The sequence below is a fragment of the Stutzerimonas stutzeri genome (genome assembly GCF_024448895.1).
GTDB classification, from domain to species: Bacteria; Pseudomonadota; Gammaproteobacteria; order Pseudomonadales; family Pseudomonadaceae; genus Stutzerimonas; species Stutzerimonas stutzeri_Q.
The window spans coordinates 1-115,343 of sequence record NZ_JAMOIC010000008.1 but is presented as its reverse complement, the minus strand read 5'-3'; the positions used below and the strand labels follow the sequence as shown (position 1 = coordinate 115,343).

The following is a 115,343-nucleotide window of genomic DNA, read 5'->3' as shown; positions in this document are numbered from 1 at the left end:
CCACAGCGAAGTTGCCGCCAGGTCCTCATTGACGCCTGGCTGGAAGTGCACGTGGTGTTCCTTCAGATGGTCGCGAGCCTTCCATAGCGCCTGATCGAACCCGCCAAGGGGCGAGCCGCGATAGCCAGAGACGAAGCCTGCTGTATTAAGCCCATTCTCTAGGTCGCGCTGGCGCTGCATCAACGGCAGACGCACCAGCGCCTGGATACCCGTCATCAGGACTTTGCCGGTCTGCTGGACGTACTTGTCGTCCAGCGATGGGGTTTTGCTCATGGCCAACCTCCGATTGTTCTTGTCTGCGCGGCACATGGCGGCGAAGTGTATTTGAACAAATTATCGGTTTACGTGTAAATATCGTAAAACGATAAAATCGGCTACCAGATATCAGATAAACAGATATCTGGTGGGTGGAGAATGAAGAAATCACCGGGATGCAGCGTTTTTCTCGGCGGAGCCGCTTGGATAAAGAATGACCGCCATTGAGCGATCACTCGGTTCGCTATTACTTCGCCAGTTCGGCTTCTATCGTCTGTTGCAGGCGCGGGTCGTCCGGACTGACATCCGGCGCGAAACGCGCCACCACTTGGCCGTTGCGGCCGACGACGAACTTTTCAAAGTTCCAGAGTACCTCCGGGGCTGCGTTGGTCTCGATGCCATAACCGGCGAGGCGCTCACGCATGGGGCCTTCACCCGTAGCGCTTGGCTGGGCGCCGGTCAGTTCCGCATAAAGCGGATGACGATCCTCACCAGCAACGGAAATCTTGGCGAAAAGCGGGAACTGCACGTTATAGGTCAAGGCGCAGAATTCCTTGATGTCCTGATCGGTGCCCGGCTCCTGTTCCTTGAAGTTGTTGGCGGGGAATGCCAGCACCTCCAAGCCTTGTTCGCGCTTGTCTTCGTAGAGCTTTTCCAGTCCTTCGTACTGCGGCGTCAGCCCGCATTTGGACGCCACATTGACGACCAGCAATACCTTGCCTTTATAGCGCTCCAGCGTAAGCGATTGCCCATCATTGGACTGCACCGGGATAGCGAAGATTGAAGCCATGGATGTCTTCCTTCTGTTATGAAATGTCCAGCCTAGACGAAATTTACCGAAGTGAAGCAGTCAAACGATACAAATATGTGAAAAGTGATCATTTTATACGGCTGGCACCGTTTTATCCTCTGTTTGCCGGTTAGCCATCGAGTTGCGCGCAGCACAGACAGAGGGTTTCGCTAGAGAGTTATCGCTGGACAAAATACGTTAAAATGTTCAACTAATGGACGGTTTCACCCCGACAACAAGACAGACAAGAAGGAGATTCGCATGCGTGCAGCCATCATTTCCGAGCGTAATGCCCTACCGATAGTCGGTGAGTTTCGCGAGCCCGAGCCGCAGCAGGGCGCCGTCATGATCGACGTCGACACCGCCGGCCTGGGCGGCTGGGACGTGCTCGGCGCTTATCGGCTCGGTGTCGAGTACCCCTGTGTGATTCGTGGCGAAGGTGTCGGCCGTGCCGAAGATGGCCGTCGAGTGTATTTCGGTGAGCGTTCGGTTCTGCCGTTCGGTGCCTGGGCCGAGCGCACACTGGTACCTGCCGCGGAAGTCTGGAACGTTCCTGACGATGTCGATGACAAGACCGCGATCAGCATGGGTATCGCTGGCACTGGCGCCCTCGTGCCGCTGGAAACGGCGCACATCCAGAAAGGCGAAAAAGTGCTCGTGCTCGGCGCTACCGGAACGCTTGGCCAAATCGCGCTGCAATTGGCCCGTGGAATGGGTGCCGGAAAGGTGGTGGGCGCGGCGCGTTCTGCCGAAGCACTGACGCGCTTGAAGTCGCGCGGCATCGCCGATGACGTGGTCACGCTGGGCAGTGCCGATGATGTAGCCGCGCTGAAGGAAGCAGCCGATGGCGGTTTCGACGTGGTGCTGGATCTGGTGTGCGGTCAACCCATGCTGAACGCCTTGAAGGCGACCAACTGGGGTGCACGGATCGTGACGGTCGGAACCGGGGCGGGACGCAAGCTTGATCTGGATATCGCCGATCTACTGTTCCGCTCGCTGTCGTGCATCGGCACGGGCCAGCGTCCACCTGCCGATCGTGAGCAAATCTGGCTGCGTCTGCTGAAAATCGCGAAAGAGCAGCAGCTTCAGATCGACTACGTGGACTACACACTTGATCAGGCTGCCGAGGCCTGGGCTGCGCAGGTGTCTGGCCCGCACGCGAAAATCACGGCGAGCGTTCGCCGCTGAGCCAATGTACAGGCCGGCCGCCTCGCGCTAGCCGGCCGAGCGTCGTGGTTTCTGGATCGGCTTGATGGGACGGCTATGACGGGGCGCCCTGCTAAACGGACTATGGTGGCGGCACTGGTTGTACCCTTTCGGCCCAATCCTGACCAGGCGGGCGCTGCCTGGCGGTCAGCTCGAAGTAGTGGAAAACTTAGGGAGCGACAATGGATATCCGCAGGATGAATAGAGCGTCAATACTCATGCTGTTCTTGATTATTGCCGTGCCGGCTCAAGCCGGGCGCATACAAGAAGAGCTGCAGACGACCCAGGAACTACGATCCCTAGCCTTTCTGACTTGTGCAAATGCGTTGGTATATTTCAATCAGAACGGAAGCCCCTACGAGTTGCGTAACAAGCAGGGCTATGAGCAACGGATGCTCCGCTTGCGAAGCCTGACCAAAAGTCTGGGCGTTGCGGACGTTATAGATGAAGTGCAGCGCCTGCAAACACGCCTCGATGATACTGACAAGTTACCCCAAACCAGCGCGGCGCTACGCTCTACCGAACCCTCTTATTCACGTAGGTTGTTGCCGGTAATCGAGTCGCACGCACATCTACAAGCCTTACTGGATGCCCATTACGCCGAGCTGCAGGGTGATGAGCCTCTGGGTGAGCTTGGAAAACTACACGCCATCAGCCGCGCTATGGGCGAATTGCTGGTGAACTATCAGATGGCGTCGTTCAATCGTCATGGCGCCGAAACATGGATACTGAGAGACGAGAGAACCCATCCAACTCGATCACGAAGTGGTCGGTGCGTTCGAGCGTTTGTCGGCCGACCATCCGGCACTTGCCGAGGCGCTTGAGCATGCGGCACGCGAGTACTCGTTCATCCGCGGCGTGATCCTCAAACAGGACGGCAATTGGGCGCCCAACGGGGCTGAACGCTATATGCGGTCGACAATTACCGACATCGACCAAATCGCCAAAGGATCGCTCCAGTAACATTGCCTGCCGCTTCTGGTGTGTGATGCCCGGCGGCAAGCGGTTTCGCGTATTTGTGCTTTTTGTCCGGCGTGGCGATCATCACTACGGGGCATCGCGTGATTGCGAGCTGCGATGCCTTGGCCCGGCAGGTCAGTCGGCGGCAGGCCAGGTGCCGTTGTTCATCAGGCTATCGAATGCTTTTGTCATTTCGTTGGCCGAACTAGGGTAGTCATGACGCACCCACCACAGCCATGTGCCGATCAGTGCGCCCACGAAGCTGCGCACCGCCACCTCTCCGCGCAATCCGCTGCACTCGTAGATGCCATGTTTGCGGTAGTGCTCGCGCACCAGAATCAGTAGCAAATTTTCGAGGTGAGCAAGAACGATCGCTTGTGAAGGACTGTTGAAGAATGAGGTGGTCAGGGCTGCATGCCGCACGGTGGCGTTGAACAGCCATGCTGAAACATCGAGCACGATACGTTTTTCCCCGGCGACATCGCAAACGCGGGTTTGCGGCAGGCCGATGGACTCATAACCGGCCACCAGCAAGTCTTCCTTGTCACGAAAGTGTGCATAGAACGTCGAGCGTGCTACCCCGGTATGGCTGAGCAGTTCCTGCACTGAGATGTCCCGAAAATCCTTTTCCAACGCCAATCGATACATCCCGTCCAGAAGCAGCTCTCGGGTTCGCTGTGTGCGTAACGCGTGGCGCTTGCTGGCCATGTCGGGCTTGGTCGGTCGTTCCGGCGCGGCAGAGATGTGCTGCTTCATCCTTTACCTCTGCGGAGTGTGTTTGTCGGTCGTGGCGCCAGTACCTGTAAGCGTAGCTGGCATGAGCATGGAGACTGGCACGCGCGCTTCACGGCGGACAAGACTTGTTCGATTGAGCGAGCGCAACAGTCGTCTCTGTGCGGCGAAATCGAACAGATCGGGAATTCTGTCCGTTGTGGATTCTTCAGTCGAAACCTACCTTTCTTTCACCCCCAAGCACCGGGAGCTCGCAGATGGGCGTCGATCAAGCCGCTCCGGTTAGTTGTTGAACGTTAGTTGTTGAGCGGCTGAGGGCAGAGGTGCGGTCGGTTAATCAACCAGCGAAGTGCTTGCATCGGCAACGCCCACAACCCGTGAAATAGAACGCATCAAGCAGATCGCGACATGCAATCCATTCAAACGACAGAAGAATAACAATGAGCCAATCCTACGATTACATCATTGTCGGCGCCGGTTCTGCCGGCTGCGTGATGGCCAACCGGCTATCCGCCGACCCGAGCGTTTCGGTACTGCTCATCGAAAGCGGCCCCGACCATACCAGTCCCTTAATCGCCATGCCGCGCGGGATCGGCAAATTGCTGATGGCCGGCAACCCGCATGTATGGGATTACCAGGCCTCGCGCGGTGAAGGCATGGCCACTGAATTGTGGCTCAAGGGTAAAGCCATCGGCGGCTCCAGTTCGGTCAACGGCATGGTCTACGTGCGCGGCGCGCCGGCAGATTACGATGGCTGGGAAGCGCAAGGTTGCTACGGCTGGGGTTGGGCGGACATTGGCCGACAGTTCGTCGCGCTGGAGGACCATCACCTTGGCGCATCCCAGTGGCGTGGCGCTGGCGGCCCGCTCAAGGTCACCGTACATCCATCGGGCGATCCGCTATGCGAAGCCATCATCAACGCCGCCGGCTCGATAGGCACTGCGCGGGTTGCCGACACCAATCATGTGGATTCAGTCAGCAACGGTGGCTTCGGTTACCAGCCGCAGACCACCTGGAACGGGCAACGCTTCAGCGCGGCCAAGGCATTTCTCGATTCGGTGCGGGATCGTCCGAACCTGACCGTGATGACTGGCACGCACGTCCAGCGCATCGAGTTCAGCCAGCGCCGCGCGGTTGCCGTGCATATAGCAGGCAAGGGCGGCGAACAGTCGTTTGGCGTGCGCCGGGAAGTGGTGTTGTGCGCGGGCGCCATCGAGTCGCCAAAGCTGTTGCAGTTGTCCGGCATCGGGCCGGCAGAATTGTTGAAGCAGCATGGCATTGCGCTCGTGCAGGACTCACCGGACGTAGGTCGCAACCTGCGTGAGCACGTCTATATGGCGGTACAGTATCGGGTTACCAGCGGCAGCCTGAATCATTGTTTTGCAGGCTTCGGCCTGCTGCGTTCGGTGGCGCAATATTTCTTCAGCAAGAAAGGCCCAATGACCCACGCCGCGCACGAAGCGGGCGGTTTCGTGAAGACCCGGCCGGGCCTGGATCGCCCGGATGCGCAGATCGGCGTCAGCCTGTATTCCATGGATGGCGACGGCAAGACGGTGATGATCGACAAGCATCCCGGCCTGACCATTGGCGGTTATTTCATGCATCCCCAGAGCCAGGGCGAAATCACCATCCAGTCGGCCGATCCAGCCGTGCCGCCGAAGATCGTAGCCAACTACCTAACCGCCGAGGCCGATCGGGTCGCCGCCATCTCGCTGCTGCGCTGGATCCGCCGTCTGGCGGCCGAACCGGCGCTCAAGCCGTTCATCGTTCAGGAGCTGACGCCGGGATCGCAGGTGCAAAGCGATGAGGAAATCCTCGCCGCGTTCCGCCGGTTCGGACAGACCGCTTTTCATGTTTCCGGCACCTGTCGGATGGGCGCGGACAGCGATTCGGTGCTCGATCCCGAGCTGAGGGTGCGCGGGGTCGAGGGCGTCCGTGTCGTCGATACCTCGATCATGCCGAGCCTTGTCTCGGGCAACACCAATGCGCCGGCGATGGTCATTGCCATGCGCGCCGCCGAAATCATCACTGGCACCGCTGTCACTGGCATAACCAAAGGAGCTGTAGCGGCATGAGCATTCCATTTACGCAGCTGAACAAACTCTATATCGATGGCGCCTGGGTTTCGGCAAACGGTCCGACCGAAGCCGTGCTCAACCCCGCCACCGAGGAAGTGATCGGCCAAGCGCCGGTGGGCGATACCGCCAGTGTCGACGCCGCTATTGACGCCGCACGTCGTGCGTTCGATAGCGGCCCCTGGCCGTGGCTGAGCATGGCCGAGCGTGCCGGTTATATGCGCCGTATGCACAGTGCACTGGTGGCGCGCCGGGAGGAAATCGCCGCGCTGATCATCGCCGAGGTCGGCTGCGCGCAAGGTGTTACCTATGCGATGCAGGTCGATATGCCGCTGGCTCATGTGCTCAAAGCCATCGACCAGTCGCTGCACGACGCGACACAGCAGATTCCTGTGGAAGCAACGCCCAATCCGTTCAACCCGGGCGGGCCGATGATCCTCGGCAGCGGCAGCATCGAGCGCGAACCGATCGGCGTGGTTTCAGGCATCACCGGCTATAACTTCCCGTTTTTGCTCAATCTGGCGAAGATCTTCCCGGCGCTGCTGGCGGGCAACACGCTGGTGCTCAAGCCGTCACCGTTCACGCCTTACTCGGCACTGCAGTTCGGTGAAATCGCCGAGCAAATCGGTTTGCCCAAGGGCGTGCTCAATATTGTCACCGGCGGAGTCGAGGTTGGCAGCCTGCTAAGCAGCGATCCGCGGGTGGATATGGTGTCGTTCACCGGCTCCGAAGCGGTGGGTGTGAGCATCATGTCCCAGGCTGCGCCGACGCTGAAGCGTCTGCACCTTGAACTGGGCGGTAAATCTGCTTTGATCGTGCGGCCCGACGCCGACATCCAGGGCACGGCCCTGGGCGCCATTGCCGGTCTGACGGTAAACGCCGGCCAGGGCTGCGCCTTGCTTACGCGCTTCCTGGTGCACAACTCGATCCGAGAGCAGTTCGTACAAATGGCCAAGGCGGTGGCCAGCCAGATGAAGATTGGCAACCCGGCCGACCCGAGCGTGGTGATGGGTCCACTGATTCGTGAATCGCAGCGGGCCAAGGTCGAGCATTTCGTTGCCAGTGGCCGCGATTCGGGCGCCACGCTGGTATGCGGAGGCGGTCGCCCGCAGGGCTTGGACAAAGGCTTCTTCAGCGATATCACCCTGTTCGATGACGTGCGCAACGACATGACCATCGCCCAGGAGGAAATCTTCGGGCCAGTGGGCGTGGTCATCGGTTTCGATACCGATGAAGAGGCCATCGCCATCGCCAACGATTCGCGCTATGGCCTCAATGGCGCGGTCGCCACGGCCGACGCCGCGGTTGCCTACCAAATGGCCCGACGCATCCGCGCGGGCAGCGTTTATATCAACGGTGGCGGCGGCAAGATGCCCTATGCGCCAATCGGCGGCTTCAAGCGCTCGGGCATCGGTCGCGAGTTCGGTCCGGACTGGCTGAAAGAGTTCACTCAGGAAAAATCCATCATTTATCCCATCGGGCGCTAAGCCGTTCGGCAACACACGGCGCCGTTCATGGCGCCATCCCGATCGGTTTTCGAAAGCTCATTAACGGCCCCTTGTGGGCCGTTTTTTTTGCCCAGCAAACGGCTGCGCCCTCGCTGATCTTCCGTGGCGCTTGCAGGCAGGCGTGATGCATTTCAGCGATATCGCTTTGCATTTGAGCGATAGCCGGTTTCGTTGTGTCGCCGTGAGTCGTCCCGTCTACTGAAGCAGCTGCCCCTGGCTAGAGGGGCGCGCAGGTCAGCTGACAATAAAAACAATGGGCGCGACGGAGAATGTGATGTTCAAGACCACGTTAATTGCCAATTCGGCGCTGATCCTGGCGGCGGTTCTCGTCTGGGGCAGTCAGGCGCAGGCGGCTCAATACGATCTCGGCAACCCCGACCTCTCGATGCGTTGGGACAACACCTTGCGCTACAACCTGGGTATTCGTGCCGAGAGTCGTGATGACGCATTGGCCAACAACGCCACTTATGACGAATCCGACTCCAAGTTCGACCGCGGCGATGTGGTGACCAATCGCGTCGACCTGATGAGCGAATTCGAGTTGGCCTACAAGCGCTACCACGGTTTTCGCATCAGCGGCGCAGCCTGGTATGACCAGGCGTATTCCGATACCGATGTCGAAACCGGTTCGGGCGCGGTGTACTACCCAGGCGCGTTTCCCGGTGCGAGTGTTCCGAGCTATCGCGGTGGGGAATATTCGAGCCATACCAAGCGTTATCACCATGGCCCCAGCGGCGAACTGCTGGATGCCTTCGCGTTTACCCGCTTCTATGTAGGTGACGCCCCCGTCAGCGTGCGGGCCGGTCGGCATACGGTGTACTGGGGCAACGGACTCCTGATCGCGGGACATGCGTTGTCGTATTCCCAGGCACCGCTGGATGGCCGCAAGGCGCTCGCCAATCCGGGCACCGAAACACGGGAAATCTTCCTGCCGCTGGCTCAGGTTTCGGCCCAGGCACAGGTCACCGACCGACTATCCGTCGCCGGCCAATATTTCTTCGAGTGGGACAGCACCCGGGCGCCGGAAGGCGGGACCTATCTGGCCTCGGCCGATGTCGCCCTAGAAGGTCCCAACCAGTTGCCGGTTGCGCCGGGTTTCGCGCGTCCCATCGTCGATGCGCTGGAACCCGGCGACAACGGCAATTGGGGCGTAATGGCCAGTTACGGGCTGGACTTCATGCATTCCGAGGTCAGCGCCTATTACCGTGAATTCGATGACTACGCGCCGTGGGGCCTGCAGGTCGGGCCGGATTTTGCCCGCTACGTGTACGCCGAAAACACCAAGCTCTACGGTCTGGGCTGGTCGATGGGGCCGGTGCTGGGTGGCGCTTCAGTAGGTATCGATCTTTCCTACCGCAAGGATGCGCCCTTGATATCCAGTGGCATCAGCCTGGCGGACAACCAGGGCGCGCGTGGCGACACCCTGCATATGGTGGTCAACGGGTTGTGGCTGTTGCCGCGCACGGACTATTTCGACACCGGGACCCTGATCGCCGAGATGGCTTACAGCCATCTGGACAAGGTCACCCATAACGAGAGCCTGTTCCGCGGCGAAGGCTACGGCGGCTGCGCAGCGGGGCAGGACAAGGAGTGGGGTTGCGCCACGCGCAACTATGTCGGCGCGGCGCTCAGCTTCACGCCGCAGTGGCTGGGTGTGTTCCCCGGCTGGAACCTGTCCATGCCCATGAGCGTGGATTACGGCATCTCCGGCAACGCTGCGACAGGTGGCGGCAACGAAGGCCGCTACACCTACAAGGTCGGCGTGAAGGCGCTGTTCGACGAGCGCTACGACTTCACCCTGGCTTACATCGGCTATGGCAGCCAGCGCAACTACGACGATATCGCCGGCGTCGGCAAGACCGTCGTCGGCGGCAGCGGCGACATCGGCCTGTCCGACCGTAACTGGCTATCGCTCACATTCAGCACGGCATTCTGAATAGATCACCACGCGTCGGCCTGCATGCAGGCCCGCCGCGAATCTGCGCGCTTTTCCGGCATTGCCGAGACTTTGCTCGACGAGCAAGCGCGCTTTCCAGGCAATGACAAAAACAACGATGACTGGAGGTATACATGTTCTTCAACCGATCTGTGACCGGGTTGCTGGCCGCCATGAGCGCAGCGTCAGCATTCGCAGCGCCTTATACGCCCGCTGACCTTGGCAATGAGCTGACCCGATTCGGTGCGATAGCCGCAGGCAACGAAGCGGGCACCATCCCGCCCTATGACGGTGGTCTAAAAGTACCGGCGGGCCTGAAGCCCGGCGACGGTCAATGGCCGAATCCGTTCGAAGGAGAGACGCCTCGGGTGCGGGTAACGGCGGCCAACGCTAATGAATACGCCGAGCAGCTCTCATCGGGGCAGATGAAATTGCTCAAGCAGTACCCCAACACCTATTACATGGACATCTACCCGACCCACCGAACCGCGGCATTCCCAGATGCATTTCTAGCGGCCACCGAGCGCAATGCGAAGAGTTCGGAGTGCAAGACCATTAACGAAGGCCTTTCGATCACCGAAGCCTGCCGGGGTGGTTTGCCTTTTCCGCTGCCCGAAAGCGGTGAGCAGGTGATGTGGAACTACATCCTCAACTATCAGGGGGTAAACGGTTGGGATTGGAACCACAGCGCCTATGTCGTCAACCAGGGCCACTCCACGCTGACTAACACCAATCAATCCACAGGCGAAAAACCGTATTACCAGATCGGCGTAGACGGTCGTGACCCGGCGATAGCCCAGCGCATATGGTCGCGGGTCGTTGCGCCAGCACGCACCGCAGGGCAGGCATCCGGTTACTGGGATTACCTCGACCCCGTGGAGAACTCGCGCTACGCCTGGAGCTACACCACCGGCCAGCGCCGAGTCCGTCAAGCGCCCGAATTCAATTACGACACGCCCAACTCGGCCTTTGGCGGCGTGGCGTTCTATGACGAGATCTTCCTTTTCTCGGGAAAGATGGATCGCTTCGACTGGAAGCTGGTCGGCAAGAAGGAAATGTTCATTCCCTACAGCAATTACAAGTTGAAGTGGGGCTGCGACATGGATACCAAACTAATGCCCAACCACATCAATCCTGACTGCGAGCGCTGGGAGCTGCACCGCGTCTGGGTGGTCGAGGCAACCCGCAAGGAGGGCGTTCGCCACGCGCAGAGCAAACGCCGCTACTACATCGACGAGGACACCTTTGGCGCAGCGGTTTACGACGCCTGGGACGACAGCGGCGAAATGTTCCGGGCCGGCTCCCAATACAACATCCAGGCCTACGGCATTCCCAACAATCCTCAGCAGGACGCCTACTCGCTGTACGACTTCACCCGCAGCCAGTACGGCATGTTCGGCAACGGCCCGACGCGCTATCGCGACAAACCGATCGCCGAGCGCGAAGCCAATCCACAAACCATAGCCGGCGGCCAGACGCGCTGAGCACCGCGCGGGGCGATCGCCGTGGCCGTCGCTGAAAGCGGGGCAGGCGATCGCTGCCGCCGCTGGAGTTACGGGTGGCCTAGATGAATAAAGAAGAGGGGCGTTGTTGATGAGCAATCGACTGGAAAACAAAGTGGCGCTGATCACCGGCGCGGGCAGCGGCATCGGCCGCGCATGCGCTCAGATGTTTGCGAAGCAGGGCGCTCAGGTCGTGGTGACCGACCTCTACGCCGACGCGGCCGAGCGCGTCGCCGAAGACATCTCCCAGGCGGGGGGCAAGGCGATAGGGATGAAGGCCGATGTGGGCCGCGAGGAGGATCTGGCCCAGATGGTCGAGGCGGCGATGACAACCTTTGGCCGTCTCGACGTGCTGTTCAACAACGCCGTGAACAAGAACCCCGACACCGCAAGAGACGTGGACTTCCTCAATTTCAACGAGGATCTGTTCCACGACAACATGCGCGTCAACGTCTTGGGCGGCGTGCTCGCCTGCAAACACGCGCTGCCGCACATGCTCGAGCAGGGGCAGGGCTCGATCATCTTCACCTCGTCCACCAGCTCGATTGCCGGTGAAGTTGCCCAGTTCAGCTATGGCGCTTCGAAGGCCGCAGTGAACTGGTACGTGCAAACGCTGGCGGCAACCTTCGGTAAGCGCGGCGTGCGCTGCAACGCAATCCTGCCGGGCGTGATTCGCACCGCCGCCCTCGATGGCTGGGCCAACGACAAGATGGTGCAGGGCTTTGTGGATATCCAGAACGTGCCGCGCCTCGGCCTGCCCGAAGACATCGGCGCGATGGCCGTTTACCTCGCCTCGGACGAATCGAGCTACGTCAACGGCGCGCTCATGCGAGTCGACGGCGGCATGAGCTGTACCACGCCGATGGTGCCGGTGGTACGCGCCTATCTCTGAACATTACCCGTCCTCCGGCGGGAGACGTCATCACCTTTCCTGGGAAGCAAACATGGGCATACGACAAGAAACGTTTATCCGCGAATTCCTCGACGCCTGGGGCGACGGCACGGCCGAATCGCGCCCGCAGCTCGACAGGATCATTTCGATGATGGCCGAGGACGCCGTCTGGCAACTGTGGGTGCCGGGCGGGCCCGTCATTCGGGGGCGCGAGGCGCTCAGGCGCGAGATTGAGCGGCAGATGAGCTACGTCACCCACAACAAATGCACGATCCGCCAGATCGTGTCTTCGGATGACGTGGTCATGACCGAGCGCGACGACTATGCCGTGTCCAGCGGCAAACCGATGCCGCATTCGATGGTGGCCGTCTATGAACTCGACGAGCAGGGCCTGATCAAGGCCTGGCGCGAATATCTCGATACTGCGGATCTGGCCAAGAAGCTCGGTGTATCGGTCGCCGACGTCGGCGGGCCGAGCCTTCAAGCGGCTGAGCGCTGAGCCCCATTGTTTAGGAGTTTGGAATGGATACGGCAGTAAAAGAACAACAAAGCGCCACTGCAACCGACGAAGGCAAATTGACGGCATTCGTCGAGCAGCTCACGGGTGGGCGGGTCACGAACATGCAGCGGCTGGTTCGCTGGCGTCCGGCGTGGAATCTCGAAGTCGATATCAATGGCCAGACGCAGCGCCTGCACCTGCGAGGCGAACGCGGCGGCGACGTCAGCCCCTTTCCCGACCTGCGCCGCGAAGCCGAGATACTCATGTTGCTTGGCCAGCAGGGCATTCCCGTGCCACGGATTCACGGGTTCTGCGAAGACCCTCCGGCCATCGTCATGGAGCTGGTGCGCGGGACGCGCGATCTTTCCGCTGCTCGCAGCGACGAAGAACGGCGCGATCTGGCTCGCCAGTACGTGCGGGTCATGGCCGCCATGCATCAGTTGCCTGTCGAGCCCTTCGTGGCGCAGGGCATCGACCGGCCCGAGGGCGCCGAGGCGATCTCGCTGGCGGGGTTGGAGGCGTACTACCCGCTCTACGAACGCAACAAGACCCGACCGCAACCCTTGGTTGAATTCGCTCTCCGCTGGCTGCGCCGCAACGTACCCATGCACCGCACCGAGGCGCGGTTCGTGCAATACGACTCGGGCCAGTACCTGTTCGAGAACGGACAGTTGAACGCGCTCTATGACTTCGAGTTCGCGATGATCGGTGACCCGTTGGCCGACCTCGCCTCGGCGCGTATGCGCGACAACTATGAACCGCTGGGCGACACCTTCAGTGATCTTTATCGCTACTACCAGGACGTCACGGGCGAGCGGCCGGAGCCGGACGTGGTGCGCTTCCACACCGCCCTGTTTTCCACCGTGAGTGCCATGCAGTTTTCCTGCACGGTGGCGACGCCGCAACCGGGGGACCCGCACGATACCTACACCGAATTCGACATCGCCTTGCGTCGTGTAGTGGTGCATGCGCTGGCCGAGGCGATGGGTGTTCCCCTGGAAACCCCGGCACTGGACATCGCCACGCAAGGGCCGAACACGGCATTGCTGATGATGCTCGAGGATGCCGTCGCGCAGGTGAAGGTGGGTGATGAGTTTCAGCAATCCAAGCTCAAGTCGGTGAGCAAGCTGGTCGAGTATCTCGTCAAGGGAGACGCCATGACGTTGCGATTACAGGCATTGGAACAGGCGGACGCCGAAGCGCTGCTGGGCCGCACATTCGACCATTACAGCGAGATCGACGCGGCATTGGAGGACTTCGTGCGCAGCGCCGGCCCGGAATATGACGAGCCCTTGTTGAAACTGTTCATGAAACACATCGAGCGGCGCGTGCTGGTGTTCGGCGGCACCGCGATTGGTGGCTCGGCGAGCCATATCGATCTGCCGCCGATCGAGCCCCGCTGAAACCGGCCAATCATTGCCGTAGCCAAGCCACCCGTTCAGTTAGAAAGGAAGTTGTTCCATGTCCGAGCAAGACACTCTCGCCTTCACGAAAAAATATGGCCCTTGGGCCGTCATCGCAGGTGCTTCCCACGGTGTTGGTGCCGCGCTTGCCGACCAGGTAGCTGCAAAGGGCCTGCACTGCGTGCTGGTTGCCCGGCGCGAAGATGCCCTGACCGACCTGAAGAACCAGCTTGTCGACCGTTATGGCGTCGAGGTGCTGGTCGTCACACTTGACCTGACGCTGGACGATGCCGCCGACCGGCTGGTGGCAGCGGTGGCGGACCGGGAAGTAGGGCTGCTGATCTATAACGCCGGCGGCGATCCATACATCACCCGCTTCCTCGACACGCCGGTTGAAGACTGGTGCAAATTGCTGCACCTCAATACCCGGACGATCATGCAGTGCTGTCACGCGTTTGGCGGCCGAATGGTTGCGCGTGGCGCCGGTGGGGTCTTGCTGGTCGGTTCCCAGGCCGCGCTGGGCGGCGTTCGTAAGCTGGCCATGTATTCCGCCACCAAGTCTTTCGCCATGACGCTCGGTGAAAGCCTCTGGGCCGAATGGAAGGGTCAGGGTATCGACGTGTTGAATCTGCTGATCGGCACTGTCGATACGCCAACCATGCGCGACGCGATGGTCAGGCAAGGGATTGCGGATGCGCTGACCATGCAGCTGGCCAAAGCCGAGGATATAGCCGCGATCGCGCTGCGCGAGTTGCCCAACGGGCCGACGCTGATCCATCCCGATGACCTGTCTGAGTCCGCCGCCGGGCCGCATTCGGGGAAGGCGCGGCGGGATCACGTACAGCGGATAAGCGCCGAATCCGCGCTTTTCATCGGTGATTGAAACTATGGGGGGAGTGCAGCCCGTCAAGTGTGCAGCGATGGGTTAGCACGCCTCTTGCGGTTCGCTGAGACCTCAGCCGTAGGATGGGTGCAACCCATCAGATACGGGGCGGCGCAACGACGAGTCGCACCTGGGCGGCCCGCTCCGTCTTCCATTTCGACAGGTCGGGTCGTGGGCGCAGCGCCGAGCGCGGCAGGTAAATGCAATGTGGTTTTCATACACCAAGCAGAGTTCCGACAATGAAAAATTTCAACAATACGGAGTTCAAACGAGGCTGGCGCATCCTCATCCTCGCAATCGTCGGGGTAGCCACCAGCTCGAGTTCCTTGCTGCTGTATAGCTTCAGCTCGATGGTGATTCCTCTCGAAGAGGCGGTGGGCTGGTCGCGTGCCGACTTGCAGGCTTCGATCACCGCGCTTTCGCTGGGCACTATCATCGCTGCGCAACTCGCCGGCTGGCTGAACCTGCGTTACGGTTTGCGGTTGGTCACCTTGATTTCTCTGGTCACGCTGACGCTCAGCATGTTCGCGTTGTCCCGTGCTTCGGGGTCCATCTGGATGCTTTATCTGGGATTCTTCCTGGTTCCGCTAGCCGGTCTCGGAACGCTGCAGGTGACGTGGTCGCACCTGGTCAATCTATGGTTCGAGGAGAACCGCGGCTTTGCCCTGGCGATCATCCTGAGCGGTTCCGGGCTGGCCGCAGTCATGCTGCCACTCACCACCACCTGGGCCATTTCCCGCTGGGACTGGCGGGCGGGTTTCATTGCGCTGGGCGTGCTGCCGGTGCTGCTGGCTTTGCCGCTGGCGCTGCGCTGGTTGATGCCGGTTGCCAAGGGGCACGCTGCAAGCGCCATGCAAAGCGACGCCGAACGCCGCCATCCGGGAATGCTGCTGCGTGATGCGCTTCGCTCGTGGCGCTTCTGGGTGTGCAACCTTTCGATGACGCTGGTGGTGTCCTGCGTGGTTGGCATGGTGACCAACATTATCCCGCTGCTACGGGACAAGGGGATCGCGGCGGAGCAGGCAAGCCAGATCTTCAGCACCTTCGGGATATCGCTGATCCTCGGTCGCCTGGTGGTGGGTTACCTGATCGATCGATTGTGGGCACCGGGCGTCGCGGCTGTGGCCTTGCTGATGCCCGCCTTGGCCTGCCTGGTGTTTCTCTATGCCGATGCCAGCATCTGGATGTTCGTTCTAGCCACCCTGCTGGTCGGCCTTGGCGCGGGTGCGGAATTCGACATCGCCGCCTTCCTGATCGCCCGCTATTTCGGTATGCGCGACTACGGACGCCTGTTCGGCGTGCATCTGGGCCTGATCACTGCCGGGGCCGCTGCCGCGCCTTTGCTGTTCGGCGCCCTGTATGGCGCGAGCGGCAGCTATACCGGCCTGCTGGCCTTCTGCTGCATCTGCTTTACCGTGGGGCCATTGTTGCTGCTTGGATTAGGCGGCTACCCGGTGTTCGAGCGCGAGGCGGAGGCCGCACCGGTCTAGCTGACGTTCTGCTCACCAGGCCAGGCCTCGCGTTGGCCTGGTGAGCGCTGTCGACGGAACTCCTCGGGCGTCCAGCCGACCGCTTTTCGAAATGCTGCGGAAAAGGCGGCGGCGCTCTGGAACCCGGTCATGTAGGCGATCTGCTTGATCAGCAGGGAAGGGTCGCCGAGCAGCCTCATCGCCCGGTTGACCCGTGCTTCGGCCGAGTACTGGCGCAGGGTCTTGCCCGTGGTGTTCTTGAAATAAACCGACAGCTTCCTTTCCGGTAAGGCACACAGATCGGCCAGCTTGCGCAGCGAAATATCGTTTGCATCGGCTTCCAGGGCTTCCCTCAAGTGCTGCAGCTGCCGGCGACTCAGCTTGCCGGGTTCGTCGTCATGGCGCTGTTTGCCAAGAAATTCCTTGCGCAGTTCCAGCGCGATTCCGGTCATCAGGCATTCGATATGAAGTTCGCTGGCAAACCCTGGCGCTGCGACCTCTTCGCCAAGCCTGCGCAGCGAGGCCTGCAGATAGCTGCTTTGGAGGTTCAACATGGCGTCCGTGATGCAGTGTTCCCAGTCCCAGCGGTAAGCCGCGAGCGGCGCGATGGCAGCGGGGTCGAACAGGCAGATCACCGCTTTTTGCTGACAAGCCCTATGCTTGAAATGAAAGTCGCTTCCCGGCGGGATGAAGATGGCCTGGCCAAGCGGCCGGCAGCTTCCCTGCATGCCCGAGAGGGTGCCACGATTTGACAGCGGCGCATGTTCGGGGGATTCGGCCAGCAGTAGCCTGATCAGACAGTGATCACTCAAGTGTATCAGTGCGGCTCCCGAGCTGGACCAATGTGCGTGCTCGACGCGGACTTCGAAACCTGTGTTGGACAGGCCGGCTTCGGTTGAAAAATTGCCTGCATGGGGGGACTCGTATTCGCGATATTCGATGACATTCATGTGGCTTCCTTCAGCCGTTCTTATTGTTGGTGCTGAGCTTTCCTGCCGCTGACTGGCACGTCGTGCAGGTTTACGAAATGAGGACCGTTTCCGAGTGTAATTTTCAGGTCAAGCTTGGTGATTCATATCGTTCAGATCCGGATTTGGATTTCCAATGACCAAGGCGCGAGCAAATTGCTGCGCCAGCTGCGCTGGCGGCAACTGCTGGCCAGCTTCTCAGACGGCGGGGCTTTTACACAGATCAATATCGAGTTCTCGTTTGTCCCGCAGTCAAAGCTGACCGATGGACAAGGGTGCAGGCTCGGCCTACTTTTCCATACCGCAATGGCTGAAGCCTGCCCCGACCCGATTTTTAGCTGGTAACAGACAACGGAGAGAACCGTGCCCAACACGATTGAGAACAACAAGGCGCTGGTGCGTCGATATGTACAGGCAGTTATCGACGGCGACATGGATACCTTCGAGGCTTTGCAGCATCCAGACGTCAAATGGTGGACGTTGACCCGAGGGGACATGAGCCGCGAAGCGTTCAATACCGCGGTACGCAGCGGCCTGCTAAGTGCCGATAAGCGCTCGGTGGTAATCACCGGATTGACCGCTGAAGGCGATCGCGTCGCCTATGAAGCGCAGGGCGAGATGGTGTTTGCCGACCGCGTCTATCGCAACAGTTACCACAACCTGCTGGTGATCCGCGACGGCCTGATCGTCGAAGGCCGCGAATACATGGATACCAAGGCCTCCACCGAGGCGCGCCTTGCATAGCCGGCCATTCTCAAAACTGTAAATCGAACGAAGGCGGTCTGCCTGGCCAGGCGCCGCCCCGTCTGGCGGCGTTTGGTGCGTCATGCGGTGTTACGGCGAATAGGCCACAGCTCTTTGGCCACTGCGCGAACGCCAGTACCGATTGCGTGCCCGTCCCCAGTCATCGCTTCAGGTTGCCGGCTCGGTTATCGCCCCATCCGTAACGGTGGCTGTCGCCACTTCCCCAGGAGCCGTGGGAAGTATGGGGTAACGCCCCAACGTCAAGAGCAGCAGCGCACCGATGCCAAAACTGACCATGCAGAACATCAGCATCGCGTGGTAGGAGCCGGTTGCCTCGAACAGCGCGCCGAAGAACGCCGGAGCCATGGTGCTGCCGATCGCACCAAAGCTCATCTGAAAGGCGAAAACCCGGCTGTAGTCGCGCAGCCCGAAATAGCGCGCGATCAGATACGACGCAATATCCATCTCGGCGCCGGCGCCCAGCCCGGCGAAGACACAGGCGAGCACCAACAGGGGAACATGCGCGCCAACCATGCTGAACAACAGGCAGCCGACGCCGGGAAGCAGCAAGACGAAAAAGGCCACCCCAGGCGCCCACACCCGGTCGATCAGATAGCCGATGAACAGCCGTCCGAAAATCAGCGATACGCCGAACGCACCGAACACCTTGGCCGCCTCGGTTGCTGAAAGGCCGCTGTCCTGCATCATCGGCACAGCGTTGATGATCATGCCCATCATGCCCATGATCGCGAGGAACAACGCGCAGTTGATGACCCAGAAGCGCCGCGAGTGCAACGCCTGGCGAAGCGAGAAGCCCGTCAGTCCGACGTCCGGCTGCGCAGGGAGAGATGATCGTTGTGTCGCCTGTTCCACGGCCCCTCGGGTGCTCAACCAGCGCAACGAAAGCGGCAAGGTCACCAGCAATGGCAACAGCGCCAAGCCCCAGAACCAGGCGCGCCAATCCCAGCGGATGATTGCCCAGCTCAGCAACGAGGGCAGCACCAGGGCGGCCAGGCCCGTGCCACACAGGATGATCGCCAGCGCCAGGCCGCGGTTCTTGTCGAACCAGAGGCAGGTCAGCTGCGTCCAGGTCACGTGTAGCGTGCCCACCCCGGCAAACGCCAGCAGACCAAAGCCCAGATTCAATTGCCACAAGTGGCCGGTGTTGAGGGCCATGGCGAAGTAGGCGAGCGGCAGCGCGATCAGCGAGCAAAGGGTCACGCGACGCGGCCCGTAGCGTTTGTTCAGCCAGCCGGCAACCTGAAAGGCGATGATGGAACTGCCGTACTGAAAGGCCGCCGCCGTCTGGATTTCGCCTCGCGACCAACCAAAGGCCTCCTGTAACGGCAGCACCAGCGTGCCGAACGCATAGATGGGCGCGACGGCGACCGAAGTGGCGATACCCAGCAGCGCCAGAAGCAGCACCCGCCATCCCTGGCGGAACTCTGTCCAGTCGATAGCCAGAGAGGTGTGGGGCTTAGCGGCGGAAACGGCCATGTGGCTTCCTCTTGTTGTTGTTATGGCGATACCCCCAGCCGGGCTTTCAAGCGCCCGGCGGGTCATGTCACAGCGTCAATTCAGCTGCTCAGCGCCTATCTGCGCGGCAGGCTCGATAGCCGGTTGCGGGACATCGTCCTGAGCCAGGGCCAGCCCGGCGAGATAGCCAAAGGTCAGGCTGAGCGTATTGTTCGCGCCGTTGCCCGGCGCGCGGCCCCGCCATAGCGAGTTCATGTCCAGACCCACCGCGTGCAGACCGGGAATCGGCTGGTCGCTCCCGCCTAGCACGCGCGCCTTGCCATCTATGCGCAGGCCGACCGTGGTGGTGGAGTCGCCGGGAAATATCTGCACGGCATAAAACGGCCCTTGCTGAATCGGCCCGAGGCAGGGATTGGGTGTGTGGTTGGGATCGCCCAGAGGCATATCGGCCTTGTCCCGTCCACGCCCGAAGTCATCATCCACACCCCGGGCGGCTTGCTGGTTGAAGCGCGCGACAGTGTCGGCGAGGTTGCCGGGATTGACGCCGATACGCGCGGCAAGCGCATCGAGGGTCGGCTCGGTGAGGATATAGCCGGCGGCGATCAGCCCTTTCAGCCCAAAGCCGCCCGGGCGCACCAGGCCCAGGCCGTATTTCTTGATGAACGGGTGGTCGCATACAAGGTGCGCCGGCACAGAGCCGGTGCGGTGCATGGGCTCCACCAGGTTGGTCGCCGCCTCGTTACCGAAACGCCTACCGTCCCGGTTGACCGCAATGCAGCCTGGCTTGCCGCGATCCATATAAAGGTGCGGAAATTTGCGTATTCCGCCGTCGGGCTTCCTCAGCAGCGAGACCACCACCCAGCCGGCATTGCTCAGGTTTTCGCCATCGAAGCGGCCACCAGCGTCGCGGGCTTGCTGCAAACCGTCGCCGGTATTGCCCTCCGGCACCAGCGACACATGGTGTTCGGCAAACGGAATGTACTGTTTGCGCATGTCCGGATTGGCGGAAAAACCGCCGGTGGCCAGCACGACGCCACGGCGTGTGCGAATTTCCACCGGTTTGCCGTCGCGCTCGACAACCACGCCTTTGATCGCGCCATGCTCGTGGATCAGGCTGCGCATGGGCGTGTCTTTCCACAGCTCCACCCCGGCATCGATCGCCGAGCGCAGCAGCCGGGCAGCCATGGCATTGCCCATGGTCAGCCGCGTACCGCGCGAATAGCTCAGCCGATCCACGCCAAAGCGCACCGCCAACTTGGCGATGTGTTTGAACGAGGTGAACGACTTGGTGGCCTTGGCGATGTGCGGCATGTCGCCAATGCCGAACATCATGCCGCCCGGCGCGTTGAACTCAGTCAGCGGGGGCCGTAATTGGTCGAAGTATTCGCCCAGCTCACGACCGTCATATTCCACCGGGCAAAGCAAACGGCCATCGGCGGAAAAGCCCTTGGCCTGCGGATGCCAGTCGGCAAAACCGCGCTGCACGGCGAAACGTACCGAGGTACGCGCGTGCAGGTAATCGACCATGCGCGGCGCGGCATCAAGAAAAGCCCGCAGCAGATCGGTACGCAGTGTCGGCCCCACCACTTCCTGAACGTAAGCGAAGGCTTGCTCTGGATCATCTTTCAAACCGGCCTCGGCCGCCTGGGTATTGCACGGCACCCAGATGCCGCCACCGGAAAGCGCGGTGGTGCCGCCGAACAGCCCGGTCTTTTCTACCAGCAGAACGTCGAGGCCCTGGGTTGCGGCGACAATCGCTGCGGTCATGCCGCTGCCGCCAGAGCCGACGACGACTACGTCTTTTTCAATCACCGGATTGGCATTCATTCTGTAGGTTCCGTTGTTTCTGAAACTGATCGAGATGAGGGTGCTGCCCCGTACGCTGGTCAGTCCGACGTCTGCCGGGTCTGTTGATACAGCTCGGCAAAATGCGGCTGACAGCTGTTCTTGCCGCCATTGATCTCGATGCATTCGCCTGTGATGTAGCCGGACTCGTCGGACGCGAGAAAAGCGGTCAGCGCCGCTATGTCCTCAGGCGTGCCGAGGCGTTTGGTCAGGACGTACTTGCTCGCAAAGGCAAGGATCTGCGGAGCCGTCGCCTCCATCGCAGGCGTCACGATGACCCCCGGTGCGATGGCGTTGCAGCGCACGCCTTGGCGACCGTATTGCGTCGCGATGTGGCGCGTCATATTGATGATCGCGGCCTTGCTGGTGCCGTAAGCGATTCGCACCAGATCGCCCTTGGTGCCGGAGCCGGAGGCGGTGTTGATGATCGACCCGCCGCCCGCTTCGATCATGTGGGGAATGGCGAACCTGCAGGTCAGCATGTAGCCGGTCAGGTTCACGTCCAGGGTTTTGCGCCATACCTCCATGGGTATTTCCAGCAGACTGAGGTCCTGGCCGTGAGTCTGCGGGTCGGTGATCGCGGTGTTGTTGTGCAGAATGTCCAGCCGACCGAAGTGCTCGACCGTCTGGGTCACCATCGCCTCGATGCTGTCGGCATCGGCGGCATCGAACCGCAGCGCCAAGCCGTTGCCCTCCAGCGCATCGGCGGCGCGTTGCGCCGTTTCCAGATTGATATCGGCGCACACGACTTTCGCGCCTTCACGCGCCAGGCGCAACGCGGTCGCCGAGCCGATACCACCGCCGCCGCCGGTTACGATTGCCACTTTGCCTGCCAGACGTTGCATCCGTTTATCTCCTGTCATTGTTGTTTTCGGGTGTGGCATGAAGCGCCTCGCGGATCGCAATAGCCGCGCCACGTATCGGCGAGGCCATGGCTACGCGCCAGACAAGCCCGGCGATACCAACGCGATCAGCGCTGCGTGTACTTGGACACGATGGCTTCCGGGTTCTGCGTGCTGTTGGACGGTGCCTCCTCCGCAAACTCCAGGCGTCCGGTCAGGAAGTCGTTGAGCACGCCATACATGTTTTTGTTGAAATCGAAGATCGCCAGCTTGGTCGCGTAGGGAATGTTCTTGTCATAGATCTGCACCCCGGCCATGTACACGGTCCGGTACAGATTGCCTTCCTGGTCCCAGGCGTCGTACAGGCCCGCGCCGAAGGTGTCCTCGTCCATGTAATAGCGCCGCTTGCTGTACACATGGCGTTGGCCAGGCTTGAGCGTCGCCTCCACCACATAGACGCGGTGCAATTCCCAGCGCTCCACCGCCGGGTTAACGTGATTCTTCATGAACTGCTCGGGCGCTTCGATTCCGAAGTACCACTTGTAGGCGTTGTAGGGGATGTACATCTCCTGGCGTCCTATCAGCTTGAAATCGAAGCGATCCTGCTTGCCGGCAAACATTTGCAGCTCGTCGAACAGGGAAATGCCGCCCTGGCTCGCTACCGGCGTGTCATAGGCGAACTCCGGCGCCAACTTGACGCGGCGCTGACCTGGCGAATAGCTCCAGGCGCGACGCGGTTTCTCGGTCGGGTCCAGAAAATCGGAAATACCGGTCATCTCGCCCGCCCGGCGAGCCGGCTCGGTGTTGATCGACCAGGCACGGCCGTATACCTCCGGATCACGGTCCTCCAGATGCGTCTGATAGAACGGAAATTCCTCATAAGCGCGCTGTTGCGCCGTCTTGGTGATGTTGCCATTGGAGTCGACCACCCAGCTGGTGTGCTCGTCCAGGACGCCAGTCGGTCCGTTTTTGTAGCGCAACAACTGGTTCCACATCATCTCGTGGCCAGTCTTGGCGATGGGAAACGGCAGGCCGCCCCGGCATTCGGTTTCAAGCGATAAACCGTCGTTGAAGGTTGCACATTCGGTGGCGTTGCGAACCGTTGCCTTCAGCACGTTATCCGGATAGGCAGCGGTGCGATGGCTCGGGTACACATCCATGTACCAGGTGTCCGGATATTTTTTTAGCAGGGCTTGCTGCCCCGCGCTCAATTTGTCGGCGTACTGATCTACGTTTTGTGCGGTGATCCGGTACAGCGGTTTTTCATCCCGGAAAGGATCGGTCCAGGCTTTGCCGGGTTCGAAGTCCGCTGGAGCGGTCCGCAAACCGCCTTGGTAGGGCGGAATAGTGCCTTCGGCGTTTCCGGCTTTTATTGCCCCGAACAGGGTGAGCGTATTACCCAGTTTCTGCGCCTCTTCTGGCGAAACCGCAGCGCAGGCAAATGTGGAAATGCCGGTCAAGACAATGCTTAACGCGAATCGGGAAATCATGAGCAGTCTCCGCTTATTGGATTTATATGGAGCCGTAAGACGACGTGATGCATCGCCCCTCTAACTTAGCCAATACGCGTTTACATGCCGTTCATACCGTTTCACCCACGGTAAAACGAAAGCGGATATTTAGTGATGTTAAAAACGGCAGTTGGTCCTAACCTGAACCCCGTCAGCCGAAACCACGAAGCGCCTGATGATTTGAAACCGGCGTTACGTTGAATTTAATAAGAACAAACGTTAAAGCCATGCCCATGTTTCCATTTTTCCCTTATTGCAAGCTGGTTCTTCAGGCGTCTGTATCTAAATTCGAACGGGTCCAGGCCTCTGCGTAACCCTCCGTTCAACGACTCAATAACAAGAGATAAAAGATGAAGACTTTTTCCAAGATCCCCGAGCGAGGCGATTTCGCCTATCAAACCCTGGTCGCGCCCTACAAGGTGACCGGCGAGTCGATGCATGGTGGCCGTGGCTTTTTCGGCTTGCAGTTGAGCAAGAGCATGCCGTTCGGCTCGGTTCGTGACGAAGAAGGACATATCTATTCGTTCACCCGTTCGGTCATGGCGCCAACCGGCACGCCGAACCCGACCAAATTCTTCTATCTGTCCACCCGCATCGACGGCAAGAACATCCGCATGGACCAGGCACGCATGGCGGAACGCGGCGTGACGCCGGCTCCGGCGTTGTCGCTGCAAGGCGATACCGTCCGCTGGACCAACCAGCCGGATGACGTCGGCCATCCATGGGAATTGACCGCCAACAGCGAAACCTTCACCTGGAAAGAGAACAACCTGTTCCAGCTCGAAGGCCGCCTGCTCGGCAACGGTATGCAGTGGTACTTGCCGGGCGTCGAGTGGGGCACCTTTTACGTTTCCCAGATCTGGGATGTCAGCGGCGTCTGCGAAGGGCGTCCGGTCAAGGGCGCCATCCTGCTCGACCAGGTGTACATGGCCGAGGGCGGCGCGATTCACTTCAAGAAAGACCTGGTGGTGAACAACAAGATGCACGTGCTGTGGTGGTCCTTTGCCACGGTCTACAAGGACGGCACCTACGATGTCGGCTCGTTCATGGTTGGCCATGACCACCTCGGCTACGCGATTTTCCAGAATGAAAAGGGCGAAGTGCGTACCACCACCGACATCGAATGCGTAACCAAGCACAAGGACGGGAGCTACTTTCTGGAGGCTGCCAAAATCACGCTGGACGGCCGTGAAGAATGGGAATTCCTGCCCGATCCGCGCGGCGAAATGATCGACTTCGTTGGCGGCTTTCCCGTCACAGCACAGCAGGAAGGCCGCTGGCGGCGAGTGGGTGATACTCGCGAGCCGGATCACTGGGTGGCCTGGGGTGAATCGGACCGGCGCAATGGCGCGGCACGCAACGTCCCCGGCAGCGATATCAACTAATCGCGCAGCGGGCGAAGCGGCCTGCTGCGATGGCTGATTAAGCGGTACGAGTCAGCGGCTCGATTTGCCCGAAGTGGTGAGCGAGCCCAATGAACCAGGAGCGACTGGTGTTTCGCTGCTCAACCCCTCGGGGGGAGCAGCTTTTTTTTGCAGCAGTGCCCTGCTTACACACCACACCGACGCCATGTGGCGAAACGCTCCAGGGGCGAATTCGCAAGCAATCGCCCGAACGCCATCGGGGGGAATGTGCTTAAGAGGGAAGGATCGGCTACGAACGGTCAGTCGGGCATCAGTCAGCGGTGAGATAACGGTCCCTGAGACTATTCAGGCCCGACGCATCCAGGCCGACACACGTCTCGATATAGGCGTCCATCGATCCATAGTGCTTGTCCACGCAGTCGTAGGCCGTTTGCAGGTACTCGGGGCGGGCATCCATGATCGCGTCGACCGCTTCGTCAGGACAGGGCTTGCCGATCATGTTGCTGACCAGCGTACTCATCAGCTCTCGCCGGACGTCGCTGGCGTCGACCATTCGGCGGGCCGACAGCTGATAGTCAGCGACAATGACTTCCCGCGCTACGCCGAGCGCGTGAAGAATAACCGCGACGGCAAAACCGGTGCGGTCCTTGCCCGCTGCGCAATGAACCAGCACGGGCACCTTACCCGTCTCGAACAACCCGAACAGTTTCGGCAGATGCGGCGCCAGCATGCCCGGCAGACGCCGGTATACCTCGAACATCATGGCCTCGGCGCCGGCAAGATCCGGGCTTTCAATCAACAAACTCGACACGCTTTTGTCGGCGCGCATGTCGCCGGTGACCTCAAGTGCCAGCTGCTCAAGTTCTGCAGGCAGATTGTTCGGCGTCCGCTGGCGCTCACCCTCGCTACGCAGGTCACATACGGTCTTTACGCCAAGGGTCTTGAGGATTCCCCAGCCCTCGGTGCCAAGCATGTGCAGCTGGTCGGACCGTAGCAACGTATGCCCGGCGATGCGCCGGCCGTCATGGGCCGGCAAGCCTTTGAGACTACGAAAATTATCGGTGCCTGCTAACTGCAGATTCATCGGGGCTCTCATATCTGAATGCTCGAACGTTCGCCTAATGTGATCAAGCGGAGGCGAATCCCCGAAATTGCGTGAGATCCAGGTTGTCGGTCACCGGCGGTTTAAGGAAATAGCACACCTGTAGTTTGCCTGGTGAGAAACGGTAGGTTTCGATGCTTTCAATGGCCAGCCCGGTACCATTCAGGCAATTGCGATGATGAGCCGCAACGTCGTTGCCGTTGTAGATGGTCTCCACCACTTCCAGAGAAATATCCGCATTGTGCTTGTCGAACATCTCTTCGAGGATAAACCAGCCATCACGCGTGTCAGTGCGACCAGCATATTCGATGACCAGCGACTCAGGCGCTATTTGGCGATAGCAGTCAAGAAAGGCCTCGCGATCGTGGGCGTTCCATGCCGAGACCTGGCCCTTCATAAAACGTTGGATACTTTCAGCATTCAGTTGCGTCGTCATTTCGATTGCACTCCGTTTATTGTTTTTGTTCGTTACACGATGATCCAAGCCATCAATCGTCCAGCAAATGCCGGAACTGCGGGAGAACCTGGCGCGCGCCCTCGCCCAGCTTCACGTGGCGGCGTGGCGCTTTGCCGGCGGTCAGCGTTTTTACGGTTTCGAAATCCTCCGCCGCGGCGAAGAATCGCTCCACCATGATGCGCCCGTCCTGGCCCCACTCATCGACATTGGCCAGCCATGCCTGCATGCCATACATGGGCCAGCGGCGAAATTGTTCCCAGGCGGCGTCCTGTCCAAGTACGCCTTCGGCGCCCAGGCTGATCAGCTTCTCGCGGTAGACCTTGACCAGATCCCAGGCCGAAGCCCGCCGCTCCTCGATTGTCAGCGCCCCGAGCATGAAATAGGCAATATCGCGCCATGGCCGCCCCTTGCGCACAAGCTGCCAATCAAGCCAGACCCGCTCGCCGCTGTCGCGCAGAAAGCTGTTGCCCTGGTGAGAATCGCCATGAACCAGGCAGATGGGGGTCTCCTGCGCAAGTTCATAAGCGCGCAACTCGTCAAAGGCATGCCCAAACAGCTCCGGTGTTTCATACATCCATTTCGGCAGGATGGCCTGGTACTCAGGCTTGCGCAGGTTCAGCCGAATGTAGTCGTACATGCGTAAAAACTGATCGTAGTCGACCGGGTGATCCATGGACGTGGGCAGCCAGCTCTGTGCCTTGAGCTCAGAACTTCCCCACAGTGCGGCATGCAACATCGCCAGTGACTCCAGCCCCTGGGCCACGCCATCGACGCCGAGGTGATGGGTACTGTGACCGAACTGGCCTGGCGCCATTCCGAGGTCTTCCATCACGACGACGCCCCGACCCCCACCATCGCCATCCCAGTCGGAAAAATAGCTGTCCGGCACCGGCGTGTGCAGACGCTCGCGCATGAAGTGGTAGAAGCGTGCCTCCAACTCGCAGATCTCGCCGCTCTCGAACCCTTCCGACCAGTTGGACTTGAGGCAAACGTTGCGCGGAATGCCAGCGGCCAGGCCAATCTCGTTGAGGTCTAGCGCGAGCCGTAGCTTGGTGGTATGGCCGTTTCGAATCTGAATTTCTTCAAAGTCATTTACCACGATGCCGGGATAGCGGTTCTGAAGCAGGCTCGTCAACCAATGGGGCGTAACGTCTTGCAGGTGACGCGGGAGCCTGCCCTGACGTGCAGGATAAGGGCGCGCCGTGCGCAACTCTTCGATACTGGTCATTTTTGTTTTTATCTCTGAAGGCGAAATATAAGCGGCTTCCTGTAGAAACCGTACGACAGCGGAAACGCACTTACTCACGTATTCGGCGTAAACCCGAGTGTTGATCAGGCGCGCTGCGTCAACAAGGCAAACACGCTCTCGATACGCTTGAGTTGTTTGACCGGCGGTCAAATGCGTGTTTGTTTTGGAGTCTCGAAATGCTCATCGGAAAATAGCTGTGGTGGATACTTGAGGGCGTTGGTCAATCGGACCTGCTCGAAGGCGCCGGGGCTATATCAAGTTTTACCAAACCGGAAACACTGGCGGTTGACTATTGGTAAAACAAAAAGACGGCTCGCGCGTAGCCAACATGGCAACGTGTTGCATATATATAAAACCGCCTGATGTCGTGGCAAAGGAGCGTTGCAGATGCAAACACAGACCCGCTCGAAGTCCGATAAACGTCAGACAATGAGCCGAATGCTTGCCGCCGCGCATCAGGAGTTTTGCAACAAGGGACTGGCCGGCGGGCGTATTGACGAAATAGCCCGCAATGCTGGCGTTACCAAACAGCTGATCTTCCACTATTACGGATCGAAGGAAGGCCTGTTTGTCGCGGTGCTTGACGAAACCTCTGACAGACTCATGACCGGGTGGGTCGATTTCGATGTCGAGCAGCTGACCCCGACGCAAGCGCTTCGAGCCTTGCTCAACCACATCTTCGATCAATATCGCAACGATCCCTTGCTCGCCAGGTTGGCGCAGGAGGGCGTTCGCTATCACGATTACAATCAAACGCCGCGCAACCGCTTCCTGGAACTGGCACCGGCCCTGGTCGATAAGGTTGGCAGGATCGTCCAGCGAGGCATTGAATGCCGTAGTTTCAAGCCGGACACCCAGCCTCGGCTGCTGCTTGCCACCGCGGCTCTCATCGCTACCGGCTGGTTTACCAACGCTTACTCCACCTCAGCGCTGGTCGGCCTCGATACTGCTTCCGAGGAAGGTATGGAAACCTGGCGCAAACACTGTGCCGATTTCATTCTGGCCAGCATCGTCGCGACGCAAGGAGAAGAACCGCGCAGCCCTCGCGCCGATTGATCATCGCGTTCTGCCGGGTTTCGCGCAGGTCTCGTTAGGGGCGCTCGATTCATTGGAGCGCTCATGGTCATCTCACCGTTACGTCATAGAGCGTAACGTGGGCTGCGCTTATAACGCCTGCTCGACACCGTGACCGAATCTTGCGTTCGCTGTATGGTGCGCGACTAGCCTGAGTGGTCGCACTGAGTTGGTGAAGGGTAACGGGATGGCGAAGGGCAAAGACATATCGATGCGCCAGCTGCGCTACTTCATGGCCGCGGCTGAGGCAGGGCAGCTTTCCCAGGCAGCGGTGAAGGTGCATGTATCGCAATCGGCCATTACCGCCGCCGTTCTGCAACTTGAACAGACATTGGGCGTTCGGTTGTTCGACCGGCTGCCTTACGGCGTCACCCTGACCGCAGAGGGGCATAAGTTCGCCCAGCATGCGGGCCATATTCTCGACACGCTGCAGGACGCGCTCAGCGAGCCGCTTTTTCTGAGCCATTCGATCCAAGGGGTGATTCGCGTCGGGGCTTCTTACACGGTGCTCGGCTATTTTCTGCCGTCGCTGCTGGCGCGGTTCAAGCGGAGCTATCCGCAGGTGGAAATCGATCTGGTCGATATGGATCGGCCTGTCATCGAAGACGCCATTGCTGCGGGACGGTTGGATATGGGGCTTTCCATCGTCTCCAATACCGAGAACCTGCAGCGTTTCGAGCATCAGGTGCTGATTCGCTCGCGACGCCAATTGTGGCTCGCCAGCGAACACCCGCTGATGCAAGCCTCGGTTATTACACTCGAAGACGTGGCGCGTCATCCTTACATTCTGCCCACCGTGGATGAAGGGGAGAGCTCCACGTATCGCTACTGGAGTTCTCGTAGTCTGGAGCCGAATGTGGCGTTCCGGACGTCTTCGATGGAAGGATTGCGAGGGCTGGTCGCCCATGGCTTCGGCGTTACGATTCTCTCCGACATGCTCTATCGGGCCTGGTCGCTGGAAGGCAAGAAGATTGAGGCGCGGCCCCTGGTTGACGCCATCCCACCCATGGAACTGGGCTTGATCTGGCGCCGCGAGACGGAGTTGCCGCAACCGGCTGAAGCGTTTCGCCAGTTCCTCATCATGGCGTGCGCATCCTGAGTGATCCGCATGTCGGCTCAACGCCAATATTGCTCGATGCGGTCGCGATCAGATGGCCTTGCGCTCTGCCGGCCTGCGCAGCGATGGCGCGCCGTGCCGGATTCAGCGGGTTTCTGCCCATCGCCGCTGCCGCTGCCCTGTCAGGGCCGATAACCTGAACGCGCGTCCCGGACTGCTCGAGCTTCGCTATTTGCTTGGCCAGCGTGCGGCCAGGAATTCCTTGGCGCACACCAAGGGGCGACAAGATGATCACTCCTGATGAACGCTCGGCCAGATCGGCATTGCTCGAGCTTCGGATCCCACCGTCCATGTAATTCTGTCCGCCAATATTCACGGGCGGCCAGATACCGGGCACGGCGCAGCTTGCAGCAACCGCATCGGCCAGTGCCACGCCGGAGTGCCGGTCGAAAATTCTGGTTTCGCCAGTCAGCACATCGACAGTGACAACGGCCATAGGCTTGGCTGGCCAGTCCTGTCGAGGATGCAGCCGGGCCGCAATGACTGACTGCCTGGCTTGTGCATTCCCGGCCCCGGCTCGTAGCGCCAGCTGACCAATTCGCTTGGTGCGCTCGATGGGAGCATTCAGCTTTGGCAATACGGCAATTGCCAAAGGCAGTAATCGCAGCAGTCGTATTTGAGGCGCGAGTTCCTGAACCTGTTTCGATGCGTTGACCTGACGCTCGTACAGTTCCCAGAGATCGCTATCTTCGCGGATCTGCGCCGCGACCGTGGCGCCGGCTGATGTCCCAAGCATCTTGCCGCACTCACGCAGGTCAACGCCCATTTCGTCCAAGCCCAGCAGCAGGCCGGTCATCCAGGCGATACCGGTGATTCCGCCGCCGCCTAAAACCAGGGAATGGTCGGTAAACATGGCTGTTTGTCCTTGGCATACAGAGGTAGGTGGGCATTACCAGAGCGTCATCAGAGCATGCCATCACGCGGGTGATGTTCGGGTGACAGTGCGGATGTTCTGCCTCTGGTATCTATTCTTGTGAACATATATTGAGTATATGTCTATATTCTGCTGGTGCGCATGTTCTAGTGCAGGCGTAATCAGAACCGAGAAATCCCTAAGGGGACCCTCAAACAAGAAAAGGATTGGAATGCCATGCTGATCGATGTCCACGCTCATTTGTTGACCGAAGGAATGTTCAACCGCCACGAATTCTGGGGACCTTTCATGAAGGTCCAGGGGCTTACGGTGGGGCACTTTGCGCTCGGTACCAAGCAGCCCGCCAAAGCGTCTTCGGATGAGGAAGCTCAGGCCAACCTCCTTGCCCGAATGACCCACGAAAGCCGACGCAAGCTGATGGCTGAGCGGGGCGTCGACAAACTTGTCATGTCCACCCCGTCCCATTGCTTCATGTACTGGGCGGGCGACTTCGCAAACGAATATGCGCGTGTTTGTAATGACGAATTGTCTGCGTTCTGTCGCAAGGACCCGGAGCATTTCGATTTCTGGTGCCACGCCAACCTGGCGGACCCGGAGGCGGCAGCGAAGGAAATCGATCGCGCCGTGCGTCAGCTGGGCGCACGCGGCGTCTGCGTAGGTGGGGCCAATTTCAATGGACTGCAAGCGTATGACGAGCAGCTATTCTCGGTTTGGGAGAAGCTTTCTCAGCTCGACGTGCCGATCATGGTGCATGGCTTCAACCAGTCAATTTACTGGGGCGAAAAGCATACCGATGACAAATTCGAAACCACCTCGATCATTGGCGATTGCGTCGATGAGACATTGTTCTTCTGGTATCTGATATGCGGCGGCGCGCTGGACGTATTCCCCAACCTGAAAACCTACATAACCCATGCCGGCGGCATGGCTGTGTTTCAGCTCGGGCGGCTAAGCGAGCTCAACCGCGCGATGGCGCCGGACAGCCGCAACAAGCGACCCTTGATGGAATACATGCCCAATTTTTATTTCGATCTGGACGTGCATGCGCCGGGCTTGCGGCGTGGGGTAGCGGAAGTAGTCGGCGCGGATCGCCTGCTATACGGCACCAATTTCGGCGGCGCCTACGATCATGGCGACCTGACTCATGGCCTGGGTTTGTCCGAGGCTGAACGGGAGCGCATCCGCAGCGGCAATGCCATTGAGCTGCTCAAGCTGGATGTGTCCGTGCCGGTCGTTTGAGGCAGCGGTGAGTCAGCTACGCGTCGCTGGCTCATCTGCCCCAGGGCTATGCCGAACAGGATCAGGCCGCCGCCTACTGCGTGGTAGAGATGCAGAGTCTCGCCGAGCAGCATGATTGCCAGCATGGCCGTGAACAGCGGCACCAGATTCATCAGCGCGGCGGTTTTTTCCGCACCCAGCGAGACGAGTCCGCGCATCCATAGCCCTGGCGCCATGGCCGACGCAAACAGCCCGGCGAAAAGAACCAATGGCAAATTATCGCGGGTCAACGCAGCCGAAGGCGCCAGTACGAAAGGCGGCAGCAGTACCAACGTACCGCAAAGTATTTGCACGTACAGCGACACCCAGGTGGGCAATGGAATTTGCCATCGCTTGACCAGCACGCAATAGAGCGCATAGGACAAGGACGCCATCAGCATCATGAACTCGCCTTTGCCCATGCCTTGGCGAAAGAGCGCAGCCAGGTCGCCGGTGCTGATCAACCAGGCCAGCCCGAGAAAGGATATGAGCGCGCCTGCAAGCGTCCCCACCGTAGGCCTGGCGCGTAACAGCGCAATGGCCAGCAGGACCGTCAGCATGGGCATGGTTGCCAGAATCAGACCCATAGACGTAGCGGTGACGCTGTAAGCGGCGAAATAGGCCAGCGACTGGTACAGCGACATGCCAAGGCAACCTAGAGCGAACAATTTTGCAAGATGTGTCCGAATAGTTCGCCGAACGCTCCAGGCCGTCGTCAACACGAAGGGTGTTATCACAACGGCTGCAACGAGCCAGCGGTAGAACGAAATGGCTGCAGGGTCTATCAGACCTACGGCAATTCGATTCACTACGGTGCTGGCAGCCCATATCAGCGTGGCAAGAACCGGCAACAACAGGTTCAACAAACCTGGCATGGAGCGTCCTGAGTATGTCAGCGCCAGCGATGCCAGCGAGTGCTCGTGATACCTCGCCAGATAACGAAACATTGACCGTCATGAGATCAGCGAGGGGCGGTGGGCCGCTCTATCACTTGGCGGCGTTTCGTTCCTTAATGGCGGCGGCGAAGTCGCGCTTGAGCGTAGGGAAGTATGCAATCTGCCCGCCCATGCCGCCGGCGATGTCGATAGATGCGGCGCTGATGAAACTCGCATACTCGCTGGACAGGAACAGCACCATACCGGAGACGTCCTCGGGTTTACCGTAACGGCCAACCGGCACTACTTTCATGACCATTTCGTCGAATTCCTCGCGGCTCACGCCGGGGCCCATTTCTTTGTAGTGGCGGTCCCACTGGCCGGTATCGATCCAGCCCATGTTCAGGCTGTTCACCAGGATGTTTTCCTTCGCCAACGACATGCCTAGCGACTTGGACAGGGCAACGCAGGACGCACGGTTGATCACCGATGGAATGCCGTCGGGTGTCGGAATGGTCCCCGCCAGCGCATTGATTTCGACGATGCGCCCCCAGTTCTGCTTGCGCATATGAGGCACCACAGCCTGAACGAAACGGAAATGCCCCATCTGTAGGATATTGGCGTGTTCCAGAATCGTTTCAGGGGTCAGGGTATCGATATTTCCGCTACGGCCCTGCCCAGCATTGTTCACCAGTACATCCACGCCGCCCCAGGTCTCGGCCACCTCATCGACGAAGCGGCGCACGCCGTCCGTGTCGGCTACGTCGACCGCGCGTGCGATCACGCTAGCGGCTTTTTCGGCAAGCTCCTGGCCGGCTGCTTCTACTGCTTCCAGGGATCTCGCGCAGATCGCGACGCGCGCACCTTCAGCGGCAAATGCGCGCGCGATAGCCAAGCCGATACCTCGAGAGGCGCCAGTGACAATGACGCGTTTGTTACTCAGATCAATGTTCATTTAAATACCTGTCTGTGTATGTCCGCCTGATAGGCCGGCCGAAGCCGCACTGGATTCGCCGTTCTGGTTCGTGAAAAAAAACCTCTCTCAGGAAGAAAAATGAACGAATTTATGATAAATGTCCATATTCATGGTCGTAAGCCTCGCTGCTGATTGTGGATTTGGTAGTAAGGCTGACAATAAATTCTAGATAAAGAATCTAAATCTCTATGTGGAATTATAGAGAGATATCCGCTAGGGTTGCCCATGAGCATCGGGATTTAGTTACCCATGCGGTTTATACGCACAGCGATCGCAACGGTTTCGCCAGGCGTAGGAAGGCTTCTCAGGTTGAACACGTTTCGGTGTAAGCCACTGAAAAATAAAAATAAAAGGATGACAACGATGAAAGAATCCCGCCGCTTTAGAACTCAGCCCTCGCAGCTAACCCGCATCGCCCTGGCGGTTGCTGTGCTCGGTGGCGCAGGAAGCGTTTGCGCAATGGAAATTGATCTGGGTAACCCTGATTACCGTCTGCGCTTCGATAACACCATCCGCTACAACCTTGGCGTTCGGATGGAGGATCAGGACAATCGCATCATGAACACGCCGACGACGGACGAGTCGGATGGCAAGTTCGATAAAGGCGATATCGTGACAAATCGCGTCGATCTGCTGACTGAAGTCGATTTTGCTTATAAGTATCTGTGGGGCGCTCGCGTAAGCGCGGCAGCCTGGTACGACGACGCTTACAAAGACGGCACTGTCGAAAGCAACGTTCCTGGCTACTCGACAAGTTATAACGGCAACAAATACAGCTCGGAAGTCGATCGCTATGTTCATGGTCCTTCCGGCGAGATCCTTGACGCATTTATCTGGACCAATTTCAACGTTGGGCCGGTGCCGGTTAACCTCAAAGTGGGTCGGCATACCAACTATTGGGGCGAGGGCCTGCTGTTCGGGGCACATGCCGTATCTTATTCGCAGGCACCTAGCGACGGTGTGAAGGCCGTCACCAGCCCTGGCATCGAGACGAAAGAAGTATTTCTGCCGGTGGGACAGATTTCGGTCAAGGCCCAGCTGACCGATACCCTTTCGGTGGCGGTGCAGCAATTCTTCGAGTGGGAGAACTCTCGCCTACCCTACGGCGGTACATATTTTGGTCCAGCAGATCCCTTCTTTGAGGGTCCGGATCGCTTCCCGCTCCAGCCGGGCTTCAATCTGGAACGGCGAAGCACCAAGCGCGGGCGCGATACAGCGAACTGGGGGATCATGGGTAAGCTCAACCTCGAGCAGATCGAGTCCACGGTCGGCGCCTATTATCGCGAGTTCGATGACTATCAGCCTTGGCTCGCTCCCGAGCTGGTCGCCGCTGCCGATGGCTATTACCGACTCGTCCATCCTCGTGACGTGAAGTTGGCGGGTCTCAGCTTTTCTCGCGTATTCAACTCCGTTGCGGTGGGTATGGATCTTTCCTACCGTAAGAACGGCGCCCTCAACGCCACAGGCGTAAGCCCTGTTGACGAAGAAGGCCCTCGCGGCAACACCATCCACTTCGTAGCCAACGCAGTATACGGCGTACCCCGTAATTTCATTGCCAACAACGCGACCCTGGTTGGCGAATTTGCCTACAGCCATCTGGACAAGGTGACCAAGCACGAAGAGCTCTACAAGGGCGATGGTTATGCGGCGTGTCGTGATGCGCGCAGTTCGGCCCTCCCGGGAGGCAAGGAAGACGGTTGCTCGACCGATGACTACTACGCTGTAGCTGTGAACTATACCCCTCAATACCTTTCGATCTTCCCGTCCTGGGACCTGGAGGTTCCGTTTACCGTCAACTACGGGATTAGCGGAAACGCGGCAAGCGCGGGCGGCGGTAGCGAAGGAGCCCTAGCTTGGTCCGTAGGTGCAAAAATGACTTACATCCAGCGCCACGAATTTAGCCTGCGTTACGCAGACACTTCTGCCCAGGAAAAGAGTCTGCTCAACGGCGGGGTTGGTGGTAACGGTGCGGTGGGTACCACCGACCGCGGTTGGCTTGCATTCACCTACAAAACTTCCTTCTAAAACATATAAATAAAGGGGAACTCAATGAAACTCCAAGTCGCTCTTGGTCTGATGCTCAGCGGTATTTCCTCCCTATCGATGGCTGCGGTCTCTACCGAGGAAGCTGCAAAGCTGGGTGATTCGCTCACTCGCATTGGCGCAATCGCCGCAGGTAACGAAGCCGGTACCATCCCTGCCTATGACGGCGGTCTGCGCACCGCACCGCCGGGTTTCAAGCCCGACAGCGGTGTGTGGGCCGATCCGTTTGCCGACGAAAAGCCGCTGTTTCGTATTACTGCCGCAAACATGGCTGAACACGCCGACAAGCTAAGTGATGGTCAGAAAGAAGTATTGAAACGCAACCCTGACTATTACATGGACATCTATCCAACCCATCGCACAGCGGCCTACCCGGAAGAGGTGCTGCAAGCCACGGTACGTAACGCTACCGAATGCGAAACCAAGAAAGATGGCCTGGCTGTCGAGTCGGACTGCCGGGGCGGTATTCCATTTCCGATTCCACAGACCGGCAACGAGGTGATGTGGAACCAATTGCTTCGTTATAACGATGGCAAGTTCGGCACCACGACGGCTTCCTCCAATACCTGGGTTGTGGACAGCAACGGCGGCGTAACCAAAACCGCAACGCAATCGACTTTTGTCGAGCGTCCTTTTTACCAGACCGACGTAGAGGGTCGCGATCCGGAGATGGCGTATAGGGTTTACTCGCTGACCAAGGCTCCTGCCCGAAAGGCCGGTGAGCTGACCGGCCTCAACGACTACCTCGACCCAACCGTCAAACCCCGTCGGGCATGGAGCTATACCCCAGGGCAGCGCCGCGTGAAGCTGGCTCCCGAGTTTGCTTATGACACCCCGGTCGCGAGCATGGGTGGACTTGAATTGTTCGATGAGCTGTTCATGTTCTCAGGTGTTCAGGATCGCTTCGATTTCAAGCTTGTGGGCAAAAAGGAGATGTATATCCCTTACAACACCTACAAGTTTTACTTCAACTGCGAAGATCAACTTCAAGACTCGCATCCGAACCCTGCGTGTGAGCGTTGGGAATTGCACCGGGTATGGGAAGTTGAGGCTACTTTGAAGCCCGGCATGCGCCACGTTTACAGCAAGCGCACCTACTATCTTGACGAAGATACTTACGGCGCGGGTCTGTACGACGCATGGGACCAAAGCGGTCAGCTCTATCGCGCAATGATGCTTGGTGGTGTTCAGTTCTACGATCACGACATTCCTTATGTCGTTAAACATTCCATCTATGACTTCAACAAAGGCATGTATGGCGTAATCAACGATGGCCTGGATGGTGGTTATCGCGTCTTGACCGAACCGCGTTCCGAGCGTGCGTTGAATCCGGAAGCTATTGTAACGAGGGAAACCCAGCGCTGATCAGCTAACGCGACCTGCATGCTTGTTTTGTGTGCAGGCTCGCCGATCAGGTTTTCACCCTTGGTTTGCAGGTGATGTTTGCTCTGTTTTGACAGGCATCGCGCGCATGCTGATTACGCTGGTTGAGGATAAAAACAATGATATTCCCAGTCCCGCTTACTTTACGAAACACGCCTCCGGCGCCCATGACTCGCTACGTCGGGAAATGGCTGAGTGTGATGCTGCTGGTTCTGCTGATGCCATTGGGCGTTGCAGCGTCCATTGCAGCCGAGGGTGCCGATCCCTTGCGCGAGCCATCGAAGCCGATCGAAGCGCCGGCGCCTCTTCTCGGTATGGACCGCGCGGGTGATGTGCTTGTTGGCGTCGGGCCGCATGGCATGATCAAGCGATCCACCGATGGCGGGACGACTTGGCAGCAAGTGCAGAGTCCCGTGTCCACTGATCTGGTTCAGGTGCGCTTTCGCGACCCCATGAACGGGTGGATCGTAGGGCATGACTCGGTACTGCTGCACACAGCCGATGGTGGCTTGACCTGGTCGGTACAGCTCGATGGCCGTACGGTGCTCGCGCGTCTCAAGGGCTTCTACGGCGAGCGCGCAGAGCGTGGCGACGAGGGTGCAGCCGACATGCTTCAGGAAGTTGAGTTCGCCATGAACACGTCGGCTACGCCCGACGTGCTGGCTGCACCCTTTCTCGACGTCATGTTCAACGACGACAAGGTCGGCTACGTCATTGGCGCGTTCGGGATGATCCTGAGAAGCACAGATGACGGGGCGACCTGGGATCCTTGGATCGAGCAAACCGACAATACCCGCCGTATGCACCTGTATGGCCTGGACGAACGCGACGGCGTTTTCTACATCGCTGGAGAGCAGGGCTTGCTCATGCGCCTGAATCTCCAGACTCAACAGTTCACAACGATCGAAACGCCCTATAACGGTACTTACTTCGGTGTGCGCGCGCTTCCCGACCTGCTTCTGGCCTACGGCCTGCGTGGCAACCTATATGCGAGCAGGGACGATGGGGGGCAATGGCAGCAGATAGACACCGGCATTAACGCAAGTCTGATCAGCGCGGTGGATTCAGGGCAGCAACTGATCATGGTTAGCCAGAGCGGCGCGATGATCGCGCTCGACAAAGAAAGTTTGAGCGTCACACCCCTGCAGGCCTCACGCGTGGGCGAAGTGTTCGCGGCCAGTGGTACCGGACGAGATGGCGAAATGGTCGTGACTTTTTTCTCGGGTGCAAAACTCGTCGAGATAGCCAAGGCGAACTAATAACGCGGCATGCTTAGTGAGAACAAGAAAATGGTAGATCAAAAGTACAATAGTGGAATGCCCGTAGTTCCGGATGTTCGCGATTTCGACAAGTCGTCCGGCGGGTTTTTCGAGCGTGTTATTTTCAATAACCGCGTACTTGTGCTCGTGGTCTGCCTGCTGGCCACCGTTGTACTTGGTTACTTCGCTGCTCGCATAGACGTAAATGCCAGCTTCGAAAGAATGATTCCGAGCAGCAGTCCCTATATCAAGAACTACTTCGCATATAAGGATCAGCTCCCTGGTTTGGGCAACAGCATTCGTATCGTTGTGGAAAACAAGCAGGGCGATATCTATGATCCGGAATACCTGAAGGTTCTGCAGGAAGTAAACGATACGCTGTATCTCATCCCTGGAGTCGACCGCTCCTGGATGAAATCGCTGTGGATGCCGATTGTCCGTTGGAAGGAAGTCACCGAGGATGGAATCAGTGGCGGTGCGGTAATGCCTTCCGACTATGACGGCAGCGAGACGTCGATAACGAAACTACGGCGCAACATTTCTCGTGCCGGAATCATCGGTAATCTGGTCGCCAATGATGGACAGTCGAGCATGATTGTCGCCCCGTTGCTCGACTCGCATCCTCAGACCGGAGAGCCGCTCAATTACGGTGAATTCTCCGACCAGTTGGAAGAGAAGATCCGCTCCTTCGAAAGCGACAAGATCAGCATTCATATCGTCGGTTTCAGTAAGTTGGTCGGCGATTTGATCGACGGGCTGTACAGCGTGATGGTTTTCTTTGCCATCTCCGTCCTGATCGCCGGGATCTTCGTCTACTTTTACATGCGTTGTCTGCGCAGCACGATTTTGTTGATCGGCGTAGCGGTGGCCGGGGTCGTATGGCTTCTCGGTCTAATGCAGCTGCTTGGATATGATCTCGATCCGTATTCGATCCTGGTACCGTTTCTGATCTTCGCCATTGGTGTCTCCCATGGCACGCAGAAGATGAACGGTATTCTTCAAGACATTGGCCGCGGTACGCATAAGTATGTGGCGGCGCGCTATACCTTCCGCCGTCTCTTTCTCACCGGACTTACCGCACTACTGTGCAACATTGTCGGTTTCGCGGTACTGGTGATCATCGACATTCCGGTAATCCGCGATCTGGCGATAACCACCAGCATCGGTGTTGCGGTACTGATATTTACCAAACTACTGCTGATACCCGTCGCGCTGTCCTATATCGGCGTGAGCAAAAAAGCGGCGTTGATCGCTCTCGAGAAAGAGCGTGCCGGAGCCGAAAACCGCAACTGGCTTGGTCATATCTGGCACGGCCTGGACCGTTTCACCGAGCGGCGCTGGGCGATTGCGGTGATTTCGCTATCGGTTGTCGTCACTGTCATCTGCAGCATCGTCATGCTCGACCTCAAGATCGGTGATCTGGATCCAGGTGCGCCAGAGCTACGCGCCGACTCGCGCTACAACCAGGACAACGCTTACATCACCAGCCACTATGGCCTGTCCAGCGACCAGTTCGTCGTGATCATGAAAACCGATCCGGACAGCTGCCGGTTGTACCAGACGCTGCAGACCATGGACCGGCTTGCATGGCAACTGCGTCAGACACCTGGCGTGCAGACCACCAGTTCGCTTGCTGAATCGACCCGTTTCGTGACATCAGGCATGGCTGAAGGCAGCGGCAAGTGGCTGACCATCAGCCGCGACCAGGCCATCACCAACGCGTCGGTCGATGCCGCGATGATTTCTTCGCCCGGCATCACCAACCAGCAGTGCTCGGTTACACCGCTGATCGCCTATCTCACTGATCACAAGGCGGACACGCTGCGTCGCGTGATGGGGGTGGTCGAGGCCTTTGCCGCCGAAAACAACACCGCAGCTGACTCAGAACGCCCGGTCGAGTTTCTCCTGGCCGCAGGCAACGCGGGTATCGAAGCGGCGACAAACATCGAGGTGGAGAAAGGCATCATCACCATGTACCTGGCGGTATATGGCGCTACTGCTTTGCTCTGCCTGCTGACGTTCCGCAGCATTCGCGCCACCATCGTCGCGCTCATTCCTTTGATCATGACGACCATTATCTGCAAGGCGTTGATGGTCTGGCTCGGTATTGGCCTGAAAGTCGCGACCCTGCCGGTCATCGCGGTTGGCGTGGGGGTAGGCGTGGATTACGCGCTGTATTTGCTCAGTGTGCAGATTGCCGTGCAGGAACGGGGCGGCTCGCTTGCAGTTGCATATCGCCGGTCGCTGGACTTCACCGGCAGAGTAGTCGCTCTGATCGGCTTGACTATGGCGGCTGGCGTGATCACCTGGGCTTGGTCGCCAATCAAATTCCAGGCCGACATGGGCATCCTTCTGACGTTCATGTTCCTGTGGAACATGCTTGGCGCTTTGGTGCTGATCCCGGCTCTGTCGCATTTCCTGCTGAATCCAAAGACTACTTCGGCCTCACCGGAGTCGCCGGCCATGCTTGATACGCCGGTCGAAAAGGCTGCCCGGAAAAAAAAATTAGCTGACGCGGCTTCCGCTCATTGATCGGAGGCGCCCGGTTGGCGCTTCCACCGACTGTAAAGCCAGGCCCAGAGCCATGGCGCGATATTGAAGGGAGAGGGATATGTTCGAGTTATTGATGAGTGCCGACATGATGGTTCCGGATCCGGACGGGATGACGGAAAAGCTGGTGGATAAACTCGGCATCTTCAAGCATGAGCGCTGGCGCCAGGCGTTCGATAACCATCCGTACATTGCGCATTTTCTGCGCGTGCACAAGTCGCTGGCGGTTTCACCTACCCGTATCGAGCCGCAGTGGCATCTGGATCGTCCGAATCCGGGCGATCCGCTGTTTCATGATTTCTTGGAAAGCCTGAAGGATTATCAGGGGCACCATCGGCCCATGATTACCCATTCGATCGTGCTCGCGCTGCATGGCGACAAGTTCGATGCCTTGGTCAGCAAATTGATGCGTCGTCGCCTGCCGTTCCGTATGGCCCAGCGCACTCCGGAGATGCCGTTCGACCGCCTGTGGTTGGGCGCGACACCGGAAAAGCCGTACTACGAGCCATCCGTGGACGGCGGCCTGTGCATCGAAATCATGCCTACCGAGCCGTTGCAAATGCCGCCGGAAACCTACGCAACGCCACCTGCGCAGCCACGTGAACAAAAGCCGGGCGACATGGTGCGTGTCACTGCGCGTGGCTTCCTGGTGCGCGATCTCGATGAAACGCTGCGCAAGCTTTCCACCAATCTTGATTGGGAGCCGTCGTGCCCGGTGGAGAATATCGCCAGTGAAGGTTATCGCCGCGCGCGCATGGGCTTCACTGTCGCCAATAGCGCCACGCTCGACGTGCTCGAGGCGACTTACTGGAATACCGACGCCGGCCATTATGTGAATAACTGGGGGCCTGGTCCGTACTACATCCGTATTGGCGTTAATGATCTGGCCGCCAAGGCTGAAGATTTGCGCGCTCGCGGTACAGCCTTTGAATGGATCGAATCGTCCGCAGCGGTAGGCGGCAAATCGCTTATCAAAATCGATCCGAACGAGTTGGATGGTCAGGTGTTCGAGTTCGAGGAGTGTTCGGTATGAGCGCCGAAGAAAATCAGCAGGCACCGCTGGTTATCAACGAGTCGGTAAGGGTAGAGCGCGGCGCCTCGGTTGGCTGGGTTGTGTTGACTCGACCAGACCAGATCAATGCGATCAACGACAGCATCCGTCAGGGTGTACCTCAAGCGCTTCAGTTGCTCGACAACGATTCACAGGTGAGGGTCATCGTCATCCGTGGTGAAGGCGAGCGTGGGTTTTGCGCCGGCGCCGATATCAAGGAACGTCGTGGTGAAGAAACCTCCCTGCAGGTGCGCCAGCGGATGGAGCGTTCGCGCTGGATCGAATCGCTCGATGGGATCGCCAAGCCGGTCATCGCTGCTATCCAGGGTTACTGCATGGGCGGCGGGCTGGAGTTTGCTTTGGCTTGCGATATTCGCTTCGCCGCTCCCAATGCAATTTTCGCGTTGCCGGAAACCGGCCTTGGGCTGATTCCCGGCGGTGGGGGTACTCAGCGCCTTTCGCGGGTCGTGGCGCCGGGGCGCGCCCTCGATATGTTGCTGACGGGCGACCGCATGAATGCGGAGCAGGCATTGCAGATCGGCCTGGTCAGTCGCCTGGCCGCCGACAACGCGACTCTGGTCGAGGAGGTCAGGGTTTTTGCCGAGCGCATCGCCAGCAAGCCGCCCGCTGCTTCGGCGTTCGTAAAGCAGGCGGCCCGGGCTGCGCTGGAGCTGGATCTCAAGAGCGGGCTCAATCTCGAACTCGACCTGTTTGCCCTTCTAGCGCCGACAAAGGATGTGCGCGAAGCAGCGCAAGCCTTTAGTGAACGGCGCGAGCCGCGCTTCACGGGCGAGTAGGATTGGCATTGCTAACAACAGAATAAGGAATACCAGATGAGCATGGGCAAGCTGGCAGGGCGGGTTGCGATCGTCACCGGTGGTGGCAACGGGCTGGGCGCTGAATGTGCTCGGGTGCTGGCGGAGCATGGAGCGTCTGTCGCGGTAGTCGATGTCGACGGCGACGCCGCCAACCGAGTGGCAGAGTCAATATCGGCGCAAGGCAGGTCTGCTTTTGGCTATCGTACCGATGTGTCTTCCGAGGAAGACGTCAAGGCGATGATCGCCCAGGTAAGGGAGAAATTCGGTCGGATCGACGTGTTGCACAACAATGCGGCCGTGCTGAACGCCGATCAACGCCAGCGGGACCGAGATCTGGTCAACCTGGATATGGAAGCCTTCGACCGTGCCATGGCGGTGAATCTGCGTGGCGCCGTGCTCTGCACCAAATACGCCATTCCGGTAATGCTGGAGCAGGGCAAAGGCTCGGTCATCTTCGCCACGTCCGGTTTGGGGATGCAGGGCGACATGTCGCTGACAGGCTACGCAACCTCCAAAGCGGCGCTGATGATGCTTCCGCGCCTGGTCGCGTCCCAGTACGGCAAGAAAGGAATTCGTGGCAATGCGGTGCAAATCGGCCTCGCACCGCAGCATGAAATGCCGGCGCCATTATTGGAAATCATGCGCGACAACCATTGCACAGCCGAACTGGGTACGCCTAGACAGATTGCCGATGTGGTCGCGTTCCTGGCGTCGGATGAGTCCTCGTTCGTGACCGGTACTACTCTCGTCGCGGATGGTGGGTTCAGTAGCCACACCCCGTCTCTGGTGGCGATGCGTGCACTGTTTGAAAAGATGGGTCGTACAGGCATGTAAGTAATGTCTGGCCGGCGCGGCCCGGCTCGCAAAAGCGGAGCCGGACGCCCCGTTAGTTGCCAACCTCACACTTGGTTCGCAAGCCTCGCTCCACAGGAATGCGCTACATGTTGGCGCGGGTTAAGTGCTGCTGCTTTGGTAGGAGTGAGCTTGCTCGCGAAAACGGGGTTAGGAGCGCTTTCGGCTTTCTTGGCACGCTCGGTTATAAAACTACCTGTGTTGGCAATACTGCGTTAAAAACGGCCTCAGCAAGCCGCTTGTGGCTAACGCGATTTATCGCGGCCCGAAGAACGAACGAAGTGAGTCATGCTCATTTACAGCTGTAGGCTCGTACGCGGGCCTCGGCCGTTTTGACTCGCCACCCTAGCCCTTCGGCTGTTACTCCCCATGGTTGTTGCGCTTTGTCTTGCCTGCCTCGCCTACATTCTTTAACGGCGCTGGTAGCGCTGCTGAAAACGCGTCGCAGCATTACTGCTCCGCCGGACCACGCAAGTCTTTTACCATTAGTAAAACGGATGCCGGGTTGCCTGGTGGCGTTTATTGCTAGGGTGCTGCTCAGCGCCAACACGCGGGCAACGGACAAAACCTTTAACCGTCTCCTCCATAGCGATTTCTTCTGCTCTGCCGGAGCGGTAATCAAGCTCGCGTTGCTTGGTGTTGCGGCTCTGAACCGAACTCTTGCAGCGGATTGCAGCGGCTTTTGCGTAGGGCAAATGTCGTTGAAGTCCGATAGGAACAACAAAGAATGAATAATAAAAATACAGATTTCGATGTGATCATCGTTGGCGGCGGCACTAACGGCCTGTCAGCCGGCTGCTATCTGGGGCTGGAAGGCAAGAAGGTACTGGTGCTTGAAGCCCTGGACAAAGTCGGCGGCATGGCTTCCTCGGGTTACCTGATTCCCGAAGCGCCCGAGCATCTCGTTCATCCCTGTGCGTTGGACATGATGTCGATGCGGGTTCACGCTCATGTTCCGAAGGAACTTGATCTCGAGCGGCACGGTTTCAGGTCAATAGAGCTGGCGCCGGGTTATGTCTACCTGCATCCGGATGGCACATCGCTTATTTTCTGGCGAGACCGTAACAAGACCGCTGCGGAAATCAGACGTTACAGCGAGGCTGACGCAGCGGCTTTTCTCAAGTTTATGGACGTCATCGACATGTTCCTGGACATCGCGCTCCCGATGATGCGCGCCGACCCAGCCGAACTGAATCTGGGTGCCAAATTTCAGGTGATTGGCTCAGCGCTGAAGAACCGTAAACTCAAGCCCGAGTTGATGGCGCTGATGACCGGCTCGGCCCATCAGGCTGCCCGCGAACGCTTCGAGCATCCCGTGACCATATCCGCGATGTGTGCGCTGACCGGCCTCGCTGGTGACATTAGCGCCGACGGCGGCGGTATCTATTACGCGTTGCTCGGCTTCCTCCATCGCTTCGGCGTCGGTCGCGTGCTAGGTGGGATGCAACAGCTGAGCAATGCCATGCAGGCCCGGCTTGAAGAGCTTGGTGGTCAGGTATTGGTCAGCGCATCGGTCGCCGAGATCGTCTCTGTTGATGGGCAGGTCAAGGGCGTGCGATTGGCCGACGGTCGCGAATTTACCGGGAGAGCGGTAATTGCCGGCTGTCATCCCAAAGTAGCGTTGGAGATGGTCAGCGCGGGTGAGATTCCGTCCTACCTGTTGACACGTATCGCAATGGCCCCGGCCAACGCCAAAGGCTCCGGTCCGTTGAAAGTGGACGTCGCCTTGAGCGGGCAAATATCGGTGCCTCGGTTTGAAGCTGTTAGGGGTGACGGTGTCGACCTGCGCAACACCTGCCTACTGATTGGCACCGAGGAGGCTGTACTGGAGAACTTCGCGGCGTGCATGCGGGGTGAAGTACCGACACTTCCCTACATCACCATGGCAGCTCCCAGCGCGGCGGACCCGTCTCAGGCACCCTCTGGCCAGGACGTTTTATACATTTATCCGCCAGTGATGCCGGTCAATCCCGTGGAAGGATGGGACGCGATCAGAGAGCGTGTGGCCGACCAGGTCATCGATCAGGTTTCGGAATATGTCGAGGGGCTCAAGGGCCACATCATCGGCCGGCGAGTCGAGGCTGCACCTGACTTCACCGCGCGCTTGAATACGGTGAATGGCTGCGTCGTGCATATCGATACCACCACCATGCGCTCCAGCACCATGCGCCCAGCCCATGGACTGGGCGGTAATACCTTGCCGGTGGCAGGACTTTACCTTGGCAGTGCCGGCATCCACCCGGGCGGAGGTGTAAACGGAATGGCCGGGCGCCTGGCTGCCAAACGAGTCGCCAAATACCTGGCCAAGGCAAGCAAATAGCGGAAGCTATCGAACAAGCAGCGCGTCTTACAGTGCAGGCCGATTTCGCTGGATTCCTATCGGGACGCCTGGTCTTCACAGCCAGGCGCTACCGAGATGCCCGCCAGGATGAAATCCGCCGAATGTTGCCGCCAGATCGCCATGCCCTCGGGGGAGGCGGTATCCAGCCCAGTCAGGGTCGACATCGAATAACGATTGGTGAACCAGCCGGTAGTCACCAACGCCGCTGAGGCCAGCAGCAATCTGGGATTGATTCCCTGCTTGAAATCTCCGGTAGCGGCGCCGCGTTGGAGGATGGCATCAAGTTTGGCAATCAGCCCCGGCGCCATTTCAAGGAATCGATTGCGCGGTGTTTCGTGGGCATCATGGTAACGGATACCCTCCAGTGCCAGCGCGCCGAGCAGCGGGTCGTGGCAGTACTGGTCGAAGAACCGGTTAAGCATCGCTCGCAACGCAGCGGGTGGCGTCAGCTGCTCGATTTCCAGCGCTACCAGCTCGGACATGATGCTTTCAGACGATTCATCGAGCACCGCGACGAACAGGTTCTCCTTAGAGCCGTAGTAGTGATAGACCAGCTGCTTGGTGACCCCCGCTTCCTGCGCGATGGTTTCCACCCTCGCACCGCCAAGCCCTTTGCTGCCGAACTCGTTGCGCGCGGCAGCCAACAGTTTGTTCATCGTGTTGCGCTTGCCTGACTCGGCCGGCTCCGAACTCTTCACGTTCTTATTCTCCTTATAGTGACTGCCAGAGGCTGGGCGTTCGTTTGACCATGGGTCAAACGAATCGAAGGACGTATCGCGGCGAAGGCGCCTACCATCGATTGCAGTGCTCGTCCCGTGGTTCGGCTTGAAGCTGACCTGGGTGAGCAACTAGCCGCCTGGCTTCCGAATCGGACAGTTTTGGTGCGGTGAACAATAAAAACAAGAGACGCGTCATGCCATTCGAACCCCATCCGCCCAGTGATGACCGGAGCCTTCGCAATTCCAGGCGCATTGGGGACAGCAAAACCAGCTCAATATGGTTTGCATTGCTCGCGATCAGCTTGGCGATGTGCGCTGAACTCGTGCATCGCGGGCAGGAATGCCGGTGGATTGGAACGCATCGCGGCGACTCGCTTCCCTACTGATTCGATGACAGGAGAGTTTTGATGAGCACCGAAAATACCGCGATGGATCTGGAAACTGCCTACTCGGCGGTATCCGAAATGTACCGCGGCGCGGATCTGGACATCCACGCGCTCAGTCGGGAGATGCGCCATAGCGCTCCCGTATACGCGGGTGATTTCGTGGCTCAGTTTGGCGTGCCGACCAACGCTGGGATGCAGCAGGGCACACGCCCTACTTTCGCCCTGTTCAAGTACAACGATGTGATGGCTGTACTGCGGGACGGGACCAGTTTCACCAGTGGATTCATCGCTGAAGGATTGGGCGCGTTCTTCGATGGCCTGATCATTCTCGCAATGGACGGTGAGCAGCATCGTCGGGTCCGCGCGTTGTTGCAGCCGGCCTTCATGCCGCAAACAGTGAACAAATGGCGCGACAAGATCGACTATGTGATCCGCCACCATTTTCTTGAGCCCATGGTCGAACACAAGCGCGCCGATTTGATGGACTTTGGTCTCAACTTTCCGATCCGCGAAATGTATGCGTTGATGGGCTTCCCTGATGGCGATCCGGAGAAGTATCGGCAGTACGCGGCTTGGGCATTGGCCATGGTCGGTGGCAACCAGATCGATCCGGCAAAGGCGCCTGAGGCTCGTCGTCAGGCGGGCATTGCCGTAAAGGCCCTTTATGACGCAATCATGGAAGTGGTTGTCCAGCGCCGTGCCGCCGGTAGCGAAGGCGATGACCTGATCGGTCAGTTGCTGCGCGCCGAGCACGAGGGCCGGATGCTGGACGACCATGAGGTCACCACCTTTGTCCGCTCGTTGTTGCCGGCCGCGGGGGAGACCACGACGCGCACGTTCAGCTCGGTGATCACGCTCATGATGACCACTCCGGGGCTGATCGACCGCATTCGTGCGGACCGCAACCTGATCCCCAAGCTGATCGACGAAACCGTGCGCTATGAACCGGTGTCCACCTTCAAGGTTCGCGAGACGTCCAAGGACGTCGAAATCGGTGGCGTGCAAATCCCCAAGGGCTCGTTCGTTCAGTGCATGGTCGTGTCGGCCAACCGTGACGAAGATGCTTTCGAAAACCCTGATGTCTTCGATATCGATCGCAAAACCAAGCCGTCATTTGGCTTCGGGTTCGGCCCGCACATGTGCATCGGGCAGTTCGTGGCCAAGCTCGAGCTGACTTGCGCGATCAATGCGATTCTCGATCTTTTCCCCAATATTCGCCTCGACCCAAGCAAGCCTGTGCCTGTGATTAGCGGTGCGCAGCTGCGTGGCGTCTCTTCGATCCCGGTGATCTGGGACTGACCATCTCGGCTATGCGTATTTCAGCCACAACAATAAAAAGAGGAACTCATGAGAACATTCAAGACCATTCCAGAACGCGGCGACTTTGGCTTTCAGCAGTTTGTCGGTCCGCACAAGGTCACGGGTGCGGCGATGGCCGGTACTCGCGGTTTCTTTGGATTGCATCTGAGCAAGAGTTCGCCGTTTGGCTCGGTCCGTGACGAGGAGGGCAATATTTATTCGTTTGTCCGCTCGCTGATGGCGCCAAACGGTACACCGAATCCAACGAAGTTCCTCTACCTGAACAATCACGTAGACGGTAAGAACCTGCGCATGGATTTCGACAAGATGGCGCAGCAGGCCCTTACGCCAATGCCGGTCCAGACATTGGAAGGCGACACCGTGCGTTGGACGAACCAGCCCGGAGAGCAAGGCAATCACTGGGAAATCACCGCCAACAGCGAACGAATGACCTGGAAGGAAGATGGGCTGTTCCAGCTCGAAGGCCGTTTGCTCACCGGCCTGCAGTGGTATCTGCCAGGCGTGGAGTGGGGCACATTCTATGTCTCGCAACTGTGGGATGTGTCTGGCGTAGTCGAGGGCCGGCCGGTGAAAGGTGCCATTGCGCTCGATCAGTTTTACCTGGCCGAAGGCGGCGCGATCCACTTCAAGAAAGACTTGGTGGTAAACAACAACAAACATGTGATTTGGTGGTCCTTCGTTACGGTGTACAAGGACGGCAGCTGGGATGCCGGCTCGTTCATGGTTGGTCATGACCACCTCGGCTACGCCATTTTCAGCAATGAGAAGGGTGAAGTACGGGTCACCACCGACATCGAAGGCTTGGCCGTACACAAGGACGGTAGCTACTTTCTCAAGTCAGCCAAGGTCGTTCTGGAGGGCACGGAAGAGTGGGAGTTCCTGCCGGACGAGAAGGGCGAAATGATCGACTTCGTTGGCGGTTTTCCGGTTACCGCGCAGCAGGAAGGGCGCTGGCGGCGGGTGGGCGATACTCGCGAGCCGTCGCACTGGCTTGGCTGGGGCGAGTCGGACCGACGCAACGGCTCGGCGCGTAACGTACCTGGCGCGGATCTCTGATAGCGAACCGGGTATCCGCGGCGCTGAAGCGTCGCGGATTGCGCGAGAACAACAATAATGAGGAACGACGATGAAATTTCGCGACAAAGTGGTGCTGATCACCGGCGCCGGCCGCGGCATGGGGCGCGCCATTGCCCTGGAATACGCCAAGCAGGGCGCCAAAGTCGTGGTGTCGGCCCGGACCGCGAGATATGGCGAAGAAACCGTCGAACAGATCAATGCCTTGGGCGGCAGTGCCTGCCTGGTGGGTGGCGACATTGCGGATCGGTCGGCGATCAAATCGATGGTCGAGGGCGGCGTGGAGGCATTCGGCGCGCTGGATATCGTGGTGCACTGCGCGGCTGACGCCCCTCATGGACTCATCGCCGATATGACTGACGACAGCATCGACCGTCTCGTGCGCAGCAATGTTCAGTCCCTGTTCTGGCTGGCGAAGGATGCGGCACCGTATCTTTCCAAGGCGAAGGATAAAGGCCGCCTCATTTTCATTTCTTCCGGCGAAGCCAACCGCAAGTACACGCCAATGTTGATCGGCTACGGTTCGAGCAAGGCTTTCATGAACGCCTTCGCGCGCGGCCTGGCTGTGGAGTTCGGCCCGTTGAACATCTTGGTCAACGTGGTCGAGCCCGGCCTGATCGGCACCGATCGTATGACCGAAGCGCTGGGCGAAGACTTGCCCCACAAACTGGCTGAACACTTTCCGGTGGCACGCCTCGGGCAGTCTCTGGATATCGCAAATGCCGTGCTTTTTCTGACATCCAACGAGGCTTCCTATATCACCGGCACGTCACTATTGGTCGACGGTGGCGCAACCATGGTCTCACTGCCGATCGATGAAATACTCAAAGGGCACTAACAGGTTGGTGAACAACGTAGCGCAGTAATCTTCAACAATCTGCTAACCCATGCCGCGCATTCGGTGTTCGCTGAGTGCGCCAGGAGTCTCGTCATGACAGCCGAATCCCGTTCGCAGAGCTCGACAACCGATACCAATGAATTCAAGCAGGGCTGGCGCATCGTGCTGCTCGGTCTGGTAGGTATCTGCACCAGTATCACCGCCGCATTGCTCTATGGTTTTGGCACCATGGTCATTCCGCTAGAGCAGGCCTTTGGCTGGAGCCGGGGTGATCTGCAGGCATCCATTACATTCCTGTTTGCCGGGGTCGCCATTTCCACTCAACTGGTTGGCCCGCTGTATCGGCGCTTCGGGCTTCGGCGGGTTGCGATCTTTTCAATCGTGCTGCAAATCATTGGCTATTTCGCGATCACACAAATCAAGGGTTCGATCGGCTGGTTGTACCTGGCTTTTTTCCTCATGCCGATCGTGTGCGCGGGGACTATCGCGATCACCTGGACTCAGCTGGTCAATCTGTGGTTCGAGCGCAACCGCGGGTTGGCGCTGGCCGTCATTCTTTGCGGAACTGGATTGATGGCAATGGTCCTGCCACCGTTGCTGGCGCGGCTCATCGCGGAGTACGGCTGGCAGGCAGGTTTCTTCGCGCTGGGTGCGATGCCGCTGCTGGCGACTTTGCCGCTGTCGCTGTTGTGGTTGCGCTTGCCCTCCGAGACCGTCCCCCGAAATCAGACCGCAGAGAAGAAAAGCGCCGAGCTGTCCGGTATGTCATACAAGCAGGCCCTGCGTTCCGGAACCTATTGGGGCTTCAATATTGCGCTGATTTTGTCGGTGTCGCTTACCGTCGGCATGGTCACCAATATCGTGCCGATGTTGCAAAGCACCGGTTTGAGCGCGCAGACGGCCGCACAGGTATTCGGCACCTTTGGCATCGCGATCATCGTGGGGCGGCTGCTAGTCGGCTATCTGCTGGACCGCTATTCCCCATCGTTTGTGGCGGCGATCAGCTTGGCGTTGCCGGCGGTTGGCTGCGCCATCTTTCTGTTTTCCGACGGCCAGAATGTACCGCTGTTGGTACTGGCCACGTTGACCATCGGGGCGAGCGCCGGAGCTGAATTCGACCTTGCGGCGTTCCTGATGGCGCGCTACTTCGGGCTCAAGGATTACGCCCGCATATTTGGCCTGCACTTGGGCTTGATCACGATAGTCTCAGGCATGGTGCCGATGCTGTTTGGTTACCTTTTCGAGCTGTATGGCGGTTACTCCGCCGTGTTGACGAGTTGCCTGGTCTTCGCGATCGTTGGTCCTTCTATTTTGCTCTGGCTGAGGATGGAGCCGGCATACCGCGCTTGCCAACAACACCAACATGCCTGAGCGAGCAAATGGAGTGTTTCATCTGGAACTGTCAGGCTACTGACAATTTATGCCGTTTCATCAGAACGAGGACATCACATGAGTGACGAAGCAAAACAAGCCATCGAACACTTTCTGCACGGCCAGGTGGAGTGTTGGAACAATGGCGACAAGGAAGGTTTTTTCGAACATTACCGCAGTGTGACTCGTAGCGGTCTGAGCATCGAATTCGTCGGACGACCGCTGCCGACAGATTCCTGGGAAATCCTCGAAGGCATGTGGGCGCAGCAACAGCCGCGCTGCCGCATCGAAGTCAGGGAAACCATCATCAACGGTGAAGAAGCCGCGTGTTACCACTACAACGCGATGCGTGACGGCAGCGGTGGTATCGAAACCATTGAGCTGTACCGGTTTGAAGGCGGCAGGCTGTGGGTGCGCTATTTCATCAAGAATTGATAAACGGGTGTTTCCGAATGCAGAAAGGGTGCGATACATCGCACCCTTTCTGCATCTTTTCCACGGCCCGGTGCAGGTGTTTTCGGATCAAGCGGTGAAGGTCGGTACGCTAGCTTCAGCCTTCAGCCTTCAGCCTTCAGCCTTCAGCCTTTTTGCGTGAGGTCCAGAAGCCTTTTGCCAGTAGCAGTGGCAGGCAAAGGATGACGCGCAACCCGAGCAGCCGGGCGGCCTGCCAGCAGTCTTCCGGGTTGACTAGGATGGTGGTGGTCATGGCGCCCATGACCTTGCCCTTGATCACCAGTCGCTCACCGTCCCGCGTGATGGATTTGACGTCCACCATCTCCACGCCTTCCTTGCTGAACATCTTCATGCTGCGCTCGCTCCTGCCAGGGGTGCTCAGGCACCGATCAGTTCGTCGAAGTCCAGGCCGGATTCCTCCAGCAGCACCCGTGCCACGTTACGTCCAGAGGCGGCGGTGACACCGCCGCCGGGGTGGGTGCTGGCTCCGGCCAGGTACAGGCCGTCCACCGGCGACTTGTACTGGGCGTAGCCGGGGGCGGGGCGGTTGCCGGCGATCTGCCAGGAATAGGAGCCGAAATGCAGGATATCGGCGCCGATCATGGCGTTGTTATGGCGCTCGATGTCCAGCGGGGTCATCCACGAGAAGACGAGGATGTTGTCGTCGTCCATGTTGGTGGTGAGCTTGCGCAGGTCGTCGAGGAAGGCATGGGCCACTTCTTCACCGATCTCGTCCCAGCGCTGGGCGCCACCCTTGAGGTGGTAGGGGCAGAAGGCATACATGTTGAGCACGCGCTTGCCTTCCGGCGCGCGGGTCTTGTCGTAGGTGTCCTGGGTCACGTAGGCGATGAAGTCGCGACGCGGGATGCCGTATTCCAGGTCGCGGAAGGCGCGGGCGAATTCTTCCGGATCGGAGTGCGAGCGCTCCACCCAGAAGAAGTCGTCCACCGCCGGGCCGACCTTGTAGCGTGGTGCCTCGCGCAGCGCGACGTGCATGTTGAAGGGTTGAAAGCTGCTGTGCTTGAGCGTACGGATGCGCTGCTCGAAGCCCTCGGGCAGCTCGCAGCCGGGGACCATGGCGGGGAACACCTGCTTGGCGTGCAGGGTGGAGATCACGCCCTGGCGGGCGAGGATTTCCTCGCCGCTGTCGAGGATCACGCCAGTCGCCTTGCCGCCTTCGATCTTGAACTGCTTGATCGGTGCTTCGGTGCGCACCTCGCCGCCATGGTGTTCCAGGCAGGCGCGCAAGGCGTCGGCGAAAGCACCGGAGCCGCCGACCGGGATGCCCACGCCGTAACGGTGCATCAGCGGCAGGATGATGTAGAAGCCGAAGCCGGTGCCGTTGTCGAACGGGTTCATCATCGCCTCGGAGGCGTAGCGGGCCAGGGCGATCTTGACCTTGTCGTTCTCGAACCATTCGCTGATGTAGTCCCAGGCGCTCATCGCCTGGGTACGCATGAGTTCCTGGCCAACCTGGCTCTGCTCCATCATCAGCGCTTGGTGCGAGGCGCTCGGCGGCGTGTTGAACATGCCCATGACCAGCATGTCGAGGTTCTGGAACACCTGGTGATTGAAGCGGCGGTAGGCCTCGGCGTCACGCTCGGAAAACTTGGCGATGGCCTCGCAGGTGCGTTCCAGGTCGGTGTAGAACTCCAGGGTGCTGCCGTCGTCGTAAAAGATCGCGGTCATCTTGTCGGGGTTGATGTACTTGAGGCCGAATTTCGCTTTCAGCTCCAGTTCGTCGTTGCGCAGCAGCGGGTTGGCCTGCAGCAGGGTGTGCGCCACCGAGCAGACGTCGTGCTTGAAGCCGGGAATGGTCAGCTCGCGGGTCATGACCCCGCCGCCGACCTTGTCGTTCTTCTCCACCACACACACGCTGCGCCCGGCCTTGGCCAGGTAGCAGGCGGCGACCAGGCCATTGTGGCCGCCGCCGGCGATGACGATGTCGTAGGTCTTGCTCATCTTCTTGTCCTTTTTATGTCGATATGAGTTTGGGAGTTCAAGCGCTCAGTCGTCAGGGTATTGCGCCAGTGGCATGACACTCGGCCCGAGAATCGGCCCGACCCGCTCATGGCCCCAGACGCTCAGTTGCTCGGGGTTCAGTTCGAAGCCGTCGTGGTGCCAGGGCGCCAGTTCGTGGATGCACTCCACGGCGAAACCCGACGGGCTGAAGTGGTAGAAGGAGACGTGCGGGTCCTGGCTGTGCTGGCCCAGGGTCATCTGCATCGGCAGGCCGCGCTGGCGCACGATGTCGTAGGTTTCACCGAGGTCGCGCAGGCTTTTGACGAACAGGCCGATGTGCTGCACGCCCTTCATGCCCGGCGCATGGCCGAAGGCGATGTCGTGGCTGGTCTTGTCGTTGAGTTTGGCGCGGAAGAAGCCGGTGCGGCCCTTGCCGGCGCCGGCGCCGTACCAGTGGAAACCCATCAGGTCGGTGAAGAAGGCTTCCAGTTCGGGGCCGTAGTGCGGTGTCATCAGGACGATATGGCCAACGCCGCGTTCGTCGGCGACGAACCCGCCGTGCGCTCGACCGGGAACGAACGAGCGCGGCGTCCATTTCTGCCCGTAGAACAGCTCGTGCCGGTAGCCCGCCGGGCAGCGCAAGCGCACCAGTTCGCGCACCCCGCGGATCTCGCACAGCGCCGCGTCGCCGACCTCCAGGGCCACCCCGGCTGAGCGAAAGCGCGCCACGGCGGCGTCGAAGGCTTGCCTCCCGCGTGCTTCCCAGCCGATATAGGCAATGCGGTCTATGGGGCCGGAGTGAAAGGCAATGCGGTGACGGCGGTCGTCGCTGCGCAGGTACAGCGTGTCGGGATCGCCCGGCGGGGGCGTACCCAGACCTAGGCCGAGCACCTGCAGTGCGTACTCGCGCCAGGGCTTCAGATTCGGGCTTTCAAAGCCCAGATAACCGATGCCGATGATGTCCATGATGGCCTCTTGTTGTTATGAAACGGACCCTCCTGACCGTGCGCCGGGAGGGTCGTCATGGCCGTGTTTACAGCGCGGTCTGGGCATCCGCCTGGGCGAACATCGCGTTGATGTCGCCGGAGGTCACCGGCTTGCCTCTCTCGCGCTTGGGCGCGGCGCCGCCCATGCCCAGCGCCGGCTCGATGTTGACGTGCTTGGCCTGGGCGCGCAGGGCGCCGACCGTGCAGTTCTCCCGACCGAGCAGGGCGAACGGGTCATAGGAAAACTCGCGCATGGCATTGAGGTGGGTGACCTTGTGGATGGTCGGCTCGGGCAGCTTGCGCAGGCTTTCCCAGGCCACTTCCGGCGAATTCGGCCAGGTGCAGTCGGAGTGCGGGTAGTCGCATTCCCAGGTGACCATGTCCTCGCCCACGTCCGGCAGGTTGCGCAGGCCGAAATCGTCCTCGATGAAGCAGGTGATAATGTGCTTGCGGAAGATGTCGCTGGGCCGCTGTCCGCCGAAGTCGGCGTTGGTCCAGGCGTGATGGTGGCGGTGGGTGAAGTCGGCGCGCTCCAGCAGGTAGGGGATCCAGCCGATGCCGCCTTCGGACAGGGCCATGCGCAGGTCGGGGAATTTCTTCCACATCGGTGCCCAGATCCAGTCGGCGGCCGAGTTGGCGATGGAAATCGGCATGGAGGTGATCCAGGCGTCGATCGGCGACAGTTCGGAGGCGTGCTCGGCCTTGATGCCGGTGCCGATATGGCAGCAGATCACCACCTTGTTGTCGGCGCAGGCTTTCCACAACGGGTCCCAGTAGTCGCTGCGGATCGACGGGAAGCCGTGCAGCGCCGGGTTGTCGGACAGTGACAGGGCATGCACGCCGAGTTTCGCCAGGCGGGTGACTTCGGCGGCAGCGGCCTGCATGTCCCACCAGGGCACCAGCATCAGCGGGATGAAGCGTCCCGGCGCGACGTTGCACCAGTCGTGCAGGTGCCAGTCGTTATAGGCCTGGATCGCGGCAAGGGACACGGCGCGGTCCGGGTGGTTCTGGAAGCGCTGGCCGGCGAAGCCGGGGAAGGTTGGAAAGCAGATCGAGCCGAGAATGCCATTGGCGCTCATGTCGTCGACGCGGGCCTTGATGTCCCAGGTGCCGCGGCGCATGTGCTCGTAGCCCAGCGGCTCCATGCCATATTCTTCCTTGGGCCGGCCGACCACCGAGTTGAGGCCCATGTAGCCGGTGGCCTGGCCTTCGAATACCCAGACGTCGCGGCCGCCGTGCTGCTCGACGCGCGGTTGGCGGCCCTTGAAGCGTGCCGGCATGTGGCGGTCGAAGGCGCCGGCCGGTTCGATGGCGTGGTCATCCACGCTGACTAGGATCATGTCTTCGAGTTTCATTGTTGTTGTTCTCCCTTGTCGGTTTCGTGTCACGGAACGCCCCGATGGCCGTTACCGCCAGGTCAGAGGAAAATGCCCAGGTTCGGCGTGCCGATCACAACCTGATCCAGCAGGATTTCTCGCCGCGCCAGTTTCAGTTGGCCGTTCTCGCGGCGCAGGATGTCGTGGCGTTCGCAGGGGATCAGGTCGAAGTCGTCGAAGTCGAAGCGGCTGCGGGTCACCAGTAGGTAGCTCAGCACCTTGTATTCCTCAGCCTTGTCGGTGCCGAACACTCGGACATTGCTGACTAGACGCCGGGTGCGCGAAGGCGGGTCCTCGCCCCAGGCACTGCGGGTGTCGGTGATGCGCATGATGCGCACCATCAGCGAGCCATGGCTCTCATGCAGGTGCTGGACGTTGCGCACCACGGTCTGTTGTTGCAGGCGGTTGGGGCGGGTGAGACGCAGCGGTGCGTTGTACTCGATATCCAGGGTCAGAATTTCGCTCCACTGCTTGAGTTGCAGGGTGTCCAACAGCTCGGCTTCGTCGTAGAGAAAGTCAACGATTTCGCTATGGATCGGGCTGCTGCTGGCGATGCGCTTGCTGCGGTCTGTTGGCGGCAGAGGAGTGGGTGCGAGCAGGGTCTGTAAGTCATTCATGGCGTTCTCCGTGAAGTTGGGGTGCCGTCGGCTGCTCTGTGCAGCCGGGCTGGGTGTGCAAGGATGGGGCAGTCAAGCCGTCATCAACGCGTACCAGTACTTCCACCATTGCCACTGGGTATCATCCTTGGTGAAGCCCTCCCCAACATATCCGGGGCCGGGCCAGTCGGTAGGCTTGGCGTCGTCTTCGTACAAGGCCTGATACTTCAGGGTGCTGTCTTCACTGACCGCCCCCTTAGCCGCCAGCGTCATATGCGGCCAGGTGTCGGAGTCATCCTGTTCGACCATGCCGGAGGTGCCGAGCAACTGGATCGACTGGCGCAGCATGCGCGCCTTGATTTCCGGCGGGGTATCCTTCTCGGCGAGGATCCAGTTGACGAATTCCAGCTTGTCCGGTCCCTTGGGCACGTAGGCGTGCAGCGCCATGGCACCGAGCACGGTGCCGTCCGGCTGCGGCAGGTAGATGAACTCGAACAGGCCATTGGGGAAGAAGTTGCCCACCTGCGGCGGACGCCAGCTCATGACGTGCAACTGCTCCGGGCTGAAGCGCTTGAGCAGCTCCGGCACCATTTCCCGGGTAATGCCTGGCGGTGGCAGCAGGGTGAGTTTTTCTTCGGCGCTCATGGTTGACGGGTCGCGCCCGGTGAGGCGCTGGATTTTGCGGTCCAGTTCGATGCAGCGCATGGTATGCCCGTGTTCGGTCCAGACTTCGGTGCCATACATCTCCGGGCTGAGGTCGCCGCTTTTGCCGTCTGCATCCGGTTTTTTGGTGTAGGGGCCGACCTCGGCGAGCCAGCGGTGCAGGGTCAGGACGTGAAAGCCGTCCGAGGCAGACTGCTCGCAAGCGGTCTTCCAATTGGCACGAATAGTGAAGCGCTGCGGCGGGCCTAGCACTTCCATGCCGGCGGTGGTGCGGCACCAAAGGGTGTCGAAATACCACTTGGCATCGCCGAGAAAGTCCTCGAACGACGGACCGTCGATATTGAAAGTGGCGAAGATCAGACCACCGTAGACGGACACACGAGCCTTATGCAAACCGAGTTCGGCCTTCGTGCGCATTTTGCCGTGCATGCACTCTTTCTCCATCGGTGCGGCGATGAAGTCGCCGTTGGGCCTGAAGGTCCAACCGTGGTAGATACATACATGGGCTGCGGCATTACCGCCGTCGAGGGTGGAAATCCTCATACCGCGGTGGGGGCAGACGTTCAAGGAGACATGGATCTGCTCGTCACTGGAGCGGGCGACGATCACCGAGTCGGAGCCCATGTCGCGGACGATGAAGTCGCCCTTGTTCGGGATCTCGGTTTCGTGGCCGAGAAAGACCCAGGTCTTGGCGAAGATTTTCTTCATTTCAAGGGCATAAAGCTCGGGGTCGGACAGGGTCCGCATTTTCACTTCATGCTTTTCGAGATCGATGAGGTCCGAGATTTTCGTACCGTCGCTCAGGATGGGGTTCGTGTTGGTCATGCGTGCTCTCCCATAGTTTGTTTTTATTCTTGGCTGCACAGAAATGCATAAAAGTGTGCAACTTGTTGGCGAGTATCATTGACGAATCCAATTTGAGAATTGATCTGGATCAATGGCCCTGGGCGATCTTGACCTGGTCGTTCTCGAACCATTCGCTGATGTAGTTCCAGGCGGTCATCGCCTGGGCACGCATCAGTTCCTGACCGATTCTGGCTCTGCTCCATCGTCCAACGCCTGTTGCGAGGCACTCGGCGGCGCCACGCTCGGAAAACTTGGTGATGGCCTGGCAGGTGCGCTCCAGGTCGGTATAACTCTAGGGTGCTGCCGTCGTCGTAGAAGATCGCGGTCATCTTGTCGGGGCGTTGATGTCCTCCAGGCCGAACTTCGCTTTGAGCTCCAGTCGTGGCGGCGAGTATCCGCGCCGAACCCATTTACTAAGGATCTGGGTCAATGAGCGCGTCGGCTATCGCCAGCGCCCGCCAAGACTGCCGCCGTTGCCAGACTAGGCTTCGATCGCACGACACGAAGCCACCGCAATTCATCTTGGTGCGCCAGCACCCTTACCGCAGGCCCAAGCGCCTCATGAGCGCGCTGCAGTGAATATCTTCTCGATCGCCTTGATTAAAATAGACATCATGACTATTGTGACGAAAACGTCATTATGAATGGATCACAAGGTGTTTATATGCAGGACTTAACGTCAGTCACGGCGCCGCACGATCCGGTCGCTACCGCCCATGCGTTGCTGCCGCTGGTCTCCCGATACGCTGAGCAGTGTGAACGCGAAGGCCGGGTTCCCGAGGCGGTGATCGAGGCGATTGGTCAGGCGGGGTTGTTCCGCATGATGTTCCCCAGGCGTGCCGGTGGCGTGAGTCACAAGCTGATCACTCATATCGAAACCGTCGCCGAGTTGGGTAAGGCTTGTCCGGGCACGGCGTGGGCGTTCAGCCTGCTTTCAGGGGTGACTGCCGCGGCGGTGTCGATGCCTGAGGCGGTATCCAGCTTGCTGTTCAAGCGCGGCGATGAGCTGTTTTGCAGCGTGGCCGCGCAAACCGGTAGCGCCATCGCGTTTCCCGGCGGCTATCGCGTCAGCGGGCGCTGGGGATATGCCTCCGGCTGTTTGCATGCCGATTACGCTATGAACGGCGTGAAAATCATCGACGAGAACGGAGATGTCATCGATAGCGGTTTTGCGGTACTGCCGCTCAAGCATCCCAGGGTACGCATTGAAGACACTTGGCATGTGGCAGGGGTCTGTGGCTCGGGCAGCAACACTATCGTTGCCGAAGATGTCGAGGTCGCCCCGGCATTGGTGATGCGCTATTCCCAATTGCGCAGTGGTTCCGCGCCGGGTGTGGCGGCGCAAGTTGCACTCGAACCGCGTGATCGTTGGCCGGTTGAACCCTTGTTCCCGCTCGGTGTGCTGGCGCCCATGCTGGGGGCGGCTGGGGCACTGCTCGATCAGGTTAAGAGGCAATTGGCGAAGCGTCCGGTCACCGGCTGGCACTATGAGAGCCAGGCTCAATCGCATGTGTTCGTGCAGCAGCTCGGCGAGGCTGCGATGGAAATCGACTCCGCCTGGTTACACATTCGCCGCGCGGCGGCGCAGATCGACGAAACCGCACAAAAGCGCCCCTTGAATGGCTATGAAAAGGCCCGCATCCAGGCCGACTGCGGTTTTGCCATGGGTTTGTTGCGCCGCGCCGGGGAGCGGCTGATGGATATCGCCGGGCCGGCAGCCTTCGCCAGCCGCAATCCATTGCAGCGTTTCTGGCGCGATCTCAACGTCGGTAGCCGCCACACCGCGCTCAATACCCGGCTTTCGCTGGAGCTGTACGGGAGAGCCATGACCGGGCTCGATTCCAATCTGCTTCTGCTGGGCAATATCGGGGGAGAATAGGCCGTGCAGGCCAGGATTCCTCTCACCAAGGCAAAACCCAAAATGAATGACGAACTTCAACAGACACTGGAAGGCAGCGGGGGCGCGGATTTTCGCGTGCGGGTAGCCCGCGAGAAACGCGAGCGTATGCGCAAGCGCTTGATGTCCGCTGCGCTGGACGTATTTCTTCTCAGCCCGCGCACCAAGCCTCCGGTTATAGAGGATGTGATTCTTAAGGCCGGCGTGTCTCGCGGCACGTTCTACAAATACTACGACTCGCTGGAAGAAGTACTCACCGAACTGGGGCAGCTGATGGCCGATGAGATGATCGGTACCTATGAGCGCGTTTTCGCAGGTCTGCAGGACCCTGCCGCGCGTGTCGTGGCGGGCCCATTGATTTCCCTCACTCACGCCGGCATGCAGCCGCGCCGCGCCGAGTTCACCGTGCGGGTCGACTATGTCGACTACCTGTCACGCAGCAACCGGCTGATGAGCATCGTCACCTGCTGCCTACGTGAGGCGAAGGCCAGTGGTGTCGTGCAGTTCGAATCGCTGGATGTGGCCACCGATTACATCATTGGCGCCACCATTCAGGGCTCGCGGCGGATCACCCATGAGCAAAAAACAAGCGATGCATATCGGCACGAGCTAGTGGTAATGATCATGCGTGGCTTCGGGATGCAGCCGGAAGCGGCCAGCCAGGCGATCGAAATTGCCTTGGCGGAGCTCAACCTGCATGCCGCGGACCTGCCTTGGTGGCAGACCTGATCAGCATATTCAAAGGAATATAAGGAGGTGTAATCACCTGAGACCGGCGCTGTTGTAGTTCCCGGCTTCGCCGGCTGCGCACTCTGTACGCGGCCGGGCGTGCGGCCCGCCACTCGTCCCTGTTCTGTCTCTGGAGACAAAACGCCGGGAGGGCGGAAGTGTTCCCCTGATTAATACAACAACAATCGATCCCCGCATTGGCAGGGACACGCAGGAGAAAACCAATGAGAGTCTTGCACCGCGTCGCATACAACGCAGCAATGTGTCTGTTGCTGGCCAACCAGGCATGGGGCAATCCCGATGCAGCTCGGCTAGGTGACGACTTGACACTTTTCGGCAGTCTCCGTGCCGGCAATGCCGAAGGCAGCATTCCAGCCTACAGCGGTGGGTTGAGTGCCGCGCCGGAAGGATTCGAGGCCGCAAGCGGTTATTGGAAGAACCCGTTCCAGGACGAGAAACCGCTGCTGCGCATCGATGCGAATAACATGCACGAATATACGGATAAGTTGAGTGAAGGCCAGCGCAAATTGCTCAAAACCTATCCCGATTATTACATGCCCATCTATCCGACCCACCGTACAGCGGGATATCCGCAGCATGTGCTGGAGGCCACGAAGCGTAACGCGAGTGTTTGCAAAACCGCCAGGGATTACCTTGCCGTCAGCGAGGCCTGTCGCGGCGGTATCCCTTTTCCGCTGCCGGCCAATGGTTACGAAGTGATGTGGAACCAGATGCTTAGCTATTACGGTGAGACGGCCATTATCGCACCGCACAACCGTTCCTGGAGCATCGATGTCAATGGAACCCGCACCATGACAGCGGACCAGAAGACCTTCAGCGAGCGCACCTTCTACCAGACGGCGCTGGCTGATCGCGACCCGCAAATGTACTGGCGAACCTATTCGATCACCCAGGCGCCGGCACGCAAGGCGGGGGAAATCACCGGCCTGCTCGATTTCATTGATCCGCTCGCCAAGCCTCGGCGTGCCTGGAGCTATACCGCCGGCCAGCGCCGCGTGAAACTGGCGCCAGAGTTCGCCTACGACACGCCGGTGGCAAGCCTCGGGGGCGGCCTGCTGTTCGATGAACTGTTCGTTTTTTCCGGGCGTATGGACCGCTTCAACTTCAAATACCTGGGCACCCGGGAGATGTACATTCCCTATAACAACTATGACCTATATACCCCCAGCGAGCGCTGCAACGGCGAAGGTCAGTTCACAGGCACCCATATCAATCCTGCTTGCGAGCGCTTCGAGCTGCATCGTGTACGGGTGGTCGAGGCGACGCTTAAGGAGGGCATGCGCCATGCCTATTCGAAGCGCGTGTACTACCTGGACGAAGACCTGTCCGGAGCCGCTCTGGTCGATGCCTATGACCACAACGGCGAACTGCATCGCACGATGGCCAACACCATGGTGCAGCTCTACGACCACGGCATCCCATGGGCTGTCCGCAGCCATACCTACGACTTCAACAAACGCATGTTGACGGTCCTCGGCGACTTCTATGAAGGCGGCTTCGAGGTAATGGACGAGCCTATGTCCAACCGCAGTCTCAATCCGGAAGCCGTTACGGCCAGGGAAACGGTGCGCTAACCGCAGCGCTCTGGAACGGGATGCGCCCGCTACACAGGTATCGGAGGTAAATACGATGGAATTCAAGTTTCTCGTGGGATACGACGGCATTTCATTGGCCGCGCAGGTGGGAGGCGACCCCACGCACCAGACGGTGCTGCTACTGCATGACGCGGGGCAGACGCGTCATGAATGGGCGCATCTGGCTCGGCGACTGATACTGGCCGGGTTCCACGTGGTTTCTCTGGACTTGCGTGGCCACGGCGCCAGCCAATGGCATTGCGACTATTCGCTGAGTGTGCTGGCCGCCGACATTCGAGTCGTGATGGATGCTTTGCCCGGTACGCCGGCTGTGGTGGGCTCGCTGCTGGGAGGCCTAGCGGCACTTGCGGCGATCAGCGAAGCACGGCGCGAAGGCTTGGAAATTGCCAGTGCGCTGGTGATCGCCGACCCGCATGCCGGGCAGGAATGCGAGCGACGAATACTGGAAACCTGCCTAGCCGGTGGCAGCGATGATTTTGACGCGGCCATTCGCTCGATTGCGAGCCAGGCAGCGTCGATAGGCCTTTCGACGCTGCACAAATATCTGCGGCAGCAAGCCGATGGGCGTTGGTACTGGCACAGCGATCCGCGCGTATGGCTGTACCCGCATGCCGCCGCAGCAGAGCCGGCGTGGAGCGAGCTGCGATTACCGCTGCTGCTGATCGAAGGGCCGATCGCAAGCCCGGCTTTGGAGCGCATCGGCCGGCAGGCGCCCGCTGCGCGTAGGTTACGCCTGGAGAGCGGGCGTGGTGCGTTGTTTTTCGCCGACGATCTGGATGCGCTGGATCGAAACATACTGGCATTCATTGCCGATGAGCTGAGCGCCGGCACCCCGGCGGCTAACGCTCTGACGCTACGGCGGGCGCTCGGTGCCTTCGCCACGGGCGTCACGGTGATCACCACGACCGACGCCAGCGGCAGGCCGGTCGGTCTGACCGCGAACTCTTTCACTTCGGTATCCATGGATCCGCCGTTGGTGCTGTTCTGCCTGGACAAGCGCTCCGCCAGCCTGAATGCCTTCGAGCGCAGCGAGGCTTTCGCTATCAATGTGCTCAATTCGCAGCAGCAGGACATTTCGCGGCGCTTCGCCAGCAGAGCCGAGGACCGGTTCGCCGCGACTCCCTGGGAAACCTGGGAGCTCAAGGTGCCCATCATCCAGAACGCTGCCGCCAGTATTGAGTGCGAGAAGCATAGCGTCGTCGATGCCGGCGACCACCTCATCTTTCTTGGACGCATCCACCACACATGGCTCGATCCGCAACGGGCGCCATTGCTCTATTTCCAGGGCGGTTACCAGCAAGTGCTGTTAACCCGGGCCAACGCTTAAGTGTCCACCACCAGTCGAGAGAACGAAATATGAACGACTCCAATACCCAAGACCTCGAAAATTTCCTGCATGCCCAGGTCACTCACTGGAACGCAGGCGATAAGGAAGCATTTCTAGATTGCTATCGGAAAATCGCTACGCGGGGGCTGAGCATCGAATATGTGGGCTACCCATCTCAGGATCCGTGGGTTGCGCTCAACCAGATGTGGGACCAGCAACGGGACAAGATCCGTATCGAGATAAAGCTGGCAATCGTTTCAGGGCTCGAAGCAGCCTGCCACCATCAGAACAACCGCGTTTCGGGAGAACCGCCAAGCCATACCCTGGAGCTATACAAGCTCAAGGATGGCTTTCTGAGCGCACGTTACTTCATCGAAGCCTGACCCTGCATTCGCAGGGCCCACCTTTTGGAGAAACTTGTCGTCCCGATAGTTAGACGATTTTCCGGCTTGTGTATCGATTCTGCGGAGCTACATTGAAGGCAGTGTCTAACAAGAAGGAATACACATGGATCTCAAACTCAATGGGAAAGTGGCGTTGGTAACCGGTGGAACGACCGGGATCGGTCTGGCAGGCGCACTCGCTCTAGCCCAGGAAGGCGCCAGGGTGGTGGTCTCCGGGCGCCGCGTGGCAGCGGGCGAGAAAGCTGTCTCGACAATTCGCGAGGCGGGCGGCGAGGCGGAATTTATTCAGGCTGACGTCAGTCGAACCGCGGATGTGCAGGCCCTGGTTACGCGCACGGTGGCGCTGTGGGGACGACTCGATTTGCTGGTCAACAGTGCTGGTATCGAGGGAACCCCCTTTGTCCCTGCCGCTGATTATTCCGAGGATGAGTGGGATGCGGTCATCGGAGTCAATTTGAAAGGCACATGGTTGTGCATGAAGCATGCGATTCCACATCTACTCGAGCAGGATGGAGCTGCTATCGTCAATGTCTCGTCGGTGGGGGGCGTCAATGGCGGCTCGCTGGGCGTCGCTTACCATGCCAGCAAGCACGGCGTATTGGGCATCACGCGCAGTGCTGCGATCGAGTACGGGGCAAGGGGGCTTCGCATAAATGCGGTGGCTCCCGGTTTGTTTTCAACAGAAATGTCGGATCGGCTATTTCCTGGGGAAAGCAAGCACGAGCTTGTGGCTGGGACCAATCCGATGAAGCGCTGGGGGCAGTTGGATGAAGCGGCCAGTGCGATTGTCTGGCTCTGTTCGCCCACCGCCGGGTATGTCAATGGACATACATTGGCGGTGGATGGGGGCTTCCTGATCCAGTGAGACATTGTGCGCGGGGCATAGGCTGCCCCGCACCGGCTCAGGATGTCAGAAGTGGCTGGGCGTGCCGCCTGCGCAGGGCCAGCACCAGTATAAAACCGATGCCTGCTAGCAATGCCGAGCCGAGAAACACTTGACCAAGGCCCAGGCTGGCTGCTGCCAGACCCATCAAGGGACCTGCCAACCCGACAGCCAGGTCGAAGAACAACGAAAGCGCGCTCAACGCGGAGTTGCGATTGGCGTCTGGCGTACGCGCCAGGGTTTCTACGGCCAGTCCGGGATAAACCCAGGACACGCCCATGCCAGTCAGCGAGGCTCCAAAAATAGCTAGCTCAGGCGACGAAGCCAACCAGACGAGCAGTAGTCCGAGGCCCTGTACCAGCAGACAAACCGTCACGACTGGGTAGCCACCGAAACGTACCACCACGTTGGGCGTGATGAGCCGGGCGACGATGAAAGCGGCACCGAAGCCAGTCAGGCACCAGGCGGCATTGGCCCAGCCGAGGCTGTCGAAATACAGGGCGATGAAGGCGGTCAGGCTGCCAAAGCCGGCCGAACTGCATGCCAAAGCCAAGCCGTTGGGCGTCACCGACCAGAATACGTCGAAAAAGGGCAGCCGTTCGCCACGCAACAGCGGCGTTGGACGTCTAACTGCCGCCAGGAGCAGCGCAAGCAGGCCGAGCAAGACAATGCACAGTCCGATGCTGGCCAGATTGAATTGATCGCTGATCAATACTCCCAAAGGCGCACCGACGGCGATACCGCCATAGGCGGCGATGCCGTTCCAGGACATCACCCGTGCGGTATGCGCCTTGCCATGCAAACCGATGGCCCAGGTACAGCAGGGTGTGGAAATCATGGCAGAAGCGATGCCCTGAATGATGCGAGCGCTAATCAGGATCGAGACACTGAGCGAGGGCGAGGCGTGCATAACAATCGCCACCGTGGTCAGTACGCCGCAAAGCGCTAGGCCGGTCAGCCCGACGATGACAGCCCATTTCGCGCCGAAGCGATCGGCAAGCACTCCGGCCAGTGGTCGTGACAGCAGGGTTGACACGTACTGCGTGCCGATGACGATGCCTGCCCAGACAGTGCCGAATCCCAGGTCGTTGAGAACGAAGCCGGGCAGCACGGCCAGGGGCAGTCCATTGGCTACGTAGGACATGAAGTTGAAGCAGACAATGAAGATGATCGACAGGTTGAGCCGCGTGGGGGTTGTAGTTCCGGTATCCAAGCGGCTTGCTCCTGAGATGGACGACGCTGGCCTTTACCTCGAGAGGAAGGAAGGGGACCGAGCGAACCTGTGCGTCCGCTCGAGCATGCGGGCTTCGTTTCGGCTAGGAAGCGCCGTCAGATGAAGCGGACAAGTCACGCCATTGCTCGATTTCTTCTTTCAACTTGTCAAGCTTGCTGGTGAACGCTGCATAAGCGTCGGACCCCGCGACGTAACGGAGCGGCGGCTTTTCCATACTGGCTAGTTGCACAAGCGCTTCACCCAGTTTGGCGGGATCGCCTGTCTGGCGATGGTTGTTGGCGGCTGAGCCTGCCTTGATCTTTGCGGTAAAGGTTGCGTAGTCCTCAAGCCCATTGGTGCCGAAAGCGGCGGAGCTTGGGTCGAGAAAATCCGTACGAAATACGCCAGGCTCGACCAGCGTAACCTTGATGCCGAATTGGCTGACTTCCTGAGCCAGCGACTCGGAAAATCCTTCCACGGCAAATTTGGAGGCGCAGTACAACGCCGCGCCGCCCATGGCGACCAAACCCGCAACTGACGACACATTGAAGATATGGCCGCTGCGCTGCTTACGCATGATCGGCAAAGCGGCTCGGCATAGGTTAAACACGCCAAAGACGTTGGTGGCGAACTGCCGCTCGGCATCGCTGGGCGTATTTTCTTCGAAGGGTGCAAGTTGCCCATAACCGGCATTGTTGACCAGCACATCAATTCGTCCGAAACGCGTAACGGCAGCATCAACCGCCGCTATCGCTTGGTCTTCTCGCGTAACGTCAAGCTCCACCGCAAGCACTCGTTCGAGCGCTTGCGCGACGAAGTGATCCAGCTGTTCGAGCCGGCGGGCGCTGACCACTACATTGTCACCAGCAGCGAGCGCTGCCTGAGCAATCGCCGCACCGAGGCCGCGAGAAGCCCCAGTAATGAACCAGGTTCTGCTCATTTCATGTTCCTTGAGTAATGGTCAGTGTCTGCGCGCCATCCGGATTCAGTCGCGATTGGCCGCTTCCCAGGCTTTCAGATCGAAGCCCTCGGCAGCGGCTGTCTGTGGGGTTAGCCTGGGCGGGCGGGCGAGAATCTTGCGTGCCGCCATGTGATCGCCCATGCGATTACAAGATTCCACCGCGACCAGATGTTGATTGCGGAAACACAGCACCGATAGTTCACGCGCTTCGACCGAGCCTACAACCACAGCGCTGTCGTAACCGGTAGAGAGCCCGGCGATCTGCAACTTTAGGTTGCCCTGATCTGTCCAGAACCACGGCAAGGCTGAATAGGGCGCGGGCTTGCCCATCAGTCGCGCCGCAATGCAGCGGCCCTGATCGACGGCGTTCTGCACCGATTCGAGCCGGGTTGGCTGCTCATCGTTGTACAGGCAGGGGAAGCAAGCGGCATCGCCAAGGGCGGAAATCTGCGGGTCAACGGTGAGCAGGCTGGCGTCGACCTTGATGCCGTTCTCGATCTGCAGGCCTGCTTCGGTCGCCAGTTGCACGTTGGGGATCACGCCGATGCCAAAGACCACGAGGTCGGCCGGCAGCGTACGGCCATCGGAGGTCTCCACGGCGCATACCCGTCCGTTGTCCCCGACGATGCGTGCCAAGCCCTGACGAAAATCAAAATGGACACCCCAATTCTCATGCGCATCCCGGAATACCTCCGACATCTCTCGCGACAGCGCGCGAGCCATGGGGCGATCGCCCAGTTCCAGCACATGCACGGTAGCGCCAAGGGCTGCTGCGACTGCTGCGAATTCGAGGCCGATAAAGCCAGCGCCCACCACTACGACATTTCGCGCTTCCTTTACCAACGGCGCCAGCACATCGGCATCAGCCTTGGTCTTGATCCCGAAAATACCCTGAAGCTCAGCGCCGGGAACCGGCAGTGGACGATTGTGCGCGCCAGTAGCGAGCACCAGGTGGTCGTACGTGGCGACGGCGCCGGAAGCTAGCAAGACCCTGCGATTCAGGCGATCTATCGCCGTGGCCTGGTCATGCAGCAGCTCGACACGCTGGGTCTCGAAGAATTCGGCGGGACGGAAGAGCAGGCTGGTCTCGCTGATCTTGCCGAGCAGGTAGGCCTTCGACAGTGGCGGTCGCTGGTACGGGAGGCCAGGCTCATCACCGATCAGGGTAATCTTTCCGTCATAGCCTTCCTGACGTAGCGAAGCAGCTACCTGAAATCCGGCGTGGCCGGCACCGACGATCACCACTGAGGCGAGTGACATAGGACCTCCTAGAATTACGCCAGCGTTCGGCGCTTAGAATTGGGACTCGGGCAGGTGTATGACCAACCCGTCCATGGCTTCGCTGATCACCAGCTGGCAGGTCAATCGGCTGTTATCGCGGCGCTCAAATGCATAGTCCAGCATGTCCGACTCCATGCCTTCGGCGGCGGGAAGTCTTTCCATCCAGGATTCTTCGACATAGGCGTGGCAGGTCGCACAGGCGCAAGCCCCCCCGCAGTCCGCCGGGATTCCGGGAACCGAGGCAAAGGTAGCGGCCTGCATCACCGACTGGCCGATGTCGCCGCTAACCTGATGCTGCGTGCCGTTGTGTTCAATAAAGGTCAAGGTAGGCATGGTCTGCTCCGTTTTATTTAGGGTCAGGGATGGGCCAGCATGGGAGACGTGGCAAAGCGCGGCGTCCGTCCCAATGTAAGCAACAACAACGGGCCAACGACGCAACAGGCGGCTGAATAGAGCAGCATGGCGTTGTAGTTTCCGGTGCTGCTCAGCATGTAGGCAAACAGCAGCGGGGCGAGAGCAGAGGCCACGGTGTTCAAGCCTTGATGCACACCGAACAGCCGACCGTACTCGCGTAGCCCGAAATAACGTGCGATCAGGAATGCGGCTATATCGAACTCCGCCCCGGCGCCAAAACCTACCAGAACTGCCGCCAGCAGCAGCGAAGAGAATTCACCCGTCCCGCTGAGATAGATCGCACATCCGATGGCAGGAAGCACTAGGCTAATGGCTGATATTCCGGGCGGCCACACACGGTCGAGGAGGTAGCCGATCAGCATGCGACCGAAAATAAGCGAAAAGCCAAAGCCGCTGAAGATCAGATTCGCATCGCTTGCCGACAAGCCTCTGGACTGCAGCATCGGTACCGTGCTGGTGACCATGCCCACAATCGAGGAAATCACCAGCCCGAGCGCTAGATTGCAGGTCCAGAACTTGCGTGACGTCATGCCTTCACGGAAGGACATGCCGGGTAGCTTCTGGAGATCGCTCTCCTTATTGTCTGACTGGGTCCCGGCAACGCCTGGAACCTTGAACCACAGCAGGATGAGCGGAAGCAATACCAGCAGATTGAGCAGAGCCAGAATTACGAACGCGGCGCGCCAGTCCCATTGGCCAATTCCCCACGCCATCAAGGGAGGAATAGTTGCGGCCGTGATGCCTGTGCCCGACAACCCGATCGCCAAGGCAAGACCACGGTTGCGGTCGTACCAGAGACTGAGCAGCTGAGTCCAGGTGACTGCCAGCGCGCCCATGCCAAGAATGGGTAACACGGCGAAAGCGAAATACAGCGACCAGATCGACCCGTTCAGCAACGTAGTTGCCAGGTAACCAAGGGAGAGCAGTAGAAGGGAAACGACGGTCACCCGCTTCATGCCGTAGCGAAGGTTGAACCAGCCGACCAGCTGCAGCGAAATGACCGCGCCACCGAACAGGAATGTGATGCTTGCCTGAAGCTCACTCTTGCTCCAGCCAAAGGCGTCGCCCAGCGGTACGACAAGGGTGCCGAAGCCATAGAGAAGTGCCGCGTTGATACTGATAGCAACGCCCGCCACTGCGAGAATCAGGATCTTCCAGCTCTGGCGGAATTCGAGGGTATCGATCGCCGCTTCGCTCTTCGAAGTGGTCATGGTTTGGCTTCCTTATAGGTTTTGTTTAGCCAAGCGAAACGCATCGCAATGATGTTAAATTCTGACAGTGAAATTAAATACTGATACGAGAATAAGTCGTTTCTGGCGATCTTGTCTAGCTGTCACGAGCCGAACATATACCAGCCACCGCGCAGCGGACGCGATGCGACCAGTGAGCGCTTGACAGGAAAAACCCGCGCTCTGGTATCTGTAGATGCCTCTTTACCGAGGTCGGGGCGAAGCTCAAGTGCGCGTGGCGTTGAGGCTAAAAAATAATGTACAAAAATACAATAAGTGTTCATTATCTCGGATAGCTGGGCCTGATAAGGAGACAAGAAATGAGTTCAGAAAAAGCGCAATTCAAAGTAATCGCCGACCGTAGCCGTTGCTGTGGATATGGTTTGTGCGCGGCCGTCTGCCCGAGTATCTACAAGCTTGATGCCGATGGCCTTGTGTATCTCGACAGCGACCTCGTTCCGGCAGAGCTCGAAGAGGAAGCCCGCGAAGGTGCGGCGGCCTGCCCTGCCGAAGCGATTTGGCTCGAAGAAATCAAATGAACGACGAATTGGCCTGAGCGCTAGCAGGAACGTTCAGGGCAGATCGGAAGTATCGGGAGGACACAATGGCAGGTCGCTTACAAAACAAGGTTGCGTTGATCACCGGTACTGGCGGCGGGCAGGGCAGGGCTGCGGCGCTGCGTTTCGCTCAGGAAGGCGCCATTGTGGTCGGTTGTGACTTCAACGGGCCGGCTCACGAGGAAACCGCTGCGCTGATGCAGGAGCAGGGTTTTCGTTTATATGGAATGGCGCCGCTGGATCTTGGCGATCACGAACAGGCCAAGGCCTGGATCGACGCCGCCGTGGCTGAGCATGGTCGCATCGACATCCTTTATAACAACGCTTCGGCCGCGCGTTTTGGCGCGGTTAGCGAGATGTCGATCGAGGACTGGCACTACACCATCCGTAATGAGTTGGATCTGCTGTTCTACACCACCAAATACGCTTGGCATCATCTCGCCGAGCAGCGTGGTGTGATTATCAATATTTCGTCCACTGCAGCCTGGGGCGGCTCCAAGGTCGCTGGCATCTCGGCGCATTCGGCTGCCAAGGGTGCGGTGGTGTCCTTTACCCGCCAGCTCGCGGTAGAAGGTGCGCCGGTGGGCATACGGGCGGTCAGTCTGAGCCCAGGGTTCGTCGCGACGCCTGGTACCCGTGCGTTTCTGGAGAATCCTGAAGCGCGTGCAGCGTTGCTTGACGGTGTGCTGATGGACCGTCCCGGTGAACCTGAAGAGGTGGTAGCCATGGCACTGTTTGTGGCTTCCAGCGAGGCTTCGTTCATTACCGGATCGGATTTCGTCATAGACGGCGGGCTGCTCGCAATCTAGCAGTGCTCGTGCGGGCGCCGATGGCGTCCGCGGAAACCTAGAACAACAAGAGGTGAATTCTCGTGGATATCATCGGCATCGGTTACATGGGCTTCGAAACCACCAAACTCGATGAGTGGCGTGACTATGGCCCAAACGTTATGGGCTTCGGGATCGGCCGCAGTCCCGAGAGCGACCCCGATTCGATTTATTTCAAGATCGATGATCGTCGCCATCGTTTTGCCTTCCACCCGGGTAAGGTCGACCGTCTCGCCTATATAGGCTGGGAGGCGATCGGACGGATGGCCTTCGAGGATGCGTTGAAGAAATTCACCGCTGCCGGCGTCGAATTTACCCGCGGTGATGCGGAGCTGTGCGAGAAGCGCGGCGTGCGAGAACTGATCCGTTTTCGCGATCCGGTCGGCTATCAGCATGAGCTTTTCTACGCGCAAAAGTGGACGCCACGCTCCTTCATGCCGGGTCGCTGCCATGGCGGCTTCGTTGCCAACGAGCGCGGTGCCGGCCATGTGGTAGTGATCACGCCGGAGTACGGCCCCGAACTCGAGAATTTCCTGATCAACGTGATGGGCTTCAGCTGGTATGGCGCGGGAGCCGGCAAGGGCCGCACCGGGTTCTTCCGTTCCAAGCTGAACCATCACACCAGTCATGACATCGCATACGGGTTCGGTCCGGGCCGTATGGGTGTGCAGCATGTCGGTATTGTCGTCGACAGCATCCGCGACGTTGGCGAGACGTATGACATCGTGCGTAAGCGCGAGCTGCCGATGATGATGACGCTCGGCCAGCATGCCCAGGACCCGCACGTGTCCTTCTACCATTTCACGCCTTCGGGCTTCGCCATCGAAACCATTGCCGAGATCGAGCCATGGCAGGGCGATCCGTTCGAACTCAATCCAGAAGTGCTGAGCGTATGGGGGCACGAAATGGTTGGCCCTATCCTCGGCCCGAGCGTGAAAACGCCTGAAGAGGTACTCGACGCGGAATACTTGGCCAGTAAGCGCTGAGATGCGTATCGCGCGCGTGGCAGTTGCCGGCGAGGCTGTCTGGGCCTTGCTGGATGCTGACAACGTTCGCTTGCGAGTCATTCGAGCGCCTTTCGCGGAGTGGGCGCCTTTGCTCGGCGAGCAAGGGGAAGCGGCGCTGGATCTCGACGCCGAGTGGATTCCTCTATCGGCTTGCCGCCTGCTACCGCCACTTCAGCCTGGCGGGCGGATCTTCGGCGTAGGCCTCAACTACCTGAGCCATCTCGAGCGGCTAGGTAGTAGAGCGCCGGCACATACCCTGGCGTATTCGATTCCGGAATCCGCGCTGGTTGGCGCGGGCGATGACATTCAATTCCCCGCAGTGACCCGCGAGCTTGATTATGAGGTCGAGCTGGTCGCGGTGGTCGCGCGTCCCTTGCTGGACGAGCCGCAGGCGAGCGCGTGCTTGCTTGGCTATACGGTTGGCAACGATATCAGCGCACGGGATGCGGGCCGGCAGATCGGCCGTCTCGATCTGCTTACGCAAAAGGCTATGGATCGCACTACGCCAGTTGGCCCCTGGATAGTCACGCTCGATGAGCTTGGTGGTCCCGGTCAGCCGGCACTGAATCTGCAACTGAGCGTTAACGGCGAACAGCGTCAGCAAGACAGCACCAAGAACATGATTTTCCCAGTGGACGAGCTGCTGAATTACCTCGATGCACGGATAACACTTCGCGCCGGAGACTTGGTTTTCACTGGCTCGACCCATGGCGTGGCGCTGGAAACGGGTAATTTCCTTGAGCCCGGTGATCAGCTCGACGCGCGTATCGATGGAGTCGGTCGATTATGCAATCGGGTCGGTGAGCGGCGTGTGCTTCATCCGGGACGTGAAGTTGGGCGACTTGGGTTGCCTGCGGGTGATGACGTTAAAGGCTGAGCGCGCCAATTGTTCGCAAACTCGCGTGAAGGAGCTGCAATGAAAGAGGGATCACCCTGGGTTCCGTTCCGTCACCGAGTATTCCGAGGTCTCTGGTTTGCAGCCGCTGTTGTAAACCTGGCCATTTGGATGCAAACCGTAGGTGCGGCGTGGATCATGACGACACTTTCGTCGTCACCGCTGATGGTCTCGCTGGTACAAACGGCGATGACTCTACCCGTCTTTCTGTTTGGCCTGCCGGGTGGGGTAATTGCAGATCTGGTGGATCGCAGGCGCTGGTTGATCGTTACGCAAGCGGCCATGCTCGGCGCCGCCGCGATTTTGTGTCTGCTTGCTTATACGGGCTCGCTTGGGGCCTGGACTCTGCTGCTGCTCACCTTTGTTTTGGGCACGGGCAGCGCTTTGGGAATGTCCGCCTGGATGGTGACGATTGTCGATGTGTTGCCGCGAAGTGAGGTGCCGGCCGCAGTATCGCTCAATGGCATCGCGACCAATGCGGCCCGGGCATTGGGTCCCGCGATTGCAGGTGTCTTGATCGCCTATTGGAATGCTGCTTCGGTGTTTCTGGTCATCGCGCTGTGCATGACAGCCGTGATTTTGTTCATTCTCACCTTGAAATCAAGCCGCCAGATTCATGATCTGCCACCTGAAACCTTTAGCGGCGGCATGCGTAGCGGTTTACGTTATATCCGGCACTCGGCTGTCCTGTTCAATGCGTTAAAGCAGGTGTTCGTTTTCACCAGCTGTGCCAGCGCGCTATGGGCATTGATGCCTTTGGTTGCCAAGGATGAGTTGGGTATGGACGCCGGTGGGTATGGCTTGCTTATGGCGTTCATGGGAGGAGGGGCCGTATTAGCCGCTCTCAATCTAACGAAACTGTATCGCCGGTTTACATTGCGCACGCTCATTGCTTCAGGCGCGATCGCGTTTGCAGCCGCAACACTAGCTGCTGCGCTGACGCATAACCGCTACGTTGTGTACGCAATGTTGATTTTCGCTGGCATGGGCTGGATGGCGGTGAATGCGACCATTTCCACTGTAGTGCAAACCTACGCGGCGAACTGGGTGCGCGCCCGGGTCGCCTCGGTGTATTTATTGATGCTCATGGGTGCCATGGCGCTAGGCGGTGTGATGTGGGGTGCGTTGGCCGAGTATGTAGGTCTCAATAACGCGCTTATCATTTCTGCCGCGACCATTCTGCTGGGCCTTCTCGTCACCCGTAACGGCACGATAGAACTGGGTAACGAAGCCGATTTCGCTGAAGCACAGCAGACCGATAAGCTGGTGTTGGCCCGCGATGTTTCCCATTCCGATGGTCCGGTTTCGGTCGAAATCAGCTACCGAGTCAATGATGCCGAGCGCGAGCTTTTCGTCCGCACCGCATATGCCGTTGGTCAATCCAGGCGACGAAACGGCGCGCAGAATTGGCGGCTTTACCGCGACCTTGGTGAAGCGAATCTCTACGTCGAACGTTTCATCGTCGAATCCTGGCTCGAATATTTGCGACAGCGAGCTAGAGTCACCAGAGCTGACGAGTCGAGAGAGCATCGACTGCAGCGCTTCCGTTGCGACAGTCTTGCAACGCGTCGTTACATATACCAGGCGCCTCCTGGGATTGATCTCTGAAGACTAGTACTCGCGAACCCGTATGTGGAATTAGTTGCGATGTTTAATTCTCGGTATAGAATGCATCTCAAGGCGAGCATGGTTAGGGATCTGCATGAACAGCAACGAAGTTTTGGATTTGAACGATCAAAAGGTCACTAATGCTGTTCTGGTCAAGCCGGTGGCTAATGCGATTCGTATCTTGCGGCATCTAAGTCAAGTCGGTACGCCCGAACGCTCCGTTGATATAGCACGCCAGCTTTCAATCAATCCAAGCACCTGTTTCAACATCCTGCGTACGTTGGTCGCGGAAGACGTGGTGGATTTCAATCTTATGTCGAAGCGCTATTCGGCAGGGATAGGGCTGGCGCGTCTTGTTGAGCAGTTGGTGACGCAGGGGCAGCGGGTACAGCTGGCGAAGCCGTTATTACAGAGTTTGGCTGCGAGGCAGAGCATCACTGTCACGTTGTGGCGGCGCCTGGGTGCGGACCGTATTGTGATCGTCAGCTCTGCGGCGAGTCCCACGGACGTTCGTATCGATATGGCCGAGGGGCAGCGTCTGCCGATGTTGATGGGTGCCAGCGGCAGGTTGTTCGCTACTCAAATCGAACTCGACAGTCCCGAAACACGCGCGACCTACGACAGCATCCGCTGGGCTCGGCCGATGCCTTTCGATATGTACCGGGAGGAAGTGCAAGAGGCTCAGAAGCGTGGCTGGGCGACAGATGACGGCCATTTTTCGGTGGGCATTCTTGCTGTTGCGGCGCCTGTCTTTTCGCCCGACGGTAGCATCGACTTCACGGTTTCGGCAGTGATGTTCCGCGGCCAGCGTGACGAGGAGGGCATCGCCGAATTGGGTGATGCCCTCGTCGAATTCTGCGGCGAACTAGCCGGCGTTCTCTTCTAAATTATTCCCGAACCAGCAAAAGGCTGCCGCCCAATGGGCCGCCGCCAGCAGCCACTGCACAGACGCGGTTCTCTGTAGTCTGCCGCCCCTCGGCTCGCCCCCACAGCTGCAGGCAGGCTTCATGCACATAGCCCAGGCCGTGGGTACGACCGCCGGAGAGCTGACCGCCGTTGGTGTTGATGGGCAGTTCGCCATCAAGGGCGATACGCTGACCTCCCTCGACGAATGCGCCGCTTTCGCCGGTCGGGCAGAGTCCCAGCGCCTCCAGCCAGATCATGGTGAGGATTGAAAAACCGTCGTATAGCTGCGCCGAGTCGACGTCCTGTGGAGCATAGTCTGTGCGGTCCCACATCATCCGCCCTACGTCGAAGGCCGCCATCTGGGTAAGCGAGATCTGATCCCAGGACCACGGCTGATTCAAGGCCGCTCCAATGGACTCGATGCGAATCGGTGTGTTGCGTGTGTCGCGCGCCGCATCCCGCCGTGACAGCACGATGGCGGTCGACGCATCGCAATGTACATCGCAATCGAACATGCGCAGCGGAGTCGAAATCATCCGCGATGCCATGTAGTCGTCCATGGTCATTGGCGTTCGATAGAGTGCCTTGGGATTGCGCATCGCGTTGCGGCGACAGGTCAATGCTATCTGGGCCAGCTGTTCGGGTTGCGTGCCGTACTCATGAAAATGACGCTGCGCGTAGAGCGCCATCAGGTTGATGCCAGACAGCACGTTGAATGGCGTGAACCATTGCCATGCGAAGCTGCTGTCGCGGCCCTGGGTCTTGTTGGTGAGTGCGCCGGCCTGCTTGTTCGTCATGCGGGCTGATGCTTCGGTGATGGTGCGAAATACCAGCACGTGTTTACACAGGCCTGCTTCGATGGCCATGGCTGCGTTGATCACGCCGGCCAGTGGCCCGGGGCCTTCGTAGCCCGCACCGAACCAATTGACATTCAGACCCAGTACACTTTTGAGGGCGCTTGGGCCAACGGGCGAGAAGGGGTCGCCATTGTTGTTGTCCCCCGGCCAGCACGCGACGCCATCTATGTCGCTACGCTCCAGACCTGCATCAGCAATGGCTTCCAGGCAGGCGTCCAGCGTCAGGCGCATAGCTGACAGCGATGATGGGCGACCGATTTCCGACTGGCCAATGCCAGTGATGGCGACTTGTTTATCGTATCGACGATCGAACATTCATTGATCCCTTTCGAACATGGGCAGCCAGACATCCTCGACGTTCAGGAAGCTGACCCGGACTGGCATGTCGATATGCACCTGTTGCGGATCCATCCCAATAATATTGCTGACGAAGCGCAGACCCGATTGCTCGATCAGCTCGATGATCGCTACCACGTAAGGCACATCGAGTTCGGCGGTCCATGGTTGGTAGTTAAGCGTGTAGCTCACCACCGTTCCTTTACCTGAGACTGAGCGTGGGCCGACCTCGAAGCTTGCACAGCGAGGGCATATGGGGCCGGGAGGATGGAAAAACTGAGAGCATGCTTCGCAATGATGAATCAGCAATTCGCCTTGCTTGCCTCCCTGCCAGAAAGCGAGGGTATCGGCGTTCAACGCGGGTAGTTTTCTCGGCATCGACATTTCCATCCAGGTGCGCGTCTTTCGGCTACGTTATCATTTGTACATAAAATCGAAAAGTGTCATATTTCGTTTGGAGTTGGCATTGCTTCGAGCGGTGCGTCGTGGAACAAAAACAAGAGGATTTCAATATGTCCCAGTCTTTGCAGGACAAGACCGTTGTCGTCACAGGCGGCTTCGGCGTGCTTGGAAGAACCCTTGGCGATTTGCTTCTGGCCAGAGGCGCCCGGGTGGTGCTGCTTGACCGCGCCGAGCCGTCCGGTTCGTTACCAGAGGCGGCACAGCTGCATGCCATCGGCGGCGTTGACCTGACGTCCGTCGACGCGGCAGCGGAGGCATTTAACAGGGTAGTCGAGCACTTCGGGCGCATCGATGGATTGGTCAACGTAGCCGGCGGTTTCGCCTGGGAAACGCTTGAATCCGGAAGCCTCGACACCTGGGATCGCATGTATCAAATGAACGTGCGCACTGCGGTAGTGGCCTCCCAGACGGCGCTGCCCCATCTCACTGCAACCGGCGCGGGTCGGATCGTCAACGTCGGCGCGCTGGCCGCACTCAAGGCCGGCATGGGTATGGGCGCCTACGCGGCGTCCAAGGCTGGCGTGGTTCGTCTCACCGAGGCGCTGGCAGAGGAGGTCAAGGACCGGGGCGTGACTGTCAACGCCGTACTGCCGAGCATCATCGATACGCCGACCAATCGCGCCGACATGCCGGACGCCGATACTGATCGCTGGGTATCTCCAACAGCGCTGGCATCGGTGATCGCGTTTCTCCTGTCGGACGAAGCGGCCGCCGTAACCGGCGCCTGCCTGCCTGTGAGTGGTCGCGTATGAGACTCGTAACCTATATCGATGGCGCCGGCTTCGAGCGCGCCGGGGCATTGATCGAAAACGATGGGCTGATTGTCGACCTGCAGACTGCCTATCGCAGCATGCAAGGTCGCGAGAGCCCCGAATTCGCCAGCGTTCTGGCGTTGGTCGAAGGCGGCGAGCAGGCGCTCGAACAAGCTCGGGCGCTAGTAGCCAAGGCGCCTTCTGAGGCTGTCATCGAACGCGCCGTGGTCAAGCTGCGAGCGCCGATCCAGCCGCCGCCGCAGATGCGTGACTGTTCATGCTTCGAACTGCATCTCAAACAGAGTTTCGCGGCCGCCAGGCGCGCGCGTGCCCTGCGTACGCCGGACCCGGAAGCAACGCTGAAAGCGATGAACACGGGGGCCGATGATCGGGTAATCGAGACCTTCAATCGACAGCCCATCTACTACAAATGCAACCGCTTTGCGGTAGTCGGTATCGACGATGAGTTTCAGTGGCCGAGCTTTAGCAAGGCACTGGATTTCGAGCTGGAATTCGGCTGCTACATCGGTAAGCGGGGCAAGGACATAAGCCGTGACGCAGCCCGCTCGCATATTGTCGGCTACACCATTTTCAACGACATGAGCGCGCGCGACGCGCAGGCGAAAGAAATGTCTGGAATGCTTGGCCCGGCCAAGAGCAAGGATTTCGATACGGCCAATATCATGGGGCCCTGCCTGGTCACCTCTGATGAGCTAGGCGATCCCTATGACCTGGAAATGGTGGCGCGGGTGAACGGCGAAGAATGGGGGCGCGGTAACACTCGAGACATGCGCTGGCAATTCGAAGACGTCATCGCCCATGTTTCACGCTCGGAAACGCTGTACCCCGGCGAATTCCTCGGTTCCGGCACTGTGGGCAATGGTTGCGGGCTGGAGCAGCTGCGCTATCTCAAGCCGGGAGACCTGGTGGAGCTGGAAGTGCAGGGTATTGGCGTGCTGCGAACTCGAGTCGGCACGGCCATCAACAACGAATGAGCTAGCCTCGCCGGGTTTCAGCAGCAAGATGTCACATAAATAATATGGGCATGTAGTGTACATTTTAGAGAAAAGTGTCTTATATTCAGTCTGTCTCAATCGCCCTTAGCGGCTATGCCTATAAACAGGAGGCAATCATGCTAACAACAACGAGCCCCGTATTGTCCGATGGAACCAAGGTCTCGGATTTAATCTACCCAGCGACACGTGAAGTACAAATGCGTGTCCTGAGCGACCGGGAGATCTATGAGCTGGAGATGGAAAAGATCTTCGGCAAGATCTGGGTCCTGCTCGGCCACGAATCTGAAATCCCTAACTCCGGCGATTTCATCGTGCGCGACATGGGCTCGGACTCGGTGATTGCCGCCCGAACTAAAGAAGGCGAAGTTCACGTCTCGCTCAACGTCTGCCCGCACCGCGGCATGCGCATCAGCACCGCTGATTGCGGTAATACACAAATTCACAAGTGCATTTACCACGGTTGGGCGTTCCGGCCCAATGGTGACTTCATCGGCTCGCCAGTCGAGCGCGAGTGCATGCACGGCAAGATGATGGCCAAGGAAGAACTGGGTCTGAAAAAGGCGCGCGTAACGCTTTATGGCGGTCTGATCTTCGCAACCTGGAACGTCGACGGCCCGTCTTTCGATGAGTTCCTGGGCGACGCCAAGTGGTATTACGACATGCTCTTCTGCCGCAGCGACAAGGGCATGGAGGTACTGGGCCCACCGCAGCGGTTCATCGTGAACGCCAACTGGAAGACCGCTGGCGAACAGTCCGCCGCCGATGGCTTCCATACCCTGACCTTGCACCGCTGGCTGGGTGAAGTGGGCAACTACGCCAAGAAAGGCGAAGGCGAGGGCGAGGGTACCGACCTGAGTCCAGAAATGATCGGCGTTGAGATCAGCTCTCCCCACGGCCATGCACTCCGTTGTATCGATCTGGCGCGCAAGATCAAGCGCCTGACGGGCCTGGATCCAGCGACCTTGTCGGTCGAGGAAAAACTGAACGCGCTGCCACCTGCCGGCATGACGTGTGACATGGTCGAGCAGCTGGCGCGTAATTTGAGTGAAGATCAGCTCAAGGTGCTGACCAGCATGCCGCCGCAGGTGGGAGGCATGTTCCCGAATATCCTGTTTGGCTTCGTATATATCCCGCAGCCGGATGGCAGCGTAGTTGGCTCCATGACCCTACACGCCTATGTTCCTCAAGGGCCGGATAAGCTTGAGTTCGTCAACTGGGTGTTCGCCGAGAAGGATGCGCCGCCAGAGCTTCGTGAAAAAATGCTCAAGCAGACTATCCAGCTTTTCGGCACATCCGGCATGGTCGAGCAGGACGACTCAGATACTTGGCCACACATGACTCACGCCGCTAAGGGCGCGATGGGGCGCAAGAGCACTCTGAAGTATCAAGCCTGCTTCGAAACCGGCGCCCCGGAAGGATGGCCTGGCCCTGGCATCGTCAACGAAGGCTTTACCAAAGACGATACCCAGTGGCACTGGTGGCAGTACTGGCACGAACTGATGACCGCTTCGGACGAAAAATAGGCACTCGCTGGCCCGGGTCACGACAATAAAAAGTAATGGAGATTTCCATGGCAGAAGTTCAACAACGCGGCGAGGACCAGATCCAGCCGGGCTCTCCGGTCGGTATCAAGCGTGTGCCGGTCGGGGCGGATATTTACAACCAGGCCGTGACCTTCCTTTACGAGGAAGCAACGCTACTGGATCAGATTCGTCTGCAGGAATGGGCAGCACGGCTTGATACCGATCTGATCTATACCGTGCCGCTGCGGCATACCCGCACCCAGTCCGAGCTGTCGGCGAGCATCGTGCGTACCGTTCAGCATTACCACGATGACTATCGGTCGATCATGGGGCGTGTGCTTCGCCTTTCCGGCAAGAGTGCCTGGGCGGAAGATCCGCCGTCGCGTACCCGGCGGCTGGTGACGAATGTGTTCGTCGAGGAAACCGCCAACCCTGATGAGTATGTGGTGACCAGTTATCTGCTGTTGACGCGCAGCCGGTTCAAGGACCACCACGTCGACATCATCAGTGGTGAGCGTCGCGACGTGCTGCGTATGCGCGAAGACGGCTTCAAGCTGGCGCGGCGCGAAGTCATTATCGACCAGGCCGTTCTGGGCACTCCAAACCTCGCTGTATTCCTCTGATGACGAGCCCGCACCTCTTTCGGGGTGCGGGCCGTCTTATGCGCAATTCGTCCTTCGCTATGATCCTCGGCTGTTCAGCCAATCCTGATCACTAGCACACAGTTGTTCTTGCGACGATTCGAAATCCCACGTCGAACCCTTCATGCGTATGGCTTGTTCCGCTCGCTTGGGTTGCTGGCTATAGCAGAGGCCGCTCGGGACTGCATGTATCTGCCTGTCCAGGTCACGTTCCCGTCCCAACGAAATGAGCGTACAGCGGCGCAGTATCAAAGCAGCTTCCGCTTCCTCTTCCGACAATGTTTGCAACGCCCAGCGCGCCATCCCCTCGCGTAGATTGACTCCGGCGTAAGTCTCGGGAGCCTCGATAAGCGGACCATTCACGGACCAGTCCAGTTTCCAGTCCTGATCTCGCGTCAATCTCGCGATTGTTCGATTGTCGACCCGGCCAGGAATCTCGATATCGTAACGACGCCTGCGACTCTGACGGGCAGCTGCGGCAATCGCCAGCCCTGCCAGATCGAGTAGATGCGTGCACTGGTGCGTTGCGTCCGTCTGGCGTGTTACCGAATGGGCGACCCGGCTGAGCGGCATGCCGACCAGGCGCTCAAGGGGCTCGGTTGCCTGCAGGCAAGCGGTGTAGGGGTACCGTATCGCTTCACCACCGACAGCAATCAGTGCGCCGGCTTGGTATTTCGCCCATACGCGAAAGTGGTGAAAGTCATCTTCGAGAGCCGCGCGAACTTCACCTTCGCCGTGTTCTTCGCTGGTCACTATGTCCACTCGGCGGCGAAACGTACTCATCTAGTTATCCTTTTATTACTGAATAATGCCCGATGATGCGGACAAGAGTATATTTGAACACTATAGTAAAAATTGTCTATCTAACAACAAGAAAGGAGGGGCTATGAAACTGTTACGAGAGCGTGTGGCGCTTATCACTGGCGCGGGCGGCGGTATAGGTCGAGGTGTGGCGTTGAGCTTCGCCAAGGCGGGCGCTGCGGTGGTAGTTGCGGAGCTGGACGAACAAAGCGGCGCAGCCGTTGCGCAAGAGCTGAAAGCGTTGGGCGCCAGGGCGCTCTTTGTGAAGACCGATGTTTCCAGCAAGGAAGACATCGAGGCGGCCATTCAGGCTGCCGTGGATGAATTCGGTGGGCTCGATGTCCTGGTGAACAACGCCTTCGCGCCTACGCCCAACGTCCTGCTTGAAGATAAGACCGATGAGATGCTGGCCCAAACGCTTAACTCCACGGTATGGGCGGCCTGGTGGGCGATGAAGGCTGCGCTGCCTCATATGAAGGCACGCGGCGGTGGAAAGATAGTCAACTTCTACTCCATCGACACCGAGATCGGTGCGTGGCTGCATGGCGATTACAACACCGCCAAATCAGCCATCGTCGGCTTGACCCGCAGCGCTGCCTCGGAGTGGGGGCGATTCAATATTTGCGTCAATGCCGTAGCGCCCACAGCCATGGGCGCTACCTTTCATAAGCTGGCGGCGGAAAACCCGGGGTTCGCTGAAATGTCGGCCTCGATGAGGCCATTGGGACGCTGTGGCGATCCGGAGGAGGATATCGGCCCGGTAGTCGTATTCCTGGCATCGGAGATGTCGCGTTTCATTACTGGCGAGACCATTCACGTGGATGGCGGCCTGCACTTGCCGGGCTACAACTCCCGCCCTAAAGACGTTCCAGTTCGGGAGTACTGAAACAATTGTGGGCGCAGCTCTCGCTGCGCCCACATGCCATTCCCATTCCTTAGCCCGCCCCGGTTGCTTTGCGAGGCGGGAAAGGGGCTGTGTCCAGCCCCTCGCAGCATTCTTAGCGCTTATCGACCTTGATATCCGTGTCTTCCCAGTCCCAGGTCGAGGCTGTTTTACCTTCGTCCCGAAGGAGGTATTTCAACACTCGCCCCTGGGGATTTTTCGGCAGCGTCCCGCGGAATTCGATGTACCGTGGCAGCGCGTAGTAAGGCACCGAGTCGGTAGCCCACCTGAATAACTCTTCTGGCTGAAGCGTCGCGCCATCGTGCAATACCGCGGTGACCTTTACGTCATCTTCACCCTTGTCCGACGGAACGGCGTGTACCGCAACTTCGGAAATGCCCGGGTGCACGGCGAAGGCGGCCTCCATCTCGAAGCTGGAAATGTTCTCGCCACGCCTGCGCAGGTAGTCCTTTTTCCGGTCGACGAAATAGAAGAAGCCGTCGTCATCGAACTTGCCGATGTCGCCCGTGTGGAACCACATGTTGCGCATCAGCTTCAGGGTGTCCTCCGGACGCTGCCAATAGCCTTGGAACATGATGTCCGGGCGCAGCGGGCGCACCACAATCTCACCGGACGTGTTCGCCGGTACTTCACGATCTTCATCATCGACAATACGTACATCGAAGTCCGGGATGCGCTTGCCTGACGAGCCAGGCGCCGCATATTCGCCACCCGCAAGCGAGGTAATCACGCAGGCCTCGGTGAGACCGTAGCCATTACCGCCTACCAGCTTGGTGCCGAAGCGCTCACGCCATATTCTCTTGGTCTCCTCGGTATATGGATTGCCGCGAGCCGTATGGATCTGGCCATAACACCGCTTCATCGCGTCGTTTTCAGGCGCCTTTGCCAGCAGCCCGCCCATGCCACCGAGAATTGACGCAATGGTGGCGCCGGAGCGTTCGACTTCTTGCCAAAAGTTGGAAACGGAGAAGCGCGGCAGTATCGCTGCCCGCGCGCCCACCAGAATGCTGGCAATAATCGACACGCACAGGGCATTCATATGGAACAGCGGCAGCGGCGTGATGGTTACGTCGTTCTCGTTCGCAGGTCCGGCCCGCAATTGCAGGCGCGCCAGGTTGCACATGAAGTTGTAGCTGATCATGCAGCCTTTCGATGGTCCCGTGGTTCCTGAGGTGTAGATGAGGCAGGAGAGATCGGATGGCTGAGGCTTGGTCTCGAAAGGCGTTTCGTCATGGCCGCGGAACTCATCCAGCGAAGCGACCGAAATGGCGCACTCAGGAAGCGATTCCAGCTGGCCACGGTAAAGAATGCTCTGCACCTCAGGCAGTTTCGATGCAAGCGGCAGTATACGATCAAGATAAGCCGCCTCGCAGATCACCACCTTGGTATTGGTGTCGGCTATTTGGTGGCGCAAAAACTCGCCCTTCAAGGCGGTATTGATCGGCACGCTAACGGCGCGAAGCTTGTTGATCGCGAGCCATGTCACGACGGCGTCGATGTTGTTGTTCAGCATCGTCAGTACCGTTTCGCCTGCCTGCACACCCAGCGAAGCCAACGAACGAGCCATTTTGGTGGAAAGTAGATCAGTTTCTCTGTATGTGTATAACTCACCACTAAAATCAAGCAGAACCTTGTCTGGATGCCGCGCCACAGCGCGCTCAAGCGCTGCGATAACAGTGTCTCTTTCGCCTACTGCCCAGGTGTCTGAATTTCCCGTGCCGCTCATGGCTCTTCTCCTTGTGGGGCGCCGCCAGTCGCTGGATCGCCCGATGTTATTTTGAAGGGAGAATTCGATTCTAAATACAAATTCACAGAATGTCTTTAGGCAAAAGTTGAACAAATCTAGATTATGTTGCCTATTTCATATGCTAGTGTTGCGTATCTTTCTTGTTATGAGCCCGTGCACCCATGCCAAAGCGCGCAAATCAGCTTGCTGAAGCAGCGTCACCTCCGTCGAAAAAGAAGGCCGCACCCCGTGTGAAACCTGTGAGTACCGTCAAGAAAACCGTTCGTCAGGGCATTGGCGTTTCATCTTCTGGCGCCAAGGTAAAACCCAACCGCCGGTCGGAAGAGACAATCTCCAATATCCTCGCGGCCACCGAAGAAGTAGTGCTGCGATCAGGTGCTGATCGCATTTCGATCCTTGACGTGTGCCAGGTCGCCGGTGTTTCCCGTGGGACGTTCTATCGATACTTCTCGTCGCAAGACGACCTGCTCGATACCTTCTCCAGACACAAGCGCGACAGTTTCCATACATCGCTGACCCAGGCGTTGGGAGATATCGCCGATCCGGATGCGCGGCTCAACGCGCTTATCGTCTATTTGGACAATTACCTCGAGCAAAGTCGCGCGCAGCGCCTGCTGACGGTCGCGCCTGAATATGCGCTGGGGTTCTTCCGCCGAATTTTCCATGACTCCATTGTTCGTTTCCAAGATGTGCTCGACATCGTTTTCGACGAGTGGGACGAGCGACTTGGCGTCAGGCTTGATCGCGAATTGATCAGCGAACTGATCATCCGCTATGTGATGAGCGAGACGCTGGTGTCCGAGTCAGCGAACCGTCGCATGCTTCCCGTTCGTGTGAAGAAGCTGATCGCGGCCCTGACAATCGGATCGACCTCGCGCTCGCGCCGCTAGTCCGTCACTACCCGCTACACCTAAAGCAGAGCTCTCCTCCCGAGGGTTCTGTTTTTTTTTGCGCGCCATTTTTTTCAGCCGAAATGCGAACGGAACCGCGATTCGAGCGCTTTTACGTTCCTGTGTGGTGATGGCTTCCGCAGGGAGGCGCTCTAGAACACTGCTTCCGGCGTAGCTATAAAAATAAATTGAACAGTTTTTTGATTTATGACCAGATTAATTTTATGATCTGTCCATGGGGCTTGCACGCTGCCGTTCAGGGGCAGTAGACCCCGGTTATACGGCGCAGCTGCACTGCGCTACACATAATTTTAAAAAGTGCCAATTTCTGAGGTAACCGGACATGCTTATTGATCTTCACGCCCACGCGCCACACCCTGATTACTACGACCAGCATCCCCATTGGGGGCCGGCTTTTGAGTCGCAGCCCGATGGCGATATCAAGTTGCGTGTTGGTGAGTGGATTCTTTCTCTAGGCGCACCAGAACGTAAGAAAGCCCTGCGCGAGGCCCATGCCCGCGGCGAGACCTTGAACGTCGAAGAGTACATGGCCAAATGGCGCGACCCGAGCAACCGCCTCGCGGCTATGGATGCGGCGGGGCAGGATGCTCAGGTTCTGTCCGTTCCAAGCCATTGCTACATGTATTGGACCGAAGCCGAGTTCGCTGTCCCGTTCGCTCGCAAGGTCAACGACGTGATGGCTGAGTATTGCTCGGCAGCGCCCAACCGGCTGATGTTCTGGGCGCACGCTCCGCTGAACGTACCCCTTGAAGCGGCCAAGGAAATCCGCCGTGCCTGCAACGAACTGGGAGCGAAAGGCCTGAGCGCCGGTGGCTCTAACTTCGGCGGGCTGGAATATGACTCGCCAGAGCTTGATCCGGTCTGGGAAGCGTTGTGCGAAGTGGACCTGCCGATTTTCGTTCACGGATACAACCAGTCCGTGACCTGGGGCAAGGACGCCAATACCGATAGGTATGAAACGACCGCGATCCTCGGCATGAATTACGACGAAACCAAATGCCTGTGGTACCTCATTAACGGCGGAGTGCTCGATCGCTTCCCGAAACTGAAGATTTACATCACCCACGGTGGCGGCTTCGTTCCTTATCAGCTGGGTCGGCTTGCCCAGACCAACCCGAACCTAGACGTTTTCCACAACAAAAAGCCATTCCTAGATTACCTGCCCAACTTCTATTTCGACGTGGAGCTGCACGAGCTTCCCATGCGTCAGGCCATGGTCGATGTCATCGGCGCGGATCGGGTTCTTTATGGATCGAACTTCGGTGGCAGCGACGCAGTCCGCCACGACCTGACCGAGGGGCTGCGCCTATCGGACGAAGACCTGCAGAAAATCCGCTGGAAGAACGCGTGCGAATTGCTGCGCCTTGATCCCGCTAAAGTCGGGAAGGTTGGTGTCTGATGAAGCTGGCGCGTTGTTCCCACAATGAGGGAGAACCCTTTTGGGCGATCGTCGATATCCAACAGGACGAAGTCACTCCCATTGTCGGCCCGTTCTCCGAGTGGGCTCCTGCCATCGCCCAAGGCAAGGGAGTCAGTGCGTTGCGTTTGCTGGGGCGGCCAGCGCCGCTTTCCCAGGTTCGCTTGTTACCGCCGATCGAGCCCGTTAATCGAGTGGTTGTCGCTGGGGCGAATTACACCAAGCACCTCGCCGAGGATTTTGGCCTCAGCGCGCCGGTACAGCCCGTGGCCTTCCTCAAGGCCTACGGTGCACTCATTGGAGCCCACGATCCGATTCGCTTTCCGCCGCTGACCGAAAAGCTCGATCACGAGGTCGAGCTGGTGGCAGTCATTGGCAGCAGCGAAATCGACCTGGCTGATCCCTTGGGTTGCGTCCTGGGATATACCGTTGGCAATGATGTAAGCGCCCGCGACCTGCAGCTCAGCGGTCCGCCGGGCATCGGAATGGATCTATTCGCTGCCAAAAGCCAGGACAAGACCACCGGACTTGGTCCGTGGATCGTCACCAAGGATGAGTTCCCGGCGGGGTCTCCAGCTCTCAGGCTGACTTTGAAAGTAAATGGCGAAACCCGTCAGGACAGCTCTACCAGCGAAATGACCTGGAATGTTGGTGAGTTGATCAGTTTCGTCCACCAGCGCTCCAGTTTTGCTTGCGGTGACGTGTTGTTCACGGGGTCGCCGGCCGGAGTCGGGATGGGAACTGGCGTGTATTTAAACCCTGGCGATGTGGTCGAGGCGACCGTGGAAGGCATAGGTACGCTACGTAACGTAGTTGGCGAAAAGCCCAGCGTCTAAATCGAGAGCGAATTAAATGACTAATAAAGAAGACAAAATTGTAGTGGTTGGTGCCGGCTTGATGGGTACCGGCATTGCGCATGCATTCGCCAGTTCAGGATTCGCCACCTTGTTGGTGGATACTCACGCCGAGTCGCTCACTCGTGCCAAAGGCAACATCGAAAACATCCTCAGCACCGGCGTCAAGCTGGGAAAGATTACCGATGAGGTCGCCCAATCTTCGCTGGCGAATTTGATTACCTGTGGTGATTTGAGCGAGGCGGCGCTTGGCGCCAACTGGCTGGTGGAGACCGTTTCCGAACAGCTGGCCGTGAAGAAAGCCGTTCTCGGTCAGGCTGCGCCTCTGCTGGCACCGAACGCGATCATTGCGACCAATACTTCAGCGCTGAGCGTCACCGAGATTGCCGCATCGGTGCCCGGCTTTGCCGACCGGGTCGTTGGCATGCATTTCTTCAATCCAGTGCACAAGATGAAGTTGGTCGAACTGGTGCGCGGCCTAGCCACCACTGACGAGGTCGTCGTGCGTACCAAGGCCCTGTGCGATGCGATCGGCAAGACTTCGATCACCGTCAACGAGTCGCCCGGCCTTACTACCAGCCGCATGTCCGCTCTACTTGGTAACGAAGCCATGTACATGCTGCAGGAAGGCACGGCGACGGCCGAAGATATCGACACTGCGCTGCGCATGGGTTTCAACCATCCGATGGGGCCGCTGGAACTCGGCGATCTGACAGGTTGGGATACTCGCTTGTCGGTGCTGCGGTACTTGCACCAGACACTGGGAGAGAAATTCCGACCCTGTCCGCTGATCATCAAGATGGTTGCCGCCGGACGTCTGGGTCGCAAGACGGGGCATGGCGTCTATCGTTACGAGGACGGTAACCGAGTGCCGGGCTCCGGCCTCAAGGCGAGTGCGCTATGAAAGACATCGTAATTGTTGATGCGGTGCGGACGCCGGTCGGTCGTTTCCGTGGAAGTCTTGCGGGCGTGCGAGCCGACCATCTGGGTTCGCTGGTCATCGGCAAGCTGCTCGAGCGTGTCGACCTATCGCCATCGCAGGTCGACGATGTGATTTTCGGCTGTGTTACGCAGATCGGTGAGCAATCAGCAAACATCGCCCGCACCGCGCTTCTCGGCGCTGGCTGGCCGGTGACGATTCCGGGGCTGACACTCGACCGCAAGTGTGGCTCGGGCGAAGCTGCGGTGCATGCTGCGGCAGGCGCTATCGCGTCTGGTATGGCTGATGTCATCGTTGCAGGCGGTGCGGAAAACATGAGCCGCGTGCCCATGGGTAGCAATCGTGAAATCCACGGCGAAGCCTTTGGTTGGATGGCGGCAGAGCGTTACGAGCTGACGAGCCAGGGCGAGGCCTCCGAGCGGATGGCTGACAAATGGTCACTCAGTCGCGAAGCGTTGGACGACTACGCTTTCGAAAGTCATCAGCGTGCCGCGAAGGCAGCTGATGCGGGTTATTTCGATAGCCAGATCGTTCCGGTACCGGTCGAGTTGTTGCGTGAGCACGCGCTGACCGAACCAGCAGCTGATCTGGCGGCGGACGAAACCATCCGTCGCGATACCTCGAGGGAAAAGCTCTCGACGCTGAAAACCAGTTTCCGCCCGGAGAATGGACGGATCACTGCAGGTAATTCATCGCAGATATCCGATGGCGCTGCTGCGCTGCTGTTGATGTCCGCGGACACCGCCAAGCAGCTGGGCCTCAAGGCTCGCGCGCGCATCCGCGCCTTCGCGACCGTAGGTGCAGACCCAACACTGATGTTGACCGGCCCTATCGAGGCGACCAAAAAGGTGCTGGACAAGGCTGGTTTGTCCATCGATGACATCGATCTTTTCGAGGTCAACGAAGCCTTCGCGTCGGTACCGCTTGCCTGGATGCAAGAAACCGGTGTGCCGCATGACAAGCTCAACGTCAACGGCGGAGCCATTGCGTTGGGTCACCCGCTGGGTGCCAGTGGCGCGCGGCTGATGACTACGCTGCTCAATGAACTTGAGCGGCGGGGCGCCCGCTATGGCCTGCAGGCGATCTGTTGCGCTGGCGGCCTGGGTACTGCAACGATTATCGAGCGGCTCGACTGATCTTCCGACAGTGAGGTAGCGGCTATGGCGCGCGTGTCTTTCGTTCCGCTGGATGAAATGCCGAAAGAGTTGCGTAGCGCCGTTGCGCGCGGCCAGCAAAGTCGAATGCTGAGCTCGCCCAGACCTGTTCAGGTCTGGGCGCATCGGCCCAGTGCAGCATTAGCCTGGCTTGGTTTGCTGGAAAGCCTGCATCAGGACAGCCTGCTCGATGAGCGCCTGCGTGAATTAGTGCGCCTGAAAATCGCCAGCATCACCACCTGCCAAGCGTGCCAACTCGCTCGTAAATCCGACCAAGTGACGGAAGATGACATCGCCTGTCTTTCTTCAGATAGCGATCGTTTCGAGCCGTCTGAAAGAGCTGCTTTGATCTTCGCTGAATTGTTCGCCAGCGATTACATGGCCATCAGCGACGAACACTATGCGCGTCTCGCCGAGTTCTTCTCCGTGGCTCAAGTGGTCGAACTGAACATGTATTGCGCGCTGATGCTGGCGGGCGGTCGGATGACCTATGTGCAGCAGGCGTATTGAGCGGGGCGACGCCCTGGGATGGATGTGGAGCAGACCGTCCAGTAAATTTGATCGAAATGTAAAAAGCCGTTCAATAAGTAGTCGGTTGAGCCTAGTATCTCGCCTATGCAGGCGGCTTTTAGACGCAACGGCGTATGCCTGAACAATAACAAGGAGAAGAACAATGTCTACACAGGCGCGGGACAATCTAGGCAAGGCGTTCGCGGACGTCGCCAGCAACTATCGTGGAAGCGATGTGGACCTTCATGCGGTATATCGCGAGATGCGCATGAATTCGCCGGTTCTTGAAGAAAACTTCATGGCGCGTCTGGGGGTGCCGAGCATCGCCGGGCTGGACGCCAACCGCCCTACGTTCACCTTGTTCAAATACAACGATGTCATGGCAGTGATGCGCGATGCCAGCAACTTCACCAGCGGTTTTATCGCTGAAGGCCTGGGCGCGTTTTTTGACGGGCTGATCCTCACGGCGATGGATGGAGACGCGCACAAGAACATTCGCAACCTGCTGCAGCCGGTGTTCATGCCCGAAACCGTCAACCGCTGGAAAGAAACCAAGATCGACCGCGTTATCCGCGAGGAATACATTAAGCCGCTGGTGCCGAGCAAAGGCGGCGATCTGATGGACTTTGCCCTGTATTTTCCGATTCGGGTTATCTATTCCCTGATCGGCTTCCCTGAGGATCGTCCGGACGAGATCGAACAATATGCTGCCTGGGCGCTGGCGATCCTTGCCGGCCCGCAAGTGGATCCGGAAAAAGCCGCCGCCGCGCGTGGTGCCGCGATGGAAGCTGCTAAGGCGCTGTACGACGTCGTCAAGGTGGTAGTGGCTGAGCGCCGCGTCTCCGGCGCTGAAGGGGATGACCTGATCAGTAGGCTGATCCGTGCAGAGTATGAGGGTCGCTCGCTCGATGATCATGAAATAGCAACCTTTGTGCGTTCGCTGCTGCCGGCGGCCAGCGAAACAACTACGCGTACGTTCGGTACGCTGATGACGTTGTTGCTCGAGAACCCTGACGTACTGGAGCGGGTGCGCAACGATCGCAGCCTGGTTTCCAAGGCCATCGATGAAGCGGTGCGGCTGGAGCCCGTCGCCACCTTCAAGGTGCGTCAGGCAGCTAAGGACATGGAAATCCGCGGTGTGCAGATTCCCAAAGGGGCTATGGTGCAGTGCATCGTCACCTCGGCGAACCGTGATGAGGATGCCTTCGAGCACGGCGACGTATTCGACATCGACAGACGACCAAAACCCTCGTTCGGCTTTGGTTTTGGGCCGCATATGTGCATCGGGCAATTCGTCGCGAAGACGGAACTCAACTGCGCACTGAACGCGATCCTCGACCTTATGCCGAATATCCGCCTGGATCCTTCGAAGCCTGCACCAGAGATTATCGGCGCTCAGTTGCGCGGGCCTCACTACCTCCACGTCCTCTGGGATTGAGGCACGGGCTTACTGCCCTCACGCCACATCCAGCCCTTTCCTGCCCCGCAGGGAAGGGCGCCTGCCTTGTTGTTTTCCCCTCGTTGAATCCCGTGGTGTCTGGTAACAGTAAAAGAATGTGTTCGCTCTCAAGATTAGATTTGAACACAATCTAAATATGTGTTTAATTTGATCGCAACGTGTTCTATGCTTTGAACACAACAACAAACCCATTTGCGAAGGGGAAGAACAATGAAGGTTGAAGATCTCATTCTCGTCAGCGTTGATGACCATGCCATCGAGCCACCAAACGCCTTTGCTCGCCACATGCCTGAGCGCTTCAAAGGGCGCGAGCCTCATGTCGTCAAGCGCGGCGACCGTGATGTATGGGTTTTCGAAGAGCAGGCCACCGGCTACATGGGCCTGAACTCGGTAGTTGGCCGACCGAAGGAAGAGTACGGCATGGAGCCGTTGGGTTATGACCAGATGCGTCGCGGTACCTGGAGCGTCGCTGATCGTGTCGACGACATGAACGCCAACGGCGTGCTCGGCTCGCTGTGCTTCCCGACGTTCCCAGGTTTTGCCGGTCAGCGTTTCCAGAATCATCCGGATCGCGCCGTGTCCCTGGCCGCGATCCAGGCCTACAACGACTGGCATCTGCACGACTGGTGCAACGCTGCGCCGGGCCGCTTCATTCCGCTGATGCTCGTTCCTTGGTGGGACATGCAGGCCGCCGCCGCCGAGGTTACGCGCCTGGCGAAACAGGGTGTGCATGCGCTGTCACTGTCGGACAATCCGGCGATCCACGGCTACCCGTCGATCCACAGCGATTACTGGGATCCGCTCTGGCAAGCCTGTTCGGATAATAACGTCGTGATCTGCTGCCACATTGGTACTGGTGTAAAGGCCAATCATGCCTCTGACCTTTCGCCAATCGATGCCTGGATCACGTCCATGCCTATTTCCATCGCCAACTCCGCGGCCGATTGGATCTGGGCACCGATGTGGAAGAAATTCCCCAACCTGCGCATGGCGCTGTCCGAGGGCAGCATCGGCTGGATTCCTTATCTGCTCGAGCGCGCCGATTTCACGCACCGCCACCACAACGCGTGGACCAACTCGAACTTCGGCGGGCAGATGCCCAGCGACATCTTCCACAAGCATTTCATCACCTGCTTCATCGAGGATAACTTCGGTCTGCAGAACCTGAAATTCATGAACGAAGACATGGTTACCTGGGAAAGCGACTACCCGCACTCGGATTGCACCTGGCCGAACTCGCCGGAGTCCGCATGGGAAGGGCTGCAGCACCTGTCCAAGGAAACCATCGACAAGGTCACCCACCTCAACGCCATGCGTGAATTCTCCTTCGATCCATTCTCCATTCATGGGCGCGAGAACTGCACGGTAGGCGAGCTTCGTAAGAAAGCGACGCACGTCAAGATCGAGCCCGCATTGGGGCTCGGCGGCGCCGACCACGGACGCAATGACGGCAAGCCGGTCACGTCGGGGGACATCAACGCGATGTTCGAGAAGGCTGATGCCGGAACTGCTCTCTAACAGGCCGTAAAAAGTATCGGCAAGGCGCGGCAACTCCCCGTTGGGGCAGGTTCATTTGCGATAGGTACTAACGCCTCGCGAGTGCGCCTGCCCTGGGGCTAGTTCTAGAGCCTTGCGCCCAGTTGATGAGCGTGCACATGTCTATCACTCAGTTCAGTTACAGCAAAATTCCCGCCGAGGCCGAGTCCCTTCGGGCTGAGGTGCGGGAGTTTCTAAAAAGCAATCTTGCCGACTATCCGGCGACAGCCAGAGCGCAGTCCTGGATGGGTTTCGATGCTGCCTTCAGTCGCAAGCTAGGCGCCCAGGGCTGGGTTGGCATGGCGTTGCCCGAGCAGTATGGCGGCGCCGCGGCAGGTCCGTTTGCGCGTTACGTGATCATCGAAGAGTTGCTCGCAGCCGGCGCGCCGGTTTCGGCGCATTGGATTGCTGACCGGCAGAGCGGACCGCTGATCAACCGATTCGGCACCGAGGCGCAGAGAGCGCGCTATCTGCCATCGATTTGCTGTGGTGAGAGTTATTTCTGCATCGGCATGAGCGAACCGAACTCCGGCTCCGATCTCGCTTCGATCAAGACTTCAGCTGTGCGTAATGACGCCGGCTGGCTGCTCAATGGGCAAAAGGTCTGGACGACCAACGCGCAGCACTCGCACTACATGATCGCCTTGGTGCGCACCGGTGAAAGACAAGCGGCGCGTCACGAAGGCATGTCGCAGTTCATTGTCGATCTTAAGTTGCCGGGCATCACCATTCGGCCAATCCGCGATCTTGCTGGCGGCGAGCATTTCAATGAGGTGTTCTTCGACAATGTGCAACTCGATGCAGACGCGCTGATTGGGACCGAGGGCAAAGGCTGGGACCAGGTAACGGCCGAATTGGCTTTCGAGCGCAGCGGCCCGGAGCGTTTTCTCAGCTGTATAGAGCTGCTCAAAACGTTGATCGCCGGGATGGGCACAGCGCCGGACGCTTTGCAAAGCCGCGAAATTGGGCGACTGACCGCGAAGCTGCTGACGTTGCGCAACATGTCGCTGGCAGTGACCTCACAATTGGCTGCCGGCGAACATCCAGCCTGGGCTGCGTCATGCGTGAAAGACCTGGGTAACCAGTTCGAACAGGAAATACCCGAGATCGCCCAATTGCTGCTCGAAGCTGAGCCTTGTCAGAACGGCGGTAGCGAACACGCGCAGGTTCTTGCCTACCTGACTCAAATGGCACCGTCTTTCTCACTGCGCGGAGGCACCCGCGAAATCCTGCGCGGGATCATCGCGCGCGGATTGGGGTTGCGATAATCATGCGAGAACTATTCGAATCGACTATCGAGCGCCTGCTCGCTGATCTGGCGACACTTGAATACGTACAAGGCTGCGAAGGCGGCGAGTGGCCTGCGCAGCTTTGGGCAGCGGTGGAAGAGTCCGGGTTTGCGCTGGCTGCTGTTCCAGAATCCCTTGGCGGAGCACAAGCGGGATGGGGTGATGTGTATGTCTTGGCACGCGCTGCTGGACGGTACGCCGCGCCTGTGCCGCTGGGCGAAGCGCTATTGGCCAACTGGTTGCTGGGTAAGGCCGGGCTTGAGCCGAGGACCGCGGCCATCAGTTTTTCAGCCAATGCGCAGCTGAGTCTGAATGGAGGGGTGGTACACGGCACCGTGCGGGACGTGCCGTGGGGTCGTCATGTCGAGACGCTGGTCGCTGTAGCCGATGCGACTAGCGAGACGCCCAGCGTCGTGCTGCTGTCGGTAGCCAGCGCGGCCGGTCAGACGCTTAGCTTGAACGTCGCGGGAGAGCCTCGCGACTCCCTGCATTTCGACAATGCTCATGTATTGGCTTGCGCTCCGTTGCCTGGCGAGCTGTCCGCCGATGTGCTGCTTTTGGGTGGCGCCATGCTGCGCTCGGCGCAGATTGCTGGTGCTTTGCATACGCTGCTGGATATGACATCGAGCTACGCCACTGAGCGCTCACAGTTCGGGCGGCCAATTGGTGCATTCCAGGCCATTCAACAGCAGCTTGCGGTATTCGCCGAACAGACGGCAGCCGCGAACGTCGCTGCCGAGGCAGCCTTTGCTGAGTCGGATGCCGCACTTGCGGGGCTGACCATTGCGGCTGCGAAGGTCAGCTGTGCCGAGGCGGCCAGCGCTGGCGCAGGCATTGCCCATTCGGTGCACGGTGCCATCGGCTTTACCCAGGAATATTCGCTGCATCTGTTTTCCCGCCGGCTGTGGGCCTGGCGCAGCGAGTTCGGCTCGGCCAGCGTCTGGAGCCAGCGCATCGGCCAGCTGGTCTTCTCATCAGGTAGTGGAGGCTATTGGCCGCTGATCACTGGCCATGCCAGCCAGTCGCTCTCAACCCTTGCGGAGAAACCACTATGAGTACATTCCTGCAAATCGAGCGTGATGGCGGCATCGTCACCGTTCGCATGAACCATCCCGAAACCCGCAATGCATTGACTTCCCCCGAACAGATTCAGGAGTTCGTCGATCTCTGTGCTCAGTTGCGCAGCGACCGCACGGCGCGGGTAATGGTGTTGACCGGTAATGGCAGTGCATTCTGCGCCGGTGGCAACGTCAAGGACATGCGCGACCGCGCGGGTATCTTTGCCGGTTCGCCGTATGAGCTGCGCAACACCTATCGTGACGGTATTCAAAGGATCCCGATCGCGTTGTATGAGCTAGACATTCCCATAATCGCTGCGGTCAACGGCCCGGCGATCGGTGCGGGCCTCGATTTGGCCTGTATGTGCGACATCCGTCTGGCTGCGAGCTCGGCGCTGTTTGCTGAGAGCTTCGTGCGCCTTGGCATCGTTCCGGGAGATGGCGGCGCCTGGTTGCTGCCGCGAATCATCGGAATCCCCAAGGCCAGCCTGATGGCGTTCACCGGCGACACCATCAATGCTGCGAAGGCATTGGAGTGGGGTTTGGTGGAGCAAGTCTGCACACATGAAACGCTGCAGGCGGAAGCGCAGGCGTTGGCTCAGCGGATCGCCGCCAATCCTGGGCATGCGCTACGGCTGTGCAAGCGCCTATTGCGCGAAGGCCAGCATATGCGACTCGACTCATTGCTGGAGCTATCCGCGGCGTACCAATCCTTGGCGCATCACACAGAGGATCATCATGAAGCGGTGGCTGCCTTCGTCGAGAAGCGTAACCCTGACTACCTGGATCGATAATTAGCGCCTGTGCAGAAGCAACGAAGAATTTAGGAGTAGTAATGATGCGTGGAGTTTTCCGCGAAGATCACAATATGTTCCGCGAAATGGCCCGGCGTTTCGTTGATCGCGAAATCGTACCGAACCTGCATGAGTGGGAAAAGAACGGCATCGTGCCCAAGGAGGTCTGGCTCAAGGCCGGCGAATTGGGGTTGCTCTGTTCGACCGTGCCTGAAGAATACGGTGGATCCGGTGGCGACTTCGGCCACTCCGCCGTAATGATCGAGGAGCTTGCGCGGGCCAATGCGACCGCCGTCGGGTTTACCACTCATTCGGAAATCGTCGCGCCCTACATCGTCGCTTATGGCAGTGAAGAGCAGAAGCACAAGTGGCTTCCGCGCATGGTCAGCGGTGAGCTGATCGGCGTAATCGCCATGAGCGAACCGGGCATCGGCAGCGATCTGCGTTCGATGCGCACACTGGCCCGACGTGATGGCGATGACTACATCGTTTCCGGACAGAAAACCTTCATTACCAACGGCAGCAATGCCGGGTTGATTGTTACGGCAACCAAGCTCGATCCAGCCGCTAAAGAGCTGACGCTGATCTGTATCGAAGAAGAGCGCGAGGGGTTTTCCAAAGGGCGTCGGTTGGAAAAGATCGGTCTCAAAGGACAAGACACCGCCGAGTTGTTCTTCGATGAAGTGCGCGTGCCGGCAGGTAATCGCTTGGGCGAGGAGGGCAAGGGCTTCAAGTACCTCACCCATCAACTTGCCTGGGAGCGGCTGATCATCGCGATTCGCGCAGCGCAGTCAATCGATACGCTGCTGCAAGAAACCATTGACTACACGCGCGAGCGCAAAGTGTTCGGCAAGCCGGTGTTGGATTTCCAGAACACACGCTTCAAACTGGCGGAGGCCAAGGCGCAGGCGACCATGCTGCGTGTATTCGTTGATGATTGTTTGGAAAAGGTCATGCGTGGCGAGCTTGCACCTGACGTCGCAGCCATGGCGAAACTGCTGGGTTCCGAAATGCAGGGCAAATTGCTCGATGAGTTCCTTCAGCTTCATGGCGGCTATGGATTCATGAGCGAATACAAGATTAGCCGTGCCTGGGTCGATGCCCGAGTGGCGCGTATATATGGCGGTACCTCGGAAATCATGAAAGAAATTATTGGCCGCGCTTTGTGACATTTCCAAATGCCAGCCAGCGGGACCTAGGAGAATGACACCCATGGGCTTCTATCGAGTCTTTCTTGCTTTGTGCCTGAGTGCGGTTTCGTTGCTGAGCGTTGCCCAGCCCGTCAGTCAGGCGGACGACTACAGCGCTGAGGCCGAACGCGCCAAGGCGCTGTTGGGCAAATCCGTGACGGCTTACCAGGCGGAAGGCGACAAAGCGTTGGCCAAGTTCAGCCGACAAGGCGATTACATCGATGGTGAGCTCTACATCTATGTTGTCGATACCTCCGGGGTGATGCTCGCCAGTGGTGGCCCTTCCGCAACGCTGATCGGCAAGCAGGTCACCAATGTTCTGGATGAAGACCTGAAGGCTGCGTTCGAAGCCGCATTGAAGGAGCCCGAAGACGGCACGGTGCGCAGCGCGGATTACCGTTGGTGGAACTGGCAGCATGGCAAGGTCGAACGCAAAAAGGTTTTCTACCAGCGAGTTGGCGACCGCATCATTTCGGTCGGCTACTACATGCCTCGCTCCAGCAGTGAAGCGGCAAAGGAACTGCTTAAAAAAGTCGCCAACGAAGTAGCAGCTGATCCGAAGACGGTCTTTGGCCGAATCAACAAGCAAGACAAGGCGCTGAGCCAGGATGACCTCTACGCATTCGTCGTTGATTTGAACACCAAGAAGTTTATTGCCCATGGCTTCATACGACGCTTGGTAGGCACCGACTTCCAGGCGTTACGTTCCGCCGACGGCCAGCCGATAGGCAAACGGATGCTGCAGGCGATGGCGCAGGGCGATACCGGGGAAGTCTCCTATATATGGCGCAACCCTGTAACCGGCCAAACCGAGTACAAGAAGACCTTTTTGGAAAAGGTTGATCACTATGCCGTCGCGGTAGGTTCGTATGAAAAGTCGATGAAGCTGGATCGACAGGCAGACGGCCGACGCGAGGCCAGGATGGCAGAGGGGGCGGACCGATGACCGATCTGGTATTGCTTCACGGCGGGCAGCACGGGTCTTGGTGCTGGAAGTTTTTTGTCGACGCGATCAAGCAGCGCGAGGCGTTGTTCGAGCGGGTCATCTGTCTTGATATGCCAGGTTGCGGCACGAAGCGTGGCCGGGATGTATCGACGCTGACCTTTGGCGACATCATCAAGGAACTCAACGACGAGCTGAGAGCTGCGAATGTTCGCGACGCCGTGCTGCTCGGCCACTCGATTGCAGGTGTTCTGTTGCCAATGATGGCCACTGAGGACCAGTCGCTCTACTCGCGGCTTGTCTACCTCGCAACGGCGGTACCGGCCGAAGGTCAATCGATCATGGAGCTGCTCGGATCGTCCTTGCATGGCCAGAACCCGGAAGAGGTTGGCTGGCCGCTGAATCCTGTTACTACCGCGCCAGTTGACATGCAGAAAGCAATGTTTGGTGCTGACATGAGCGACGCGCAGCTTACCTGGTTGCTGGGGGAAGCAGCCGCCGACGTTACGCCTCCTGCAATAGCCACCCAGCCGGCGGCCCGAGAAGGCTACGCAAACGCCGTACCTTCGGTTTACATCCTGACAGCCAGGGATGGCATTTTGCCGCCCGCATGGCAGCGCAAGTTCGCTGAAAGATTAGGCTGTGAGGACCTCATCGAAATTGATACGCCACATGAACCGTTTGTAACTGACCCTGAACTACTGGGCGCTACGCTGGCGGAATGGATGATTAGTCGACGATCCTGATTGTGGGCTTAGTGATCGTTTTCGCTGGTCCCGCTTAGCCGTGACCCGCTAGAGCAGCGGCATTAGTTATACCCTTGTGCTGATAACGCCTAAAAAGCTCCGAGTGGTAGTGGCGCTAGGGCCTGCTAAAGCCTATCTTGAGACTTGGACATTCACCCACGCACAGAATAAAAAGGGGCATGAGCCATGAAAATTTTGCGTATTGCGATATTTAGCACTTTCTGCTTTTTTGTCACTTCGTCTCAGGTAGGCCAGCAAGCGCATACGTCCGTTGAGATAACGGCGGGTGTTGAATGTTCGAACGGGCACCCATGCTTTTATGCATTACCTCCAGTAGTGTCCCTTTCAGGCCTGCTTTTCTAGTAGCTCGCACATGGCGAGCAAACACGTTCCTAGCGCTGGAAGTCGAGTGGTATGGCGTAGTGATGCTGAGCCCTCGGCTAGGATCGAACTAAGCTTCGCTCAGGCACTTATGCCGGAGCTTGCCATTGACGTAGTCGATAAACGCATTCTGTATGAGCTTGCCGGGCTGAATTAGCTCTCGCTTTCTGTCGCGCTGATTAGACCGTTGATCGAGTGACTTGCCGGTAAACTCAGCCTTGGTCGGTGCGCCATCGGGTCACCGTGAAACACCTCCAATAGTCGTTGCTGCATTAGACAATCGACCGGTTGCTGGTCATTGTCGTGGGGCTTGGGCCAGGGGCGCTGGTCACAGATGGGGATCAGTGTCGTGGAAGTGCGGGACTGGTTGGGCGACATCTATGACCAGCTGTCGCGAAGCAATAATGTCACATCCGTTTGTCTCCTATCGATCAGCCCGCTTAACCCATGATTGAGCGCTCTGCAATGGGTATTGCGTGACGTTCGCCAGCCCAAGTGCGGCGTTATCGAGTTACTGAGGTCACCGGATGACCGCGCCACGCAGTTCGAACGAAACCGCACCGAGCTTGCGAACTTCCTGCGCAGCCGCCGTGAACGCATTACGGCTGAGGAGGTTGGCCTGCCGTCGGGCGGCAGGCGCCGTACACTGGGCCTTCGACGCGAAGAGGGTGGCCGCGCTCGCAGGGGTAGGGTTGTCCAGGTACACCTGGCTTGAGCAGGGAGGGATATCGGTGTATCGGTGACGTTTCTCGAGAACCTGGCCCGGACGCTCAAGCTCGATGCGACAGAAGGTCGCCATCTGTTTCTGCTGGCCCATCAGCGTCTGCCGCCAGAGCCGGCAAGACCTGGTGCGTGGTTCCGCCCCTGGTGCATCGGTTGATGGCCGATCTGCCGTTGCCCGGCCTACGTGCTGAACCTGCGGTGGGACGTTCTGGCGTGGAATGCTGCGGCGGATCGCCTGCTTGGTTTCTCGAGCTTTCCGGCCGAGCACCGCAACCTGCTCTGGCTGCTGTTTACCGCGCCTTCGATGCGCGCCCTGTTCGATCCCTGGCAGGATCAGGCGCTGCAGATCCTGTCGAGCTTTCGCCGCGACTTCGTCAGGGCTCCGCTCGATCCGGACATCGGCACCCTGGTCAAGGCTCTGGAAAAGATTGATACCGACTTAGGGCCTGGTGGCGCCAGCAGGATATCCACGGCCCTTGTCAGGGGGTCGGTATCTGAGCGTTCCCGAGGTTGGCCCGGTCGTCTTCGACCATACGTCCCTGACGATCAACGTCGACCGTGACCTGCGGCTGATTTATTACGCGGCGAGGGGAGGGCAAGCCGCGATCCGGAAGTTCAATAATAGCTGGTCGACGTCAGCAGTATGAGGAATGAGCCGCTCCCCCAATGACCGGGCCCCGCGAGCGATCGAGGTGCTAGGAGACTGTCCGCGCTGAATCTGCAGCGTCTTTCCTCTGCTGATGAAATGATGCTCTCGCTTCAGTCCCCAAGCGCATTGAGATAGCCAATCAGGGCGCGCGGAATCTCCTGTAGCCAGATCCGCTCCAGGCTTTCGTTCGTCTCAGGAGCCGAATGGAACATCCCGGATGGTATGGATAACAGAACCGCACTATAGGCGCGCAAATCTTCGGCACTTGCGTCGGGCAACCTCATGTGGAGAACCTTTTCGTAGATGGAACGCACTGCGGCGCGAAGCGCTGGCGAATGAAGCTGCCGATCGCCTAGGGTCGGGCTGAGCAGCAACTGGATATCCCGGTGACGAGCAATGTATTCAAGAAAGGGAACGATGAGCCGTTCCACCATCTGCGCTGTAGAAAGGCGCTTCCAGACGTGATCGTCGATCTGCTCCAGTCGCTTGGTGATGGTACACAGCGCGTCGGTGTGACGCTGATTGAGGGCGGCGAGGACGCTGTGCTTGTCGGGGAAGAAGTGATAGAGCGAGCCAATGGAGGTGCCCGACTCCTTGGCGAGACGATGCATCGTCAGGCCCGCTTCGCCATCGCGCTGCAACACCTTCGCGCAGGCATCCAGAATGGCGGCGACACGCTCGTGTCCACGGTCCTGCTGTGGCTTGCGGGGCGTCCGGCCTGCTTTCACAGATGGACGCGTGGTGGGCGCTAGTTCTGGGGTCATGGCCTGAATGCTAGCGGAACGCAGCGAAGAGTGCAGTAATACTAGACAGAAACTTCTAGTTAAGTAACATGCGCAGCTTCATCCCAGATCGACTCGCATGGCCCAGCCCCAGTATTTGAAGCCCAATCCGAATTGGGAGCCTCACGAGCGACCATCTATGCCGGGTTCGCCGTCGACGCCATTGCACAGCAATCCGGTCAGGCTCGCCTATGCGCTCGTCGCCATGCTGGTTGGCATCACCGGCGGCCTGGGCAATGCGTTGTTTAGCGCCAATCTCGCCGCCATCCAGGGGGAGCTGGGGCTGACGCCCGAGCAGGGCGCCTGGCTGCCCGCCGCCTACCTGATGGTCAACGTTTCCACTAATCTCCTGCTGATCAAGTTTCGGCAGCAATACGGATTGCGCCGTTTCGCGGAGATCGGCCTGACGATCTACGCGCTCGTGACCGTTACTCATATCTTCGTCGAAGGCTTCGGCATGGCCGTATTCGTTCGGGCGGTCAGCGGTTTCGCCGGTGCCACGGTCAGCACCCTGGCCGTGCTCTACATGCTGCAGGCGTTTCGCAAGGCCGACATGCCCAAGGGGCTGATCATCGGCATCGGCATATCCCAACTGGCGACGCCGCTGGCCTGGCTGCTGTCCCCGGCCTTGCTGGATTTGGGGGAGTGGCATCGCCTGTACGTATTGGAGGCGGGCCTCGCGCTGTGCTCGCTGGCGGCGGTGGTGGTGCTCAAGCTGCCGCCGGGCGAACACATCAAGGCATTCGAACCGCTGGATTTTCTCACGTTCCTCCTCATCGCTCCGGCGCTGGCGCTGTTCGCCGCCGTGCTGGCCCAGGGGCGGGTGCAGTGGTGGTTCGAGCAGCCCTGGATCGCCTATGCGCTGATCGCCGGGCTGGTGCTGATGATCGCCGCCCTGACGATCGAGCATCATCGGAAACATCCGCTGGTGCAGACGCGCTGGCTGGGTATGGCCGACACCCTGCGTTTCGCCGTCGGCGCGATCGCCCTGCGCTTCGTCCTGGCAGAGCAGAACTACGGCGCGGTCGGGTTGCTGCAGACGCTCGGCATGGGGGCCGATCAGTTGCGGGGGCTCTATACCGTGATGCTGATCGGCCTGGTGCTCGGCATCGTCGTCAGTGCGCTGACCTTCGGCCCCAGAACCATCGTCGCGCAGATCGTCCTGTCCATCGTATTGATCGCGACGGGCAGCTTTCTGGATACCGATGCCACCAACCTGACCCGCCCCCACGACATGTTTCTCAGCCAGGGCATGCTGTCCTTCGCCGGCGGCCTGTTCATGGGGCCGCTGATGTTGACGGGGGTCATGAAGGCGCTGAAGAACGGGCCGAATTATCTGGTGAGCTTCGCCGTGCTGTTCTCGATTACCCAGAGCCTCGGCGGTCTCGCCGGCCCCGCGGTATTCGGCACCTTCCAGGTGGTGCGTGAGAAGACCCACTCCAGTTATCTGACCGAACAGATCAACCCGGCCGACCCGATCGTGGCGCAGCGCCTGCAACTGCAGGGGCAACTCTATGCGCCGCTGATTAGCGATCCGCTGCTGAGGCAGGCGCAGGGTTCCGCACAGTTGAGCCAGGTGGTGCGCCGCGAAGCCAACGTGCTGGCCTTCAATGATGTGTTCCGCCTGATCGGGCTGGTGGCCATCAGCGTACTGAGCTGGTCGCTCTTCCACATTCTGCGCGCGGCCCGGCAAAAGAAGCGCGAGAGCCTGGCCAGCGTGACTCCCCCTACCGATATCCAAGATACCTGAGCCATGACCGACGAAAAGAAGCCCCGCGAAGATCTGCCCGCTACCCCGGCCGTGGAGGAATCCGCCGCGCCGGCCGATGCCGGGCCGGTCGAGAGCGAGCCGCCGAAGACGATCAGGCCCAGGGCCCGCACCGTGGTTCTGATGCTGGGCGTCGCCCTGGTCGGGATTCTCGCAATACTCTACGCCTGGCGGCTGCCGCCGTTTACCAGCGGCATCGTCACCACGGAAAACGCCTATGTCCGGGGCCAGATCACCGTGCTGGCACCGCAGGTCAACGGCTATGTCTCTGAAGTCCTGGTCGAGGATTTCCAAACGGTGGAGCAGGGACAGGCGCTGATCCGGATCGACGACCGCATCTATCGGCAGAAGGTGGCGCAGGCCAGGGCGGAGCTGGCCGCGCGCCAATTCGAACTGGATAACGTGGTGCAGACGCAGGCCTCCGATCAGGCGACGCTGGCTTCCCGACGCGCCGAAATCGGCGCGGCGAAAGCTGAGTTTGACCGTGCGCGGGCCGATGAACTGCGCGTCAACGAGCTGTCCGAGCGGGGCTCAGTTTCGGTTCGCGAGCGCGACCAGATTCGCGCCACCGCGCGCTCGGCCGCCGCCAATGTGAAGCGCTCGGAAGCCGCGATCCAGATCGCCGAGGAAAGCCTCAAGGCCACCGGCGTCTCCAAGGGCGGGCTCCAGGCCCAGGTTGCGCTGGCCGAAGCGTCCCTGCGCCTGGCCGAAATCGATCTCGCCAACACCCTGATCAAGGCGCCGAGAGGCGGCCAGGTCAGCCAGGTCACGGTGCGCCTCGGACAGTACGTCTCGGCGGGTTCGCAACTGCTCTACCTGGTTCCGCAGCAACTCTGGATCATCGCCAATTACAAGGAAACCCAGATCTACCACATGCGCGTAGGCCAGCCGGTCACCTTCGACATCGATGCGCTGGACGGCGCCTCGCTCAGCGGACGGGTCGAGCGGCTGGCGCCTGCCACCGGTTCGGAGTTCAGCGTGCTGGCGCCCGACAACGCCACCGGCAACTTCACCAAGGTGGTTCAGCGGCTGCCGGTGCGCATCGCCATCGATGCCGAGCAGCCGCTGGCCGAGCGCCTGCGTCCGGGCCTCTCGGTGGTCGTCCATGTCGATACCAGCGCCGATGACGAGGAGGGCGTGCAATGACGCGGCCCGACAGGGTCAGCCGGGCGTTGTCCCCCCTGCTGCTGGCCATGGCCCTGACCGCTTGCGCGCCGGCTCGGCAGGCGATACCGCCGGCGGCGCAGGTCGAGGTGCCGGGTGCCTGGCGCGACGGCACGGCAGCCAGGTCGGCCATCCAACTGCGCTGGTGGCAGGGTTTCGCCGATCCGCAACTGAACCGCCTGATCGAAACCGCACTGGCCTCGAACACCGACATCCTCACGGCGATGTCCCGGGTCGACGAGGCGCGCGAGCAGGTTCGGCTGGCGCGCTCGTCCCTGCTGCCCAGGGTCGATGCCGTGATTGGCGGGCAGCGCGTCCGTGATCTCGGCACGTCGGGAATCCAGCACACCACGGCCTTTCAGCCGGAGTTGCAGGTATCCTACGAGGTAGATGTCTGGGGCCGTCTGGGCAAGCTGCGGGAAGCGGCCGAGCTGGGTTACCAGGCCAGCGAAGCGGATCACGACGCGGTGCGCCTCGCGGTGGTCAGCACCCTGGCCAGGGCCTACATCTCACTGCTATCGCTGGACTACCAGTTGCAGGTGACCCGCCAGACCGCCGAATCCCGCCAGGAGGCTCTGCGCATCGCCGGCGACCGGGCGAGCCTCGGCTACACCTCGCAACTGGAGCTGACCCAGGCGCAGTCTGAATACGAGGCCGCCGCACAACTTATTCCCGAACTGGAACAGGCGATCCGCCAGCAGGAGAATGCCATCCGTCTGCTGACCGGCACGCTGCCCGGTGCGGTCACGCGCGGCAGCCATTTCGACACCATCGCCCTCCCAGCAGTGCCCGCGGCTCTGCCGTCGGAGCTGTTGCGGCGCCGGCCCGACATCCGTCAGGCCGAACTGCTGTTGGCCGCGAGCGATCTCAGCCTCGACGCCGAGCGTGATCGTTTTCTGCCGCAGGTTCAGCTTTCCGCGAACATCGGCCAGTTGTTCGTCAACGCGCTGGACTACGATCCAGAGCGGGTCTGGGGGCTGGGCGGCAGCGTACTGGCGCCTTTGTTCAATGGCCGACGGCTGGAAGCGGGGGTTGCGATCGCTACCGCTCAGCGCGATCAGGCCGCTTACCGTTATCGAGCCTCTGCGCTGAACGCCTTCAGCGAAGTAGAGAGCGCCCTTTCCGGCATCCACCAGTTCGCCGCCCAGGCAGAGCGCGTCGAGGCGCGGCGCGAGATTCTGGCGCGGTCGCTGGAAATCGCCCGCGACCGCTACCGCGGTGGCTACTCCTCCTACCTCGAAGAACTCGACGCCCAGCGCAACCTGTTCAACACCGAACTGGCGGTGATCCAGATCGAAGAAAACCGCATCGGCAACCTGATCAACCTCTACCAGGCGCTGGGGGGGGGCTGGCAGGCGGATGCGATCCACGCGAGCGAGGAGCACCCCGTTCCTTTGAAACATATTAAGAGGGATCATTGATGAAATACCGCACCCAACTCCGGCCAGGCCTGCTGGTCATGCTGCTGGTCGCTTGTGCCGCGGCAGAAGCCGATACGCTGTCGATCAAGGCGGAAAACGACATCATCTCCTCGGGAAGCGATGGTCATTACAGCAACGGGCTGGAAGTAATCTGGGGCTTCGAGCCCGAACAGGATCACTGGAGCCGTAGTCTCGCAGATCTCCTGCCGGGCTGGTCGGGCAGTGCGGTGGACAATGTCGCCTATCGCTTTGGCCATCAGATCTATACCCCTGAGGAAATCGAAAACAATGGACTGATCGAGGACGACCGTCCGTATGCGGGACTGATGTTCGCCGGGGTGTCGATGTTCTCCGACACCCCGCACGAGGGCTGGCGTTCGGCCGAGGAATTGCACCTTGACGTCGGCATCGTCGGCCCGGCTGCGGGCGGCAAGCGATTGCAGCGCGCCGTGCACAAGGCCACCGGCAGCGACGAGCCCAACGGCTGGGAACATCAATTGGAGAACGAGCCCTTCGTCAATCTGGCCTATCAGCACCGCTGGTGGCTGCAGAAGCGCATGGGCGGGCTGGAGCTGGAATACGGCCCCAGCCTGGGCTTCTCGCTCGGCAATCTGTACACCTACGCATCGACAGGCCTGGGGGCGCGGCTCGGGCAGAACCTGCAGCGTAGCTTCAGCATTCCTTCGGTCACTCCTGGGCAAAGCGGCAACCAGTTCTTCCACGCGGGCAGCGGGTTCGGTTGGTACGGCTTCGCCAATCTCGAGGGACGCTACATGGCGCAGAACATGCTCCTCGACGGCAACACCTTCGAGGACAGCCATTCGGTGGATCGCCGCGAATGGGTCGGCGACGCCACGCTCGGCGGCGTGCTGACCTGGAGCCGCTGGCAACTGGCGTTCGCCAGCGTCTGGCGCACCCGCGAGTTCGAGGGACAACAGGAGCACGACCAGTTCGGCTCGATCACGCTCTCGACCTGGTTGTAATGCTGACGAGGGGCTCTGCGCGGCCCAAGCAAACCATCTCAACAGGAAGAAACTGGAAATGGATGAATTGAATGTAATGATTTCCATACTGCTGGTGGCGTTCCTGACGATGACTGTCGGGTTCGCCGCGCGCGAGAGGAACTGGGGGGTTGCATTGATCGGACTGGGCGTCGTCGGTGTGTTTTCGGTGCTGGGATACAAGATGTACATCACTTTCGGCGGTGCGTGACAGGCTCCGTATTCTTGGCGGCCGAAAAAGCCATGCATGGCGCCGGTACTGCGAGTGCCGGTGGCCGCTTCCTTTTTCGCATTCGAGTTCCTCAGTTTGAATCGTCAACCAGCTCCGCTCCGCGGACAGTTATATGGCTCCATCCTCCGGCGGGGAGCGTTCCTCGTGCTTCTGCTGCTGATGCTGAGCGGTTGCGCCGGGGTCAAGGTGTCCGCCCTCGAAACCAGGGACTACATCTCCCTGCGCCGCGGGGATGTGCTGAGCACAGGGCAACTCAGCTCTTCGGTGGGGACCGCGCTGCAGGTGGTCGGCATCGGCCAGGACGAATGCAAGGCAGCCGCTGCCGTCTGCCTTCGAACGCTGGGCGAGTCGAAAGCGCTGGGCGACGAGCAACGGCTGTCGGTATTGGCCGAACTCTGGCTGCAGGAAGCGTTGCGGCTGGATCGATCGGCGCAGACCGATGCGCAGACCGACGCCATGCTGGATGCTTACCTGGAAAGCGCCCGGCACGCTTACGCTTACCTGTTCATGACCGAGCGCACGGTGGGGCAGAGGGCCCTGGACGATAGGCAGACCCAGGTGCGCGACTATTACAACTTCTCCGTGCAAAAGGCGTTGACTGGGCTCTTTGCGCGCTATCAAGGCAACCCGCCACAGGCTGGCGAAGGCCAGGGCAACTTCGTGCTGCATAGCGGCCGCTGGCAGATTCAGGGTACGGTGGGCGATGTCCGTCTGGCTGGCGGCCGGGACCTGCCGGAGGCGCTGATTCCAGCGGCTTCGCTTTCCTTTAAGGGCTTGCGTAACCAGTATCGGCGGGACGGGTTGGGAGCAGAACTGGTCGCCATGACTGACCGCAGAGTGGTGAGAAAGGACAGTGCGGAGCTGGCCTGGAGCGAGACGCCGTTCCCGGCCGTCACTGCAGTGGCGAGTTTTCCAGGAGCGACCCTGGACGAGGTTCTGAGCACGCAAAGGGTGCATATCGTCGGCTACGACCCATTTCGCCAGGACAGCATCACGATGGCCGGGCGAGAGATCCCACTGGCGGCTAGCTTCACCTCTGGCTACGGGCTCTGGCTGGCTCGTTCGGGATTTGCCTCCCAGTCATTGCTGACACTAGTGGGCAAGGGCGAGGTACTGGAAAAGCCACACGTCTATCTGATGCAGCCCTACGATCCGAACCGCCGCATCATCATCATGCTGCATGGCCTGGCCAGCAGTCCGGAAGCCTGGATCAATGTCGCCAACGAGGTGCTGGGCGACGAAGCCCTGCGGCAAAACTACCAGATCTGGCAAGTCTATTACCCGACAAACGCCCCGCTGGCATTCAACAACAAGGCGATCCGTACGGCCCTTGAGCAGACCCTTGAGCACTTCGATCCGAGCGGAACGGCCCAGGCCTCTCGGGATATGGTGGTAATCGGGCATAGCATGGGTGGGGTGCTGTCGCGGTTGATGCTGTCGTCTTCCGGAGATCGTCTGTGGGACGCCCTGCTTGAGAGGTATCCGCTTCAGGGGCGTAGGCTCGAGCGGGTGCAGAAGGAGGTCGGCCCCTATGTGAGGTTCGAGCCCTTGCCCGATGTCAGCCGCGCGATCTTCGTCGCGGCCCCGCACCGCGGCACGCCATTCGCCGAGAACCGCATTTCCCGCTGGGCCGCTGGCCTCGTCAAGCTGCCGGCCTCGGTGCTTGGGCGGATCACCGATGTTGCGCAATTGCTGATCGTCCCGGGCTCGGCCAATGCCGAGGTGTTGACCCGGCCACTCAACAGCATCGACAATCTCAGCAGCAACGACCCCTTTGTCAGGCTGAGCGCCGACCTGCCCATCTCGCCTGCGGTGCGCTACCACTCGATCATCGGCAACTACACCCCCGCGTTGTCACTGCTGGATTCCAGCGATGGTGTGGTGCCGTATTCCAGTGCCCATCTGGCCGCGGCAGAGTCGGAAATCGTGATTCCTTTCGGCCACAGCGTGCAGGAGACGCCCGAGGCCATCATGGAAATCCGCCGCATTCTGCACGTTCATCTGCACGAGTCCGACGGCGACCGGTTCGCGGGACCGGTACCATGACCCTGCGTGTTTTCCTGCAGGTGCTGGCTTCGCTGGCAATGCTGCTGGCGACAGCCTGGGGGGGCATGGCGCTGTGGTATCAGTTGCCGATGATGGCTGCGGGCAAGAGCGCGTCGATAGCCCTGTGGTGCATCCTCGCCTCGGCGCTGCTCATCGCGCTCTGGCGGCTTCGGCCCTGGATTGCGATTTGCGGCTACCTGTCGCTGTTCGCGCTGTTGCAGGTTTGGTGGAACTCCCTAGAGCCCTCGAACCATCGGGTCTGGACCGATGATCTGATGGGAATGACCCACGGACGTGCGGAGGGCAGTCAGGTAACCTTGCACAACGTGCGCAATTTCGACTGGCGCAGCGACGAGGACTATGACCCACGTTGGGAAACCCGCCGCTACGATCTGGATCAGCTGACGTCGGTCGATTTGGCGACCTCTTACTGGGGGATGCCGGCCATCGCTCACGTTCTGGTCTCGTTCGGCTTCGATGATGGCCAGTTCGTGGTATTCACGGTGGAAATCCGCAAAGAGCGTGGCGAAAGCTATTCGGAAATTGGCGGCTTCTTCAAACAGTTCGAACTGAGCATCGTTGCCGCCGACGAGCGAGACGCGTTGCGGGTGCGCACCAACGTTCGCAACGAAGATGTCTATCTGTATCGGGTAAATATGTCCGAAGAGGCGATGCGGGCGCTCTTCCTGTCCTACATCCAGCAGACAAATCAGTTGCAGGAAGAACCTCGTTTCTACAACACCATTACCGCCAACTGCACCACCATCGTCTTCGAGATGATGCGTCAGATCGCCCAGGGGTTGCCGATGGATTATCGATTGCTGCTGACGGGTTATTTGCCAGGTTACGTACGGGATGTCGCCGGCCTCAAGGCAAACCTCGGCCTAGAGGAACTGCAACGGCGTGGGAGAATAACCGAGCGGGCCCGGCAGGCCGGTGATCATCCGCAGTTTTCCCAATTGATCCGTCGTGGTGTGCCCGGCTGGGAAGAGACGGCTGGAGAAACCGTATCGACTCAGTGATTGTTGCGTTGCGGCGGCGTTGCCGAACTCGACTGGCATTGATGCGCGGGGCGTAGCGCTGCTGAATGACCGAACTATCAATGGTGGCTTGCCGCAAGCATCTGCTCCGCAATTGCACTCAGGCGATCGTTGACACTGTGCTCATAGCTGGATTGCATCGGGCCGAACAATTTCCGGTGCATTTACTTCATTGAGATGAGGTGCGCAAAGCCAATTAACCAATACGTTTTTACATTCTTTAATACATATGTCGGTACATATTGATGAGTTTGAAAATATTAGAGTCTCGCGTCTAATATTTCGAACTTTGCAGGTTATGGAGATTCCAAGCCATTAGTTACAATCCAACCATGAAGAGAGAGGGTGATCAAATGGCAATGCGGACCAGTAACCTATTTTTGAACGCCTCTGTAATCGGGGTTCTATCCGTTCCATTTTGTGCTGTAGCGGCTACGCCTTCGGACCCTATTTCCACATTCGGTATATCCGGGAGCTACAATGAATACGAGCTGGAGTCGGACATAGACCCGATCGATGGAGAGGACGAAAATCTTCCCAAGGGTGGGCTCTTCTATAGTTTCGGCAACAAGATGACGGGCGAAAGCGGGTTGGTCTATGAGGCCGGCGTGGCCGCAAAATACGGCGAGAAGGATGATAGCGAATTGCTGGAAGGCCAGTTCGATGTTGATCTGGGACTTCGGGCGGCGCTGCAGGGAGACAACTACGTCGATGTCATCGTCGGCGGCGGTTATGCCTGGTCGCGCTTCGAGCCCGATGGAAGCTCCGACGTGGAGTTGACCACCAAAGGCCCATTCGCCAAAGCCGCGGTCGGTTACAACCACAAGTTCAGCAGCACTACGATGCGCTTCGAGGCGGGGGCTCGCTATACCATCGATGGCGAGACGAAACTGGACGTGGATGACGTTGGCGGTGATACGGTCGACCTGGAAGATCGCGCCCACCCATACGCGGAGCTGAGTTTCCTGTGGAACCAAGGATACCGCGGCTTGCCGGTCATGGCCTCGGTCTATTACACCCAAACGCGCTATGAACTCGATGACGCCTATGATGTAGCCGGAGACACCGAACTGAAAAACGACGAGATCGGCTTCAAACTCGGCTTGGCATTCTGACGCCGTTGCGCTGGGATGAGGCAACGCTTGAACGTGGCTTGATCCGATTTCACGGTTTATCGAGCGGCACTGTCGAGCCTTAAGCCGGGACAAAGCGTTTCCTTCGTGGCTCGGCGTAGTGGCATCAGCCCCAACCAGTTGTTGCACTGGCGCAAGTTCTACCAGTACGGCAGCCTGTCGGCAGTCAGTGCCGGCGAGGCTGTGGTGCCGCTTCGGGGCTGGCGATGCGATGAAGCGGATCCGCGAATTACAACGCATGTTGGCAATAAACCAGATGTCATTGGATTCGTACGAGGCGGCCGGCATGCGGCGGTGATCTACAGCATGCTGCTCACCGCTAAGCTCAACGGCCTGAACCCCGATGCCTGGCTCAAGGAAACCTTGGAAAAACTGCACACCTGGCCGCACAGCCGGCTCGATGAGCTGCTGCTGCTGCGAAGTTCGGTGTAAGGCACAAGGTGGGTTGGACGCTTACCATTGGGGATTGTGACTCCGCTTCCTGGTTGCCCAAGGAGCGTTATCAACTGTCGAATGTCATGGACATCCTTCGCAATTGAAAGAGTTACTCCCAGCCTATCGCCTATCGCCTATCGCCTGAAGGTGAAAAGGCGCTCGTTGTAGGAAAAATCCAGGATTTCCACAATCCTTACTTTTGGACTCCATTTCCCTATCTTACTGGAGACTGGTCAATGAAAATGAACACCATCGAACGCCCGCTATCGCGAGCCCATTTTTCCAGGCTGGCGACTGTTGCGCTGGGAGGTCTGCTGCTGGTTGGTTGTGCCGGAAATCCGCCGAACGAACAATTCGCTGTAACCGAATCTGCAGTTCTTAGCGCCGTAAGCGCCGGCGGTACCGAGTACGCAGCGGTCGAAATGCGTGCCGCGAGGGAAAAATGGAAGCAAGCCGAACTGGCCATGCAACAGGAAAATTACGACGAAGCGCGCAAACTGGCCGAACAAGCCGAGTGGGACGCTCGCGTTGCCGAGCGCAAGGCCCAGGCAGCCAAGGCGAAGAAGGCCGTAGAGGATGCCAACCAGGGGATCCAGGAGTTGCGTGAAGAAAGCATGCGCGGCCAGTGATCACCACGTTCAACCCCAACGCCTTTAATGCAGGATGATTCGCTATGAATAAACTTTTGCCCCTTTCTACCGTGCTGGCCATGACCATCGGCTTGGCAGCCTGTTCTTCTCAACCCAACCAGAACCTCGAGCAAGCGCGCGCGCAATATTCGCAGCTGCAAGCCGATGCGCGTTCGAGCGAGCTCGCCGCGCTTGAAACCGAAGATGCTGGCAAAATACTGGATATGGCCAACACAGCCTATATGGGTGACGCAGACGAGGAAAAGGTGGATCAGCTGGCCTATTTGGCCAAGCGTCGTATCGAGCTTGCCGAACAGACTATAGCCCTACGCACCGCCGAGCAGGAAATCGAGAAGGCGTCAGCCAAGCGAGCTGAAGCCCAACTCGAATCGCGTGAGCAGCAACTCAAGCGTCAGCAGGACGAGATCCGCAAGTTGCAGCAGGATCTGTAAGCTTAACAGACCGCGCGTGGCACGCTGGGTCACCTTTGGACGTGCTGTTCGATTTGAACAAGGCGTAACTTAAGGCTGCCGGCGTGGGTGGAACCCAGAAGTGCGCCAGGTTCTGAACCAGAAAATACGGAAACCTGAAGGCTGGGGGGGGTTACAAGTAGCCTGGTCCGATAGAGGGCCGGTTACGATAATCCTTGGATAAATGACTGAAAGCATGATCGTAATGGCCGCTGTGACGCCGGACTTACTCGATAGCTGCCTGCTGGGTGCGGACATATCTCAGTTTAGACCGCATCCACGGTCTCGATTGGTCATCTCAGCGCTCTCACCATAGCACCGACGCCAAAGCGGGCTCTCTGCATTCGGATCTGCCGCGACACCGGCACGTCTCGCCCGCTCATCATCGTGAGGGTGGCGAATATAGGAGACCGTCACGGCGCGCCTGTAGCGTAAGCGTATGCCGGACTCACCTTGCATGATTCAGGCCTGGATCTATTTATGCGGCAGCAATTGGCTTTCTCACTCACCCGCTGCGTTGGCAGCCGCGTAAGTACGTCCTTCAGGTAGGCGTACGGATCATGCCCATTTATCCGCGCCGACTGGATCAGGCTCATGATTGCCTCCGCTCGTTTGCTGCTGCGCAGTGACCCGGCAAACCGCCAGTTCGAGCGCCCAAGTGCCTACGGCCGGATCTGGTTCTCGACCGCCGCGCGCCAGCCAGATCCCTACGCAGTCATGCACCAGAACATTCATGCGGTCGGCGCGGCGATTGGCAAAGAGATAGGTGCAGTGCGGCTTCGCCGCACCGAATACCGCCACTACACGGGCCAACGCGATCTTGGTGCCGGCGCGTATGGCCATCGGCTCGGTGGCAATCCAGACGCTATCAATGCGAATCACTGGCCGAGCCCATGGACGGACAAAACGGGCGCAGCGTTCAGGATCGGGGGTTGGCCATTTCACCGTGACCGATTGCTCGCCAAGCGGTAACTCAATAGTCACCGATGCTTCAGCTGGCCGGGCGGGCGCAGCCCTCACTGGCACGAAAGCCGGCAAAGGAGCGGGTAGTAGATCTCGATAAAGCGGTAGCCACTTGCATTGACGTTGGCGTTGATGCCGTGGCTGATGGCAAAGCTGCAGACGGTTGCACCGGGTTGCAGGCATT

Annotated in this window: 102 protein-coding genes and 6 pseudogenes (1 of these 108 running past the window's edge); 74 read left to right on the top strand and 34 right to left on the bottom strand. The window is 59.3% G+C overall.

All coding sequences use genetic code 11. From position 1 onward, the window contains the following. Together NA619_RS12045 and NA619_RS12040 are read right to left on the bottom strand one after the other, a co-directional pair. Positions 1-273, bottom strand: the 5' portion of a protein-coding gene (locus tag NA619_RS12045; RefSeq protein ID WP_255962094.1) for an indolepyruvate ferredoxin oxidoreductase family protein. The gene continues 3,291 nt to the left of window position 1, outside the view; the window shows 273 of its 3,564 coding nt (coding positions 1-273); it begins with the start codon at positions 271-273; its stop codon lies beyond the left edge, outside the window. A gap of 229 nt (positions 274-502) precedes the next feature. Then, a complete protein-coding gene (locus tag NA619_RS12040) occupies positions 503-1,045 on the bottom strand; it encodes a glutathione peroxidase (protein ID WP_255962092.1) in 543 nt (180 codons plus the stop codon). 261 nt (positions 1,046-1,306) lie between these two features. Here NA619_RS12040 and NA619_RS12035 point away from each other — a divergent pair, with 261 nt between their 5' ends. After that, positions 1,307-2,233, top strand: a complete 927-nt coding sequence (locus tag NA619_RS12035) for a quinone oxidoreductase family protein (RefSeq protein WP_255962091.1) — start codon at positions 1,307-1,309, stop codon at positions 2,231-2,233. Positions 2,234-2,433: 200 nt separating this feature from the next. After that, positions 2,434-3,075 carry a hypothetical protein gene (locus NA619_RS12030; protein ID WP_255962090.1) on the top strand — a complete coding sequence of 214 codons (642 nt, stop codon included), beginning with the start codon at positions 2,434-2,436 and terminating at the stop codon, positions 3,073-3,075. Between the two features lie 271 nt (positions 3,076-3,346). Here NA619_RS12030 and NA619_RS12025 read toward each other — a convergent pair whose 3' ends face one another. Beyond that, complete coding sequence (locus NA619_RS12025) at positions 3,347-3,967, bottom strand: TetR/AcrR family transcriptional regulator (RefSeq protein ID WP_255962089.1); 621 nt, start codon at positions 3,965-3,967, stop codon at positions 3,347-3,349. 416 nt (positions 3,968-4,383) lie between these two features. Between NA619_RS12025 and NA619_RS12020 the strand changes: the two genes are divergently transcribed. The 9 genes from NA619_RS12020 to NA619_RS11980 all read left to right on the top strand — a co-directional run bounded on the left by NA619_RS12020 (position 4,384) and on the right by NA619_RS11980 (position 16,131). After that, positions 4,384-6,018: a GMC family oxidoreductase gene (locus NA619_RS12020; RefSeq protein WP_255962088.1), complete on the top strand. Its 1,635-nt coding sequence runs from the start codon at positions 4,384-4,386 to the stop codon at positions 6,016-6,018. Continuing rightward, entirely contained in the window at positions 6,015-7,505 is a 1,491-nt protein-coding gene (locus NA619_RS12015; protein WP_255962087.1) for an aldehyde dehydrogenase family protein, read from the top strand. Before NA619_RS12020 ends, NA619_RS12015 begins: the two co-directional genes overlap by 4 nt. A gap of 295 nt (positions 7,506-7,800) precedes the next feature. Continuing rightward, complete coding sequence (locus NA619_RS12010) at positions 7,801-9,462, top strand: DUF1302 domain-containing protein (RefSeq protein WP_255962086.1); 1,662 nt, start codon at positions 7,801-7,803, stop codon at positions 9,460-9,462. A 134-nt stretch (positions 9,463-9,596) separates the two neighbouring features. Beyond that, on the top strand, positions 9,597-10,946 hold the full coding sequence (locus tag NA619_RS12005) for a DUF1329 domain-containing protein (RefSeq protein ID WP_423836825.1): 1,350 nt from the start codon (positions 9,597-9,599) through the stop codon (positions 10,944-10,946). A 109-nt stretch (positions 10,947-11,055) separates the two neighbouring features. Next, positions 11,056-11,856, top strand: a complete 801-nt coding sequence (locus NA619_RS12000; protein ID WP_255962085.1) for an SDR family NAD(P)-dependent oxidoreductase — start codon at positions 11,056-11,058, stop codon at positions 11,854-11,856. A gap of 52 nt (positions 11,857-11,908) precedes the next feature. After that, entirely contained in the window at positions 11,909-12,355 is a 447-nt protein-coding gene (locus tag NA619_RS11995; RefSeq protein ID WP_021208018.1) for a nuclear transport factor 2 family protein, read from the top strand. A gap of 23 nt (positions 12,356-12,378) precedes the next feature. After that, positions 12,379-13,758, top strand: a complete 1,380-nt coding sequence (locus NA619_RS11990) for a phosphotransferase family protein (RefSeq protein WP_255962084.1) — start codon at positions 12,379-12,381, stop codon at positions 13,756-13,758. A 58-nt stretch (positions 13,759-13,816) separates the two neighbouring features. Further along, a complete protein-coding gene (locus NA619_RS11985) occupies positions 13,817-14,641 on the top strand; it encodes an SDR family NAD(P)-dependent oxidoreductase (RefSeq protein ID WP_255962083.1) in 825 nt (274 codons plus the stop codon). A 239-nt stretch (positions 14,642-14,880) separates the two neighbouring features. Continuing rightward, complete coding sequence (locus NA619_RS11980; protein ID WP_255962082.1) at positions 14,881-16,131, top strand: MFS transporter; 1,251 nt, start codon at positions 14,881-14,883, stop codon at positions 16,129-16,131. Here NA619_RS11980 and NA619_RS11975 read toward each other — a convergent pair. Beyond that, positions 16,128-17,060 carry a helix-turn-helix domain-containing protein gene (locus NA619_RS11975; RefSeq protein ID WP_255962081.1) on the bottom strand — a complete coding sequence of 311 codons (933 nt, stop codon included), beginning with the start codon at positions 17,058-17,060 and terminating at the stop codon, positions 16,128-16,130. The genes NA619_RS11980 and NA619_RS11975 overlap by 4 nt on opposite strands. A gap of 117 nt (positions 17,061-17,177) precedes the next feature. Here NA619_RS11975 and NA619_RS11970 point away from each other — a divergent pair, with 117 nt between their 5' ends. Both NA619_RS11970 and NA619_RS11965 read left to right on the top strand, forming a co-directional pair. Further along, complete coding sequence (locus tag NA619_RS11970) at positions 17,178-17,423, top strand: hypothetical protein (protein ID WP_255962080.1); 246 nt, start codon at positions 17,178-17,180, stop codon at positions 17,421-17,423. 18 nt (positions 17,424-17,441) lie between these two features. Continuing rightward, a complete protein-coding gene (locus tag NA619_RS11965) occupies positions 17,442-17,822 on the top strand; it encodes a nuclear transport factor 2 family protein (protein ID WP_255962079.1) in 381 nt (126 codons plus the stop codon). 168 nt (positions 17,823-17,990) lie between these two features. Here the strand turns inward: NA619_RS11965 and NA619_RS11960 are convergent, their stop codons facing one another. The 4 genes from NA619_RS11960 to NA619_RS11945 form a co-directional block, all read right to left on the bottom strand. Further along, the gene (locus tag NA619_RS11960) at positions 17,991-19,319 is read right to left on the bottom strand and encodes an MFS transporter (protein ID WP_255962078.1); all 1,329 of its coding nucleotides are present in this window, start codon (positions 19,317-19,319) and stop codon (positions 17,991-17,993) included. 75 nt (positions 19,320-19,394) lie between these two features. Further along, positions 19,395-21,125, bottom strand: a complete 1,731-nt coding sequence (locus NA619_RS11955; protein ID WP_255962077.1) for an FAD-dependent oxidoreductase — start codon at positions 21,123-21,125, stop codon at positions 19,395-19,397. Positions 21,126-21,184: 59 nt separating this feature from the next. Next, complete coding sequence (locus tag NA619_RS11950; RefSeq protein WP_255962076.1) at positions 21,185-21,988, bottom strand: SDR family NAD(P)-dependent oxidoreductase; 804 nt, start codon at positions 21,986-21,988, stop codon at positions 21,185-21,187. Positions 21,989-22,113: 125 nt separating this feature from the next. Continuing rightward, positions 22,114-23,475: a DUF1329 domain-containing protein gene (locus NA619_RS11945; RefSeq protein ID WP_255962075.1), complete on the bottom strand. Its 1,362-nt coding sequence runs from the start codon at positions 23,473-23,475 to the stop codon at positions 22,114-22,116. 371 nt (positions 23,476-23,846) lie between these two features. Between NA619_RS11945 and NA619_RS11940 the strand changes: the two genes are divergently transcribed. After that, on the top strand, positions 23,847-24,881 hold the full coding sequence (locus tag NA619_RS11940; protein WP_131647955.1) for a hypothetical protein: 1,035 nt from the start codon (positions 23,847-23,849) through the stop codon (positions 24,879-24,881). 289 nt (positions 24,882-25,170) lie between these two features. Here the strand turns inward: NA619_RS11940 and NA619_RS11935 are convergent, their stop codons facing one another. Genes NA619_RS11935 through NA619_RS11925 form a run of 3 tightly spaced genes read right to left on the bottom strand, consistent with a single transcriptional unit; the run spans position 25,171 to position 27,647 of the window. Then, positions 25,171-25,944, bottom strand: coding sequence for a tyrosine-protein phosphatase (locus NA619_RS11935; protein WP_255962073.1), 774 nt, complete (start codon positions 25,942-25,944; stop codon positions 25,171-25,173). 43 nt (positions 25,945-25,987) lie between these two features. Further along, the gene (locus NA619_RS11930) at positions 25,988-26,398 is read right to left on the bottom strand and encodes a nuclear transport factor 2 family protein (RefSeq protein WP_021208006.1); all 411 of its coding nucleotides are present in this window, start codon (positions 26,396-26,398) and stop codon (positions 25,988-25,990) included. Between the two features lie 52 nt (positions 26,399-26,450). Then, a complete protein-coding gene (locus NA619_RS11925; protein WP_255962072.1) occupies positions 26,451-27,647 on the bottom strand; it encodes a phosphotransferase in 1,197 nt (398 codons plus the stop codon). A gap of 408 nt (positions 27,648-28,055) precedes the next feature. On the opposite strand from NA619_RS11925, the gene NA619_RS11920 reads away from it, so the two are divergent. Together NA619_RS11920 and NA619_RS11915 are read left to right on the top strand one after the other, a co-directional pair. Beyond that, complete coding sequence (locus NA619_RS11920; RefSeq protein WP_255962071.1) at positions 28,056-28,724, top strand: TetR/AcrR family transcriptional regulator; 669 nt, start codon at positions 28,056-28,058, stop codon at positions 28,722-28,724. A 205-nt stretch (positions 28,725-28,929) separates the two neighbouring features. Next, positions 28,930-29,841 carry a LysR family transcriptional regulator gene (locus NA619_RS11915; protein WP_255962070.1) on the top strand — a complete coding sequence of 304 codons (912 nt, stop codon included), beginning with the start codon at positions 28,930-28,932 and terminating at the stop codon, positions 29,839-29,841. Here NA619_RS11915 and NA619_RS11910 read toward each other — a convergent pair. Continuing rightward, positions 29,822-30,712 carry a patatin-like phospholipase family protein gene (locus tag NA619_RS11910; RefSeq protein WP_255962069.1) on the bottom strand — a complete coding sequence of 297 codons (891 nt, stop codon included), beginning with the start codon at positions 30,710-30,712 and terminating at the stop codon, positions 29,822-29,824. The genes NA619_RS11915 and NA619_RS11910 overlap by 20 nt on opposite strands. Positions 30,713-30,949: 237 nt before the next feature. On the opposite strand from NA619_RS11910, the gene NA619_RS11905 reads away from it, so the two are divergent. Then, entirely contained in the window at positions 30,950-31,972 is a 1,023-nt protein-coding gene (locus NA619_RS11905) for an amidohydrolase family protein (protein ID WP_255962068.1), read from the top strand. Here NA619_RS11905 and NA619_RS11900 read toward each other — a convergent pair. Both NA619_RS11900 and NA619_RS11895 read right to left on the bottom strand, forming a co-directional pair. Further along, positions 31,876-32,865 (bottom strand): DMT family transporter, encoded by a 990-nt coding sequence (locus tag NA619_RS11900; protein WP_255962066.1) that lies wholly within the window; start codon positions 32,863-32,865, stop codon positions 31,876-31,878. The two genes, NA619_RS11905 and NA619_RS11900, sit on opposite strands and share 97 nt — an antisense overlap. Positions 32,866-32,977: 112 nt before the next feature. Next, a complete protein-coding gene (locus tag NA619_RS11895; RefSeq protein WP_255962065.1) occupies positions 32,978-33,820 on the bottom strand; it encodes an SDR family oxidoreductase in 843 nt (280 codons plus the stop codon). 375 nt (positions 33,821-34,195) lie between these two features. Here NA619_RS11895 and NA619_RS11890 point away from each other — a divergent pair, with 375 nt between their 5' ends. From NA619_RS11890 to NA619_RS11855, 8 genes are all read left to right on the top strand, one after another. Then, positions 34,196-35,866 carry a DUF1302 domain-containing protein gene (locus NA619_RS11890; protein ID WP_423836829.1) on the top strand — a complete coding sequence of 557 codons (1,671 nt, stop codon included), beginning with the start codon at positions 34,196-34,198 and terminating at the stop codon, positions 35,864-35,866. A 24-nt stretch (positions 35,867-35,890) separates the two neighbouring features. Beyond that, positions 35,891-37,249, top strand: coding sequence for a DUF1329 domain-containing protein (locus tag NA619_RS11885; RefSeq protein ID WP_255962063.1), 1,359 nt, complete (start codon positions 35,891-35,893; stop codon positions 37,247-37,249). A 185-nt stretch (positions 37,250-37,434) separates the two neighbouring features. Beyond that, positions 37,435-38,526, top strand: a complete 1,092-nt coding sequence (locus NA619_RS11880; RefSeq protein ID WP_255962062.1) for a WD40/YVTN/BNR-like repeat-containing protein — start codon at positions 37,435-37,437, stop codon at positions 38,524-38,526. 30 nt (positions 38,527-38,556) lie between these two features. Beyond that, positions 38,557-41,058, top strand: coding sequence for an efflux RND transporter permease subunit (locus NA619_RS11875; RefSeq protein ID WP_255962061.1), 2,502 nt, complete (start codon positions 38,557-38,559; stop codon positions 41,056-41,058). Between the two features lie 79 nt (positions 41,059-41,137). Beyond that, on the top strand, positions 41,138-42,109 hold the full coding sequence (locus NA619_RS11870; RefSeq protein ID WP_102832420.1) for a lactoylglutathione lyase: 972 nt from the start codon (positions 41,138-41,140) through the stop codon (positions 42,107-42,109). Next, positions 42,106-42,924, top strand: a complete 819-nt coding sequence (locus NA619_RS11865) for an enoyl-CoA hydratase/isomerase family protein (RefSeq protein ID WP_102832421.1) — start codon at positions 42,106-42,108, stop codon at positions 42,922-42,924. The genes NA619_RS11870 and NA619_RS11865 overlap by 4 nt, the downstream gene beginning before the upstream one ends. A gap of 36 nt (positions 42,925-42,960) precedes the next feature. After that, positions 42,961-43,779, top strand: coding sequence for an SDR family NAD(P)-dependent oxidoreductase (locus NA619_RS11860; protein WP_126190590.1), 819 nt, complete (start codon positions 42,961-42,963; stop codon positions 43,777-43,779). Between the two features lie 745 nt (positions 43,780-44,524). After that, positions 44,525-46,117: a phytoene desaturase family protein gene (locus NA619_RS11855; protein ID WP_255962060.1), complete on the top strand. Its 1,593-nt coding sequence runs from the start codon at positions 44,525-44,527 to the stop codon at positions 46,115-46,117. A gap of 56 nt (positions 46,118-46,173) precedes the next feature. Here the strand turns inward: NA619_RS11855 and NA619_RS11850 are convergent, their stop codons facing one another. After that, positions 46,174-46,794 carry a TetR/AcrR family transcriptional regulator gene (locus tag NA619_RS11850; protein WP_272891753.1) on the bottom strand — a complete coding sequence of 207 codons (621 nt, stop codon included), beginning with the start codon at positions 46,792-46,794 and terminating at the stop codon, positions 46,174-46,176. A 470-nt stretch (positions 46,795-47,264) separates the two neighbouring features. On the opposite strand from NA619_RS11850, the gene NA619_RS11845 reads away from it, so the two are divergent. The 5 genes from NA619_RS11845 to NA619_RS11825 all read left to right on the top strand — a co-directional run bounded on the left by NA619_RS11845 (position 47,265) and on the right by NA619_RS11825 (position 52,281). Beyond that, complete coding sequence (locus NA619_RS11845) at positions 47,265-48,542, top strand: cytochrome P450 (RefSeq protein ID WP_255962057.1); 1,278 nt, start codon at positions 47,265-47,267, stop codon at positions 48,540-48,542. Between the two features lie 48 nt (positions 48,543-48,590). Further along, positions 48,591-49,619 (top strand): hypothetical protein, encoded by a 1,029-nt coding sequence (locus tag NA619_RS11840; RefSeq protein WP_255962055.1) that lies wholly within the window; start codon positions 48,591-48,593, stop codon positions 49,617-49,619. Positions 49,620-49,689: 70 nt separating this feature from the next. Further along, positions 49,690-50,475, top strand: coding sequence for an SDR family NAD(P)-dependent oxidoreductase (locus NA619_RS11835; RefSeq protein WP_212619678.1), 786 nt, complete (start codon positions 49,690-49,692; stop codon positions 50,473-50,475). 93 nt (positions 50,476-50,568) lie between these two features. Next, positions 50,569-51,846 carry an MFS transporter gene (locus NA619_RS11830; RefSeq protein WP_126190585.1) on the top strand — a complete coding sequence of 426 codons (1,278 nt, stop codon included), beginning with the start codon at positions 50,569-50,571 and terminating at the stop codon, positions 51,844-51,846. Between the two features lie 78 nt (positions 51,847-51,924). Continuing rightward, a complete protein-coding gene (locus NA619_RS11825; protein WP_102832426.1) occupies positions 51,925-52,281 on the top strand; it encodes a hypothetical protein in 357 nt (118 codons plus the stop codon). Between the two features lie 136 nt (positions 52,282-52,417). On the opposite strand, the gene NA619_RS11820 is transcribed toward NA619_RS11825, so the two are convergent. The 6 genes from NA619_RS11820 to NA619_RS11795 all read right to left on the bottom strand — a co-directional run bounded on the left by NA619_RS11820 (position 52,418) and on the right by NA619_RS11795 (position 58,707). Beyond that, a complete protein-coding gene (locus NA619_RS11820) occupies positions 52,418-52,651 on the bottom strand; it encodes a hypothetical protein (protein ID WP_102832427.1) in 234 nt (77 codons plus the stop codon). Positions 52,652-52,677: 26 nt separating this feature from the next. Then, complete coding sequence (locus tag NA619_RS11815) at positions 52,678-54,261, bottom strand: phytoene desaturase family protein (protein WP_255962054.1); 1,584 nt, start codon at positions 54,259-54,261, stop codon at positions 52,678-52,680. A 45-nt stretch (positions 54,262-54,306) separates the two neighbouring features. After that, positions 54,307-55,227, bottom strand: a complete 921-nt coding sequence (locus tag NA619_RS11810) for a VOC family protein (RefSeq protein WP_102832429.1) — start codon at positions 55,225-55,227, stop codon at positions 54,307-54,309. Positions 55,228-55,294: 67 nt separating this feature from the next. Further along, positions 55,295-56,602, bottom strand: a complete 1,308-nt coding sequence (locus NA619_RS11805) for an amidohydrolase family protein (protein ID WP_255962053.1) — start codon at positions 56,600-56,602, stop codon at positions 55,295-55,297. 62 nt (positions 56,603-56,664) lie between these two features. After that, positions 56,665-57,240 (bottom strand): 3-phenylpropionate/cinnamic acid dioxygenase subunit beta, encoded by a 576-nt coding sequence (locus NA619_RS11800; protein ID WP_102847592.1) that lies wholly within the window; start codon positions 57,238-57,240, stop codon positions 56,665-56,667. Positions 57,241-57,312: 72 nt separating this feature from the next. After that, positions 57,313-58,707, bottom strand: coding sequence for an aromatic ring-hydroxylating dioxygenase subunit alpha (locus NA619_RS11795; protein WP_102847591.1), 1,395 nt, complete (start codon positions 58,705-58,707; stop codon positions 57,313-57,315). Positions 58,708-59,392: 685 nt separating this feature from the next. On the opposite strand from NA619_RS11795, the gene NA619_RS11790 reads away from it, so the two are divergent. The 6 genes from NA619_RS11790 (at position 59,393) to NA619_RS11765 (ending at position 65,566) form a co-directional block, all read left to right on the top strand. Next, a complete protein-coding gene (locus NA619_RS11790) occupies positions 59,393-60,607 on the top strand; it encodes an acyl-CoA dehydrogenase family protein (RefSeq protein WP_255962051.1) in 1,215 nt (404 codons plus the stop codon). Positions 60,608-60,649: 42 nt separating this feature from the next. Further along, on the top strand, positions 60,650-61,354 hold the full coding sequence (locus NA619_RS11785; RefSeq protein WP_102832433.1) for a TetR/AcrR family transcriptional regulator: 705 nt from the start codon (positions 60,650-60,652) through the stop codon (positions 61,352-61,354). 224 nt (positions 61,355-61,578) lie between these two features. Beyond that, the gene (locus NA619_RS11780) at positions 61,579-62,949 is read left to right on the top strand and encodes a DUF1329 domain-containing protein (RefSeq protein WP_255962050.1); all 1,371 of its coding nucleotides are present in this window, start codon (positions 61,579-61,581) and stop codon (positions 62,947-62,949) included. A gap of 55 nt (positions 62,950-63,004) precedes the next feature. Then, positions 63,005-64,297 carry an alpha/beta fold hydrolase gene (locus tag NA619_RS11775; protein WP_102832435.1) on the top strand — a complete coding sequence of 431 codons (1,293 nt, stop codon included), beginning with the start codon at positions 63,005-63,007 and terminating at the stop codon, positions 64,295-64,297. 29 nt (positions 64,298-64,326) lie between these two features. Next, complete coding sequence (locus NA619_RS11770; protein WP_102832436.1) at positions 64,327-64,680, top strand: hypothetical protein; 354 nt, start codon at positions 64,327-64,329, stop codon at positions 64,678-64,680. 124 nt (positions 64,681-64,804) lie between these two features. After that, the gene (locus NA619_RS11765) at positions 64,805-65,566 is read left to right on the top strand and encodes an SDR family NAD(P)-dependent oxidoreductase (RefSeq protein WP_102832437.1); all 762 of its coding nucleotides are present in this window, start codon (positions 64,805-64,807) and stop codon (positions 65,564-65,566) included. 37 nt (positions 65,567-65,603) lie between these two features. Here the strand turns inward: NA619_RS11765 and NA619_RS11760 are convergent, their stop codons facing one another. The 5 genes from NA619_RS11760 to NA619_RS11740 form a co-directional block, all read right to left on the bottom strand. After that, on the bottom strand, positions 65,604-66,797 hold the full coding sequence (locus tag NA619_RS11760; protein ID WP_255962049.1) for an MFS transporter: 1,194 nt from the start codon (positions 66,795-66,797) through the stop codon (positions 65,604-65,606). A 103-nt stretch (positions 66,798-66,900) separates the two neighbouring features. Then, positions 66,901-67,737, bottom strand: a complete 837-nt coding sequence (locus NA619_RS11755; RefSeq protein WP_255962048.1) for an oxidoreductase — start codon at positions 67,735-67,737, stop codon at positions 66,901-66,903. Between the two features lie 45 nt (positions 67,738-67,782). Further along, complete coding sequence (locus tag NA619_RS11750) at positions 67,783-69,018, bottom strand: NAD(P)/FAD-dependent oxidoreductase (protein ID WP_255962047.1); 1,236 nt, start codon at positions 69,016-69,018, stop codon at positions 67,783-67,785. A gap of 33 nt (positions 69,019-69,051) precedes the next feature. Further along, entirely contained in the window at positions 69,052-69,372 is a 321-nt protein-coding gene (locus NA619_RS11745) for a 2Fe-2S iron-sulfur cluster-binding protein (RefSeq protein ID WP_255962046.1), read from the bottom strand. A 23-nt stretch (positions 69,373-69,395) separates the two neighbouring features. Then, positions 69,396-70,664 carry an MFS transporter gene (locus tag NA619_RS11740; RefSeq protein WP_255962045.1) on the bottom strand — a complete coding sequence of 423 codons (1,269 nt, stop codon included), beginning with the start codon at positions 70,662-70,664 and terminating at the stop codon, positions 69,396-69,398. Between the two features lie 338 nt (positions 70,665-71,002). Between NA619_RS11740 and NA619_RS11735 the strand changes: the two genes are divergently transcribed. From NA619_RS11735 to NA619_RS11710, 6 genes are all read left to right on the top strand, one after another. Beyond that, on the top strand, positions 71,003-71,221 hold the full coding sequence (locus tag NA619_RS11735; RefSeq protein WP_255962044.1) for a ferredoxin: 219 nt from the start codon (positions 71,003-71,005) through the stop codon (positions 71,219-71,221). Between the two features lie 65 nt (positions 71,222-71,286). Continuing rightward, a complete protein-coding gene (locus NA619_RS11730) occupies positions 71,287-72,048 on the top strand; it encodes an SDR family NAD(P)-dependent oxidoreductase (RefSeq protein ID WP_255962043.1) in 762 nt (253 codons plus the stop codon). A gap of 62 nt (positions 72,049-72,110) precedes the next feature. Beyond that, entirely contained in the window at positions 72,111-73,052 is a 942-nt protein-coding gene (locus NA619_RS11725) for a VOC family protein (RefSeq protein WP_255962042.1), read from the top strand. A gap of 1 nt (position 73,053) precedes the next feature. Continuing rightward, positions 73,054-73,950 (top strand): fumarylacetoacetate hydrolase family protein, encoded by an 897-nt coding sequence (locus NA619_RS11720; RefSeq protein WP_255962041.1) that lies wholly within the window; start codon positions 73,054-73,056, stop codon positions 73,948-73,950. A gap of 39 nt (positions 73,951-73,989) precedes the next feature. Further along, the gene (locus NA619_RS11715; RefSeq protein ID WP_255962040.1) at positions 73,990-75,576 is read left to right on the top strand and encodes an MFS transporter; all 1,587 of its coding nucleotides are present in this window, start codon (positions 73,990-73,992) and stop codon (positions 75,574-75,576) included. A 94-nt stretch (positions 75,577-75,670) separates the two neighbouring features. Continuing rightward, complete coding sequence (locus tag NA619_RS11710; RefSeq protein ID WP_255962039.1) at positions 75,671-76,462, top strand: IclR family transcriptional regulator; 792 nt, start codon at positions 75,671-75,673, stop codon at positions 76,460-76,462. A 1-nt stretch (position 76,463) separates the two neighbouring features. Here NA619_RS11710 and NA619_RS11705 read toward each other — a convergent pair whose 3' ends face one another. Both NA619_RS11705 and NA619_RS11700 read right to left on the bottom strand, forming a co-directional pair. Then, positions 76,464-77,654: a thiolase family protein gene (locus NA619_RS11705; RefSeq protein WP_255962038.1), complete on the bottom strand. Its 1,191-nt coding sequence runs from the start codon at positions 77,652-77,654 to the stop codon at positions 76,464-76,466. Then, positions 77,655-78,053 (bottom strand): Zn-ribbon domain-containing OB-fold protein, encoded by a 399-nt coding sequence (locus NA619_RS11700; RefSeq protein ID WP_255962037.1) that lies wholly within the window; start codon positions 78,051-78,053, stop codon positions 77,655-77,657. Positions 78,054-78,187: 134 nt separating this feature from the next. On the opposite strand from NA619_RS11700, the gene NA619_RS11695 reads away from it, so the two are divergent. From NA619_RS11695 to NA619_RS11680, 4 genes are all read left to right on the top strand, one after another. After that, a complete protein-coding gene (locus NA619_RS11695; RefSeq protein WP_255962036.1) occupies positions 78,188-78,889 on the top strand; it encodes an SDR family NAD(P)-dependent oxidoreductase in 702 nt (233 codons plus the stop codon). Then, complete coding sequence (locus NA619_RS11690) at positions 78,886-79,884, top strand: fumarylacetoacetate hydrolase family protein (protein WP_255962035.1); 999 nt, start codon at positions 78,886-78,888, stop codon at positions 79,882-79,884. Before NA619_RS11695 ends, NA619_RS11690 begins: the two co-directional genes overlap by 4 nt. A 137-nt stretch (positions 79,885-80,021) precedes the next feature. Next, on the top strand, positions 80,022-81,428 hold the full coding sequence (locus tag NA619_RS11685) for an aromatic ring-hydroxylating dioxygenase subunit alpha (protein ID WP_255962034.1): 1,407 nt from the start codon (positions 80,022-80,024) through the stop codon (positions 81,426-81,428). A gap of 47 nt (positions 81,429-81,475) precedes the next feature. Further along, positions 81,476-82,051: an aromatic-ring-hydroxylating dioxygenase subunit beta gene (locus NA619_RS11680; RefSeq protein WP_042928779.1), complete on the top strand. Its 576-nt coding sequence runs from the start codon at positions 81,476-81,478 to the stop codon at positions 82,049-82,051. Positions 82,052-82,108: 57 nt separating this feature from the next. On the opposite strand, the gene NA619_RS11675 is transcribed toward NA619_RS11680, so the two are convergent. After that, the gene (locus NA619_RS11675) at positions 82,109-82,852 is read right to left on the bottom strand and encodes a DUF2889 domain-containing protein (RefSeq protein WP_255962032.1); all 744 of its coding nucleotides are present in this window, start codon (positions 82,850-82,852) and stop codon (positions 82,109-82,111) included. A 103-nt stretch (positions 82,853-82,955) separates the two neighbouring features. Here NA619_RS11675 and NA619_RS11670 point away from each other — a divergent pair, with 103 nt between their 5' ends. After that, positions 82,956-83,756, top strand: coding sequence for an SDR family NAD(P)-dependent oxidoreductase (locus NA619_RS11670; protein ID WP_003288984.1), 801 nt, complete (start codon positions 82,956-82,958; stop codon positions 83,754-83,756). Positions 83,757-83,868: 112 nt separating this feature from the next. On the opposite strand, the gene NA619_RS11665 is transcribed toward NA619_RS11670, so the two are convergent. After that, a complete protein-coding gene (locus NA619_RS11665; RefSeq protein WP_255962154.1) occupies positions 83,869-85,500 on the bottom strand; it encodes an ATP-dependent acyl-CoA ligase in 1,632 nt (543 codons plus the stop codon). A gap of 260 nt (positions 85,501-85,760) precedes the next feature. On the opposite strand from NA619_RS11665, the gene NA619_RS11660 reads away from it, so the two are divergent. From NA619_RS11660 to NA619_RS11595, 14 genes are all read left to right on the top strand, one after another. Continuing rightward, the gene (locus tag NA619_RS11660) at positions 85,761-86,411 is read left to right on the top strand and encodes a TetR/AcrR family transcriptional regulator (RefSeq protein ID WP_376778236.1); all 651 of its coding nucleotides are present in this window, start codon (positions 85,761-85,763) and stop codon (positions 86,409-86,411) included. A gap of 343 nt (positions 86,412-86,754) precedes the next feature. Further along, positions 86,755-87,831, top strand: coding sequence for an amidohydrolase family protein (locus NA619_RS11655; RefSeq protein WP_131648035.1), 1,077 nt, complete (start codon positions 86,755-86,757; stop codon positions 87,829-87,831). Beyond that, positions 87,831-88,685: a fumarylacetoacetate hydrolase family protein gene (locus tag NA619_RS11650; RefSeq protein ID WP_255962030.1), complete on the top strand. Its 855-nt coding sequence runs from the start codon at positions 87,831-87,833 to the stop codon at positions 88,683-88,685. The genes NA619_RS11655 and NA619_RS11650 overlap by 1 nt, the downstream gene beginning before the upstream one ends. 16 nt (positions 88,686-88,701) lie before the next feature. Next, positions 88,702-89,607 (top strand): 3-hydroxyacyl-CoA dehydrogenase, encoded by a 906-nt coding sequence (locus NA619_RS11645; RefSeq protein ID WP_131648039.1) that lies wholly within the window; start codon positions 88,702-88,704, stop codon positions 89,605-89,607. Continuing rightward, a complete protein-coding gene (locus tag NA619_RS11640) occupies positions 89,604-90,779 on the top strand; it encodes a thiolase family protein (RefSeq protein WP_021207953.1) in 1,176 nt (391 codons plus the stop codon). Before NA619_RS11645 ends, NA619_RS11640 begins: the two co-directional genes overlap by 4 nt. A 24-nt stretch (positions 90,780-90,803) precedes the next feature. Continuing rightward, on the top strand, positions 90,804-91,307 hold the full coding sequence (locus tag NA619_RS11635; RefSeq protein ID WP_255962029.1) for a carboxymuconolactone decarboxylase family protein: 504 nt from the start codon (positions 90,804-90,806) through the stop codon (positions 91,305-91,307). A gap of 163 nt (positions 91,308-91,470) precedes the next feature. Beyond that, positions 91,471-92,745 (top strand): cytochrome P450, encoded by a 1,275-nt coding sequence (locus tag NA619_RS11630; protein ID WP_255962028.1) that lies wholly within the window; start codon positions 91,471-91,473, stop codon positions 92,743-92,745. A 231-nt stretch (positions 92,746-92,976) separates the two neighbouring features. After that, entirely contained in the window at positions 92,977-94,284 is a 1,308-nt protein-coding gene (locus tag NA619_RS11625; protein WP_042928790.1) for an amidohydrolase family protein, read from the top strand. A gap of 137 nt (positions 94,285-94,421) precedes the next feature. Next, a complete protein-coding gene (locus NA619_RS11620) occupies positions 94,422-95,570 on the top strand; it encodes an acyl-CoA dehydrogenase family protein (protein ID WP_255962027.1) in 1,149 nt (382 codons plus the stop codon). A gap of 2 nt (positions 95,571-95,572) precedes the next feature. Next, complete coding sequence (locus NA619_RS11615) at positions 95,573-96,646, top strand: acyl-CoA dehydrogenase family protein (protein WP_255962026.1); 1,074 nt, start codon at positions 95,573-95,575, stop codon at positions 96,644-96,646. Next, positions 96,643-97,443, top strand: a complete 801-nt coding sequence (locus NA619_RS11610) for a crotonase/enoyl-CoA hydratase family protein (protein WP_255962024.1) — start codon at positions 96,643-96,645, stop codon at positions 97,441-97,443. Before NA619_RS11615 ends, NA619_RS11610 begins: the two co-directional genes overlap by 4 nt. Before the next feature lie 44 nt (positions 97,444-97,487). Next, a complete protein-coding gene (locus tag NA619_RS11605) occupies positions 97,488-98,612 on the top strand; it encodes an acyl-CoA dehydrogenase family protein (RefSeq protein WP_255962153.1) in 1,125 nt (374 codons plus the stop codon). Positions 98,613-98,655: 43 nt separating this feature from the next. Then, entirely contained in the window at positions 98,656-99,579 is a 924-nt protein-coding gene (locus NA619_RS11600; protein WP_255962023.1) for a cache domain-containing protein, read from the top strand. Continuing rightward, positions 99,576-100,322 (top strand): alpha/beta fold hydrolase, encoded by a 747-nt coding sequence (locus NA619_RS11595; RefSeq protein ID WP_255962022.1) that lies wholly within the window; start codon positions 99,576-99,578, stop codon positions 100,320-100,322. The genes NA619_RS11600 and NA619_RS11595 overlap by 4 nt, the downstream gene beginning before the upstream one ends. 457 nt (positions 100,323-100,779) lie before the next feature. Here NA619_RS11595 and NA619_RS11590 read toward each other — a convergent pair. Next, positions 100,780-100,933: pseudogene (locus NA619_RS11590) on the bottom strand (IS3 family transposase); the annotation flags it as partial. A gap of 297 nt (positions 100,934-101,230) precedes the next feature. Between NA619_RS11590 and NA619_RS11585 the strand changes: the two are divergent. Then, positions 101,231-102,073: pseudogene (locus NA619_RS11585) on the top strand (helix-turn-helix transcriptional regulator). Positions 102,074-102,185: 112 nt separating this feature from the next. On the opposite strand, the gene NA619_RS11580 reads toward NA619_RS11585, so the two are convergent. Beyond that, the gene (locus NA619_RS11580) at positions 102,186-102,839 is read right to left on the bottom strand and encodes a TetR/AcrR family transcriptional regulator (RefSeq protein WP_044316090.1); all 654 of its coding nucleotides are present in this window, start codon (positions 102,837-102,839) and stop codon (positions 102,186-102,188) included. Between the two features lie 157 nt (positions 102,840-102,996). Here NA619_RS11580 and NA619_RS11575 point away from each other — a divergent pair, with 157 nt between their 5' ends. From NA619_RS11575 to NA619_RS11520, 12 genes and pseudogenes are all read left to right on the top strand, one after another. Beyond that, complete coding sequence (locus tag NA619_RS11575; RefSeq protein WP_255962021.1) at positions 102,997-104,607, top strand: MFS transporter; 1,611 nt, start codon at positions 102,997-102,999, stop codon at positions 104,605-104,607. Between the two features lie 3 nt (positions 104,608-104,610). After that, the gene (locus NA619_RS11570; RefSeq protein ID WP_255962020.1) at positions 104,611-105,771 is read left to right on the top strand and encodes an HlyD family secretion protein; all 1,161 of its coding nucleotides are present in this window, start codon (positions 104,611-104,613) and stop codon (positions 105,769-105,771) included. After that, positions 105,768-107,210 carry an efflux transporter outer membrane subunit gene (locus NA619_RS11565; RefSeq protein ID WP_255962019.1) on the top strand — a complete coding sequence of 481 codons (1,443 nt, stop codon included), beginning with the start codon at positions 105,768-105,770 and terminating at the stop codon, positions 107,208-107,210. The genes NA619_RS11570 and NA619_RS11565 overlap by 4 nt, the downstream gene beginning before the upstream one ends. Further along, on the top strand, positions 107,210-108,193 hold the full coding sequence (locus NA619_RS11560; RefSeq protein WP_042928803.1) for a lipid A deacylase LpxR family protein: 984 nt from the start codon (positions 107,210-107,212) through the stop codon (positions 108,191-108,193). The genes NA619_RS11565 and NA619_RS11560 overlap by 1 nt, the downstream gene beginning before the upstream one ends. A 58-nt stretch (positions 108,194-108,251) precedes the next feature. Continuing rightward, positions 108,252-108,422: a hypothetical protein gene (locus NA619_RS11555; protein WP_042928804.1), complete on the top strand. Its 171-nt coding sequence runs from the start codon at positions 108,252-108,254 to the stop codon at positions 108,420-108,422. 165 nt (positions 108,423-108,587) lie between these two features. Beyond that, on the top strand, positions 108,588-110,489 hold the full coding sequence (locus NA619_RS11550; RefSeq protein WP_255962017.1) for an esterase/lipase family protein: 1,902 nt from the start codon (positions 108,588-108,590) through the stop codon (positions 110,487-110,489). After that, entirely contained in the window at positions 110,486-111,511 is a 1,026-nt protein-coding gene (locus NA619_RS11545) for a DUF4105 domain-containing protein (protein WP_255962016.1), read from the top strand. The genes NA619_RS11550 and NA619_RS11545 overlap by 4 nt, the downstream gene beginning before the upstream one ends. 377 nt (positions 111,512-111,888) lie before the next feature. Then, complete coding sequence (locus NA619_RS11540) at positions 111,889-112,644, top strand: outer membrane beta-barrel protein (protein ID WP_255962152.1); 756 nt, start codon at positions 111,889-111,891, stop codon at positions 112,642-112,644. 75 nt (positions 112,645-112,719) lie between these two features. Continuing rightward, a pseudogene (locus NA619_RS11535) lies at positions 112,720-112,921 on the top strand (transposase); the annotation flags it as partial. Positions 112,922-112,968: 47 nt separating this feature from the next. Further along, positions 112,969-113,094: a transposase domain-containing protein gene (locus tag NA619_RS11530; protein WP_423836824.1), complete on the top strand. Its 126-nt coding sequence runs from the start codon at positions 112,969-112,971 to the stop codon at positions 113,092-113,094. 239 nt (positions 113,095-113,333) lie between these two features. Beyond that, positions 113,334-113,726 (top strand): DUF4398 domain-containing protein, encoded by a 393-nt coding sequence (locus tag NA619_RS11525; protein WP_255962015.1) that lies wholly within the window; start codon positions 113,334-113,336, stop codon positions 113,724-113,726. Between the two features lie 44 nt (positions 113,727-113,770). Continuing rightward, positions 113,771-114,243 (top strand): annotated as a pseudogene (locus NA619_RS11520) (DUF4398 domain-containing protein); the annotation flags it as partial. Positions 114,244-114,670: 427 nt separating this feature from the next. On the opposite strand, the pseudogene NA619_RS11515 reads toward NA619_RS11520, so the two are convergent. Further along, positions 114,671-114,882, bottom strand: a pseudogene (locus tag NA619_RS11515) (transposase domain-containing protein); the annotation flags it as partial. Positions 114,883-114,901: 19 nt separating this feature from the next. After that, positions 114,902-115,342 (bottom strand): annotated as a pseudogene (locus NA619_RS11510) (hypothetical protein); the annotation flags it as partial. Position 115,343: the final 1 nt, after the last annotated feature.

Bases quoted from the DNA above. Each gene is read 5' to 3' on its own strand.
- NA619_RS11610 (WP_255962024.1), top strand. From the start codon at position 96,643: ATGAGTACATTCCTGCAAATCGAGCGTGATGGCGGCATCGTCACCGTT.
- NA619_RS11835 (WP_212619678.1), top strand. From the start codon at position 49,690: ATGAAATTTCGCGACAAAGTGGTGCTGATCACCGGCGCCGGCCGCGGC.
- NA619_RS11655 (WP_131648035.1), top strand. From the start codon at position 86,755: ATGCTTATTGATCTTCACGCCCACGCGCCACACCCTGATTACTACGAC.
- NA619_RS11750 (WP_255962047.1), bottom strand. From the start codon at position 69,018: ATGTCACTCGCCTCAGTGGTGATCGTCGGTGCCGGCCACGCCGGATTT.
- NA619_RS12040 (WP_255962092.1), bottom strand. From the start codon at position 1,045: ATGGCTTCAATCTTCGCTATCCCGGTGCAGTCCAATGATGGGCAATCG.
- NA619_RS11730 (WP_255962043.1), top strand. From the start codon at position 71,287: ATGGCAGGTCGCTTACAAAACAAGGTTGCGTTGATCACCGGTACTGGC.
- NA619_RS11870 (WP_102832420.1), top strand. From the start codon at position 41,138: ATGTTCGAGTTATTGATGAGTGCCGACATGATGGTTCCGGATCCGGAC.
- NA619_RS11715 (WP_255962040.1), top strand. From the start codon at position 73,990: ATGAAAGAGGGATCACCCTGGGTTCCGTTCCGTCACCGAGTATTCCGA.
- NA619_RS11615 (WP_255962026.1), top strand. From the start codon at position 95,573: ATGCGAGAACTATTCGAATCGACTATCGAGCGCCTGCTCGCTGATCTG.
- NA619_RS11795 (WP_102847591.1), bottom strand. From the start codon at position 58,707: ATGACCAACACGAACCCCATCCTGAGCGACGGTACGAAAATCTCGGAC.
- NA619_RS11815 (WP_255962054.1), bottom strand. From the start codon at position 54,261: ATGAGCAAGACCTACGACATCGTCATCGCCGGCGGCGGCCACAATGGC.
- NA619_RS11545 (WP_255962016.1), top strand. From the start codon at position 110,486: ATGACCCTGCGTGTTTTCCTGCAGGTGCTGGCTTCGCTGGCAATGCTG.
- NA619_RS11690 (WP_255962035.1), top strand. From the start codon at position 78,886: ATGAGACTCGTAACCTATATCGATGGCGCCGGCTTCGAGCGCGCCGGG.
- NA619_RS11780 (WP_255962050.1), top strand. From the start codon at position 61,579: ATGAGAGTCTTGCACCGCGTCGCATACAACGCAGCAATGTGTCTGTTG.
- NA619_RS12030 (WP_255962090.1), top strand. From the start codon at position 2,434: ATGGATATCCGCAGGATGAATAGAGCGTCAATACTCATGCTGTTCTTG.
- NA619_RS11880 (WP_255962062.1), top strand. From the start codon at position 37,435: ATGACTCGCTACGTCGGGAAATGGCTGAGTGTGATGCTGCTGGTTCTG.
- NA619_RS11925 (WP_255962072.1), bottom strand. From the start codon at position 27,647: ATGACCAGTATCGAAGAGTTGCGCACGGCGCGCCCTTATCCTGCACGT.
- NA619_RS11930 (WP_021208006.1), bottom strand. From the start codon at position 26,398: ATGACGACGCAACTGAATGCTGAAAGTATCCAACGTTTTATGAAGGGC.
- NA619_RS12005 (WP_423836825.1), top strand. From the start codon at position 9,597: ATGTTCTTCAACCGATCTGTGACCGGGTTGCTGGCCGCCATGAGCGCA.
- NA619_RS11840 (WP_255962055.1), top strand. From the start codon at position 48,591: ATGAGAACATTCAAGACCATTCCAGAACGCGGCGACTTTGGCTTTCAG.
- NA619_RS11855 (WP_255962060.1), top strand. From the start codon at position 44,525: ATGAATAATAAAAATACAGATTTCGATGTGATCATCGTTGGCGGCGGC.
- NA619_RS12025 (WP_255962089.1), bottom strand. From the start codon at position 3,967: ATGAAGCAGCACATCTCTGCCGCGCCGGAACGACCGACCAAGCCCGAC.
- NA619_RS11640 (WP_021207953.1), top strand. From the start codon at position 89,604: ATGAAAGACATCGTAATTGTTGATGCGGTGCGGACGCCGGTCGGTCGT.
- NA619_RS11935 (WP_255962073.1), bottom strand. From the start codon at position 25,944: ATGAATCTGCAGTTAGCAGGCACCGATAATTTTCGTAGTCTCAAAGGC.
- NA619_RS11685 (WP_255962034.1), top strand. From the start codon at position 80,022: ATGCTAACAACAACGAGCCCCGTATTGTCCGATGGAACCAAGGTCTCG.
- NA619_RS11975 (WP_255962081.1), bottom strand. From the start codon at position 17,060: ATGAATGTCATCGAATATCGCGAATACGAGTCCCCCCATGCAGGCAAT.
- NA619_RS11595 (WP_255962022.1), top strand. From the start codon at position 99,576: ATGACCGATCTGGTATTGCTTCACGGCGGGCAGCACGGGTCTTGGTGC.
- NA619_RS11735 (WP_255962044.1), top strand. From the start codon at position 71,003: ATGAGTTCAGAAAAAGCGCAATTCAAAGTAATCGCCGACCGTAGCCGT.
- NA619_RS11905 (WP_255962068.1), top strand. From the start codon at position 30,950: ATGCTGATCGATGTCCACGCTCATTTGTTGACCGAAGGAATGTTCAAC.
- NA619_RS11580 (WP_044316090.1), bottom strand. From the start codon at position 102,839: ATGACCCCAGAACTAGCGCCCACCACGCGTCCATCTGTGAAAGCAGGC.
- NA619_RS11600 (WP_255962023.1), top strand. From the start codon at position 98,656: ATGGGCTTCTATCGAGTCTTTCTTGCTTTGTGCCTGAGTGCGGTTTCG.
- NA619_RS11850 (WP_272891753.1), bottom strand. From the start codon at position 46,794: ATGAACAAACTGTTGGCTGCCGCGCGCAACGAGTTCGGCAGCAAAGGG.
- NA619_RS11885 (WP_255962063.1), top strand. From the start codon at position 35,891: ATGAAACTCCAAGTCGCTCTTGGTCTGATGCTCAGCGGTATTTCCTCC.
- NA619_RS11875 (WP_255962061.1), top strand. From the start codon at position 38,557: ATGGTAGATCAAAAGTACAATAGTGGAATGCCCGTAGTTCCGGATGTT.
- NA619_RS11525 (WP_255962015.1), top strand. From the start codon at position 113,334: ATGAAAATGAACACCATCGAACGCCCGCTATCGCGAGCCCATTTTTCC.
- NA619_RS11940 (WP_131647955.1), top strand. From the start codon at position 23,847: ATGAAGACTTTTTCCAAGATCCCCGAGCGAGGCGATTTCGCCTATCAA.
- NA619_RS11785 (WP_102832433.1), top strand. From the start codon at position 60,650: ATGAATGACGAACTTCAACAGACACTGGAAGGCAGCGGGGGCGCGGAT.
- NA619_RS12000 (WP_255962085.1), top strand. From the start codon at position 11,056: ATGAGCAATCGACTGGAAAACAAAGTGGCGCTGATCACCGGCGCGGGC.
- NA619_RS11845 (WP_255962057.1), top strand. From the start codon at position 47,265: ATGAGCACCGAAAATACCGCGATGGATCTGGAAACTGCCTACTCGGCG.
- NA619_RS11710 (WP_255962039.1), top strand. From the start codon at position 75,671: ATGAACAGCAACGAAGTTTTGGATTTGAACGATCAAAAGGTCACTAAT.
- NA619_RS11695 (WP_255962036.1), top strand. From the start codon at position 78,188: ATGTCCCAGTCTTTGCAGGACAAGACCGTTGTCGTCACAGGCGGCTTC.
- NA619_RS11800 (WP_102847592.1), bottom strand. From the start codon at position 57,240: ATGAATGACTTACAGACCCTGCTCGCACCCACTCCTCTGCCGCCAACA.
- NA619_RS11565 (WP_255962019.1), top strand. From the start codon at position 105,768: ATGACGCGGCCCGACAGGGTCAGCCGGGCGTTGTCCCCCCTGCTGCTG.
- NA619_RS11665 (WP_255962154.1), bottom strand. From the start codon at position 85,500: ATGAGCGGCACGGGAAATTCAGACACCTGGGCAGTAGGCGAAAGAGAC.
- NA619_RS11990 (WP_255962084.1), top strand. From the start codon at position 12,379: ATGGATACGGCAGTAAAAGAACAACAAAGCGCCACTGCAACCGACGAA.
- NA619_RS11630 (WP_255962028.1), top strand. From the start codon at position 91,471: ATGTCTACACAGGCGCGGGACAATCTAGGCAAGGCGTTCGCGGACGTC.
- NA619_RS11810 (WP_102832429.1), bottom strand. From the start codon at position 55,227: ATGGACATCATCGGCATCGGTTATCTGGGCTTTGAAAGCCCGAATCTG.
- NA619_RS11920 (WP_255962071.1), top strand. From the start codon at position 28,056: ATGCAAACACAGACCCGCTCGAAGTCCGATAAACGTCAGACAATGAGC.
- NA619_RS11670 (WP_003288984.1), top strand. From the start codon at position 82,956: ATGAAACTGTTACGAGAGCGTGTGGCGCTTATCACTGGCGCGGGCGGC.
- NA619_RS11890 (WP_423836829.1), top strand. From the start codon at position 34,196: ATGACAACGATGAAAGAATCCCGCCGCTTTAGAACTCAGCCCTCGCAG.
- NA619_RS11865 (WP_102832421.1), top strand. From the start codon at position 42,106: ATGAGCGCCGAAGAAAATCAGCAGGCACCGCTGGTTATCAACGAGTCG.
- NA619_RS12010 (WP_255962086.1), top strand. From the start codon at position 7,801: ATGTTCAAGACCACGTTAATTGCCAATTCGGCGCTGATCCTGGCGGCG.
- NA619_RS12020 (WP_255962088.1), top strand. From the start codon at position 4,384: ATGAGCCAATCCTACGATTACATCATTGTCGGCGCCGGTTCTGCCGGC.
- NA619_RS11985 (WP_255962083.1), top strand. From the start codon at position 13,817: ATGTCCGAGCAAGACACTCTCGCCTTCACGAAAAAATATGGCCCTTGG.
- NA619_RS11960 (WP_255962078.1), bottom strand. From the start codon at position 19,319: ATGGCCGTTTCCGCCGCTAAGCCCCACACCTCTCTGGCTATCGACTGG.
- NA619_RS11635 (WP_255962029.1), top strand. From the start codon at position 90,804: ATGGCGCGCGTGTCTTTCGTTCCGCTGGATGAAATGCCGAAAGAGTTG.
- NA619_RS11825 (WP_102832426.1), top strand. From the start codon at position 51,925: ATGAGTGACGAAGCAAAACAAGCCATCGAACACTTTCTGCACGGCCAG.
- NA619_RS11790 (WP_255962051.1), top strand. From the start codon at position 59,393: ATGCAGGACTTAACGTCAGTCACGGCGCCGCACGATCCGGTCGCTACC.
- NA619_RS11860 (WP_126190590.1), top strand. From the start codon at position 42,961: ATGAGCATGGGCAAGCTGGCAGGGCGGGTTGCGATCGTCACCGGTGGT.
- NA619_RS11895 (WP_255962065.1), bottom strand. From the start codon at position 33,820: ATGAACATTGATCTGAGTAACAAACGCGTCATTGTCACTGGCGCCTCT.
- NA619_RS11915 (WP_255962070.1), top strand. From the start codon at position 28,930: ATGGCGAAGGGCAAAGACATATCGATGCGCCAGCTGCGCTACTTCATG.
- NA619_RS11705 (WP_255962038.1), bottom strand. From the start codon at position 77,654: ATGTTCGATCGTCGATACGATAAACAAGTCGCCATCACTGGCATTGGC.
- NA619_RS11560 (WP_042928803.1), top strand. From the start codon at position 107,210: ATGAAATACCGCACCCAACTCCGGCCAGGCCTGCTGGTCATGCTGCTG.
- NA619_RS11650 (WP_255962030.1), top strand. From the start codon at position 87,831: ATGAAGCTGGCGCGTTGTTCCCACAATGAGGGAGAACCCTTTTGGGCG.
- NA619_RS11605 (WP_255962153.1), top strand. From the start codon at position 97,488: ATGCGTGGAGTTTTCCGCGAAGATCACAATATGTTCCGCGAAATGGCC.
- NA619_RS11945 (WP_255962075.1), bottom strand. From the start codon at position 23,475: ATGATTTCCCGATTCGCGTTAAGCATTGTCTTGACCGGCATTTCCACA.
- NA619_RS11740 (WP_255962045.1), bottom strand. From the start codon at position 70,664: ATGACCACTTCGAAGAGCGAAGCGGCGATCGATACCCTCGAATTCCGC.
- NA619_RS11820 (WP_102832427.1), bottom strand. From the start codon at position 52,651: ATGAAGATGTTCAGCAAGGAAGGCGTGGAGATGGTGGACGTCAAATCC.
- NA619_RS11680 (WP_042928779.1), top strand. From the start codon at position 81,476: ATGGCAGAAGTTCAACAACGCGGCGAGGACCAGATCCAGCCGGGCTCT.
- NA619_RS11625 (WP_042928790.1), top strand. From the start codon at position 92,977: ATGAAGGTTGAAGATCTCATTCTCGTCAGCGTTGATGACCATGCCATC.
- NA619_RS11755 (WP_255962048.1), bottom strand. From the start codon at position 67,737: ATGAGCAGAACCTGGTTCATTACTGGGGCTTCTCGCGGCCTCGGTGCG.
- NA619_RS11570 (WP_255962020.1), top strand. From the start codon at position 104,611: ATGACCGACGAAAAGAAGCCCCGCGAAGATCTGCCCGCTACCCCGGCC.
- NA619_RS11805 (WP_255962053.1), bottom strand. From the start codon at position 56,602: ATGAAACTCGAAGACATGATCCTAGTCAGCGTGGATGACCACGCCATC.
- NA619_RS11765 (WP_102832437.1), top strand. From the start codon at position 64,805: ATGGATCTCAAACTCAATGGGAAAGTGGCGTTGGTAACCGGTGGAACG.
- NA619_RS12035 (WP_255962091.1), top strand. From the start codon at position 1,307: ATGCGTGCAGCCATCATTTCCGAGCGTAATGCCCTACCGATAGTCGGT.
- NA619_RS11555 (WP_042928804.1), top strand. From the start codon at position 108,252: ATGGATGAATTGAATGTAATGATTTCCATACTGCTGGTGGCGTTCCTG.
- NA619_RS11980 (WP_255962082.1), top strand. From the start codon at position 14,881: ATGAAAAATTTCAACAATACGGAGTTCAAACGAGGCTGGCGCATCCTC.
- NA619_RS12015 (WP_255962087.1), top strand. From the start codon at position 6,015: ATGAGCATTCCATTTACGCAGCTGAACAAACTCTATATCGATGGCGCC.
- NA619_RS11530 (WP_423836824.1), top strand. From the start codon at position 112,969: ATGCTGCTCACCGCTAAGCTCAACGGCCTGAACCCCGATGCCTGGCTC.
- NA619_RS11830 (WP_126190585.1), top strand. From the start codon at position 50,569: ATGACAGCCGAATCCCGTTCGCAGAGCTCGACAACCGATACCAATGAA.
- NA619_RS11720 (WP_255962041.1), top strand. From the start codon at position 73,054: ATGCGTATCGCGCGCGTGGCAGTTGCCGGCGAGGCTGTCTGGGCCTTG.
- NA619_RS11770 (WP_102832436.1), top strand. From the start codon at position 64,327: ATGAACGACTCCAATACCCAAGACCTCGAAAATTTCCTGCATGCCCAG.
- NA619_RS11910 (WP_255962069.1), bottom strand. From the start codon at position 30,712: ATGTTTACCGACCATTCCCTGGTTTTAGGCGGCGGCGGAATCACCGGT.
- NA619_RS11620 (WP_255962027.1), top strand. From the start codon at position 94,422: ATGTCTATCACTCAGTTCAGTTACAGCAAAATTCCCGCCGAGGCCGAG.
- NA619_RS11950 (WP_255962076.1), bottom strand. From the start codon at position 21,988: ATGCAACGTCTGGCAGGCAAAGTGGCAATCGTAACCGGCGGCGGCGGT.
- NA619_RS11675 (WP_255962032.1), bottom strand. From the start codon at position 82,852: ATGAGTACGTTTCGCCGCCGAGTGGACATAGTGACCAGCGAAGAACAC.
- NA619_RS11700 (WP_255962037.1), bottom strand. From the start codon at position 78,053: ATGCCGAGAAAACTACCCGCGTTGAACGCCGATACCCTCGCTTTCTGG.
- NA619_RS11540 (WP_255962152.1), top strand. From the start codon at position 111,889: ATGCGGACCAGTAACCTATTTTTGAACGCCTCTGTAATCGGGGTTCTA.
- NA619_RS11775 (WP_102832435.1), top strand. From the start codon at position 63,005: ATGGAATTCAAGTTTCTCGTGGGATACGACGGCATTTCATTGGCCGCG.
- NA619_RS11745 (WP_255962046.1), bottom strand. From the start codon at position 69,372: ATGCCTACCTTGACCTTTATTGAACACAACGGCACGCAGCATCAGGTT.
- NA619_RS11995 (WP_021208018.1), top strand. From the start codon at position 11,909: ATGGGCATACGACAAGAAACGTTTATCCGCGAATTCCTCGACGCCTGG.
- NA619_RS11900 (WP_255962066.1), bottom strand. From the start codon at position 32,865: ATGCCAGGTTTGTTGAACCTGTTGTTGCCGGTTCTTGCCACGCTGATA.
- NA619_RS11645 (WP_131648039.1), top strand. From the start codon at position 88,702: ATGACTAATAAAGAAGACAAAATTGTAGTGGTTGGTGCCGGCTTGATG.
- NA619_RS11955 (WP_255962077.1), bottom strand. From the start codon at position 21,125: ATGAATGCCAATCCGGTGATTGAAAAAGACGTAGTCGTCGTCGGCTCT.
- NA619_RS11575 (WP_255962021.1), top strand. From the start codon at position 102,997: ATGCCGGGTTCGCCGTCGACGCCATTGCACAGCAATCCGGTCAGGCTC.